This window comes from Actinopolyspora alba, from assembly GCF_900112765.1.
GTDB lineage: Bacteria > Actinomycetota > Actinomycetes > Mycobacteriales > Pseudonocardiaceae > Actinopolyspora > Actinopolyspora alba.
In genome coordinates this window covers 279790-391938 of record NZ_FOMZ01000004.1, presented here as the reverse complement: position 1 = coordinate 391938, position 112149 = coordinate 279790, and the positions used below count along the sequence as shown (strand labels likewise).

The following is a 112149-nucleotide window of genomic DNA, read 5'->3' as shown; positions in this document are numbered from 1 at the left end:
GCTTTTCCGTTGTTCACCGCATTCACCGTAGCACCCCAACCAACCCCCCACTCACCGGGGGGTCACCCACCCGCCAACTCACCACTCACCCCAACAAGGCAAGCCCGAGCCAGCAAGCACCAGGCACCACATGCAGTTCTTCAAACAACCAGCCACCACCACGAACCGAAACCCGAAAACCACCGAACAAACCAGAACCACGTCCCAGCTCATCCACCCTCGTGATTTCCAGCCCGGCACCGCCGTGCTGACAACAACCACTCTAAACCCCCACCACACCACCCCACACACCCACCCCCCGCTAATTAACGAAATCCCAGGACAGCCCCGATAAATACCCCGAAAACCATTCGGATAACCGCCGTACGCCCACAGTTCACCGGGGCCGCCCGCATGAGCCTCCCTAACGGGGCGTGAGCGCACCCGCCGAATCGGACTGTCCACGACGACCTTCACGCAGTTCGTGCTGCCAGTTGGTGATTCGGCGCACGACGAGTACGGCCAGTATCGCCGCTGACACTTGTAAGGGAGCGACGAGAAAACCGGCCAACGCCAGGTCCTGATAGAACGCGAGCGCTTCCCGCCCGGTGAGGTCGAGCGGATTTCCGTTCGACCCGATGTGCGCATAAGTGATCACACGCGCGTGGCGGTCCGTGCAGAACATCGCGAGAAAGAACAGCCACCAGGCCCAGAGCAGCCCACCCTTGTAATCGGCACTCGACTCCATGCCGCCCCGCTCGTGGCCGGGACGACTCGCTCGCCAGATGTCGGTGAGGATCTGCTTCGGGAACCAGAAATTGACCACCGGGACGATCCAGCCGAGGATCAACCAGGGCTTTCGCCGCCGGTGTACCCCGGGGTCCAGCACTTCCGCGTTGCCGCGCACCCGGAACAACCAGACCAGGAAGAGCACCATCGCTGGCAGCAACACGAGTGCGCTGAGCACCCCGACCACCAGTTCCAGCCCTTCCATCGGCAAGAACTCCATGTTCCAGTAGGAGCGCGACTGCTCCATCGCCTCGCTGTACACCACGAACAGTCGGAGCTGCACGAGAAAGTACAACGCCTGGAACACGGCGAAGCACAACAACAGCACGATGGTGGCGATCCCCAGGCCGCGTGTGGGCCGCAGGGCTCGCCGCGTGTCGATCGGTGGGGCCGCCCCGGCGATACCGGGTTCGGCAGGCGGTACGGCCCCGAGGTCGCGCAACCGCTCGGCAGGCAGTGCCCTGCCACCGCACACCGCGCAGTACTCCTGGTCAGCAGGAACGTGCCCACCACACACGGCACAGTTCACTCGTCCACTTCCAATCTCGCCGAACGACAAAACGGCGCGGACACTACCGGGGCGACCACTCGGCGGGCACCCGAATTTCGAAACCTTGGAGTGCCGGTGTCCGGATCGTGACCGGCTCGTGACGGTGCCGCTCACCGGCCCAGTACGCGCCGAAGTTCCGCTCTGGCAGCGGCGCCCGACGAGTCGAAACGACTCGAGTAGAGCTCGTCGAACTCCTCGGTTCCCAGCTCCGAGCGCAACCGAGCGCACATCTCGCGCACGTCGGGATCTCCCCGGTCCAGCACCCCCTGCAGTGCCGCTGCCACGCCGAGCAATCGCGCGGCTTCTCGCGGAGCTCCCTCGGCGAGCACCAGTCGGGCCAGCTGCTCGCACAGCACCGCGCTCACCGGTCTGTCCGCCACGGGATTTTCGGAGTCCAGAGCTTTTCCGAACAGTTCACGAGCACCCGCCGGGTCGTCCTCGTCCAACGACAACCGGATCCGGAACGAGAGCAGCAGATCACGCATCATCGGATGTGGTGGTGATCCGAGTTCCACGAGATCCGCCTCGGCGTCTCGCACCAGCCGGTGAGCCGATTCGGTGTCGCCCTCGGCCCTGGTCAGTTCCATCCACCCGTAGGTGACGACGACGCGATGACTGGAGGGAGTGGTGCCCGCCAGCCGGGAAGCCTCGTCCAACTCGGACCGTGCGCCGGAGAGGTCCCCCATCCGAACTCGGTGCATTCCGATGCGGGCCAGCTGTGGCACCAGTTCGGTGGTGGAACGCAGCTCGCGCAGCAAACGTACGGATTCCGTGAGTCGCTCGACAGCGCTTTCGTGATCGCCCCGCAGCGAGTGGAAATCGGCCGTGCTGCCGATGGCCTGGGCCTTCCCCCAGCGATCACCGATCGCCTCGAAAGCGGCCACGGCCCGCTCGGCGTGCTCCTCCCCCTCACCTGTCTCGCCCCGGCGCTCGGCCAGTATCGCCCACCCGTAGTGCGCGGCGGCCCTGGGCCACGGATCGGGGTGTTCGGCCGCGCGCCGCAACGAGTCCGCCATCTCGTCCAGCCGCTCCGTCAGCGACCAGACCATGGGTTCCAGCAATCCCAGGTAGACGTACCGCGACATCGCGCCCGTGTCGCGCAGCTTCTCCACCGCCGCGCCCAGCCGTTCCGACCAGCCGTAGGAGTCCTCGTAGAGCCTGCTGACCAGCTCCACCACCGCGCGGCTCTCCGCGGGTGCCTGGCCGGACAGCGCAGCCATGTCACGCATCCGCCCGGCGAGTTCGGTGTGGCGCATGGTCATCGACCAGTACCAGTTGAGCGCGGCGGCGAGCCTGATACCGATATCGGCGTCGGAGTTCTCCAACGCCCAGTGCGACGCCCGCATGGTGTTGTCGTGCTCGACGTCCAGCCGTGCCAGCCACGTCAGTTGTTCCCGGGAGTGGATGCGGGGGGCCGCGGTCTCCGCGAAGGCCAGAAAGTGCTCGGCGTGACGACGCCCCAGGGCTTCGACCTCGTCGGCGGCCGCCAGCTGCTCGGAGCAGAAGGCCCGCACGGTCTCCAGCATCCGGTAGCGCATCACCGTGCCCTGGTCCACGGCCTCCACGAGGGACTTGTCCACCAGGTCGGCGAGCAGCTCGTCCACGTCCGCGGCGACCGGTCCGGCACCGGAGCACACTTCGGCCACCGATTCGGCACGCGCGGAGCCCGCGAACACCGACATCCTGCGCGCCAGTGTGCGCTCGGGTTCGGTCAGCAGCTCCCAGCTCCACTCCACCACCGCTCGCAGCGTGCTGTGGCGCGACATGGCGGCCCGGTTTCCCCTGGTGAGCAGCCGAAACCGGTCGTCCAGCCGTTCCGCGAGCATGCGGGGGCTCATGGAGCGGACCCGGGCGGCGGCCAGCTCGATGGCCAGTGGCATGCCGTCGAGCTCACGGCAGATCTCCATCACGTCGGCCGCGTTGGCCGCGGTGAGTTCGAAGTCGTGGCGCGCGGCGGCGGCGCGCTGCACGAACAGTCGGACGGCGGGGCCTGCAGCGGCCGCTTCGACGTTGTCGGGAACTTCCAGCGGCCCCACGGGGAGCAGTTTCTCGCCCGGCAGTGCCAGCGGTTCCCTGCTGGTGGCCAGTATCCGCAGCTCAGCGGCGAGGGTGAGCAGCCGCTCGGTCAGCTCGGCGGCTTTCGTGACGAGGTGCTCGCAGTTGTCCAGGATCAACAGGGTCGGTTCGGAACCGAGCGTCTCCACCAGCCCGGAGAGCGGATCGCCCGGAGGACCGTGATTCAGTCGGGGTGCCTCGCGGACTCCCAAACTCGTCAGCACCGCGGCGGCGAGCTCCTGGTCGTCGCGCACCGGCGCGAGTTCCACGAACAGCACCCGAAGCGCGGTGATCCGGGAGGCGCTCTCGATCGAGAGTCTGGTCTTGCCGGAGCCGCCGGGGCCGAACAGCGTCACCAGGCGCGCGTCACGCAACGCGTGGTCCAGCCGCTCCAGTTCCGGCTCCCGCCCCACGAAACCGCTCAACCGCCTCGGCAGCGCCGCGCCGTTCGGAGCGGTCCCGCCACCGGTGCCGGGATCGTCGTCCGGTGGTTCTCGCTCGGTGGCGTCCACTGTTCCGGAGGGGCTGGGCGCTGTTCCGGAGGTGGGGGCCGCGTCGTCACTTCCCTCCCGCAGCAGAGCGAGACGCATCTCACGTAGCCGGTCACCGGGTTCGGTCCCGAGATGTTCGACCAGTCGGTCACGCAGCTGTTCGTAAGCGCTCGCGGCCTCGGCCCTCCTTCCGGCGGCGCGCAGCGCGCGGAAGCGCAGCTCGGCTAGGCTCTCGTCCAGCGGATACCTGGCGGTCAGCAGCGCGAGCTCCTCGATGAGCCCGGCGTGGTCGCCGAGTCGCAGCTCGGCCTCGATCCGCTCGGTGAGTGCGGCACGCCCGAGCCGTTCCAGTCGGGGGACGGTGGCCTCGGCGAACGGGAGATCGCGGAAATCGATCAAGGGATCGCCGCGCCACAGTTCCAGCGCGGTTCGCAGGTCCTCGACCGCCTCCGCGGGAAGGTTCCGGCGCAGCGCCCCACGGCCACTGGCGACCAGCCGCTCGAAGCGGTGCAGATCGACCTGGTCCGGGTCAGCCCGCAGCGCGTAGCCGACCCCTTCGGAGCTCAGCCGCAGACCGGTCGTGGCACGCAGTGCCCGCCTGGTGCGGGCGACCAGCGTGTGCAGCGCGTTCGTGGCATCGCCGGGAAGCGCGTCGGTCCAGAGATCGTCGATCAGCGTCCGCACCGGAACGCTGTGGTTGAGGTCCAGCGCCAACCGCGCCAGCAGGGTGCGTACCCGGTTACCACCCAGCTCGACCGGTTCTCCCCCGTCGTCGTGCACCCGGAACGGGCCGAGCATCACCAGCAGCACACGACACCTCACCAGTTCCTGTCGCGTCCTCGCGAGCCGCGACGGACCGAAGCCGCCCCGATGTGACAGCGCATCACCGGCCGCGCTCCGACCGTTCGTCGCGACGCCGTCGCAGCCACGTGACGAGTACACCGACAGCGGCGGCGAACAGCACGACGGCTCCGAGCAGCACGGGCCATCCCCAGCGACTCGACACCGCGTCCAGCGTACGTCGGGTGGGGCTGTCCTCGTCGGCCAGCACCACGCCGAGCAGCACCACGGCGGCCAGCAGGACCGCTCCGAGCAGGGCGTACCTCGGCCTGCCCAGCACTCGGGCACGGCGGTGCAGCACCCGGGCGACCTTGACGAGGCGGAACACCCGGACGAGCTGGACAGCGGCGACCACTCGGACCAGCCGCAACACCTGGGCGGGGGCGAACGCGAACACCACCGCCGGGATGGTCAGCACGGTCACCAGTGCCATCCACCAGTGTTCCCGCAGCCAGCGGGATCGATCCCGGCTGAACCAGAACAGCAGCGCCGACTCGGCGGTGAGCACCAGCATCGACGACCAGTTGAGCACGCTGCCGAACAGCGACACCGGCCCGTCGAGCCGGGTGAGGAACACCGCGGGAACGGAGACGGCGGCGGCGGTGAGCACCGGAACGTGCAGCGCGCTCCGGATCCGGTCCTCGCCGCTCCGCCGGGAATCCACGCGAATCTGACCTTACCGCTCGTTCCGGAGGTCCACGGCGGTCGTGGTGCCGGGCGACCGACGAAACGATCCCGCCCCCGGAGGGACGGGATCGATCGTTTCGACTCGGTGGATCACTCGGAGGAGCCGGAGCCCTCGGACTGGTCGTCCTGGTTGGAGCCGGAGCCCTCCGAGGACGAGCCACCGGAGGAACCGGCCAGGTCCACCGGCGGGGTGTCCGGAACGGTGGAAGGCTTGAGCTCACCCCGGAAGGTGAACTGGGCCTGGTCCTCGGTGCCTTCCTCGTCCCAACCGTCGACGTCGACGATGACGATCTGACCCGCCTCGACCTCGCCGAACAGGATCTTCTCGGAAAGCTTGTCCTCGATCTCGTGCTGGATCGTGCGGCGCAGCGGCCGGGCACCCAGCACCGGGTCGAAGCCCCGCTTGGCCACCAGCTTCTTGGCCTTCGAGGTCAGCTCGATGGACATGTCCTTGCTCTTGAGGGCGGTTTCCACCCTGCCGATGAGCAGGTCGACCATCCGGATGATCTCTTCCTCGGTCAGCTGGTGGAAGACGATCACGTCGTCGATCCGGTTGAGGAACTCCGGACGGAAGTGCTTCTTCATCTCCTCGTTGACCTTGGACTTCATCCGCTCGTAGTTGGTCTCCTGCTCGTTACCAGCGGTGAAGCCCAGACCGACCGCCTTGGAGATGTCGGCCGTGCCCAGGTTGGAGGTGAAGATCAGCACCGTGTTCTTGAAGTCGACCACACGGCCCTGACCGTCCGTGAGCCTGCCGTCCTCCAGGACCTGCAACAGCGTGTTGTAGATCTCGTGGTGGGCCTTCTCGATCTCGTCGAACAGCACCACGGAGAACGGCTTGCGGCGGACCTTCTCGGTGAGCTGGCCGCCCTCCTCGTAGCCGACGTAGCCCGGAGGGGCACCGAACAGCCGGGAGGCCGTGTAGCGGTCGTGGTACTCACCCATGTCGATCTGGACCAGGGCGTCGTCGTCGCCGAACAGGAACTCCGCCAGCGACTTGGACAGCTCGGTCTTACCGACACCGGAGGGACCGGCGAAGATGAAGGAGCCGGAGGGACGCTGCGGGTCCTTCAGACCGGCACGGGTGCGGCGGATCGCCTGGGAGACCGCCTTGACCGCGTCCTCCTGACCGATGATCCGCTTGTGCAGCTCGTCCTCCATGCGCAGCAGCCTGGAGGTCTCCTCCTCGGTGAGGCGGAACACCGGAATACCGGTCCAGTTGGCCAGCACCTCGGCGATCTGCTCGTCGTCGACCTCGGCCACGACGTCGAGATCACCGGCCTTCCACTGGGTCTCGCGCTCCTCCTTCTGCGTGATGAGCTGCTTCTCCTCGTCACGCAGCCTGGCGGCACGCTCGAAGTCCTGCCCGTCGATGGAGGACTCCTTGTCCCTGCGGACCTCGGCGATCTTCTCGTCGAACTCGCGCAGGTCCGGCGGTGCGGTCATCCGACGGATGCGCATCCGCGCACCGGCCTCGTCCAGCAGGTCGATCGCCTTGTCCGGCAGGTACCGGTCGTTGATGTAGCGATCCGCCAGGCTGGCCGCTGCCGACAGGGCGGAGTCGGTGATGGAAACGCGGTGGTGCGCCTCGTAGCGGTCCCGCAGTCCCTTGAGGATCTCCACGGCGTGGTCCAGCGAGGGCTCGCCCACCTGGATCGGCTGGAAACGACGTTCCAGGGCCGCGTCCTTCTCGACGTTCTTGCGGTACTCCTCCAGCGTGGTGGCACCGATGGTCTGCAGCTCACCGCGCGCCAGCATCGGCTTGAGGATGCTCGCCGCGTCGATGGCCCCCTCGGCGGCACCCGCACCGACCAGCGTGTGGATCTCGTCGATGAACAGGATGATGTCGCCGCGGGTCTTGATCTCCTTGAGGACCTTCTTCAGGCGCTCCTCGAAGTCACCACGGTAGCGGGAACCGGCGACCAGCGAACCGAGGTCGAGCGTGTAGAGCTGCTTCTCCTTCAGCGTCTCCGGGACCTCGCCCTTGACGATCTTCTGGGCCAGCCCCTCGACCACGGCGGTCTTGCCGACACCGGCCTCGCCGATGAGGACGGGGTTGTTCTTGGTGCGGCGGGACAGCACCTGCATGATGCGCTCGATCTCGGTGTCGCGGCCGATCACCGGGTCGAGCTTCGACTCGCGGGCGCTCTGGGTGAGGTTGCGGCCGAACTGGTCCAGCACCAGCGAGGAGGACGGAGTGCCCTCGCTGCGGCCACCGGCCTCGGCCGGTTCCTTGCCCTGGTAGCCGGACAGCAGCTGCAACACCTGCTGGCGGACGCGGTTGAGATCGGCGCCGAGCTTGACCAGCACCTGCGCGGCCACGCCCTCGCCCTCGCGGATCAGCCCGAGCAGGATGTGCTCGGTGCCGATGTAGTTGTGCCCGAGTTGGAGTGCCTCCCGCAGCGACAGCTCCAGAACCTTCTTGGCCCTCGGGGTGAAGGGGATGTGGCCACTGGGCGCCTGCTGGCCCTGGCCGATGATCTCCTCGACCTGCTGGCGCACGCCCTCAAGGGCGATCCCCAGCGATTCCAGCGCCTTGGCGGCGACACCCTCACCCTCGTGGATCAGACCCAGGAGAATGTGCTCGGTGCCGATGTAGTTGTGGTTGAGCATCCTGGCCTCTTCCTGGGCCAGGACAACCACCCGCCTCGCGCGGTCGGTGAACCTCTCGAACATTCGCACTCCCTGACTGCTGCGCCGGCGGTCTCGTACCGGGCACCGCTCCTGCTCACGCCGATGCCCGCGATGGGTTCAGCACTCTGAACTCCACTCTAGTAGCCACGGCGCACTCAGGGCTGTTCCGGCTCGCAGCCCACTTCTCGACAACGTTGCGTTCAGTCAGCCCAACAGGCCGTTGAGCTGCGAAATTCCATTCGAAAACCAGGTCGCTCGCAGTGTCCGCCGAGCGCGAACACCGCCTCCGACGGACCGAATCTCACTCATCCGGCCCAGTGTGGTGACTGTCAGGCCCGGTTCGGTGCAGAGCCACGGTGCTCGCGGGTCAGGAACCGCGGGTTCCGGGACCGGCATCCTCCGATTCCGAACCCCGGGACTGCCTGCCGCCCACCGGAACCACCAGGGGTGTACCCGTAACCGGGTCCGGAATCACCCGCGCCCGGAGATCGAAAACCTCGTGCAGCAACCGCTCCGTGAGCACCTCTCCCGGAGGGCCCTGCGCGGCGATCCGTCCCTCGGACATCGCCACCAGCCGGTCCGCGTAGCGGGCGGCCAGGTTGAGGTCGTGCAGCACCATCACCACGGTGCGCCCGCTCTCGGTGTGCAGCCTGCCGATCAGCTCCAGCACGTCCACCTGGTGCGACAGGTCCAGGTAGGTGGTCGGTTCGTCCAGCAGGAGCAGATCGGTTCCCTGCGCCAGCGCCATGGACAACCAGGCACGCTGCCGTTGCCCACCGGACAGCTCGTCCACGGACCGATCGGCGAGGTCACCGATACCGGTGAGCGACAACGCCTCGGCCACGGCCGACTCGTCGTCCCCGGACCACTGGCGGTACCAGGCCTGGTGCGGATGCCTGCCTCTGGCTACCAGGTCGGCGACGCGGAGTCCTTCCGGAGCGACCGGCGACTGCGGCAACAACCCCAGCGTACGCGCGACTTCCTTGGTGGACATCCGGTGGATGGGTTCGCCGTCCAGCAGCACGCTGCCGCGCTTGGGCCGCAACAGCCTGCCCAGGGCCCGCAGCAGCGTGGACTTGCCACAGCCGTTGGGACCGATCACGCCTGTGACGGTGCCGTCGACGACGTCCAGGTCCAGCCCGTCGACGACCACGCGCTCGCCGTAGCCCAACGACAGGTCGCGGGCGCGCAACCGGTTCCCCGCCCCCTCGGAGGAACCGCTCCCCGGTAAGGACCCGGTGGCCGCGGCCGTGCTGTCGACCGTGTCGTGCGCGATGTGCGAGGCGGTCATGTCTGAACCTCCCGATACCGGTGGACGAGCAGATAGATCAGGTACGGGGCGCCGAGCGCGGCGGTGACGATTCCGACCGGTAGTTGCAGCGAACCGAACAGCGTGCGCGAGACGAGATCGGCACCGACGACGAGAAGCGCTCCGAACACCATCGACACCACCAGTGGCGGTCGCGGGGTGCCTGCCGTGCGGAGGGCGATCTGCGGGGTGGCGAGCGCGACGAAGGCGATCGGCCCGGCCGCCGCGGTGGCCAGCGAGGCGAGCACGGCGGCCCCGAGCAGCAGCGCGCCCCGGGCGATGTTGACGGGCACCCCGAGCTCGCGAACCGTGTCGTCGTCGAACTGCAACGCGCCCAAGGCGTGCGAGCCGAGCAGGGTCAACGGTACGAGCACCAGCAGGGCCAGCCCGACCGGCACCACGTTGTCCCAGTCGCGCGCGTTGAGGCTGCCGGTCAGCCACACCATCGCGCGTCCGGCGTCCTGGGTCTCACCGATGGTCAGCAGCCACAGGGTCGCGTTGACCGTCAGCGCGTTCATGCCGATGCCGACCAGCACCAACCGGAACGAGTCCACGCCGCCCCGGTAGGCCAGCAACCCGACCAGCACCGCGGTGGCGATGCCGCCCACCAGCGCGACCAGGGGCAGGCCGAGGCTCGCGACGACGCCGCTGATCCCGCCGAGCGTGCCGGAGGTGACGATGACGACGGTCGCGGCCGCACCGGCACCTGTGGTCACGCCAAGCAGATCCGGGCTGGCCAGCGGATTGCGCACCACCGCCTGCGTGATCGCGCCGGACAGCCCGAGCGCCGCTCCGACCAGCAGCCCGGTCAGCGCACGCGGCAACCGCAGTTGCAGCACCACGAGCCGTTCCCCGGCGTCGCCACCGCCGAACAGCGTGCGCAACACCCCCAGCGGGGAGATCGGGTAGTCGCCGAGCGCCAGATCGCAGGCGAACACCAGGAGAAGCCCCGCGAGGCCGCCCAGCAGCGCCACCAGCGGCCGGAGGCGCAGCACCGTGGACACGGGGCCGACGCGCAGCGGGACGCGGCCACGTACCCGAGCGGCCGGGGCGCCGACGGGGGTTCGCACCGATTCCGTCACAGCCGCATCAGCCTCCTGCGTCGTACGAGAGCGATGAAGAAGGGGGCGCCGATCATCGCCAGCATCACGCCGACCTGGATCTCCGAGGGGCGCGCCATGACCCGGCCGACCAGATCGGCCAGCAGCACCAGGCAGGAGCCCCCCAGCGCCGCGAACGGCAGCAACCAGCGGTGGTCGGGGCCCGCGAAGTATCTGGCTATGTGGGGAACGATCAGGCCGACGAAGCTGATCGGGCCGCACATGGCCACCGCGCTCCCGACGAGCACCGCGATGGCGGTGATCCCGATAGCCCTGGACCTGGCGACGTTGTGCCCCAGCGCAGCGGCCATGTCATCACCGAGGGAGAGCGCGTTGAGCCCGGGAGCGCTGGCGAGTCCCAGCACCAGCCCCAGCAGCAGGAACGGCAGCACCCGTTGGATGAGCCCCATGTCGGAGACGGCGATGGAGCCGACCTTCCAGAACCGGTAGGTGTCCAGGCTCTGCCGGTCCAGCAGCACCAGGGCCGAGGTGAGTGCCTGCAGCAGTGCGCTGATCGCCGCCCCTGCCAGTGCCAGCGCGACCGGTGTCGCGCCTCCCTTGCCGATCGAGCCGATCAGGAACACCGCCAGCGCGCTGATCAGCGCTCCCGCGAAGCTGAACCAGATGAAGCCGAGCATGCCGGTGATGCCCATCGTGAACACGGCCAGCACCACCGCGAGCCCCGCGCCCTGGGTGATTCCGAGCACGCTGGGGGCCGCTATGGGGTTGCGGGTGTAGCCCTGCATGAGCGCTCCGGCCAGTCCCAACGCGGAACCGGCGAGCACTCCCGCGATGGTGCGCGGGATGCGCAGCTCGTAGATGATCACGTTGTTCTCGGTCCGCGAGCTCGCGAAGAGCGCGTCCACCACCGCGCCGGGCGGTATGAGCTTGGCTCCGATGAGGACGCTCAGCGCGCAGCTGAGCAGCAGCAGACAGCACAGTACGCCGAGGCCCAGCAGCCGGCCGCGTCGTCGCGAGTTCAGCCGGTTGGACCGCGTTGCCCGATCGGATCTCGTTGTCCCGTCGGACCGCTGCGCCCGCTCGGACCGCTGCGCCCGCTCGGGGTGTGGTGCGCTGTCGCGTTCGGTCGGTGCGGGGAGGGTTTCCGGCCGCCTGCCCCCTTCGGGGGACTCGTCGTGGGGCTCGGGAGAGGCCGAAGAAGCGGGGCCCGAACCGGACGGGTCGCCTGTGGCCGAACTGCGACTCAAATCCCACTCCCTTGGCTGTCCGCTCCGATTCGCTTAGGTTGCCCACACTTAGGTTAGGCCCACCTAAGAGTAACCGAAACAGGAAGGCGAACCGATGTCGGAAGTCACACGCACCAGACGTGAGTTGCTGCGAACCGCGTTGACCGCCGCAGGCGCGCTGCCCGTACTCGGGTTGACGGCGTGCGGTGGCGAGTCGGGCTCGGCGAAGCAGAGCGGGGGGACGAACACCCGCACCGTCGAGCACGCGATGGGTGAAACCGAGATCACCGGAACGCCGAAACGGGTGGTCGCGCTGGACGCCACCTTCACCAGCGCCGCGATGGCGCTGGGGACGAACGTCGTCGGTTACACCACCTTCGGCGGCCGCGAGAAGCTGCCCGAATACCTCGGCCGGGACCGCACCCGATACGGCGAGCAGGCACAGCGCGTGGGCAGCCTGACCAGTCCGGATCCGGAGCGGATCGTCCAGCGCGACCCCGATCTGATCCTGTCCGCGAAGGTCCGGCACGAGGATATGTACGGCCAGCTCTCCGAGATCGCGCCCACCGTGTTCAGCCGCACGACCGGGGCGACCTGGAAGGAGAACCTGCTGCTGACCGGTCGTGCGCTGGGCGAGGAGAAATCGGCCCAAAACAAGCTGGACGAATACGAACGACGTGCGAGAACGATCGGGGACAGCATCCGTTCGAAGGTGGGGCACAACCCGACGATGTCGATCGTGCGCTTCGCGGGCGAACCGACCGTCCGGCTCTACAGTGCCGACTCGTTCCCCGGAACCGTGCAGCGCGACACCGGGCTGGCTCGCCCCGAAGGGCAGCCCGAAGGGGACGGAATCGCGGTCAATCTCAGCCAGGAGCGAATCCCGGAACTGGACGCCGACCACATCTTCGTGACCGTCTACCCCGACGAGGCGGGCGACGCGGCGAAGACCAGAAAAACCTTCGAATCAAACCCGCTTTGGAACAAACTCACCGGGAAGCAACACCTGGTCGACGACATCACCTGGATGACTTCGGTGGGAATCCACGGTGCACACGCGATTCTCGACGACCTCGCGAACGCGTTCGGTGTCGACGCGGCGCGATAACAGGCCAAGTGTGCGGGGTGCGCTCCGACATTGTCCAATGCGACATTGTCCGCCCGGGGCGCACCCGGCCCCACTCCGGCCCGGTGGTGTCCGTGTGGGCACCTACATCACGTCCGTCCTCGTCCGTACGAGTCCCGTGGCGGTACGAGTGACGTGACTGGTCGTTTCGGCGCCGACGCGCCGGGAACACCATCGGACGCCACGACCGACGGGCACATCCGGACTCAACAAAGCACTACTGGCCACTGCTGCCGAGACAGCGGCCGGTACCCCCGAAACAGCGGCCGGAGCATCGAGACATTCCCCCGCCGCATTCCGAATCGATCTCCGATATCGGCCGGGCGGATATCGAGGGAGCACGGCACTAGCCGCGTTCCGGTTCGACGGGTGTCCGGCGGGACGAACCCGAGCCGACGTCGACCGTCGCGAACTTCAGTGCGCCTTGTGGTACTCGGCGACGATATCGGCGGGGATGCGACCACGGTCCGAAACCTTCATCCCCCGCTTGCGGGCCCATTCCCGAATCGCTTGGTTCTGCTCACGATCCGCGCTCGTGGAACCACCGGACGAAGCCGACGACGAACGCGCGGAACCCGCCTTCGGTCCCGGCTTCTTACGCCCCCCGGCCCGACGTGCACTCGCCAGAAAGCCGCTCAGTGCCTCCCGGAGCTCGGTCGCATTGTCATTGGAAAGGTCGATGGTGTACGAGACGCCGTCCAAGGCGAACTCGACCGTTTCATCGGCCTCTCCACCGTCCAGGTCGTCCACCAACTGGACAGTTACCTTCTGCGCCATCTTCCGCGGTCCTCCCCGGTATTCCTTACAGCGAGACGGTGACGATCCGAGCCCGAACGAGTATCGTCGGTGTTCTCTCGAACCACATCATCCTCGAAGCCGTATCGCGACCGATCACGCATCGAGCCACTAATACATCGTCACCGTTTCATTCTCGCCAGCAAGGTTAGCGCAGCAGTGCCGGATTCGCACTCACCCCACCGAAGAAATTTTCGCTCCGTCATCGATCAGGGGAGTGCGATCACGTCATTCCGGACGCACGAGCGGGAACAGGATGGTCTCCCTGATGCCCAGCCCCGTCAACGCCATCAACAACCGGTCGATACCCATTCCCACGCCGCCCGTGGGGGGCATTCCGTACTCCAGCGCCCGCAGAAAGTCCTCGTCGACGGGCATGGCTTCCTCGTCGCCCTCGGAAGCCAACCGCGCCTGCTCTTCCAGTCGCGCACGTTCGACGACGGGATCGACGAGCTCGGAGTAACCGGTCGCGAGTTCAAAACCCTTCACGTAGAGATCCCATTTCTCCGCCATCCCCGAATGCTGTCGGTGTTGCCGGGTCAACGGAGCGGTATCCAGCGGAAAGTCCCGCACGAATGTGGGAGCGTGGAGATGGTTGCCGACCATGTGCTCCCAGAGTTCCTCGACCAACTTACCGTGCCCGAACGACGGATCGAGCTCGGACAAACCGGCGCTCTCGGCATGCTTACGGAGCGTTTCGACAGAGGTTTCGGGGGTTACTTCCGAACCGAGCGCCTCGGAAAGCGATCCGTACATCGTAATGTTCGCCCATTGCCCGGAAAGATCGTACTCGGAACCGTCCGCCCAAGTGACGGTCTGAGTGCCGAACAGCGACTGGGCCGCTTCCTGGATCAGCGCGCGGGTGAGTTCGGCCATCGCGTTGTAATCCGAGTAAGCTTCATAGAACTCGAGCATGGCGAACTCGGGAGAGTGGGAAGAGTCACTCCCCTCATTGCGAAAGTTCCGATTGATCTCGAAGACCTTCTCGATACCGCCCACGACGCACCGCTTGAGGAACAGCTCCGGGGCGATGCGCAAGTAGAGATCCATGTCCAAGGCGTTCGAGTAAGTCACGAACGGCCTGGCCGCGGCCCCACCCTGCAAAGTCTGCAACATGGGCGTCTCCACTTCGAGATATCCGCGCCGCTCGAACGAATCCCGCAGCGAACGCAATGTCGCGGCACGGGTGCGAACCGTTTCGGCCGCCTGGCTACGGACCAGCAAATCCACGTAGCGCTGCCGAACGCGGTTTTCCTCGCTGAGTTCCTTGTGGGCCACGGGCAACGGCCGCAACGACTTGGCCGCCATCCGCCACTCGTCCGCCAGCACCGAGAGTTCACCGCGTCGAGAGGTGATGACCTCGCCCGCGACGAAAACGTGGTCCCCCAGATCCACGTCGGACTTCCACTCGGACAGGGACTGTTCGCCGACCTCGTTCCGGCTGAGCATGGCCTGCAGCTCGCTGCCGTCCCCGCCCCGCAACGTGGCGAAGCACAGTTTGCCGGTGTTGCGCATGAACATAACCCGGCCCGCCACGCCGACCCGTTGTCCGCTGGACGCGTCCACGGGCAGCTCCGAATGCGCCGCCCGCACCTCGGACAGCTCGTGGGTCACGGGCAGCGAGACCGGGTAGGGATCCTGGCCCTCGGCAAACAGACGTTCCCGTTTCTCCCGACGCACCCGCAGCTGCTCCGGCAGGTCCTCGGCTCCGTCGACACGACTCGATTGATCCTGGTCATTCACGGTTTACAAGGGTACGGACCCGCCGGGGGCGACATTCCGGCAGGATGGGCAGCCCGTACTCCGGCCGCGCCCCGGCGCGAGGGGCGCGGCCGCGCCGCGAACTCGTTCGAACCGGCGCATCGAACGCACGAGAGGACACAGGCTGTTCCCTCGACGGGGCGGCGATATCCCCTGCGGGAGCGGTGGCACGAATCACTGCTCGCCGGGTTCGGTCACTCCAGGTTCCGGTCGAAGACCAGCCGCAGCCCGAGCAGGGTGAGCTCGGGGACGTGGTGCGAGATCGTTCGGGACTCGCTGATCACCAGTGGGGCCAGGCCACCGGTCGCCAGTACCGTCGTGGGACCGCCGTGGGTCTCCTCCAACTCGGACACGATGCTGTGCACCAGCCCGTCCACCTGCCCCGCGAAGCCGTAGAGCAGTCCGGACTGCAAGCACTCGACCGTGTTCTTGCCGATCACCGAACGCGGTCTGACCAGCTCGACCTTGCGCAGCTGGGCGGCCCGCGAGGCCAGCGCGTCGAGCGAGATCTCCACCCCGGGGGCGAACGCTCCCCCGAGGAACTCGCCCTTGGCCGAGATGGCGTCGATGTTCGTCGAGGTACCGAAATCGACCACGACGCAGTTCGTGGAATACAGGTGGTGCGCGGCCAGCGTGTTGATCAACCGGTCCGCGCCGACCTCCTTGGGATTATCGACCAGCAGGGGGACACCCGTTCGGACACCCGGCTCCACGACGACCCTGGGAACATCACTCCAGTTGCGGCCGAGCATGACCCGCAGCTCCCGCAACAGCGTGGGAACGGTGGACAGGGCCGATATGCCGGTGATCTTGTCGACGTAGTCGCCCAGCAGACCGCGCATGGTGAACGCGAGCTCGTCGGCGGTCATCCTGGGTTCGGTCCGCATCCGCCAGTCCCGCACCAGCCGAGCCTGTGCCTTCGGCTTCCGGCCGTAACCGGATCGCTGCTCTGGACCATCGGGCTCGTCCTCGTAGAGTCCCAACACGATGTTGGTGTTGCCGACGTCGATAGCGAGCAGCACCGTGGATTTCCCTTCCTGTCGAAACGCTGACACAACGGCGGGCGCTCTCCGCGAGCGACACGTCACCCGAACGAGGCCGCCGGGAACGGCACGCCACCGCACGGCCCCGCGGGCTCACCGGAAGCCCACCAGCACTCCGGACGGCTGGTGGGCATCGATCTCACGATCGCGCGGAGACACCGCTCCACCGGGTTCGCCTCACTCAACCACTCGTGGTGCCCACAGCGGTGGTGGCGAGTCCCGAGCCGTCGGGGGCGTGCCCCGGATCGCCACCTCGTTCGACCACGCGGTTCTCCCCGTCGACGAAGAGCACGCTCGGGCGGAACGACCTGGCCTCGGCCTCGTCCATGACGCCGTAGGCGATCAGGATCACCACGTCGCCCGGATGGACCAGGTGGGCAGCGGCACCGTTGATACCGAGCACCCCGGAACCGCGCTCACCGGTGATGGCGTAGGTCTCCAGCCGGGCTCCGTTGGTCACGTCCACGATCGTGACCTGTTCACCGTCCAGCAGATCGGCCGCCTCCATCAGGGCGGCGTCTATGGTCACCGATCCCACGTAGTGCAGATCGGCCTGGGTGACCGTGGCACGGTGGATCTTGGATTTGAGCATGGTCCGGAACATGCCTGCTCCTTAGGCTTCGAGCTACCGGGGATGGACTACCGCTTCAGATGCCGAGTCGGACGGTCCGAGCTCCACCAGCGCGTTGTCCAGCAGTCGGGTGCCGCCCACCTTCGCGGCGACCAGCAGTCGTGCCTCTCCCGCGTCCGGTGCGGGCCCCAGCTCGGGGTCGCACAACCGCAGGTAGTCGAGTTCGACCATCGGTTCGGTGTCGAGCACCTCGCGCGCGGCCGACAACACGGCGTCCGGGCCGCGCGAACCGGCGTGCACCCCTGCCGCCAGCGCCGCCGACAACGTCAAGGCGGCGGCGCGCTCGCGCTCACCGAGATAACGATTGCGGGAGGACAGCGCCAGCCCGTCGTGCTCGCGCACGATCGGGATGCCCTGCACATCGGTCGGGAAGTTCAGCTCGCGGGCCATCCGGCGCAGCAGCACCAGCTGCTGGTAGTCCTTCTCGCCGAACAGGGCCAGATCCGGCGCCACGATGTTGAACAGCTTGGCGACGACGGTGAGCACACCGCTGAAGTGCCCCGGCCTGCTGGCGCCCTCGAGTTCGCGGCCGAGCTCTCCGGCGTCGATCGTCGTCCGCGGATCGTCACCGTAGAGCTCCCGGCTACTCGGGGCGAACACGAGCTCGGCGCCCTCCCGTCCGCAGACCCGCAGATCCTCGTCGAGGGTGCGCGGATAGCTGTCGAAGTCCTCGCCGGGACCGAACTGGAGCGGATTCACGAAGATCGAGACCACGGTAACGCTGTTCGGGACCCGACGAGCGGCGCGAATCAGCTCCAGATGCCCCTCGTGCAGCGCCCCCATGGTGGGAACGAGCACGATCTTGCGACCGGTGCGGCGCAGCGCGCGCGTCACCTTGCCCAGTTCCGCGGGAAGGTGGTGCACGGTGACCTCGTCGGGGGTGAAACCCGGTCCGGCACCGACACTCTCCGAACCGCCCCGCTCGTCCGTAACGCTCATCAGCGCCCCCCGTCGAGTACTTCGTTGACGCCAACGGCGTCGTCGGCACGCAGCATTCCCGAGCTCACCGCCCGGTCAGCGGTGCGTTTCGCCAGCTGTACATAGCCGGACAGCACGTCCGGCGCGGATTCGCCCAACACGTCGAGGTGGTCCCGCACGGTTCCCGCGTCGCCGCGCGAGACCGGCCCGGTGATGGCCCGGTCCCCGTAGCGCAGCGAGTTGTCCAACGCGGCCGACAGGATCGGGGCGAGCACCCGGTCCGGGGACTCGACACCGGCCGCGCGCAGCAGCTGCGCGCTCTCGTTGACGAGGGTGATCAGGTGGTTGGAGCCGTGGGTCAGCGCCGTGTGGTACAGCTTCCGGGACTCCTCGGCGATCCGCACCGGCTCGGCCCCGAGCTCCACGGCCAGCGCCGCCCCGACGCTGAAGCCGGCCTCGTCGTCCTGCCGGGCCGTCACGGCCACGGTGGCCGCGGCCAACCGTTCCAGGTCCTCCGGCCTCCCGGTGAACGTCATCGCCGGATGCAGCGCCACCGGCAGCGCACCGGCGTTCGCGGCGGGCTCGAGCACCGCCACACCGTGCGCCCCGGAGGTGTGCACCACGATCTGACCGGAACGCAGTGCCTCGGCGCTCACCAGTCCGCGCACCAACCCACCGAGTGCGTCGTCGGGAACGGCCAGCAACACCAGATCCGCCTGTCGTGCGACCTCGTCGGGCGGGCGAACCGGGGCGTCGGGCAGCAGTAGCGATACACGGTTCAGCGCCGCGTCGGAGACGGCGGCCACCGCTCCGACCTCGTGACCCGCCCGGTGCAGCGCGGCTCCCAGCACACTTCCGACGCGTCCCGCGGAGATCACACCGACCCGAAGGCGGGGACGCGGACGCGCTTCAGCGGCCGAGCGCGGGGAATCCGGGTCCGTTCCCGGGCCGCGGACATCGTGCCTGTCAGTGGACACGTCGACCAATCCTCCTACCGTTCCAGTCCCGTACCGGGTACCGGACAGCGTCGTGAGAGTAACCGGAAAACACTTCCGGTGGGATCCCATGGTGGCGAGAGCCACGCACCCGCGGCCCCGAAGACTCGCCCGAGAGTGGCGAGCGCCACAACCACGAGGCGCCGCAACCACGAGGCGCCGGGACCACGAGGCGCCGGGACCGGCGAACGTGCGTCCGAGCCGGCGGGCGTCGAGGCAACGGAGACCCGCGTCAGCGCTTCTTCGGACGCTTGACGTTCATACTGGTCAGTTCGTCCATCCTGATCCGCTCGGTGTAGATCGCCTCCTGGGAGCCGCTGGCGGAACGACGCGCCGTCTTCAGATCCTCGATCAGCTTTTCGCGGCGTTGCCTGCGCACGACGCTCGTCGTGTTTCCGACACTCGCCCGGTGCTGCAGAAACGCCAGTTCGGTGACCGCGATCTGGTAGTCGCGGACGGACCTGGCGGCTTCCTTCCCGGAGTTGCGCCGCACCCTGCGCTTCCAGTCACGTCGTGCGGAGAGGCTGGCCAGTTTTTCGAGCTCGCTGGACACGATCAGTCCCGCCCGCTGCAACGCGGGCAGCTGTGCGGCGACGATGCGCCGTTCGCGTTTGCGGTGCCAGACCACCAGCCAACCGGTTCCCAGGAAGATGGGCACCATGATCACGAAGTAGATGTCGAGGAAGCGCACCCCACCCAAGGTGGTGGAGGCGTTCCAGAAGGCGTGCAGCAACACCGCGGCCAGGAATCCCAGTACCGGCCACAGTCCCCGCGTTCTCGGACCGCCGGCACGCGTCGCGAGACCTATTCCGATCCCGACCATCGCGGTGAACAGTGGATGGGAGAACGGCGCCAGCACACCGCGCAGCACGAACACGGCCACGACACCTCCGGTCATGTCCCCCAGTCCTGCCTGCGCGAACGCCTTGCCGAAGTAGAAGATGTTCTCGATGAAGGCGAAACCGGCCGCGGTCAACGACGCGTAGACGATGCCGTCGACCATGCCGTTGAACTCGGAGCGGCGCCGGAACCACAGTGCCACCACGAAAAGCGACTTCGCGGCCTCCTCCACCAACGGCGCGGTGACCACCAGGGCGAAATGCTGCTGCAGGGTGCCGTTGAACAGGATCTCGCCGAAACCGGTCATGGCGTCGTTGAGCAGGAAGGCACAGGCCGTGGCACCACCGGCTCCCCACAGGAACGCGCCGAGCAGCAGCATCGGCGGCTCGGGCTCCCAGCGGTCGATCCACACGATCGCGGCGAATACCACGCCGACCGGCAGCAGAGCGACCAGCGCACCCACCACGGCCGCGACGTAGCCCACGCGCGCGGTCGCGATGCCGAGCATCGTCAAGCCACACATACCGAGCAGGATCAGACCCGCGATGGGCCAGCCAACGACGCTGTGCTTGTAGGTCTGGTTCCTGCGGGCGCCCGACAGATCAGGATTGGACACGCCAGAAACGATAAAGCCCGCGTGCCACCGGCCGACAGCACCAGCCGATACCGAAATCAGCTCGCGATTCTCACTCGTCGCGGCGGCGACGTCTGCGCGTCTCACCGGAATCGCCGTAGGCGGCCAGCAGATCGTTGACGGATGTTCCCTGCGTATGAGCGCCGGAAGCCCCCGCGGGAGAGGACTGCTGCGCCGAGGAGGTCGCCGCGTCGGCAGCGGGGTTCGGCTCCACCATGGGAGGTGTCACTCCAGTGGGCGGACCTGATGTCTCACCCGATCGTGCGGAACCGTCGTCGGATCGATTCGTACCGCCGGCTGCGCCCTCCCGGGGAGCTCGTGCCGCCGCTCCGGTCGGCGCGGCGGCGGGCGGGGCCTGCTGCGGGCGTTCGACCGGTCCGGCGTCGTTCGGCGGTCTACCGGGTGGCCCGTGTCCACCCGGCGCACCTCCCGCCGTGCCCCCGGGCGGGCGCGTGCCGGAAACCTCGTCACCGGCCGCGCTGCCACCGGAGCCACGTGCCCGAGGACTTCCCGGCGGCCGGGCGGGACCGGTTCTTCGTCCCGGCGTACGGGCCGGTGCGTCCTGGTTGGCCGGGACCGGTGGCGGTGGTTGCGCACCGGCGGCGGGGGGAGGTGGTGCCGCCTGTGGCGGTTGCGCACCGAGCTGATCGGGTGTCGGTTCCGAACCGGGCACGCCCTGGGCAGCGGGATGTCCGACCGGAGCACCCGGTGCCGCGTGCGAAGCGGCTGCGCCCGACCCACTGCCAGGGGGCGTGGCCGCGGGTGGTGTGGGCCCCGGAGGAGACGCTGCCGGAGGAGCGGCCGCCTGGGAGGTGGACATCCGGGCCGCGGCTTCGCGCTGTGCTGCTTCGCCCTCGCCCGAGAACGCCAGCGGAGCGGCACCGACCTCGGCACCGGGACCGGGCTCCCGTGCGACGGGAGGAGCCTGTTGTCGCCCAGGTGCGGCGGAGCGGTTGGGATCGGCAGCGGCAGGAGGTCTCGGTCCCGAAGCGGGTGGACCATCGCTTCGAGGGCGCCCGCCGGGACGCCCGGGCTGGCGCCGGGGCGGAACGCTGCCGCTCGGAGAAGCACCGCCCGCTGCGGGCTCCCCGGCATCCGATGAAGCAACGGCTCCAGCCGCGGCACCGGAATCCGCCGCCTCCGGGGGAACCGGCGAAGCCGCGGCTCCGGGAGCACCTCCCCCGCCGGGAACATCAGCCCGGACGCTCCCCCCGGGAGGGGGTGAACCGGGGACGGCGGGCGCGGGAGAAGCCGGCCGAGGCGCTCCGGTCGCTTCGGAATTCGGCTGGGCGGGAGGTCGTGGCCGGGATTCGGGATGTCCGGGCGCGTGCTCGACGGAACCGGGCTCGTCCTCGCGAGCGGAGTCCGAAGCGGACGCGGCGGCCGAGGAAGTGGCCCCACCGGGGGGCGAACGATTCAGCAGCCGACGCAGCTCGTACAGCTCCGAACGCAGCTCGGCGAGCTCGTTCTCGGTCTCATCCCGGACCCGGCGCAGCGCCTCGTTGTCGGCTTCGGTCTCGTACTCCTCACGAGCGTCGATCTCGCGTTCGAGTTCCAGTTCGTAGCAGCGCTGCCGCTCGGCCAACAGCTCGTCCTGCTCCATCGACCGGTTGCGCATCCGGCCCGCCCACAGGCTCGACAACAGTGCGGCCCACAGCGCGGCGAGGATTCCCAGCCGCAGCATCCGAACGTCGTCGCCGAGAATCAGCGTGACCGTCGCCGCCACGGCCAGACCCGATGTACCGAGCCACAGCAGCACCGCTCGATCTCCTCGCGATCGAGACTCGGAATCGCTCGGGTCAGCCATGCGGCCAACCGTACCCGGAGTTTATCGCTTCGAAATCCGGTGGGACTCTTCGGAAACGAATCGATCACACAGTGAAACGACGGGCAGTACTCAAGAAAAACAGCCCCACCGAGTCGTGCGATAAACCAAGCACCGAACGTGTCCACCCACCGAGAAACACCACTCACCGCCCCAGGACGGCGTCAATTTCTCGCGAAATCGCCGCGCCGGTACGGCGATGCGGCCCCCGTCAGCGTCGATTTCTCGCGAAATCGCCGCGCCACTTCGGCGCGGGCCGCACTCCGACCACCCTCGCAGTCGGCACCATCCCGGCAAAACTACCGAGGTTAACGTTCAGCCTCATCGTCGTCGTCTTCCTGCGGCTCGTCGGGATTGCGCATGGCCCACTCCAGCCACAGCCCACCACCGACCAGCGCCGCCGCACTGATGAGCCCGACAATCGAAGCGATGGTGTCCGAGCCGAACACCCGCACCTCGGCCAGCAGGTACAACAGCATCGAGGCCCACGCCCCGCCCATGAGCGCGCCCACCAACGAGGATGCTTTCGCCAGTGCCACGATCCGGGTCGCCATCATCGGATCGAGTGGTTCGGAGCCACTCCGGTGTTTGGCCCTGGGACGCAGCACGATCGCCAGCACGGCGTCCACGATGGCCACCACCAGCAGTACGCCCCCGGCAGCCACCGGCAACGGCGGCAGTGATCCGTACGACAGCTGCACGACACCGTAGAGCAGCACCGCGGCGAGCAGCGCCGCACCGAAGAGCTCGCGGGGTCTGGTGTAGCTCATCCGTCCTCCGTCCGTATCGCGAGGCAGGCACGTCAACATACGGCGCCACGCCGTGCGTTCCCCTTCGGGCGGGACGTTCCTCCCGGCCCGACGATCAACCGCACTCCGAGCACGAGAAACCGAAGACGTGGCCTAGCGCAACGCCAGGTCGGGGCGTAGCCGCACACCCGCGGTTTCCGTCTCCGGTAGTGCGGCCAACAGCTCGGACACCGCTCCGTGGCCGGGGAGCGTGGCTTCCGGCTCGATCTCCAACCACGGAATCAGCACCGTCGCTCGCTCAGGGGTGCCGGGGTGAGGCAGCAGCAGTTCGGGGTCCCGGCTGTGCACCTCGTCCACGGTGACCACGTCGACATCCAGGGTACGGGGTCCCCAACGTCGCTCCCTGCGACGTTCGGCCTCCCGTTCCAGGTGCTGTGCCCGGCGCAGCCAGTCCCACTCGTCGTCCGCGGCGGACTCGACCAGCAGGACGGCGTTGAGGAAGTCGGGCTGGTCCGTGACCCCCCACGGCGCGGTTTCGTAGACCGAGGAGGTCGTGAGCAGCACCTCGCGCAGTCCCCGAACGGCGAGCCGGAGGTGTTCCAGTCTGTCCCCGAGGTTGGAGCCGAGGGACAACACCGCCCTGCTCATGTCGAAGCGGCCTTCGCTCCTCTGCCGCCGCGGCTGGAGCGGCGGATGGTTACCGACACGTCGTCGAAGGTCACCGGGACGGGCGCGTCGGGCTTGTGGATCGTGACCTCGGCCGCGTGCGGCCTGCCGTCACTCATGATGTCGTCGGCGATCTCGGTGGCCACGGTCTCGATCAGGTCCCGCGCGGGACCGGCGACCACGGCCGCGGCGCGTTCCGCGAGCACCCCGTAGTGCAGCGTGCGCTCGACGTCGTCGGAGGCGGCTGCCTCACCGAGGTCGACCCACACCGTGATGTCGACGACGAACTCCTGGCCTTCCCGTTTCTCCCGGTCGAAGACGCCGTGGTAACCGAAAACCCGCAGTCCGGTCAGCCCTACCCGATCAGCCACGGATCTCACCTCCGTTCCGCCAGGCAGCGGCCACCTTCACCGCGTCGGTGGAACCGCTGACATCGTGCACCCGTACTCCCCAGGCACCGCGGTCGGCGGCCAGGGTGGAGATCGCCGCGGTGGCCGCGTCGCGACCCGACGCGGGACGTGGCGTTCCGTCCGAATCGGACAGCAAGCTGCCGAGGAAACGCTTGCGGGAAGCGCCGACCAGCAACGGGAATCCCATTCCGAGGAAGGTGTCCAGCCGTCGCAACAGCGACCAGTCGTGCTCGGCCTTCTTCGCGAAGCCCAGCCCCGGGTCGAGCACGATGGATTCCTCCGGGACGCCTGCGGCCAGTGCCGCCGCCACGCGTTCGGACAGTTCCGCCCGTACCTCCCCGACCACGTCCTCGTAGACGGCGAGCGAGTTCATGTCCCTGCTGTGTCCTCGCCAGTGCATGAGTACCCAGGGCAGCCCCGAATCGGCGACCGCACCGGCCATCTCCGGATCAGCCAGACCTCCGGAAACGTCGTTGATCATCGCAGCGCCCGCTCGCGCGGTGGCGGAGGCCACCTCGGCACGCGTGGTGTCCACACTGACGGGAACCCCGGCCTCGACGAGTTCCCGCACCACGGGAAGAACCCGCTCGGTCTCGGTGGCGGCGTCGACCCGCTCCGCCCCCGGCCTGGTGGACTCGCCGCCCACATCGACGATGTCGGCCCCCTGCTCCCACAGCCGCAGGCCGTGCGCCACGGCGGCCGAGTGATCCAGGTACCGACCACCGTCGGAGAACGAGTCGGGGGTCACGTTCAGGATTCCCATCACGCGGCAGCGCGACGGCTTCGGCAGCTGAACGGCCATCACTTCCCCCGGATCAACGACAGCGCCTCGGCCCTGGAGGACGAGGAGGAACGGAATATGCCACGTACGGCGGAGGTGGTAGTGGTCGAACCGGCCTTGCGGATACCGCGCATTCCCATGCAGAGATGCTCCGCGTCGACCACGACGATCACCCCCCGCGGTTCCAACTTGCGGGTGAGTGCGTCGGCGATCTGCGAGGTCAGCCGTTCCTGGACCTGCGGGCGCTTGGCATACAGATCGACCAGCCGCGCGAGTTTGGACAGTCCCGTGACCCTGCCCTGCTCGTTGGGGATGTAACCGATGTGGGCCATTCCGTGGAACGGAAGCAGGTGGTGCTCGCACTGCGAGTACATCGGAATGTCCCGGACCAGCACGAGTTCCTCGTGGGCCTCGTCGAACGTCCGGTCCAGCACTTCGTCCGGATCGGTGTAGAGCCCGGTGAACAACTCCTCGTAGGCGCGGGCCACCCGTGCTGGGGTTTCCCGCAGCCCGTCGCGCTCGGGGTCCTCACCCGCCGCCAGCAGCAGCTCCCGGATGGCGGCTTCGGCGCGGGGCCTGTCGAAATACTCATCGACCAATTCGGCGGGATCGGATCCGAACTCCGCGTCCGGCCCGATAGGCACGCCCTGACCTGTCACGTGTCTTCCCCTCCACAGCGGTGAGGCACCCGGCTCGGCGAGCCGGGTGCCTCGTTCCACTGCAGTCCGCGGTTACCGGCCGCTGTTGGGGCCGGTCCCGTTCTCGTTGCCGGAATCCGGGTCACCCTCGGAGTTCCGTTCGGAGTTCTGCTGGTTGCCCACGTCCGGCCGTTCCGTGCCGGAAGCGGGCGTCTCCGCGTCGGCGGAACCCGAGCGAGGCTGGTGACCGTTCTGATCCTGGTTCTGCTGGATCTGCTCGGTCCACTGCTCAGCAGCGCCGGGTTGCTCCGCGGGGCGCTGTCCCTGCGGCGCGGCGCCCTGCTCCCAGGCGGGAGAACCGTTGTACTGCGGCTGGCCCTGCTGCGGCTGGCCCTGCTGCGGCTGATAGCCGGACTGTCCACCGGGCGAGGTGGCGGGGGTCCAGCCGGGAGGGGCCCCGTAGTTGGGCGGCACTCCCTGGGGAACCTGACCACCCTGCGGAGCCTGTCCCTGCGGGACATGCCCCTGCTGTGGCTGCCCACCCTGCGGCGGCTGCCCACCCTGCGGCGGATGGGGCAGCTGCCCCGTACCCGGCTGCTGGGTACCGGGCTGCTGGCCCGGTGCGGGCTGCGGCGGATAGCCGTGGGCCTGCCCCTGCTGGTTGTCGGGACCGTACTGCCCGACGGGCTGCTGCGGTCCGTAACCGTTGGATCCGGAGACGGCTCCGACCGGTGCGGGACTGGGCTGTTCGTTGATCGGCGGCGGCCAGGGTTCGCCGCGTTCCATCGCCAACTCGCCAGGCGTCTTGATCGGCGGCTTGTCCGAGGGAGTGCGCCCGCCGAAGTCGTTGAACGCGGTGATCCGGGGGCGCTTCTCCACATCGGCGAAGATGCGCTCCAGATCGGTGCGGTTCAGCGTCTCCTTCTCGATCACTTCGAGCACGAGGTTGTCGAGCACGTCCCGGTAGGTGTTGAGGATCTCCCACGCCTCGGTGTGCGCCGCCTCGATCAGCTTGCGCACTTCCTCGTCGATCTCGTGGGCGACCTCCAACGAGTAGTTCGGCTGCTGGCCCGCCGAGCGCCCGAGGAAGGGGTCACCTTCCTCCTTGCCGTACTTGACGGCGCCCAACCGGGCCGTCATGCCGTACTCGGTGACCATGGCGCGAGCGATCTTGGTGGCCTGCTCGATGTCACTGGAGGCACCGGTGGTCGGCTCGTGGAAGACCAGTTCCTCGGAGGAACGCCCGCCGAGGGCGAACACAAGACGACCGATCATCTCCGAGCGGGTCATCATGTCCTTGTCGTCCTCGGGGACGACAAGCGCGTGCCCTCCGGTCTTGCCCCTGGGCAGGATCGTGAGCTTGTAAACCGGCTCCAGATCCGGCATGGCCCAGGCGGCCAGCGCGTGACCACCCTCGTGATACGCGGTGATCTTCTTGTCCCGCTCGGAAATGATCTTGCTCTTCCGGCGCGGGCCGCCGATCACCCTGTCCACCGATTCCTCGAGCGCGGCACCGGTGATCAGCTGCGCGTTCTCACGGGCGGTGAGCAGCGCGGCCTCGTTGACCACGTTCTCCAGGTCGGCACCGGAGAACCCGACGGTGCGCTTGGCCAAGCCGTCCAGATCGGCGTCCTGAGCCAGTGGCTTGCCCTGGGTGTGCACGTTCAGGATCGCCCGCCTACCGCGCAGGTCGGGCGGAGCGATGGGGATCTGCCGGTCGAACCGACCGGGCCGCAGCAAGGCGGGGTCGAGGATGTCCGAACGGTTGGTGGCGGCGATCAGGATGATCCCGCCCCTGGAGTCGAAACCGTCCATCTCGACGAGCAGCTGGTTCAGCGTCTGCTCCCGCTCGTCGTGACCACCGCCGAGTCCGGCACCGCGCTGCCTGCCGACCGCGTCGATCTCGTCGACGAAGACGATGCAGGGCGCGTTCTGCTTGGCCTGTTCGAAGAGATCACGAACACGGGAGGCACCGACACCGACGAACATCTCGACGAAGTCGGAACCGGAGATCGAGTAGAACGGCACCCCTGCCTCACCCGCGACCGCGCGGGCCAGCAGCGTCTTACCGGTACCGGGCGGCCCGTAGAGCAGCACGCCCTTCGGGATCTTCGCCCCGAGAGCCTGATAACGGGTCGGGTGCTGCAGGAAGTCCTTGATCTCGTGCAGTTCCTCGACGGCCTCGTTGGCTCCGGCGACGTCACCGAACAGGGTCTTGGGCATGTCCTTGGTGAACTGCTTGGCCTTGGACTTGCCGAAGTTCAGCACCTTGCTGCCGCCGCCCTGGGCGTTGTTCATCATCCACATCACGAGCAGGACCAGCAGGCCCAGCGGGATGAGATAGATGAGCAACTGGCTCCAGATGGAGCTCTGGGACACCTCGGTGTCCCAGTTGGAGATGCCGGACTGCTCGATCCGATTGACGATGTCCTCTTGGGAACCGGTCGGATACTTGGTGATGATCCGGTTGCTGCCCTGAACCTGGACGCCGTCGTTCAGAGTCAGCCTGACCCGCTGTTCTTTGTCCTCGATCGTGGCTTCGGCTACGTTGCCCTGCGAGATCTGCTGCAGCGCCTTCGAGGTCGACACATCCGTGTAGCCACGCGTGTCGTCGAAGAGCACACTGAAGGCATAAATCAGCAGCAACCCCGCCAACAGCCACAGCAGCGGGTTGCGGAGCAGGCGCTTTCGGTCCATTCACTTGCGGCCGCCGAGCGGCCTCGACCCTCCCTGACTGTCACGTCGGGTGGTGGCGGGCGTCCATTTAACGTCCACCCCCGGTTCAGCCCAGCGTACCGCTCGCGGCAGTGTCGAACTGCGCGAGTCGCTTCACCGGCAACCCAGGGTACCCGCCCCTGGCGTTCCAACGGCCCATGCACCGGATTAGTTCCAACAGTCCCCTTGCTCGGTGACACAACGCACGGACGATGGTCGACCGTACGCCGTGAGCGCCCTCACTTCCAGCGATCACCGTGATCCCGGATCACCGTCACTTCCGGACACCGGGGAACGGCGCACAGTCCCCTCACGGTTGTACCCGTGGTACGGCACTCGCGGAAAACCGGATCACGTTCCGGAGGTGTAGACCTTCGGATCGAGACTGCCGATGTACGGAAGATCACGGTAGCGCTCGGCGAAGTCCAGCCCGTAGCCGACGACGAACTCGTTGGGAATGTCGAATCCGATGTAGCGCACCGGCACCTCGACCTGTACGGCATCGGGTTTGCGCAGCAACGTGCAGACCTCGACCGAGGCCGGTTCCCGTGCGGCGAGGTTGCGCAACAGCCAGGACAGCGTCAGCCCGGAGTCGATGATGTCCTCGACCACGAGCACGTGCTTGCCCGCGATGTCCCGGTCGAGATCCTTCAGGATGCGCACCACGCCCGAGGACGAGGTGGACGAGCCGTAGGAACTGACCGCCATGAACTCCAGCTGCGCGGGCCGGGGCAGTGCGCGGGCGAGATCGGTCATCACCATGACGGCGCCCTTGAGGACACCGACAAGCACCAAATCGCCCCCCGAAAGGTCCCCGTAGTCCTCGTCGATCTGCTTGGCCAGCTCACCGACCTTGTCGTTGATCTGCTGCTCGGTGATGAGCACGGAGGCAATGTCGCCGTCGTACACGGCCCGGCTTCCCCTCTCGATTGGGTCGTTGTTCACCCGTCGCTCGACCGTTGCTCGGTTCCGCGACCCCCGCATTCCACCAGAAGGGTCCCACGCCGACGAACCAGCGCAAAGTTTCCTGGCAGAGCGTGACCACCCTGCCCGCGCCAGTCGCCTACCAGGGCATCTGCGGCGCGCAGATGGGCGTCGCTGAGTTCAGGGACGCCCTGTCCGGAGAGCCAGTCCCGCAGCACTCGTCTGCGGAGCGCGGGAGGATGCTCGGCAAGACTACGCGCGTCGAGCGCCCTCGAGTCGGCCACCCGCTCGCGGATCCCCGCGGCGACCGCGTCCAACGCGTCGGCGTCCTCCCGGAGTTGGACGGCGGTGCGGGAGAGCGCCTCGGCGACCCCGCCCTGCAGGACCTCCTCCAGCAACGGCAGCACCTCGGCGCGGAGCCGGACCCGGGTGAACGCGGGGTCCGTGTTGTGCGGGTCGCGCCAGGGCCGCAGCCCCAGTTCCTCGCAGGCCTGTTCGGTGGTTCGACGAGTCACTCCCAGGAAGGGGCGCGCCCACGGCCCGTCCAGCGGGCGCATACCTGCCAACGAGCGCGCGCCGGAACCACGCCCGAGCCCCAGCAGCACCGTCTCGGCCTGGTCGTCGAGGGTGTGACCGAGCAGCACCGGGGACCCTTCGGGACGTCGGAGTCGCAGCGCCTCGTAGCGGGCTCGTCGAGCCGCGGCCTCCGCACCACCCACCCCGTCCGGTTCGACGCGCGCGACGTCCACCTCGACGCAGCCGAGCCCGGTGAGCTGTGCCGCGGCGTCGGAGGCGACCCGATCCGAACCGGGCTGCAGCCCGTGGTCCACGACGACCCCGTGGACCGGTACGTTCCGGTGCCGCGCGAAATGGGTGGTGGCCGCGGCCAGGGCCAACGAGTCCGGGCCACCGGAACAGGCGACCACCAGCGGGAGACCGCGGTAGCGGGCGGCCGGTTCGGAGTCGAGCAGTCGTCGCACGGCGAGCCGGACGGCGCTGACGCTGGGAGCTGGCGGCACGGACCGATTATCGCGCCACGGGACAGCCGGAGAGCTCACCGGTGGTGGTGCGGGCCCGTCGCCTCCTCGGATCCCTGGCGAAACCCGCCCGGACGTCCGGGCACGGCGGGAGCTCGCGGGCGGGAAGTCCCGATCAGCCGTGCACCCGCCGCAGCCAGGCGGGCGGGTCCGAGAGCTCGGAGCGGGTGGGCAGGTTGTCAGGTTCCTGCCATACCGCGTTGAATCCCGTCATGCCGACGGCATCCACCACCCTGCGGGTGAACTCGGCCCCCTTGGCGTACTGCTTGATCTTCGCGTCCACCCCGAGCAGGCTGCGCAGCACCCGGTCGAAAAGACCTCCACCGGCCCGGCGCTGGGTGAACCGCTCCCGGATGGTGTGCACACTGGGCACCACCCGAGGCCCCACCGCGTCCATGACGTGATCCGCGTGTCCCTCCAGCAGAGTGGAGATGGCCAGAATCCGGTCCAGCGCCGCACGCTGCCGCGGACTCTGCAGCAGCTCGACCACTCCGAGCATTCCGGGGCTGGTGTCACTCCCACCCGTCCGCGCCGCCCGGAGCTCACGAGCCGCCGCGGGCAACCTGCCGAACAGCTCACCGGTGGAACCCTCCATCTCGGTGAACAGTTCGCCGATACTGCGGGAGAAGTGCTCGCGCAACCAGGGGACGGCGTTGAACTGGAGCCGGTGGGTGGACTCGTGCAGACAGACCCACATCCGGAAGTCGTCCTCGGGAACGCCGAGTGCGCGCTGCGCGGCGACGATGTTGGGGGCGACCAACAGCAGCCTGCCCGGATCGCCCGACCCCGACTCCGCGGGAGCGAACGGATCGTACTGGCCGAGAACCTTGGTGCCCAGGTAGGCGAGCACGAGACCGGCCTGCATCCCGGCACCACGGCTGTTGACGGCGGCCAGCACCGGATTGACCTCGTCCCGGTCCTCACCCCCGGCTCCCGCCAGCGCGGTGTCGGTCAATTCGGCCATCCCACGAGTGGCGCCCCGCAACCAACCCGGTCGGTCCACCACGTCGCCCGGGGCCACCGGAAGATCGGTGCCCAGACCGGTCAGTTCCCGGACGTGTGTCTCGGCGCTGACGCTGAACTCCCGGAGCGAGGCAACGACGCCGTCGGCCTCGGAACGCGAGATCTCCGGGCCGGGGCCGAGCAGCCTGCTCGCGGTGGCGACAGCGGTGTTCCAGTCGACGGCGTCGCCGCTGCCGTGCCCGGAGACGTACCCGTCCCGGCGGTGCTGACTCGGTCGGGCATGCCTGGCCGAATCCCGACGTAGCGGCGCTGACAGCGCGGACGCACGAACAGTCACGTTTCCGACAGTACCCGTGCGGACATCACACGGCGAATCTCCGTTTCGCGCCCCACCACTTCCAGCCCCCGCCACTTCCAGTCCCGCCACTTCCAGCCGTCACGAGCGAGCGGCGGAAGCGGAACCGGGCAGCTCGCTCAACGGCAGCCGCAGGTACGCAACGCGGCCGCCAGTTCGTCGATCACCGGGCGTACGGAGACGGGATTCCGCCCGTTGGACAGGAACGCGAACGCCAACAGCCTGCCGTCCCGAGTGACGACGGTGCCCGCCAGGGCGTTGGTCCCCGTGAGTGTTCCGGTCTTGGCACGGACCCACCCGCTGCCCTCGGCGGCGTCGCCGTCGTAGCGCCCGGCCAGACCACCGGTTCCGCCGGCCACGGGAACGGAAGTCAGCAACGGCCGCAGTCTGGCGGAACGACCCGAGGGACTCTCGACGGGAGCGCTCGCGGTGCGCATTATCGCGCCCAGGATCCGGGCGGGCAGCTCGTCGGAGGCGGAGAGCCCGCTGCCGTCGACGATGTCGACACCGGTCAGATCGAAACCGTTCTCGCTCAGCACGGTGCGGACCGCCCGGACGGCTCCGGAGAACGACGGTTCGTTGCCGGTGGTGATCGCGACCTGCCGCGCGAGGGCCTCGGCGAGCACGTTGTCCGAATCCCGCAGTGTTTTGCGCACCAGATCCCGCAGCGGCGGCGACTCGACCTCCGCGAGGGTGGAGGCCCCCGAGTCGACGGTGGTCCTGCTGACAGAGCTGGTGGGAGCTCCCAGCCTGGAGGCGAGCTCACGGGCCGCGTCCAGCGCCGGTTCATCGCTGCGTGAACTGACCTTGCTCTTGGGGTCCTGACGCCCACCGTCGAGCATCACCGGCTGGATCGGGGCGACATATCCCCTGGCCACGTCCGCCGGATCCCAGCTGTCGGCCAAGCCCGGTCCGCTGTAGCGGCTGACGTCGACCTTGACCGACTCGATGTCGCCGGAAGTGGTCGACCGGATTCGCTCCACCAGTTCGTCCAGCCTGGCCGCACCGGGATAGACCGAACTCTCCCCCTCGGGCAGTGCGGACAGCGTCGGATCACCGCCCCCGACCAGCACTATGCTGCCGGGTTCGCTGCCGCGCACGACCTTCGTGCGGAACCGGAAATCGTGGTCGATAGCCAGCAAGGCCGCCGACGCGGTGAGCAGCTTGTCGGTGGAAGCGGGAACCAGCCCCTGGTCGGGGTTCCGTTCCCAGAGGGTCCTGCCGGACCTGGCGTCACGGACCACGGCTCCGAAGTCCCCGAGCACCGGATTCGAGGCGATCTCTTCCAACTTGGCTTCGACGCCCTGTTCGGTCGGTAGGGGGGCCGAGGCGTTCAACCCCTTGACATCGGGGCGCAGCGAGACCGGGGCGGGCGGATCGGCACGGGGGTTCAACACGTCACCGAACCAACCGGAACCGCGGAACACCAGCACCGCGGCGATCGCGATCACGCCGAGCAGGGCCACCGCCGAGAGCACGAGCGTCCTGCGGCGTCCACGGGGCGGGGGTTCACCGGAAGCCGCGGGAACGGCCTCGCCGGATTCGGGGCTGTCGCCGTCGAGGTCGCCGTAATCGTCGTGATCGCCGTCGTGGTGGTCGCTGTCGTGGTGGTCGCTCTCGTGGTCGTCGTGGTCGAGAGCTGCCGCGGTACCGGTGGTGGGGTTCTCCTCGGATCCCCTGGCGGCCGGTTCGGCGGTGTCAGCTGGGTGAGCTGCCTCGGTACGCGGTGCGGGCTCGGCAGGCTGGGAAGGCTCGACGGGCTGGGAGGTCTCGGCGGATCGAGAGGCGTCGACGGGATGAGCGGTGCCGACCTGGTGCGGACCGACCTCCTGGTCGGCCTGTTCGTCCCGCCGGGGCAGCAGCTCTTGCTCGACGGTTCCGGCCTCGTCGTACTCCCCGTCCCGGGGAAATTCCCCGCCCCGCGCGGAATGCGGAGACGCGCCTGGTTCCCACGGGGTCGCTTGCCCCCCGGCACGGCCGGGATCCTGCCGAGGAGGCCACGCGGAAGTCGTTTCCGAGCCGATCGGGATATCGAAATCGGCGGGAGCGGCCGGACGAGCCGGACCGGGATGCCGACTACCGGTGGGAGCACCCTGCTGTTCACCAGCGGCGTTTCCCGACTGGTGATGTCTCTGCTGTGCGGTGAACCGCTCGGTTCGCTGCTCCAACCGCTCGCGGTGTTCCGCCGGATCCGGTTCGGCGCGCGGCCACCCGGGATCCGCGGCGGGAATGCGCGGCATGCGGATGGTGGGGGGATCGGTGGCGGGAGCGGAGCCGGGGGCCGGACTCCCGCCGGCCTCCTGGTCACGCTGGCCCGATTCCTGCCCGCACTGCTCGGAGTCCTGCTCCTGTTGACCAGAGTCCTGCCGCTGCTGGTCGGAATCCTGCCTCGACTGGTCCGGCTCCTGCTCAGTGGGACGGATCGCGCTGAAGCGCTGGGTGCGTTCGACCGCGGCGGGATCCTGCTCCGGCCACTCCGGCTCCGAGTCGGAGGTCTCCGATGTCGGCTCGGTGGTCGCGGGCCGGGGCTCCTCCTGCTGGTGCTCCTCCTGCCGGGAATCCTCCTGCCGGGAATCCTCCTGCGGAGAGTTCTCCTGCCGGTGCTCCTCCGACTGGGATTCCGGTGACTGCGCATCCGACGACTGGGCGCTCTGCGCCTGGGTGGAGTGCTGCTCGGGATCCTCCGCGGGCCATTCGAACGAGTCCTCCGGCTCCGGGACGGTGTCGGACGTCTCGGTCTCCGGAAAGCCGTCGGAGAAGTCCGCGGGGAAGTCGCCGGTGGATTCGGCGGACGATGCCGCGTCGTCACGACCGCCCGTCCCAGCCCGTGATTCCTGGGGTTCGGGCAAGTGCTCCTCCTAGCGACTCTCACCGGCTCGCGAATGCGATCTCGCACACTGTGTGCGGCTGGAACGGCTGACTTGTCCCACACTAGTTGCGTCCGTGGGAGTGGTGGACGAGGCCACACCGGAAACGGTGCGGACCGCTGAGCGAGAACCGCCGAGGACTGTCGCCGTGCGCGCCGGTCAGGCCGGAACGGCCGGGCGGCGATCACGGCGCCGGGTACTCCGGCCGGAGCGTGCACCCGCTGCGAGCTGGGATTATCCGACCCCGCGAGCGGTTTTCAAAGCCGGTTCCTAGGCTGTAGTCATCACTCCACCGGTGGTGGTAACGGTTCGGACACGATCCACTCCGATCCGATTCCACGCCGGATGGTCCGCCCCAGGGCGGGCGATCGGGGACTCCCCGAGCAACGGCCGGGAACGGCACCATCGCCGTCCGAAACATCACTAGGACGAATGAGGAACGCGTGGACTTCGACGTCACGATCGAGATCCCCAAAGGGGAGCGCAACAAGTACGAAGTGGACCACAAGACGGGCCGTATCCGTCTCGACCGGACGCTGTTCACCGCCACCCAGTATCCGGCCGACTACGGGTTCATCGAGGAGACCCTCGGCGAGGACGGGGATCCGCTGGACGCGCTCGTGCTCATCCAGGAGCCGACCTTCCCCGGTTGCCTGATCAGCGCTCGCGCCATCGGCATGTTCCGGATGCGCGATGAGAAGGGCGGCGACGACAAGATCATCTGTGTGCCCGCCGACGATCCGCGGCAGGAGCACATGCGCGACATCCACCACGTGCCGGAGTTCCACCGGCTGGAGATCCAGCACTTCTTCGAGGTCTACAAGGACCTGGAACCCGCCAAGAGCGTCGAGGGCGCCACCTGGGTCGGCCGGGACGAGGCCGAGGCGGAGATCAAGAAGTCGTACGAGCGGGCCAAGGAAGAGGGCCACTGAGTCTTCGGACTCTCCGTTCGGCTCGTCGGGACGCCCCCACGGCGGCGGACTCACCACCCGACCGTGAGCGGTTGCCCCGACATCGAGCGGGCACCCGCACCACTCCGGGGAGCCCACCGGGAGTACCGCTGTGGCAGTGGCCACGGGGCCGGACCACGCGGCGGGGCGTCCGGTGCGGGAAGCACCGAAGGAACGCTCCGAGCCGGTGAGGCAGCAGGAAGGTCCCCGCCGAGCGATGGCGGGGACCTTCCTGTGTGCCGTAGTCCCTGTCGTGCCGTCGGTCGCGACGGGGGACCGTTCAGCCAGCGATACCGCTGACCACGTCACCGACGGGCAGCCCGGCGAGGTTGCTGCTGGAAGTCGGCGCGGGACGAGTCGAGGACTGCTGGGCCTGCTGGGGCTGCTGATCCTGCTGTGACGGGTTCTGCAGCATCTCGTCCGGAACGCCGTTCAGCTGCTCCCCGTTGAGCAGTTCACCTGAGATGTGACCGTTCTGCACGGCTTCCTTGAGCGGGTCACCGTCGGTGGCTCCGGCGGCGTCGGTGGCTCCGGCGGCATCGCGGCCGGCCGGGATGCCCTGCGAGGGCACGACATCGCCGATGGCCTGCTGCGCGGAATGCAGCGTCGCGGCGGTGTGGTAGGTGGTCTTGGCCACGTTGTTGTCCACCGGCAGCTCGGCGGGCAGCTCCGGGCCGTCCGCGGCGGCGGTACCCGCGAAGCCGATGGCGCCGACGCTTCCCGCCACCAGGGCGGTCACCGTGGTAAGAGTGCGTTTCATCGCCTTGGTTCCTCTCTGCACAGGTAACTGTCCCCCACGCCGGGCAAAGACTACGGAAATCACTCTCAACACGATTCAGCGAACCCTAGTAGCGGTTTTCTCGTACGGCGAGTAACGAAAATTGCCACACAAGCTCGAAAACATGCCGCCACTAACACGATCGAGCTATGCATTTTCATCGCACACCGTATGAGAGCATCCTGAGCTCTCGGGGCGGAACCAACACCGCGTCGAGCATGACGCCGGGTCACGGATCGTGCTTCGGTCCGCGACCCGGCACCTACACGAGCGCGTCCGGCAGCATCGCGGGACCGACCTGCTGCTGGCGTTTGGCGTGCTCGTCCAGCAACACCTCCGCCTCGTGGGCGAATTCCGCGTAAGCCGCCTGCTCGCTGTCGAACCGGCGATACTTGCCCACCCGGAGCTCTACCGAATGGTATTCACGTTCCAGCGCGTCCGCGGTCTGCTGCAGGTTGATCCCTCGTTCGCGGTACTTGGCAAAGCCGGACAGCGCGGCGGTCAACGCGACCAACAAGCTCGCCCCCACCACGGCCCAACGGACGTCGGCCATCGTGACCGAGACCGCCGCGATCACCGAAGTCACGATCGCGCCGGAAATGATCACGACTTGCAAGGTGTTGTGCACACGACGAAAACACCGGGCCTGCCTGCGATAAGCACGAATCGCGTCGGGCAGGTAGGCCCGATAGCGCTTGTGTGCCGCGAGCAGGTCACCGCCGGAGCCGACGTCGTCGAGCGACTGCTCACGTCGAGCCTGGTTCAGTTCGCGCAGTTCGATCGCCATATCGCGTACTTTGAAGTACTGCCGGTAGAGCAGGAAGATCGACCCCACCACGGAGATCACCGGAATCACCGAAACGAGTGTCGACAACCTCCATCCCGGACCCCAGTCCGACGCGAACCAGCTCACGGTCAACGCGACCAGCGCCACGTTGGCGGGAAGTGCCCATACCGCCAACAGGCGTCGTAACAGCAGCGCCCGGTGCACCTGTTCGGAGAGGTCCGCGATGCGTCGGGCGACGTCATCGGGATCTGATTCGGCGGAGAGCACACCTCCCCCGACAATCCCCGTGCTGACCTCGGTACTGCTCATCACACGATCCCTTCACGGCGTCACTGTGATCGAAATAGCTCAACAGCGTTACTGCAATCGGCTGACGGAGTGACGCCCAGAGTGGTCGAATAACGCTACGCATTCAGTCCCCCCGCAGGGCGGCATCGACACCGTTCACCGGCAGTCACCGACCCGTCACATCATCCACGAGACGCCAGCCGCACGGTCAGGCGCGTCACGGACACGGAGCACCCCCGGCACATGGCGAAGTTCGCACGGACACGGGGAAAACATACAATAGGTCCACAATGGACTTACAGTCCACATCCGGATCGCCACGATGGTGACGGCACGTCTCCACCCCGGCGGCACCCCCACGCCCGCCGAGCCATCCCCACGCTAGTGGACCGTCACACCTTACCCGCCCGAACCGAGAACAACGGGGTTTCCCGAAAAGGGCATCACTCAGTCACTCGCCACACGAACAGATGACATATTCGCCACCCGGAATAAATACGAGCCGACAGAAAACACGAGCCACACCCGCACAGGATCGCGACAATTTCACCTCCGTTCGAACCACCAGTAAGACGTGCCGGTCGAAACCGTCAAACCGAAAGGTGCCATATTACCTGTACAGCGAAAACACAACCAAGCACCCCCGAAAACCGACGGCACGCACCCGAGCGAACCGGCAACGAAAACGAAGATTTTCCGGCGCCCGAATTCAACCGGAGAAGCATTGGACGCGCCAAACGCGGAGCATCGCCCCGTCGACACTCCGGTTAGAATATTTTTCATATCCACCCGTGCGGCGTAGCGCGGAAAAATCTCATGTTTTCTGGGCGATCCGCCCCACCAACCGAGCGGACACCGAGACACCGGCGGTGGCGTATCCGCGAAGCTCGCGCTCACGAAAGCACCTCGGAGACACGGCCGATCAGCCAACGATCACCGTGCAGGTGTCACTCGGTCGAAACTCCCCCGGGGTTCCGAGATCCCTCAACCACACCGCGAGCGGCAGCGGTCCGCTGTGCCGCATCCCGTCCGGCACCCATACCCGCCCGGTCCGCACCAGGATCAGCAGCCCCGTTTCATCCCCCACCGGGTCGAAGTTTGCAGAACTCGGGCCGAACGAGGTGACGCCGAAGCGACGTTCCAGCTCAGCGGCGGTCGCGGACACATCGTCCACCGCGACAGCGACCTCGCTGATGGAGACGATGTGGTCGGGCCCGAAGCCCTCCGACGCCGGGAGGTGTCGCATCCGCCTCCGGGCGATCAGCTCCAGCACCTCGCCGTCGGGGCCGAGGAAGTAGACCGAACGCGAGTTCCAGCCGGCGGGGCCCTCGAACTCGTGCTCGCCGGTATCGGCGGAACGCAGCAGCGGCACGCGTTCCGCCAACCACGAGACCGCGGCGTCGAAGTTCCGCGCGGGGACGTCGAAGGCGAGGTGGTGTGCCGCCGCCGTCGCGGGGCCCTCGGTCAGCCACAACTCGCTGGAACCGAGCGTGACGCGGGCGGAAGCGTCGCCGTGCGAGACCGGCAACCCCAGGAGATCGCGGTAGAAGACCACCGCCGCCGCGAGGTCACTCACGTGGTGTTCGACCGCCGAGATCCGCATCGCTTCCTCCCCGCGAGGGTACCTACCCATGACTCCGAACCGTTCGGGTTCCACCCGCTCGATCAATTCGGCAACACGGCGAAGCTAGATCTTCGAGCGCGCTCGAAGTCAATGCCACGGTTCCGGCGAGACGTGGCGGAATCCCGCACCTTAGACGTGCACGGCGCCTTACCCCGGTGTGCGGCTACTACCCGAACACCGGCTCGCCGTGTTCGAGGTAGACGGCCCCACCCAGCTCACGAGCCGTGAGAGCCCCACGCAGCCTGCGGGCCAACCTCGGGATCAGGTACTCGTCCAGGTCGACCACCGGGACCCACTCCCAGTGGTCCAGCTCGTCGAAGTCGAGCCGGATGCGCTGTTCGTCCTCGGCCAGCTCCCCGCAGTCGAAGACCCAGAGCAGCTTGTCGGGCTCGCTGTCGGTGGGTGCCCAGTCCACGACCAGTATCCGACTCGGATACCGCCGAATCCCCAGCTCCTCGGCCAGCTCCCTGGTGCACGCCCGCGCGGGTGACTCACCCGGCTCGACGTAACCACCGGGGATGTCCCACCGGTTGCCGTAGGTCTTGCGGACGAGCAACACCTCTCCGCCCGCAGCGACGAACAGCGCACCGGCCGCCATCCTCGAAACGGTCGTCCCGTGCTCGTCCGTCATGGGAAAACCCTATTTTCCGAGGTGCCGGGATGTCGGTGCCGACACCCCGGCGAGTCCGCTCTCGGGGTCGGTGCGCCCGCTGCCGCTCTTCGATCGACACGACGACGGAGGTCCTGTCGGGCTGGTCGGCGGCAAGGGCTCGTTTCAGAGCGTGTACTCCAACCGGAGCAGTCCGTGCTCGAACTCGACGGAGCTGCTCGCTATGCCGGTGAGTTCTCCGGTCCCGGACGTGGGGACGATGGCGCCGTAGGTGCGTTGCTCCGTCCCGTCCGCGAGCCCGCCGTGCTGCAGCACGAAGGTGCCGTGCCGCCCGTCGACCGTGCCCTCGAAACGCTCGGAGATCACGTAGCCACCGCCGGATGCTCCTCCGGCGGTGAGCACCACACCGGTGCCCGTGCCGTCGAGCACGCCCTGGTACCGCTTCCGGATCGAGACCCTGGACAGCCTGGGGCCCTCCACCGGTTCATCGTAGACGGACTCGTCCCACTCCAGAACCTCGAACGGGACCTCGACGGTGCGGCTCTCGTGTTGATCGGTCATGGGCCGAAGCTATCGGTCGGCACCGACATCACGGGGTTTTCGGGGCGTCACGGGGTTTTCGGGATCAGCCGCTGCGGTGGGTGTCAATCTCTCGCGAAATCGCCGAGCGGGGTGAGGCGGCGAGGTGAACCGAGCCGAAACGAGAACCGACCGTCTCCCGCATCGCGGAAAACGGCCGGTCACCGGTGGAGCCGCCTAGGGGAGTCGAACCCCTGACCTACGCATTACGAGTGCGTCGCTCTGACCGACTGAGCTAAGGCGGCGAAACCGCGTACAAGTGTAGCGGGTACGTGAACGTCACCCGCAGCCCCCCGGCTCGTTGAAGGGTGGAGTGATGACGATCACGGGAATACCGGAAGGTGCTGGATGCGCATATCCCCTGTCCACCGGATCGCGATCTGTTCCGCCGTCTCGTTCGCCGTCGCGTGTCTGAGCCTTCCCGCCGCGACCGCGCAGAGCACGCCCCCGGAAACCCCCACTCCCTCCCCCGAGTTCCCGGGCCAGCCTCCCGGGCGGAGCGAGCCGGAGAACCCGGTTCCCGGACCGGTGGTCGCCGAGGCGGGCACCGGCATCGGCCTGCTGCGGGTGCTGCCGAACGCGGTGCCGGGCGAATCGATCCTGGACGCGCCCGAGTTCGACGAGCAGTTGCCCAGGCAGGCGCTGGTGGAGACCGGGATGGGCCTGGCAACGGCCAAGGCCAACTCGAAGGCGTACCTCGCCCAGGAGCACGCGATCGCCGAGTCCGCACCGTTCGGATTCGCAGTGGGAGGCAACGCGCCCGCACTGCCCGGCTCGCTGGCGCAGACCGCGGTACCCGATAACGCCGAGCCCAGGACCAGAGGTCTGGAACCACCGTCCACCCCACTGGACAAGTTGCTCGACCTCGGCCTGCTGAAAGGCAACGTGCACGCCCGCTGGGACGAGAAGCTCGGCCCCTGCGTGGAACCGATCGCCGACGCCGAGACCACGCTGGCGAGCATCTCGGCGCTGAACGTGCTGCCCTCGCTGCAGAGTCGGGAGGACGAACTCGCCGAGAAGGTCTCCAGCGGTACGAGTGAGCTCGCCGCAGCCGATGCCGGGGCGCTGCGCGACGGGTTGAACCGGTTGGCCGGCCCGCTCGAACGGCTGGGGGGACTGCTGGGAGGTGCGGGAAGCTCCGACGCGTCCGGCTCGGTACTGCGGGTTCCCGAGATCATGCACGCCCGCTCCAACGTGCGACTGGTGGACGTGGCGGGGCAGGACAACAAGGCGGTCCGCTCCACCTCACGGTTCGACGTCGCCAGCATCCGGCTGTTCGCGGGGACCTCGCAGGAACTGCGCATCGACATCGTCAGCCAACCCACCCTCACCGCCACGGCTACCGGCGACCCGAAGACATCCACGGTGGATTACAGTGCGCCGGTACTGCGGGTCAGTCGCGGGGGCGAGGAACTGTTCACGTTGGACGCGGCCAACCCCGAGTTCGAACTTCCGATCGGTATCCCGCTGCCCACCTCGGGCATCGACTCCGACGTTCCGCTGGTCGGGCACTCGGGCGAGTCCGGGGTACTGGACATCGGGGTGCTGCGGCTCAGCCTCGGTGAACTGACCAAGCGAACGGACGGCACCGCGGTACGCGCGGGAGCACGGCTGCTGGACCTGAAGATCCTGCCGAACGAGCTGCTCGGCTTCTCCAGCGCACTCGCCCAGATCTCGTTCGGCGAGCAGTTCGCCAGGGCCAACGCGCCGGAGGGCGGTGTCGACTGCTCGACCTCGACCCAGCCACCGACCACCACCCCACCGGCTTCCGGGGGCGACTCCCCACCGCTGGCGAAGACCTCGGGGGCCTACCACGCGGTGCCGCTGTTCTGGACCGGAACGGCCCTGTTGCTGCTGGGTGCGGTGCTGGTGGCGGCACTGCCGCGCCGCCGGGGATGAGCGTCCGGGATCACCGGTGGAGTTCGGCGGCCAACGCCTCCACGGCGATGATCGGTTTGACGTTGCGGTCCAGCGCGGTTCGGCAGCGCAGCACCGCTTCCAACCGACGCAGGGCGGTCTCGGAGGTCCACTCCGCGGCCGCCCGGCGTGCCTGGCTCGCGAAATCGGGGTGGTTCAGCGGCACCTCGGCCCCGAAGCCGAGGGCCAGCACGTCCCGGTAGAACCCGGCGAGATCGACCAGCGCCAGGTCCAGCGCGTCCCGCTGTGACCGGGTGGCGCGGGCCTTCTGCTTCTTCTCCAGTTCCTTCAACGCCGCGTTGGCGCCCTTGGTGGCCGAGGAGGTCCCCTTGCCGGTGCCACCGGCACCCATCGCGGTACGCAGCTCCTCTTTCTCGGCCTCGTCGCGCGACTGGTTGGCCTCGCCGGCCTCGGTCTCGGCGGCGCGGACCAGCCCGCTCGCCTCGCTGAAGACCTCGGACAGCCCGCGCAGCCCGAGCGGGATGCGCAGCACGGCCTCGCGGCGTTCCCTGGCCTGCTGGTCGGTGGCCAGCCGACGAGCACGATCGACGTGTCCGCCGCACACCGAGGCCGCCCAGTCGGCCATGGATCGCTCGACGCCCTCCCGGTGGTGCAGCACCTCGGCGATCGCCTCCGTGAGCGGGGTGCGCAACTGCACGCCACGGCACCGGGAGCGGATGGTCACCGGCACGTCGGCGGGATGGTCCGAGGGCGAGCACAGCAGGAAAACGGTGCGCGCGGGGGGTTCCTCGACCGCTTTGAGCAGCGCGTTCGCCGCGCCCTCCGTGAGCCGGTCGGCGTCCTCGATGAGCACGACCCGCCAGTGACCGGTGTTGGGACGTCGGGCCGCGGCCTGCACCAGCGAACGCATCTCGGCGACCGAGATCGAGAGACCTTCCGGGACCACCGTGGTGACATCGGCGTGAGTGCCCGCCAGTGCCGTCTCGCAGGCGACGCACTCGCCGCAGCCGACCGTTCCCGGATCGGTGCACTGCAACGCTCCCGCGAACGCGCGAGCCATGACGGGATGTCCCGACCCCGGTGGACCGGTGAACAGCCAGGCGTGGGTCATGGCTCCCGTGGCGGTGTCGCGCCCCGCCAGCCGGTCACGCGCCGCCCGAGCGGCCTCGCGCAAGGTGCGCACGGCTTCGGGCTGGCCGACGACCTCGGCCCAGATGCCCTCGGACTCCCGCTCGGCGACGGCCCCGGCCGTCGGGGCCGCTGTCTCGCTTGCCATCGCCGGTACCTCGAAACCCGATCACGTGTTGGAACGGTCCGCGGCTCGCTGACCCTTCGAACTCGCGGACGCGGAGCTCCCGGTCTTGGAACCGTTGCTCTTGGTGCCCGAGCTCTTGGTGCCCGAGCTCTTGCTCGTCGAGCTCTTCCCACTCGTGCCGCTCGTGGAGCTCTTGCTCGCCGAACTCTTGGTTCCGGAGCCACTCGACTTGCCGCCCGCGGACTTCTTGGCAGTGCTCTTGCCGCCCGAGCCGCTCGTACCGCTCTTGGTACCGCTGCCCGAGGTGCCGGATCCCGAGGAACCGTTGCCGCCACCGGACTTGGCACCGCTCTTGCCGCCGTTGGACCCGGAGCCACCGGACTTCTTGCCGCCCTTCTTGGCGGGAGCCTTGGCGCGTCGTTCGGCGACCAGTTCGACGGCGCGCTCCTTGGTCAGCTCTTCGACGCTGTCGCCCTTGCGCAGCGAGGCGTTCGTCTCGCCGTCGGTGACGTACGGGCCGAACCGCCCATCCTTGACCACCAGGTTCCGGCCGGTGTCCGGTTCCTCGCCGAGTTCGCGCAGCGGAGGCGCCGCCGCCCTGCGACCACGCTGCTTCGGCTGCGCGTAGATGGCGCGGGCCTCCTCCAGCGTGATCGCGAAGATCTGCTCCTCGTTGTCCAACGAGCGCGAATCACTGCCCCGCTTCAGGTAAGGCCCGTAACGACCGTTCTGCGCGGTGATCTCTTCCCCCGTGTCGGGGTCGGTCCCCACGGTGCGGGGCAGCGAGAGCAATCGCAGCGCGTCCTGCAACGTCACCGTGTCCAGCGACATCGACTTGAACAGGCTGGCCGTGCGCGGCTTGGTCTTGGTCCCCTCCGGCAGGATCTCCGTGACGTAGGGCCCGAACCGCCCGTCCTTGGCGACGACCTCGTTGCCGGTCTCCGGATCGGTACCGAGGGTGTTGCCCTCCATCGGGGTGGCGAACAACTTCTCCGCCACCTGGGGAGTCAGCTCGTCCGGCGGCAGCGCGTCCGGCAGGTTCGCGCGCTGCGACTCGCCGTTGCCCTCGCCCGACGTGGAAGCGCTGCGCTCGAGGTAGGGACCGTAGCGGCCGACCCGGACGTAGACCGTGCGCCCCTCGTCGTCGGTGAACATCGGGATGGAATTGACCTGCCGGGCGTCGATCTCCTCAACACCGGACCCGACGAGCTTCTTCAGCCCCCCGGCACGCCCGATGGAGTCCTGCGGACCGATGTCACCGCCGAAGTAGAACCCGTTGAGCCACTTGGTGCGCTGCTGGGCGCCCTCGGCTATCCGGTCGAGCTCGTCCTCCAGCGCGGCGGTGAAGTCGTAGTCCACCAGCCTGGAGAAGTGCTGCTCCAGCAGCCCCACCACGGCGAACGCGATCCAGGAGGGAACCAGCGCCGAGCCCTTGCGCCAGACGTAGCCGCGCTCCTGGATGGTGCTGATGATGGAGGCGTAGGTGGAGGGGCGTCCGATCCCCAGCTCCTCCAGGGCCTTGACCAGGCTGGCCTCGGTGTAGCGGGCGGGCGGGCTGGTGGTGTGCCCGTCCGGGTCGAGCTCGCCCGCCGAGACCCGCTGCCCCTCGACGAGGCGGGGCAGTCTCGACTCCGCGTCGTCGGCCACCCCACCGGCCTCGGAGTCCACCGACTCGACGTAGGCCTTGAGGAAACCGGCGAAAGTGATCGTGCGGCCGGAGGCGGCGAAGGTGCACTCCTCCCCGCTCGTGGCGGTGCCGGTGACCCGCACCGACATGGTCGTCCCCTTGGCGTCGGCCATCTGGGAGGCGATGGTGCGCTGCCAGATCAGCTCGTAGAGCTTGGAGCCGTCGGTGTCCAGTTCCGAGGAGACCTGGCGCGGGGTGCGGAAGTTCTCCCCTGCGGGACGGATGGCCTCGTGGGCCTCCTGCGCGTTCTTGACCTTGCGGGTGTACTGCCTGGCCTGCGCGGACAGGTAGTCGTTGCCGTACAGCTCCCCGGCCTGCTGCCGCGCCGCCGCGATCGCGGTGTCCGACAGCGTCGTGGAGTCCGTACGCATGTAGGTGATGTAGCCGTTCTCGTAGAGCCGCTGCGCGGTCCGCATGGTGCGGTCGGCCGAGAACCTGAGCTTGCGCCCCGCCTCCTGTTGCAGCGTGGAGGTCATGAACGGCGCGTAGGGCTTGCGCGTGTAGGGCTTCTCCTCGACGGCGGAGACGGTCAGCTCGGTGTCGGCCAGCCCTTCGGCGAGCGCACGGGCACGCGGTTCGTCCAGCACCAGGGCGTCGCCGGTGAGCTCGCCGTCCGGGCCGAAGTCGCGTCCGGTCGCCAGCCTGGAGCCGTCGACGTTGACCAGTCGGGCACCGAAACCGCCCTGCCTGCCGAGCTGCTCGTCGTCGGCGGTGTGCAGCGTGGCGGCGATGTCCCAGTAGGAGGCGGGCACGAACCGGATGCGCTCCCGTTCCCGCTGCACGACGATGCGGGTCGCCACCGACTGCACCCGGCCCGCCGAGAGCTTCGGCATGACCTTCTTCCACAGCACGGGGCTGACCTCGTAGCCGTAGAGTCGGTCCAGGATGCGACGGGTCTCCTGCGCGTCCACCAGGTCGTTGTCGAGCTCGCGGGGATTGGCCGCAGCGGCCCGAATGGCGGACTCGGTGATCTCGTGGAACACCATCCGGTACACCGGGACGGAGGGCTGCAGCGTCTCCTGCAGGTGCCAGGCGATCGCCTCGCCCTCCCGATCGCCATCGGTGGCGAGATAGAGCTCCTCGGCGTCGGACAGCGCCTCGCGGAGTTCCTCGACCGTGTCCCGCTTGTCGTCGGTCACCAGGTACAGCGGTTCGAAGTCGTTGTCCACGTTCACGCCGAAGCGTGCCCAGGACTGCCCCTTGTAGTCGGCGGGAACGTCGGCGGCACCGCGCGGGAGATCCCGGATGTGACCACGTGACGACTCGACCTGGTAGTCCGAGCCGAGGAAGGAAGCGATCTTGCGCGCCTTGGCCGGGGACTCGACGATCACCAACCGCCGACCGCCGGAGCTCCCGGTGGATGCCTTAGAAGCGCGCCCCTTGGCGCCGTCCTTCTTCGTCCGTGTCGAGCCAGCCACGCCTACCTGCTCTCGTCTGGAGGTGTCCGATCCGTCAGTGTGCACCGTGTCCGGTCCTGTTCGCCGTCCCGGGGAACGCACAGCGTGACACACGCCGCCCCGGTTCCGCGCGCTTCACCAGGCCGAACGTCCCCTACCTCGGCAGTGTTCCGCCATGACGACCACGAGGAGGTGTGTCGAACGACTCACGGCGACAGCGGCCATGCTCCCCCAGGAGCGCCGTTCGGCGCGGGTCCGACGAGCTCGGCCAACCGAGTCAGGCGACGCCGGCCCACGATCCGCAACGCGGGCTCCGCACCCGGCGAACCGACCGTCCTGGCTGGTAGGCCCGCACGACCGAGTGACGAAACAAGCGGCTCGTGAGTCTCCGGCACGCTCGGATCCAGCCCGAGTAGATATCCCCCAGTGGTGGGGGCGCCCGCGATGAGCGTCCAGACGCGCAGCGCCGAACCATCCGGGTTGAATCCGTTCGGCACCGACTTTACCGCGCCGTGTAACCAACTCGCGGCCAGCTGGGTCAGATCGGCCCGGAACGAGGTCCGCAGCAGTGATTCATCGCACTCGGTGCGGGACACTTCCACGGGCACTCCCCGCGCCCGGAACATCTCGTGCAGTGCGTGAACCCGCCAGGACTCGGCGAGCACGACGGAGAGGCGCGCGGCGGTGCCGCGCCCGAAACCGGTCACCTGGCCGTGGCCGCAGAGCAGGCCGGCCAGATCGGCGATACGAGCGGGCCGTGCCTCGGCCGAGAAGAACGAAAGCTGGCCCACTCCGGTGATCGTAGAGTCCCGCGCGCTCCGGGCGCCAGAGCACACGATCACCGGAACCGGGCCGGGGAACCGGTGCGCGCTCCGGTGGCGGCGTCGGTTTCTCGCGAAATCGCCGCGTCACTGGTCGAGGAGCCCTGTGTACGTGGGGCGGTTCCCCTCCGAAGAGCGTCGATTTCTCGCGAAATCGCCGGACGGCTGGTAGAGGCCGCCCGACCGGTGCCGAATCCCCAACCACTTCCCCGGTCCGAACCCCGACCACTCCCGCGGAACGAACCCCGACCGCTCCGGCAGCCGGCACCGCCGCGGGTTCTCCGGTGCGGCTCTCGCGAGGAAGGCCCGACGTTGTGTCGGTCGCTACCCGATGTCGGGCCTCCCGGAGCGGGAGCCGCACCGGAGGTTCAGCCACGGAAGTAACCACGGAAGACGAGGTGGCCACGATTCCGAAATCACTTGGCGCCGTTGACGACCTCGTCCCCGGAGCTCTCGGCGATGGCGGTGCTCCTTCGCTTGGAGGAGATCACCGCCGCGGCTATCACGAGGAAGCAGACCACCGCGATGGTGATCCGCTGCCCGAGCGAGGCGTCTGCCCCCACCGTCACGGTGACCACGGCGGGTGCCACCAGCACCGAAACCAGGTTCATCACCTTCAGCAGCGGGTTGATGGCTGGACCGGCGGTGTCCTTGAACGGGTCGCCGACCGTGTCACCGATGACGGTGGCCTCGTGGGCGGGCGAGCCCTTGCCGCCGTGGTAACCGTCCTCGACCAGTTTCTTGGAGTTGTCCCAGGCACCGCCCGAGTTCGCCAGGAAGATCGCCATCAGGGTTCCCACCGCGATCGCACCGGCCAGGTAACCGGCCAGCGGCCCGACCCCGAGCCCGAAGCCGACCGCTATGGGAGCGAGGACCGCCAACAGCCCCGGCGTCGCCAGTTCCCGCAGCGAGTCCCTGGTGCAGATGTCGACCACCCGGCCGTACTCGGGACGCTCCGAGCCGTCCATGATTCCCGGCTTGGCGGAGAACTGCCTGCGCACCTCGTGCACAACCGCCCCCGCCGCCCGGGAGACCGCGTTGATGGCCAGTCCCGCGAACAGGAACACCACGGCGGCACCGATGATGACCCCGACGAGCACGTTCGGTGCGTAGACCAGGAACTCGCCGACCGTGAGCTGCGCACCGATGTCGGCCAGTGCGCTGCCTATCGCGTCGCGGTACGAGCCGAACAGCGCGGTGGCCGCCAGTACGGCGGTGGCGATCGCGATGCCCTTCGTGATGGCCTTGGTGGTGTTGCCGACCGCGTCCAGCTCGGTGAGCACGGCCGCCCCCTCCCCCTCGAACTCGCCGGACATCTCCGCGATCCCCTGCGCGTTGTCGGCCACGGGGCCGAAGGTGTCCATCGCGACGATCACGCCGACGGTGGTCAGCAGTCCGCAGCCCGCCAGCGCGACCGCGAACAGCGCCACCGATATGGAGCCGGACAGCAGGAAGGCCCCGAACACCGCCGCCGCGATGACCAGCGCGGTGTAGACGGCCGACTCGAAGCCGACCGAGAAACCGGTGAGTATCACCGTGGCCGGACCGGTGGTGGAGGACCTGCCGACGTCGCGTACCGGCTTGCGCTCGGTGGCGGTGAAGTAGCCGGTCAGCTTGAGGATGACGACGGCGAGCACGATGCCGATGACCACGGAGACGAGCGCGACCACCGCCGGGTTGCCGCCGAGGTCGAGGATCCGGGGCGGAACTCCGGTCAGCTCGGCGTACGAACCGGGCAGGTAGAGCAGCGCGGCGACCGCGCAGGCCACGGCGGATATCGCCGCCGAGATGTAGAAGGAGCGGTTGATGGCGACCAGCGCGCCCTCGCCGCTTCGCGCCCTCGTGATGTAGACACCGAGCACGGCGGTGACCACCCCGATGGCGGGCACGATCAGTGGGAAGAGCAGCCCCTTGGTGCCGAACGCGGCGGTTCCCAGGATCAGCGAGGCCACCAGGGTGACCGCGTAGGACTCGAACAGATCGGCCGCCATCCCGGCGCAGTCGCCGACGTTGTCCCCCACGTTGTCCGCGATCGTGGCGGCGTTGCGCGGGTCGTCCTCGGGGATGTTCTGCTCCACCTTGCCGACCAGGTCGGCACCGACGTCGGCGGCCTTGGTGAATATTCCGCCACCCACACGCATGAACATCGCCAGCAGCGCGGCACCGAATCCGAAGCCCTCCAGGACGCGTGGTGCCTGCCCGGCGTAGACCAGCACCACCAGCGCGGCGCCGAACAACCCCAGTCCGATGGTGGTCATGCCGACCACCCCGCCGGTGCGGAAAGCGATCCGCATCGCCTTGGTCCTGCCCGCGGTCGGGTCGTTGGCGGCAGCGGCGACGCGCAGATTGGCCCGCGTGGACAACCACATGCCGAGATAGCCGATGGCGGCGGAGAACGCCGCGCCGAACAGGAAGAACACCGATCTGCCGATCCGCTGTGCCGGTGTCTCGGCCGGGAGCGCGAACAGCAGCAGGAAAACGATCACCGCGAAGAACGCCAGGGTGCGGAACTGGCGGTTGAGATAGGCCGAGGCCCCCTCCTGGATCGCCCGGGCGATCTCGCGCATCCGCTCGGATCCCTCGGCTGCAGCCAGCACCTCCCGGATGAGCACGTAGCCGAATACGAGAGCGGCCAGTGCGATGACCAGTACGATTCCGACGATCGTGTAATCGGCGGCGTCGAGCCGCAGCAGGGACGACGGCTCCTGGGCCAGGACATGCCCGCCGTGCGGCACGGCCCGCGGTTCCGCCGACGTGCCCGCGATTCCACCGCCCGGTGGCGCGGGCCGCGGTCCGGTGCTCGCGGCCCACCCGGACCGGGCAACGTTGAGCAGGGACATTCGTCCTCCTCGGTTGTGCTCGGGTCACGTGCCGGAGAGCTTCGGATCCGGCTTCGGACACCGGTGTCACACCGAGGCGAGCGGTACTGCTCCGCCTCGTACGCGGTATCCGCGACCCTTTCCATGCAAAGTGCTTCAATTCACTTTGTGATCTTCCGCTCTTTCCGGACTGCGCATTCTTCCACCATGGATCGATCAAGGCATCCGGATGATCACCCGTTCAGGGGGACGGTGCGGCGACTGAAGCGATGGAGATCGACACGGGAGCGTCGGCACCGCGAACCGCACGGGGGGCGTGTCCTTCCGCCCGCCGGGGGCGAACAGCACGGCGAGTCGCCCAGTGGAGCGGTCCCGTGGAACGTCCCGATGCACTCGCCCGGTGAGCTCGCCCGGTGAGCTCGCACTGCGCGCACCACCGACGGCCGGTTGTGCGAGGCTCGGAACGTGAGTTCAACGGGACGCGACCGTGCGTACGGAGCGGACGGCGGGAACCGGCTGCTCGACAGGGTGCTGGCGGGCACACCGCCCGAGCGGTCCCCGGTACGCCACGTCGAGCACCTCGCCGAACGCCCCGCCCGGCACGGCGACTGGCCGGACTGGGCACCGGACCGGCTGGTGGCCGCGCTGCGCGCCCGAGGGACGGAGCGTCCCTGGATCCATCAACTGCGAGCGGCGGAACTCGCGCACGGCGGGGAGAACGTCGTGGTCGCCACTGGCACGGCCTCGGGCAAGTCGCTGGCCTACCAGCTTCCGGTGCTGACCCGACTGGACCTCGACAGCCGTGCCACCGCCCTGTACATCTCGCCCACCAAGGCCCTCGGAACCGATCAGCTGCGTTCGGTCGCGGCGCTCGACCTGCCGGGGGTACGGCCCGCCACCTACGACGGTGACACCCCCAACACGGAGCGGGACTGGGTACGGGCACACGCCAGATGGGTGTTCAGCAATCCGGACATGCTGCACCACGGAATACTGCCCCGGCACTCGCGCTGGTCCCGGTTCTTCCGGAACCTGAGCTACATCGTGGTCGACGAGTGCCACACCTACCGGGGTGTTTTCGGCTCCCACATCGCGCTGCTGCTGCGCAGGCTGCGCCGTGTCGCGGAGCACTACGGGGCCACCCCCGTCTTCGTGCTCGCCTCCGCCACCGTCGCCGAACCGGCCGAACTGGGCGGCGCCCTGACCGGCCGGGACTGTCAGGCGGTCACCGAGGACGGTTCCCCGCGCGGCGGGCGCACCGTGGTGCTGTGGGAACCACCGCTGCTGGAGGAGGTCACCGGGGAGAACGGGGCACCGGTCCGACGTTCCGCCGGGGCGGAGACCGCGCGGATCATGAGCGATCTGGTGATCGAGTCGGCCCGCTGCCTGGCGTTCGTACGCTCCCGCGCGGGGGCCGAACTCGCGGCGCTGGGGGCACGGCGCTCCCTGCGGGAAGTGGCACCGGAGCTGGCGAGCAGGGTGGCCGCCTACCGCGGCGGCTACCTGCCGGAACAACGCAGGGAACTGGAGCACGAACTTCACTCGGGCGAGTTACGCGCGCTGGCGACCACCAACGCCCTGGAGCTCGGGGTGGACATCTCCGGGCTGGACGCGGTGGTCATCGCGGGCTACCCGGGGACCCTGGCCTCGCTGTGGCAGCAGGCGGGCCGCGCCGGTCGCGAGGGCGACGGAGCGCTGGTCGTTTTCGTGGCCAGGGACGATCCACTGGACACCTACCTCGCCCACAACCCGGAGGCGGTTTTCGACCGCCCGGTGGAGGCCACGGTGCTGGACCCGGGAAATCCCCACCTGCTGCGACCGCACCTCGCCTGCGCCGCGGCCGAACTACCGCTGGACGAACGGGCGCTGCAGGATTTCGGCGGCGAGACGGCGCGCGAGAACGTGACGCGACTGACCGAGGCAGGCGAACTCCGCGCTCGCCGGAACGGGTGGTACTGGACGGCACGGCAACCACCGCACCGCTCGGTGGAACTGCGCGGCTCCGGTGGGCAGCAGACAGCCGTGGTGGAGAGCGACTCCGGCAGGCTACTGGGAACGGTGGATCCGGAATCGGCCCACGGCCTCGTCCACCCGGGAGCCGTCTACCTGCACCAGGGCGAATCGTTCGTGGTGGACGAACTGGACCTCGACGAGGGAATCGCACTGGTCCACGCCGAGGATCCGGAGTGGAACACCTCGCCACGCGAGGAAACCGACATCGCGGTGCTGCGCACCCTGCGGCAGCTGCGGACGTCGAACGGACTGTCGATCAACCTCGGCGAGGTGGAGGTCACCTCCAGGGTGACCGGGTATCTGCGCAGGCTCCCCAGCGGAGAAGTGCTGGATCAGCTGCCGCTCGACCTCCCCGAACGGACGCTGGCCACCCGAGCGGTGTGGTACAGCCTCGACGAGGAACTGCTGGTGGGCAGCGCGCCGGGGGGCGCCGGGCTGGATCCGGCGCGCATCCCCGGCGCGCTGCATGCTGCCGAGCACGCGGCGATCGGCCTGCTACCGCTGTTCGCGACCTGTGACCGATGGGACATCGGCGGGGTGTCCACCGCGCTGCATCCGAACACCGGGGAGCCGACGGTGTTCGTCCACGACGGACACCCGGGGGGTGCCGGGTTCGCCGATCGCGGTTTCGCCGCGCTGTTCCCGTGGTTGGCCGCCACGCGGGAGGCGATCGTGGCCTGCGACTGCTCGGCCGGCTGCCCGTCCTGCGTTCAGTCACCGAAGTGCGGCAACGGCAACGAACCGCTGGACAAGGCGGGGGCAGTGGCGGTACTGGACGTACTGCTGGCCGAACGGAACGATGCCGCACCGGCCTGAGCGCCAGTACCGCCGGATTCTGTTGTGAAACTACCGGGTTCCGGGACTGATGCCGGGGAGTTTCCGCCACCGCACACCGGGGAACCGAGGTGACGAGGCCCGGTCCAGGCCCGTGGCATCCCCGTCAGGCCGTGGCGGTGAGCACCCGATCACCGTGGAGCCGGTGCAGTCCGGTGATCAGCGCGTCCTGGACGTGTGCCGGTTCGGGGAGCCGCCAACCGCAGAGCTGCGGCTTGACCCGCCAGTGCAGTACTCCGTTCGGGAAGGTCGAGGGCGGCAGCGGCAGCCAACTACCCGCCGCGTGCAGTCGCACGCCGTCCGCCGCTGCCAGCTCCTCGGACAACCGCTGACCGGCCTCGGTGAAGAAGTACCACCGGCCGTGGGGGGTGGCGGCGATCGGCGTGGGGGTTGCCAGCGCGCGCAGCGCGATCGCGGTCCGACGTCCGAGGTCCGCGTCCACCTCGATCGCCTCGATTCCCGCCCCTGTGGCCAACAGCACGCTGTAGGGATGTGTCGTCCACCAGCCGGCGACGTCGTCGGCATCGGCGCTCAGCAGGTCCCGCCAGTCGCGGTGCACCGGAAGCGGCCCCTGCCCGGTCTCATCGGTCGAACTCTCGCGGCCGACCCATCCGTCGCCCGAAGGGTAGCTCCCCGGAAACACCGGCCAGCCGTGCGAAGCCAGTTCGAGGACCTGCACCCGCAGCTCGATCCGGAAGGCATTGCGCCAACCTTCCGTCGCCAAATCCATTTCGTCACGCCTCCTTGTTCCGCGCTGGTACCTCCAACCAACGGCAAGCGAAGGCGTTTCGTACACCCCCGCGTCGACGACCGGTCACCGCAGGGCGACGAGCGTGATCCGGATAACAGAGCGGCCGAACTCGCAGCGGTAACGAGTGGTCCCACCGCTACCACTCGTCGCGTGACGAGCGGTCTCGCACGAAGTGGACTCTCCCGGCGAGGCCGGACGAACGACGCGTTTGAATTCCACTGTGGACGCAGCATTCGGATCGGCCTGCTCTCCGTCCGGTTCGACGACGTACGCGCGGAGCGGGAACTCACGCCGGAGCTCGCCGCCGGAACCAGCCACCGGGCCCGGTACCGCGAACGAGGACGAACGGAGGCTTCGATCAGCCCCGCCGATCGTCGACCGGCCCGGCCATCGCCCGCCCGGTCACGCGCCCGGTTCCCGGTGGTGCCGCCGGGACCTCCAGTTCGGTGCGAACCCGTGCCCGTCCACCGTCCATCAGGCATTCGGCCAGCGCGACGTTCATTCGCCGTGCTACCTCCTCCGCACGGGAACAGGCATCGTGCCGCCCTTCGTGGCTGTGTGCCGCCGCTGCCAGGGCCGCCAGGTCGGCCGCGCCACGCACCCGATGACCCGCGACGAGCACCGCACCGAACTGGACACCGATCCAGCACGCCGCGAGTACCGCCAGGGTCAGCACCGCGGCCGGAACCGTGGCGCTGCCCCGGTCAACCGAGTCACCGCCGGACCGAGCACGCCCCACCGAACTCATCCGGGATCCCCCGGAGTGCCGCCGGGGGCGTCGCGCTGCCCGACTTCCGGGATGTCCGCCCCCGCGACGCCGGGTTCGAGCGCCGCGTGCGCCCGGGCGCGCAACCGGAGTGGAAGGACCTCCCCGAGCGGCCGAACGCCGACGGTGACCGTCACGTATCCGTTCGCGACGGTGGTGTGGTGCCGCGCGTTGTCCGGGGCCACGCGTTCCACCGCTCGTTCCGCGCGGACAACGTCCCCGCGGGCACGCAACCTGGCCGCCTCGACAGCGGCATCGGTGCAGCGGAGCTGGAGGAAAACGGCCGTGATCGCCCCCAGCACCAGCAGGAAAACGGCCACCACCGAGCAGATTCCCAGCGCGGCCTCCACGGTCACGCTCCCGGAGTCGGGGGCGGTGTCGGGTTCGGTGGAGCCTTCCGCGCGCACCGCCCCGCCCGAACCACCGCCGGTCAACGCGACTGCCCCGACAGTGCCTGCCGCAGCAGCGAGGTCAGCGCTTCGGTAACGAAATCACTTGTCACCAGCATGTACAGCACCGAGGCGAAAGCGGCCGCCGTCAACGTGCCGATCGCGTACTCGGCCGTGCTCATGCCGGACTCCCCGCGCAGCACGAGCCGGAGACACCGGAGGCATCCGTTCGGGATCCTCCGGAGCGACTCCCCGTGGGGATACTGGTACATCCGTCGAATTCGTGTCATGTTCTCACTCCGTTCGTCGAACATCGGTGGTTGTCGGTAAGCAGAGGTTTCCAGTAACCAGGGTCGATTCCTCCGAGCGCTCGGTCCGTGTGAGCCGAGCGGTGCGTTCGAGCGGGTTCCGCCCCCGGGCTCCCGGCTCGTCCTGCCGCCGGGCGACGCGCCCGCTCACCAGTGGCCCTGGAGCCGTTGGACCATCCCCAGCACGATCGGCAGCACACCGAGGCAGAAGAACGACGGCAGAAAGCACAGCCCCAGCGGTGCCGTCACCCGGACCGCCGCTCGCTCCGCATCGGCCATCGCCTTTTCCCGCGCCGCCGCTCGCTGCCGGACGGCGATCTGCTCGGCGACTCGCGCGAGGCCGCTGCCGCTGCCCGCGCTGCGACGGGCCGCCCTGGCGAGTTCGGCGGTCTCCGGTCGTGCCACGGCGGATTCCCAGGCGGTGTCCGGATCGGCCCCGAGCGCGAGCGCTCGCGAAACCTCGCGGAGCCCGTTCGCGGCGGGGGTGTCGAACTCGGTTGCCATCTCGTGCAACAGGGCTGTCGGCGGCAGTCCCGCCCGCAGTCCCGCGGCCAACAGCTCACAGCCGGCTGCCACTCGAGTCGGCGGAGTCGGGGGCGGCCTCCTTCCGCGAGCCAGTGCGAGGCGGCAGCCCCGAGCCGACACCGCACCCACGCCGAGTGCCACGGTCAGGGCCGCCGAAGGACCGTGCGACCCCAGCAGCACGACGACCGTGCCGAGCCCCACGGCCGAGCCGAGTGCGACCGGCAGGAACACCTGCCGCGAGGCCGAGGCACGCAGCGCATGAACGACTTTCACGCGTCCGGCACCCGAGGCGTGGGACGCGTCCCGTGAGTCGCCCGCGCGGCGCGCGGGCAGCACACCACGCAACCTCCGAGCGGCGGCCCCGTCGCCCAACAGCAGCAGAGCCGCGGTCACCATCGGCAGTACCGGCGGGTCGAGCACCGACAAGGCCGTGGGCACCGAGGAGGCCGTGGTCACTGCCGCGCTCCGCTGCCGGTCAGTCGTTGCACCCACAGCACACCGACGCACAGCAAACCGGTTCCCGACAGCAGCAGGACGTGTCCGAGCGGGTCCGTCGTGAGCACGCCCAGGGCATCGGCCCCGCTGGCCTGCCCGAGCGCTAGTCCGAGCACGGGTAGGGCGATCAACACCGCGGCGGTGGCACGTGCCCCGGCCAGCTTGGCTTCGACGTCCCGCTCGGCCCGGAGCCGGTGCTCCAGATCCGTCCGCGCGGTTTCGAGCAACCGCGCCAGCGGGATGCCGTACCGCTCGGCGAGTCGCCAGCGACGCGCTATCCGGGCGGCATCCCGGTGTACCTCGGCGGACAGCGATCCGGTTCCGAACTCCCGGTCGGGGAGACCTCCCAGGCGCACCGTGGTCGCGAGGTCGGCGAAGAACCCACTCACCTCGGTTGTGCTGTCGGCGGCGGCACTCTCGGCGGCGGCACCGGGATGCGTCCCCACCTCCAGTTCACCCACCAGTACCCGCAGTCCCGCCACCAGCGCTTCCAGCACCCGCAGCCTGCGTGCGGAACGCGCACGCCACCTGCGGTGTCGCTCGCCGATCGATACCAGCAGCACGACGACGAGGGTCACCGTGACGTCCGCGAACGACACGAGCGGCACGACGCAGCCGAGGCCGAGAACGGGCACGACAGGCCGAGGCCACGAACGCGGAGCGGAACCGGCCGGACCGCGCAGCAGCGCCAGTCTGTTCGCGGCCACTCGGTCGGGCCAACCGAGCAGCAGCGCCGCGGAAGCGAGCACCACGGACATCGGAACCGCCGGTGCCCCATGGGCATGTGACGGGGTCAGCATTCGGTCCGCTCCGCTCCCGCCGCGAGCATGTCCAGCAGCTGGCGACGCCCCGGTCCCCAACCGGACTCGACTTCCCACGCCGGCCGCACCCGGGCTTCCGAACCGGCCCGGTGCAGCACCCCTACCCCCGCGAGGTGCCTCCCCCGGCGGGCGGTACGGCGCATGTGCAGCACCACCCGGATCGCGGCGGCGAGTTGGCTGTGCAGCGCCCGACGCCCCATACCGCCGTGCGCTCCGAGAGCCTCCAGCCGCGCCGGGACCTCCGCGGGGGAGTTGGCGTGCACCGTTCCGGCCCCACCCTCGTGACCGGTGTTGAGACAGTCGAGCAGCTCCCGGATCTCGGCACCGCGCGCTTCTCCGACCACTATCCGGTCCGGGCGCATACGCAACGCCTGCCGCACGAGTTCGCTCATCCGTATCTGTCCGCTGCCCTCGATGTTGGGAGTTCGCGCCACCAGCCGGACCACGTGAGGGTGCACCGGGTTGAGTTCCCGCGCCTCCTCCACGCACACGATGCGCTCGGTGTCGGGCACCTCCCCCAGCAGCGCGCCGAGCAGTGTCGTCTTACCGGAACCGGTACTTCCCGTGACCAGAAAAGCCGGGCGTGCGGCCACTATCGAGCGCAGCAACGACCAGGTGTCGGAGTCGAACGCCGAGAGCCGCCACAGACTCGCCAGGTCGTGCACCGCCGGCCGCAGAACTCGCAGCGAGACGCACGTCCCGTCCGCGGCCACGGGGGCGAGCACCGCGTGCAACCGCACCGTGGTGCCCGCCGTGCTCTCGGGCAACCACCCGTCGACCCAGGGTTGGGCGTCGTCCAGTCTGCGGCCCGCGGCCAGGGCCAACCGCTGGGCGAGCCTGCGCACCTCCTCCTCGTTCGTGAAGCTCACCCCGGCACGTTCCAGACCGGCACCCCGGTCCACCCACACCTCGTCGGGACCGCTCACCAGAACGTCGGTGACATCGGAACGCCGCAGTAACGACTCCAGTGGTCCGGCCCCCAGGAACTCGCGGTGCAGTCGGCGGATCGTGCGGAGAACCTCGCCGTCACCGAGCGGAGCTCCGCTCTCCTCACGTACGGCGACGGCTATGGCGTGGGCGGTGAGGTCGCTCCCCTCGGAGACCAGACGTGCCCGTACCCGGTTCACGAGATTCTCGTCCACCCGCTCGGAGCAGGGCGTGTGCGAGTCCGCGGTGGAGCCTCGCTCGGTGGACAGCGGCATCGTTCCCACCTCAGTTCCGTCCGGCGGCCGGGAAAGCACCCGCACCGCGTCGTCGTCCGCACCGATCACACTGCTCCGATCCGGACTCGACGCCAATCCCGAACCTCGCTCCCTGGGGAAAAGCGGGTCTGTTGTGGACAAGCAGTCGCCGAACAGCTGGAGCGAGGGACCGAGCGGCGTAGGAGCCACCGTTGCCGAACCGGCGGACACCGGGGTCGCGAAGCCCGAGTCACATGGCACCGTTAGGCCATTCGTGTTAGGACTCTTCACGGCACACAGCGATGGCGAGCAACGAACTCCCGAAACACCGGTCCGAAGGGGTCGGCGAACACACATGTCCGGGAAGGAATGACGGGCGCTCGGTTCGGGTAACCGGCGACGGAGCCGGTGGTGAGGAATCCGGCCGCGGGCCGCGACAACCGAAGCCGGACTTCCGGGGCCTCGTGCCGTACCGACGGGGTCCACGCGGGGCCGGCGAAGCTCACACGAAAAGGGTGGGAGTCAAGTTGAACGAGCAGGGGTGGGAGACATCGGGCAACGACATCGCCACGCTGCTGACCCGTTACGGCGAGCTCGCCGCGACGCTGGAGGAAACCGAGGATCCGCGACTCGCCGCGATTCTCCGGCAACGGTTGGCGGAACTGGACGACACGATCGACGCGCTCTCGTCCCGCGTCCACCAGCCCGAGCACTGAAACATCGGCCCACGGTCGCGAATCGACCGCGAAGCGCCGCGGTGGGGTGGAGCGGTGGGGTGGAGCTGCCGACCGGCTGATCACACCCCACCACCTGACCGAAGAGCTCGATCAGGGATGCACTCCCAATATCGCCGCCGCGGTCTGCGCGGGCAACGACGGCTCCGATTCGTAGGTCTCCTCGTAGGTTTCCGCTGCCGGCCTGCCACGCGGCTGCGGCGGCACCGGAGCGTCCGTCTCGTGCACCCGCGCGCTGGCGAGCACACGTTGGATCTCACGCTCGGTCACTTCGTGTGCACGCGCACTCGCGGCGCTGACTTCCTCGGTCGACAGCAATCCCCTGGCGGCCGTATCGGCGAGTTCGGAACTGAACGCGGAGTGACGAGCCAACACTCTGGCGATCTGATCCACCATTTCGGAATCCACGGTTCCGGTAGCCGTACGAACAACACTCTCGGCGATCGTGACATCCATGGGTCGCGGACTGGAGCTGGAAGACTCGGACACCGCGAACCTCCTCCCGACAACTGTCCGAAATAGTCGTGACCCCGGAAGGGATCCACGAGCATGTGACCACGGAACACGGCACCCCTCGTCGCATTCGCGGCCTTCGCGCAAGAACTCTTCGGCGAGTTTACCGGTATTACCCCGAACTTTGCCGGATCGAATTCGACATCAACGAAAAAGAATCTTCCTCGAAGATCAAAAATCCCCGGAACCGGGAACACGGCATCCGAGACCCCAGCACGCGAGAGCGATGCCGCCCGCACGGATTCCTTCCATCGTGCGAACCGTCCCGAACGACGCTAAGGTAACCGAAGAGACCGCGAGACACGGATCAGCCTGGGGGAAACCGAGGAAAAGCAGGGAAAACACCGTGACCGAGCACGGGGGACACTCCCGAGTACCGGTGCCGGCTCACTCCGACGCAGCTCGGTGAGCGCGTTTCGCCGCAGGTACCGAGCATCGGCTCGTGACGAGTCCTTCCCCTAGGGGAGAACCGCCACCGCCCGTGGGGAGACCCGGATCCCCGAAAGCGGGACGCGCCCGGGGAGTCGAGCCCCGGAGTGCCGGGCGCACCACGAAATCGGCGACACCGCCACATTGGGGGCGACACCGCCACATTGGGACGGACTCGGAACCACACTCGTGCCGAATTTCGATATCGGAGGCGATCGCGGTCTTCCGCGTACGGGTATCCCGAATCGCAACCGAAAAGAAGCACGATTTTGACCGGACGCTTCGATGATCTTTCCGCGTCCACACGAGGCGGGAGCACCGAAAAACCGAACACGAAACGTAAAAAGGCGTTCGAAGTCTCGCGCTACGGACTCGGAGGGCCATCCCCGCCGACACCGCGAGCGATCCGAAGCGGGGAACGGCCGTGCTGCGCGAAGGTCTCCCGCCGAGTAGCCGTTCGCGGCACTTCGCCGGTGATCTCGTCCAACAGGCTGAGCAGTTTCCTGCCGGCACGAACCGGTGGCCGGTGCTGACCGAGCCGAACGGCACACAATCCGAACCGATCGACGAGCGCGGCGATCCCGCGATCCGTACGCATCGCGGTGAGCACTTCCAGTCCCAGGGCACGACGAATGTCCACCAGGCGCAATCCTCCGGGGGACGGCCCCCGCACGATCGCCCGCAGCTGTCCGGGTACGACGTCCCGGACGGCGTCGAGCACTCCACCCGCCGCGACGCAAGCTCGTATCTCGGCCGGAACCACCAGCACCGTGAGATCGGCGCGACGCAGCACCGCCAGAGTGGACTCGTTCTGCACGCGGGGCAGATCGCACACCACGGTCTGACCGGCCCTGCGGGCGGCGTCGAGGACGGCGCACACCGAGTCGGGTGTCATGCCGCGCGGCACCTCGTCCCTGGAACAGCTCAGGGTGGCGATCTCACCGGAACCGAGCCGCCGAGAGGGCAGGGCCTCCCGCAACGCCGCGGCGGTGAACCTCCCGGTGCCCAGCGACAGTTCCGACCACCGCACCCCGGAAGTGTGTTCCTCCCCCAGCAGCAGATCCAGACCTCCGCCCAGTGGGTCGCAGTCGAGCAACGTGCAGTGCCCGCCCGCACGGGCGGCGAGCACACCGGTGACGGCGGCCAGCACCGAGGCCCCCGCCCCGCCACAGCCGCCGAGTACCGCCAGCAGACGTCCCTCCCGGGGCGGGACGTCCTCGGTGAGTTCGGTGAGCAGTCCCACCAGACGTTGCTCCTCGGAAACGAGTTCGACGGCGTGTTGTGCCCCGCTTTGGAAGGCGGCTCGCCAGAACTCCGGCTCCGCCCGCGCGGTGACCAGGATCAACCCGGGACGCTGTGGGAGCCCCACCGCCGAACACTCCTTCAGCGCGCCGGTGTCCAGCAGCACCACGGGAGCCTCGTGCCAGGATTCACCCACCTCTCGCGCCGTGGCGACACGGCGCGGCTCACAGCCCGCCGCCGCGGCCACCCCGGCAAGTTCAGCGGCGAGATCGGGATCGTCGGTGACGATCAGCGGTTCTCCCGGCGTCGCACGCCCGGGTGTCGCTTGTCCCGGTTTCGCGTGTCCCCGCTTCGCGTCTTCCGGCATCCCACTGGCACCCCCCGATAGCGGCGTGCTCGGCGGCACGGTGAGTTCCCTCCCGGTGCCGACCACGCCCTGCCGCGTTCACCTTGCCCACTTCCCTGTCCCGTCCACCGTGTGGCCGGGTGGGTCCGGTGCGCCAGCACGAGATCGAGGAGCTGTGGATGATCCGGGGCGATGTGGACGCAACCGCCGGAACCACGGGACCGGAAAAGAAGGGCGGCCCTCGCCAGGGGGGAGGGACGAGGGCCGCCAGTGGTTCAGCCCCGGGGGGTCGGGCTGAACTGTCCGGTGCACCGGACCTCCTCCACTGTATCGCTCATCCTCGAACGGACGCGTTGCGTCCATTAGGAGGAATATGCCGGGTCGAAAACCTGCGTTTGGATTAATCGAACCGTTCACATGCAACTGCATCTGCACGTTGCGTACTCAAAACCAGCATTATTTTCATTCGAAAGAGTTAGCTGACACGGTTCGCTCGCGCAGCGGCACAAGCGTGACCGGTCGGAGCGGCCCGGGTCCTGCTCGAACCGACTGGAACGCTTCCGGCCGGAACGGCTCTTATGCTGGCGGTGTGACCCAGCATGCTGCCGAGAACCGCGAAGCACGCGGGGCGGCGTTCTTCGATCTGGACAGGACGATCATCGCCCGATCGAGCACGCTCGCGTTCAGCAAACCGTTCTTCCGGGAAGGGCTGATCAACCGCCGAGCAGTGCTGAAGAGCACCTACGCCCAGTTCATGTTCATGCTCGCGGGCGCGGACAGCGACCAGATGGAACGAATGCGGCAGCACCTGGCCTCGCTGTGCGCCGGTTGGGACGTAGAGCAGGTCGACGCGATCGTCGACGAGACGCTGCACGACATCGTGGATCCGCTGGTCTACCGGGAAGCCAACCAACTCATCTCCGAGCACCGCGCCGAGGGCGACGACGTGGTGGTGCTCTCGGCATCCGGCGAGGAGGTGGTGGCCCCCGTGGCCCGGCTGCTCGGTGTCACGAACTGGGCCAGCAGCCGGATGCGGATCGAGGACGGGCGCTACACGGGCGAGCTGGAGTTCTACTGCACCGGCACGGAGAAGGCACGCGCGGCGGCCGAGATGGCCGAGCGGGAGGGCTACCCGCTGTCGGAGTGCCACGCCTACTCCGACTCGATCACCGATCTGCCGCTGTTGGAGCTGGTGGGCCACCCGACCGTGGTCAACCCGGACCGCGGCCTCCGCAAGGAGGCGGCGCAGCGCGGCTGGCCCGCTCTGGTGTTCGAACACCCGGTATCGCTGCGGGCACGGTTCCCAACCCCGTCCGCGACCACCGTGACCACGGCCGCCGTCGCGCTGGGGGCCGTCGCCGCCGGAGTGGCCTACGGGCTGTGGTGGCGGCGACGGCGCGCGAACCGGTGAAGCCGGTGGGCGGCCCCCTCCCTCGTGAAGTCGTCCCCGTGGGCCGAAGCGCCCGCTGTGACCACGGGGGAAGCGCCCCGGACCCCGTGACGAGTCCCGTTCACCGCCCGCCCGTCACGAGCCCGTGAGACGATCTCGCTCCGGGACTTGCGAGAGCTCGTCGCGCGGTCTACAAAGGAAGTACGGAACCCTGGTTGGCCAGGGACGTTGCGGAGGAGAAGCAACGTCTCCCCGACGGGGCTCCGGGCGCGATGGCGGGAACCCACGCGCAGCCGCTGAATAAAGGCACAGTCGTTCTCAGGGTTGCGTACCGGGACGCCGGGCGCCGAGCCCGCAGGATACGACAGCTAGAACACGCTTGGTAACCCGCAGGTTCGCGCCGGGAGAGTGGCGCTCGTCAGTCACTGGCGGGCGCCACCATCATGTCCAGGGACGCCCCCTGCCGCGGTGGAACCACTCACACGAAAAGTCACCGGCGCGGCGCGTAGCGTTGACCGCCTCACACACGGTGGGTAACTTACACAGCCGATCGGGTATCCGGTGGGACACTCACGGTTCTCCCATGCGTTCGGTTCTCCGCCGCGTTCCAGAACCCACGACGGCCGCCACCGGCGAATCCAAGTTCCGTGGAACGGGAGCTCCCTCGTGGCAGCGACATTCGGCAGGCGGCAGCTCGGCACTGTCGCGCTGGGGACGGCGACGCTGGGCACCTTGGCCGCCGCCGACGGCAAGGACGGACAGCGCCGCCGGGGCACGTCCGATGCGGCAGGAGCCGACCGGCCACCGCTCACGGGGGTAACCGACTGGGCCCGCCGTACGGTGCGGAACATGTCGCTACCGCAGAAGGTGGGGCAGCTCTTCGTGACGGTGGTGTACGGGGCCACGGTCGACACCGACCATCCCACCAACCGCACGGAGTACGGGGTGGGATCTCCCGCCGAGGTGGTGCGGCGATTCCGGCTCGGCGGCGTCATCCACTTCTCCTGGACCGACAGTCTGCGGGATCCACGGCAGATCGCCGAACTCTCGAACGGGTTGCAGCGTGCCGCGCTGGGCTCGGGAGCCGGAATTCCACTGACCATCGCCACCGATCAGGAGCAGGGCGCCGTCACCCGGATAGGCGAACCCGCGACGGTACTGCCAGGCAGCATGGCGCTGGGCGCGACCCGGAAGACGGGTGCGGCGGGCCGTGCGGCACGCATAACCGGTCGAGAGCTGCGCGCCATGGGCATCACCCAGAACTTCGCGCCGGTCGGCGATGTCAACGTCAACCCGGAGAACCCGGTCATCGGGGTACGTTCCTTCGCCTCCTCGCCGGAACTGGCCGCGGAACTGACCCGCTCCCAGATACGGGGCTACCAGCGCGCGGGAGCGGCGCGAAACACGGTCTCGGCCACCGTCAAGCACTTCCCCGGTCACGGCGACACCAGTGTGGACAGCCACACCGACCTTCCCGTCATCGACCACAGCGAGCGGCAGTGGCGACGGCTGGACGCACCACCGTTCCGCGCCGCCATCGACGAGGGCACCGACGCGGTGATGACGGGACACCTGAAGTTCCCCGAACTCGACCCCTCCGGGGAGCCCGCGACTCTTTCGCGCCGGATTCTCACCGGTCTGCTGCGCGAGGAACTCGGTTTCCAGGGCGTGGTGGTCACCGACTCGCTGCGGATGGCGGGAGTGCACGAGCTGCACCCCGCCGAGGACGTTCCCGTGCTGGCGCTGGAGGCGGGAGCCGATCAGCTGTTGATGCCGGGGGACCTGTCCACGGCGATCGGGGCGGTGACCGATGCCGTGCGTTCGGGCAGGTTGTCCGAACGAGACATAGACCGCAGCGTACTGCGGATCCTGAGCATGAAGGACCGACGCGGGACGATCTCGGCTCCCCTGGTGGACACCGCGGCGGTGGATCGGACGGTCGGCACTGCCCGGCACCGGCGGCAGGCGCTGCGGATCACCGACGAGACCGTGACGGCGCTGCGCGACGACCCCGGCCTGCTGCCGCTGCGGACGGCGGCGGGAAGCGTGCTCGTCACTGGGTGGGGCGAGACGGCCACCGCCGAGCTGGCCGCCGAGGTCCGGCGGCAGCACCGGATGACGGAAACGCTGCACACCGGCGACTCGCCGGACGACCGGCTGATCGGCGAGGCGGTCGACCGCGCCGAACGGCACGACGTGACGATCGTGCTGACCAACGGTGCCTGGCGCGACTCCGGCGGCGCGCAGCGCGAGCTGCTCCGCTCGTTGAGCCGTGCGGGTGCCTCCGTGATCGCCGTGGCTGTGCGCGATCCCTACGACGCGGCCTGCGTCGACGACATCGGCACCTGGCTGGCCACCTACTCCTACCGAGAAGTGTCGATGCGATCCCTGACAAGAGTGCTGTTCGGTGTGGTGTCTCCCTCGGGCGAGTTGCCGGTTCCGGTCCCCGAGCCGGACCGCCCCGACACACCGCGTTATCCGTTCGGCCACGGAATCACCTGGTGAGGTGACGAATTGGGTGAACTGGACCGCAGGAGGTTCCTGCTCTCCTCCGCCGTGACCGCTCCGATGCTCGGACTCACCGGAGCCTCGGCCGCCAGTGCCGAGCAGGGCTCCGAAGCGGACTCCGGGGGAGGAGGCGCGCACGAACCGGTCCGGACCGGGGCTGACGAGCTCGCCGCCGCGGGATGGGACCGCCTCCGCGGCGCCGGGCTCGGCGTGATCGCCAATCCCACCTCCGTTGTCACCCGGCCGCGCGCGGGGCTGCCGCACATCGTCGACGAGATGCACGCCGCCGAGGGCGTCGAGGTGACGGCCGTTTTCGGCCCGGAGCACGGTTTCCGGGGCACCGCTCAGGCGGGCGGTTCGGAGGGCGACTACACCGATCCCCGGACCGGGATACCGGTGTACGACACCTACGGGGCGGACACGACGAAGCTGGCCGGGATGCTGCGGCAGGCCGGGATCGACCGGCTGGTGTTCGACATCGCCGACGTCGGAACCCGCTTCTACACCTACATCTGGACGATGTACACCGCGATGCGGGCGGCAGTGCGGGTCGGGGTGCCGCTGACCGTGCTGGACCGGCCGAACCCGCTGGGCGGTCACGCGGCGGGCCCGGTGCTCGATCCCGAGTTCGCCTCCGGGGTGGGGGAACTGCCGATCGCGCAGCAACACGGCATGACCGTCGGCGAGCTGGCACGCATGTTCGACGCCGAGTTCCTGCCCGAGCGGGAGAACGAGCGGCTACCCGAGCTGGACGTGGTCGAGATGTCCGGCTGGTCCAGGAAGCACTCGTTCGCCGGAACCGGGTTGCCCTGGATATCGCCGAGTCCGAACATGCCCACGCCGGACACCGCCCGCGTCTATCCCGGAACCGGCATGTTCGAGGGCACGGTGTTCTCGGAAGGCAGGGGAACCACCAGGCCGTTCGAGATCGTCGGGGCACCCGGCGTGGACTGGCGCTGGGCGGAACGGCTCAACTCGGAAGGCACGGCAGGGGCCTACTTCCGGGAGACCCACTTCGTGCCGACCTTCTCCAAGCACCGGGAAAAGACCTGTGGCGGGGTACGGCTCTACCGCACCGGAGACGCGGAGTTCGACGCGATCGGCACGGCGGTGCGGATGCTCGTGCGGGCCCGAGGGCTTTACCCGGAGGTGTTCGGGTGGCGATCGGACCACTGGATCGACGACCTCACCGGCTCCGCCCGCCTGCGCGAGATGATCGACGCGGGAGCGGAGGCGGCCGACGTCATCGGGGCCTGGGAGGAGGAACTGGCCGATTTCCGGCGGCGACGCCGCCCCTACCTGCTGTACCGCTGAACCGGCACGACCGGGGCTCGGACAGCGCCCCGGGGGGCCGGACAAAGAACCGGAGCCGGGCAGGGAACCGGGTGCCGAGCAGGGAACCGGGTACCGAGCAGGGCACGACACACCCCGCCGACCGAACACCACGGGAGCCGAGCCGATGAAGTTCCAGCGCCGTGAGGTGAGGATGCGCAACCCGCTGCTGGTGACGGCACTGCTGTCGATGCTGACCGTGACGACCTGCGCTTCCGCTCCCGCCCCCGGAGTGCGGTCGAGCGGCCGGTTCGACCTGCCGCACGAGGGGTTCTCCGCCGCGGACACGCGACTACGCGAGGCCACACCTCGTCGGGCCGGATTGGCGCCCGCACCGATCCGGGAGGCGACCGCGCGACTGGCCGACTGGAGCGAATCCACTCCGGAGCGGGAGAAACCGATGTACGCGGGCGCGGTGAGCCTGCTGGCCCACGACGGCATGGTGGTCAGTCACGAGGCGATGGGCCACGAACTGCGCTACGCCGACGGCGCGGGCACCGAGCTTCCCCCGGGACAGCAGGAGAGAACCGCCCCGGACACGATCTTCGATCTCGCCTCGATGACCAAGCTGTTCACCGCCGTAGCGGTGTTGCAGCAGGTCGAGGCGGGGCGCGTCGAGCTGACCGAACCGGTCGCCCGGTACCTGCCCGAGTTCGGCAACCACGGCAAGTCGGGGATCACGGTGCGCCAGCTGCTGACCCACACCTCCGGACTGCAATCGGTGGTGAAATTGTGGGAGCTGCCGAAGCGGCAGCGGATTCCGCACGTGATGAACCTCGAACCGGTCGCCGAGCCGGGCAGCACCTACGACTACTCCGATCCGAACATGATCGTGCTCGGTGAACTGCTCGAACGGGTGACCGGACGTCGGTTGGACAGCGTGGTCTCCCGGGGAATCACCGAACCACTGGGCATGACCGACACGGGCTACCTGCCGCCGCGCTCGAAGCTGCACCGGATCGCGGCCACGGAATTCCAGAGCGATCCGCCGCGCGGCATGGTGCGTGGTCGGGTGCACGACGAGAACGCCTGGTCGCTGGGAGGAATAGCGGGACACGCGGGAATCTTCGGCACGGCGGAGGACCTGGCCGTGCTCGGGCAGGCGATCCTCAACGGCGGAAGCTACGGCGGCGAGCGCATCCTGCGCGAGCGCAGCGTGGAGCTGCTGCTGACCGACTACAACACCGAGTTCCCGGAGCACTCGCACGGACTCGGCTTCGAGCTGGAACAGCGCTGGTACATGGCTGGGCTGACCGGCCCCCGCAGTGCGGGGCACACGGGGTACACGGGGACATCGATGGTGCTCGATCCGCGGTCGCGTTCCATGGCGATCCTGCTGACCAACCGCGTCCACCCATCGCGGGAGTGGGGTTCGAACAACCCCGCACGGGTGGCGCTGGCACAGGGCCTGGCCCGCTCCATGGCCGTGGAGCCACGGCACGGCCCGACCGCCTGGTTCACCGGTGGCGGCACCTCGAGGGGGGAAGCCACGCTGACCACCGACCCCGTGGCCACCGACGGCCCACTGCGGGTGTCGTTCGGGGCGTTCGTGGACACCCAGCGGGACACCGACGGTACCGACCGGTTGCTGGTGGAGTACAGCGACGACGGCGGGACCTCCTGGAACCCGGTGCGGCTGCACACCAGAGGACCGGGCTCCCCGAGGCACCCCGTGACCGAACTGGCCGGTTCCGGCCACCGTGCCTGGTGGCGGGTGCGCGGTACCGTTCCGCAGGGGCGTTCCGGGCGAACACTGGTGCGTTGGCGCTTCGTGCCGGACGAACGGTACGTGGGCAGAGGGGTCTATCTGGACGGCATCAGGCTCTCGGCCGGGGGCCGGACGGTGCTCGACGGCGAGGCCGAGGCGAGCAGGCTGCGCGGCGCGGGCTTCCTGGTGGCACAACGCTGAGTCCCGGGCCGTCCCGTCGGGGAAGCTCTCGGGAAACCGTCCGAGTCCTTCGAACGGGTCGAACACGGAGCTTTTCCACACGGGCACCCGGCGTCATTTCGCGATAGCGTCGCCGATGTCGACCGTGTTCACCCGGCAGGAGGGAAGACGCCTTGTCCGTGATTCCGGAGGATCTCGAGGACATCCTGAACAAGCGCTCGTTCGCGCACATCGCCACGATCGGACCGAAAGGAGAGCCGCAGTCCAGTCCGGTGTGGATCGACTGGGACGGGCAGTACCTCAAGTTCAGCCAGACCACCACGCGCCAGAAGTACCGGAATCTGCAACGGGAGCCGCGGCTGGCGATCTCCGCGCTCGATCCGGAACAGCCCTACCGCTACATCGAGGTCCGCGGCCGGGTCGCCCGGGTGGAGGACGACCCGGACCGGGCGTTCATCAACCGGATGGCCAAGAAGTACATGGACGCCGACGAGTACCCCTACGACCAACCGGGCGACCACCGGGTGATCGTCTACGTGGAGCCGCAGCACACCACGCGGATGTGAAAGCTGGTCGAATGTGAGCGCGGAGCGGCCGCGAGCTGTGAAAACGGCTCGATCGGCGGCGGCGGAACCACCTACGATCCGCGCATGGTGGTTCTCGGAACGGACTTCGACAGGGTCGTCGCACACGAACTGGAACTGCTCGATCCCCGCGTGCGCGACGACCCGGAAGCCGTTCGGAGGCTGCTGTGCGCGGACTTCACCGAGTTCGGTTCCTCCGCTCCCCGCTACTTCCGGTAACCATCCCGAAAAGGCGGCGGAAACCGGCGCCGGTGGCATATTCTGGTGGTGGTGGAAGCGGTTCACGGCCACCACTCCGTTTGACCGAGCAACAGTGATGTTAGTAACTTTCCCACATGGCCACTCCCGACGAATCCGGCATCGAATCCGGTGAGCACAGCCCGCTCGTCCGGATTCGTTCACTGCTGCCCGGCCTGGCGCGCGCCGAGCAGCGGGTGGCCCGCATAGTGCTGGCCGACCCCTCCTCGATCGCGCACCGCAGCATCACCGACGTCGCCGAGGCCGCCGAGACGAGCGAGACCACCGTCACCCGGTTCTGCAAGGCCGTGGGAGTGAGCGGTTACCCCGAGCTCCGCATCGCGCTCGCCGCCGACACGGCGCGCACGACCAGCAGGGATCGCGATCTGGGCAGCGAGATCTCCGAAACGGACGACATCGGCCAGATCGTCGACAAGATCGGTTACGCGGACGCACGCGCCGTGGAGGAGACGACGGACCAGCTCGACGTCACCGCGCTGCGTTCACTGGTCGACGCGGTGGCACGGGCACGCCGGATCGACGTCTACGGAGTCGGGGCCAGCGGGTTCGTGGCGCTGGACCTGCAACAGAAGCTGCACCGGATCGGTTTTACCTGCTTCGCCTGGCCGGACACGCACAACGCGCTGACCTCGGCGGCCATCCTGGAGCCCGGCGACGTGGCCATCGGGGTGTCCCACACCGGCGCCACCACCGAAACCGTGGAGGTGCTGCGCGAGGCGGGCACCCAAGGTGCCACCACGGCCGCGATCACGAACTTCGAACGTTCCCCGGTAACCGAGATCGCCGACCTCGTACTGACCACGGCCGCCCGCGAAACCACCTACCGCTCCGGAGCCATGGCCAGCAGGATCGCCCAGCTGACCGTGATCGACTGCCTGTTCGTGGGAGTGGCGCAGCGCCACATCGACGACGCCAAGACGGCGCTGCAGGCGACTTCCGAGGCCGTCGGCAACCACCGACTGCGAGTGCGTCCCGACAAGCGCAGACACCGGGAGGACAGCCGGTGAGTCGAAGCGGTGCGCCCCGGAACTCCCGAACGGAGTGGTCCGCCGAGCACGGGAACCTCCCCACGTCGGCGGAGTCGCCGACCGAACGGAGCAATCCGCGCACCACGGACATCGACCTGCTCAACACGCTCGACCTGCTGCAACGGCTCAACACCGAGGACCGCTCGGTGCCGGAAGCCGTCGGGAGGGCACTGCCCGAATTGGCGCACGCCGTGGATCTCGCGGTGAAGGCGCTGGAATCGAACGGCAGGGTGCACTACGTCGGTGCCGGGACCTCCGGGAGGCTGGCCGTGCTGGACGCCGCCGAACTCGTCCCGACGTTCAACCTGCCGGAGGACTGGTTCGTGGCCCACCTCGCCGGGGGCGAACCCGCGCTGCGCGAGTCGGTGGAGAACGCCGAGGACGACACCGCCGCCGGGGCGAGCGCGATCGAGCGGAACGCCACCGCGGACGATTTCGTGCTCGGCCTGGCCGCCTCGGGGAACACGCCCTACGTGCTGGGCGCGCTGGAAGCGGCGCGGACTCTCGGCGCCGGGACCGGACTGGTCTCGTCCAACCCGCACGGCCGCGCCACCGGAGCGGTGGACACGGCGATCACCGTGGACACCGGAGCGGAACCGATCACCGGTTCCACCAGGATGAAGGCGGGAACGGCCCAGAAGCTGGTGCTGACCTCGTTCTCCACCGCGGTGATGATCCGACTGGGGCGCACCTACTCCAACCTGATGGTCAGCATGGTGGCCACCAACGCCAAGTTGCGAACCCGCACCGTGCGGATCCTGCGCGAGGCCACGGGAGCCTCACCGGAAACCTGCGAACTGGCGCTGCACCGGGCGGGAGGGGAGCTCAAGACCGCCCTGGTGCATCTGCTGGGTGAGGTGGACGTCGAAAGCGCCTCGGACGCGCTGCGCGAGGCCGAAGGGCACGTCCGGGAGGCGCTGCGCACGTTGCGCGCCTGAGCGGACCATCGGGACCGCACGCGGACCCGGCCGCTCTCGCCGCTCACACCACGGCGGGAGGTTCCGCCGAGCGAGCATCCCGACGACCCGAGCGGAGAACTTCGATCACTCGTGCACCGGGAGATCGTAGACCCGCCGCACGCTGGTGCCGAGCTCTCCGATGTCGGCGCCGTAGACGTGCAGCGAGATCGCCGTTCCGGTACCACAGTTGCGGACGCGGTGAATATCCCCGGGAGGAGCGAATCCGCAGGTCTCCCCCGCGTGATTGGTGACCAGCTCCCCGGGAACCAGGTACGGCCCGCGATCGGATTCGCACAACCGGTAGTGCTGTTCGCTCTCGGCGCCCTGGTAAACGCCGGTGACGCACCAAGCGACGTGATCGTGCACCGGGGTCTGCTGCCCGGGCAGCCAGACGAGCGCCACCACGGAGAAGCTCGCGTCCGGTTCCACGTGCAGCACGTGCTGCAGATAGCGCTCCGGGTCGCCGCGTCGTTGCTCTTCGGTGAGCAGCCCGGGAACGTCTAGGAACGGCCGCAGTGCTTCCTTGACCAGGTCGGCGGTGTGGGCCTGGTCGACTCCGGCGCGCACGCGGTCACGGATCACGTCAGTCAGCTCGGTCAGCCGAGGGCTCGACCGCTCGCTCCGCATGGTGGTCATGTCGAAACCATGCACAGCGGAACGGTCCCCGGTCGACCACCGAATTCTTTGGCGGGTACTAACCGGGCTTATAGCCGCACGGAACGGGCACCGCGGCGGGACGGAACTATGATCGGAACCACTGCCGTGAGGCCCGCGGAACCGGCGAGCGCGGGCGCGAACACGAGCGCACCGCTCAGCCGTCGGCGGCCGTCTCAGCACCGATCCTGCCGAACGTCTCCAGCAACAGCGCGGTGGCCGGTATCCGATGCTGCTCCCACAAGGCGTAGGCCGTCACCCGGCGGGGGCGCAGCCCTTCCACAGGTACGCCGACCACATCTGGGTGCCGCAGGAAGGAGAGCACCAGCGAGGGCATCAACGCGATCCCCACACCCGCGGCCACCAGCCCCTGCACCGCCAGGTTGTCGTCCGTCGTGAAGGCGATGTCCGGCTCGAACCCCGCGCTCCCGCAGGAGCGCAGGAAGTGGTCCCGGCATCTCGGACAACCCGCGATCCAGCGTTGTCCGGCCAGTTCCCCCAGCTCGACCGAGTCGCGACCGGCCAGCGGGTGAGCCACCTGCAGCACGGCCACCATCGGGTCGTCCAGCACGTCGGTCCCGGTGATGTCGTCTCCCGTGATGTCGTCTCCGGGGGACTCCTCGGTTTCGGGATAGCTGAAGGCCAGCGCGACGTCGCACTCACCCCGACGCAGCGCTTCCAGCGAGTCGGGGGGCTCGGCCTCGCTGAGCTGGATGCGCAGCTCCGGGTGGCTTTCCGTGATCCGCGCGACCGCACTGGGCACCAGTGTGGCGCTGGCGCTGGGGAAGGCGCACAGCCGGATGCTGCCACGACGCAGCTCGCGAACCGCGGTGATCTTGTTGGCCGCCGCCGTGAGGTCCTCGACCACCGAATCGGCGTGCCCGGCCAGGATCCGGCCCGCTTCGGTGAGTTCCAGTCCCCCACCCGCGCGCAGGAACAGCGGAGTCCGCAGCGCTCGCTCCAGGGCACGCATCTGCTGGCTCACGGCCGGTTGGCTGTAGCCGAGGCTGCGCGCCGCCGCCGTGTAGGAACCGGTACGCACCACCTCGTGAAACACGCCGATGTAGCGGGGATCGACCATTACCGCAGCATACGAGCCGCTCAGCACCGGGCGCACCACCGTGTGACCGGCTCGCACCGCGCACGTCTACGGGTAAGGACGTTCGATCGGGCAGGTGACCAGCACCGCTGACACACGGCACTCCTCGGCTACCCAGTCGGGAAGATCACCTCGAACGAAACCGAGCAGAGCCATGATGTCATCGTGGCGCTCTTTCAGCGGTTGGTTCCAAATACGTTCGTGATGAGCCAACCTGTTCCGGAACTCGTGCAGCCGGGTTACCGGCTGTTCGACGACCGTTCGGGCCCGAGTGGGTGCCACTGGAAAACCGCGAGCGAGATCGGGCCACAGGGTGGTCGCATAACGCCTCGCGAGCAGAAAACGCCAGAATCCGAAGGAAAGCTCGCTCAGAATCTGGCCATCACTGGCGGTCTTTCCCTTGCGGTTGACGCGTTGACGGGCCTCCGTGATCTCTCGGCGAGCTCGATGGTCGAGTTCCCGGCTCGGATCGTCCAACCAGGAACCGGCTCGCCCGGCAGCCGCGTGACGAACCGCGAGACGTTTCGCCAAGACGTTGCGCAGCACTATCTCCAGATGACTCAGGGTCTCCCAGAATGCGCCGCTGATCCGAGTGTTCCAGCGGTACAGCTCCAACGCGACGACCGGGTCACCACCGCAGGCATCCAGATAACCCCGCATCCGGGGCACTCCGAACAGCGAGAACAGGGTGTCGTTCCCGGTTTCGCCGGAGTCCTGATTGTCGACGGAACGCACGGCGCGTATCGTAGTAGCCGAAGATTCCGGGACGGTCCCTGGTAGTCACTTTCCGTGACAGGCCATACCGCTGGGATTGTGGCTTGACGAGGTGCCGCCCCTGCGGGGCGGCACCTTTTTCTTCCCGGAGCGGGGTCCGGCAAGCACGAGCCGCTCAGCACCGGACGCACCACCGTGTGACCGGCTCGCACCGGCAGCCACTCAGTGGCTCCCCACTGTCCGCCTGGCGAAGTGGATCTCGGTGGCCACCTGCTTGAGGGTCTCGGCGATGACCAGTGAACCGTGCCCGGCGTCGTAGCGGTAGAACTCGAACGGCACCTCCCGCTCCCCCAGCCGGTCGAGGTAGTTCAGCACCTGCTGGATCGGGCACCGTGGATCGTTGTCACCCGCGAGGACCAGTACCGGAGCCCGCACCCGATCGACGTGGGTGATGGGGGAGCACTCCCGGTAGACCTCCGGGATCTCCTCGGGCGAACCTCCGAACAGCGCTCTGTCGTAGGCACGCAGCGGCTCCATCTCGTCGGCGAAGGCCGAGACGTAGTCGGCCACGGGCACACCGGCCACTCCACTGGCCCAGCGGTCCGGCTGGGTTCCCAGCGCGAGCAGCGTGAGATAACCGCCCCAGGAGGCACCGGCGACCACGCTGAGCTCCGGGGTGGTCAGCCCGTTGTCGATCGCCCAGTCCTGCACCAGGGCCACGTCCTCCAGCTCGGTGAGGCCGGGGCGCCCCTCGATCGCGTCGCGCCAGGCCGAGCCGTAACCGGTGGAGCCCCGGTAGTTCACCTCCACCACCGCGAACCCTGCTTCCAGCCAGGCGGCGCGGTAGGAGGAGAACCGGTCCTCGTCGGCCGCGTGCGGCCCACCGTGCAGGCTGAACACCGTGGGGAGCGGCCCGCTGTCCGCGCCTTCCGGACGGGCGAGCAGCGCGTGCACCGTGTCGTTGGGACCGTGGGGAACCGGCACGAACACGTCCTCGACCGGCTGCGACTCGGGGGGCCGAATCCCACCGGGGGTCAGCAGCACGCTGTCCTCGCCGCTCGACGAGAGCACCCGCACCCGACCGGGTACGGCGGCCGAGGACCAGGTGTACTCCACGGCGCTGTCCGGCCGCACGGAGGCCGCCCCCACGGTGCCCTTCGAGGTGGGCAGCTGAACGAGCGTGCCGCTCGCGATCTCGTAGCGGTACAGCGTCGTGCGCGCCTGATGCGTGTGCGCGATCAGCAGTGCCGAGCCGTCCGGGTACCAGTCGGCCGCGACCTCACCGGGCAGGCCGAGGTCGAGTTCGGTCTCGGTGTCAGTGGCGACGTCCCAGATGAGCAGTTCCTCACGACCGTACCGCTCGTGCGAGACGAGCAGCCTGGTGTCGCCGGAGACCGGTGCGAAGTCCAGCGCGCCCAGCCCCAGACCGGAGCCGTCCCACTTCTCGGCGAACTTCGTCCCGTCGGCACTGCGCAGCACGCGCAGCGCGGGGTGCCTGCTGTCGCCGTGCTCGGAATGGGACAGCACCAGCAGGCTCTCGTCCCAGGACATCCCCGTCAGGCCGCCGTCCTGCTCGTGCTGGTAGATCACCGTGGGAGCCGCACCGTCGCGGGAGATCCAGACGGTTACCCCGTCGTCGGTGGACATCCCGACCGCGAGCACGCTCGACCCCAGCTCCAACCCGGCCGGATACCCCGCGTGAGTTCCGGGCAGCGCCTCGACGGCTGCCGCGTCGTGCTTGTCGAACGGCTCGCTGCGCCAGACGCCGAACTCGTCGCCGTCGGTGTCGTCGAACCACCAGATGCGCTCGCCGTCGGCGGCGAGCGTGCCGTGGAACGTGCCGTTCGGCCGGTCGGTGACCTGCCGGTGGGAGTCGTCGGCGCGGTCCCAGGCGTAGAGTTCCCAGGTCCCGCTCACGTTCGACACGTACAGGCTCCGTTCCGGAGCGTCACGTGCCCAGTCCGGCATCGAGACACGGGGGGCGCTGAAACGCGCACGCCAGCGTTCCTCCTTGTCCGCGTCGTCGAACAGGGTCGCTGGGATCTCGGCGCTGGGATACGTGCTCACGACACCGATACTGCCCGATCGGGCAACCTCACCGGCAACGGGGATGCCGGGTCCCACGAGTGGGGAGGCCCCACCGCCGGACGTATCCCACGACCAGGTGAGGGATACAAGCCGGTCGAAGGATTGTCACTTCGCCGACGAGTCAGGATGATCGAGACGTTTCGCACTGCCGGAACTCATCGAGAAGAACTCACCGGAAAACCCGGGTGCCCGGAGTCCCACGAGGAGTCCCGGGAACGACGGGTCCCGAGCACGCACAACCTCCCGCGAGCTCATGTGGAGCAGTAATGATCTACGGAATCGACGTTTCGCACTATCAGGGCTCGTTCGACATGCACCGGGCTCGGGCCGAGGATTTCGAGTTCGTGTTCATCAAGGCCACGGAGGGCACCGGATTCGTCGACGCCAGGTTCAAGGCCAATCTGGCGTCCGCACGTGCGGCCGGGCTGCTGGTGGCCGCCTACCACTACCAGCGGGAGGACTACTCGGCGACGGCGCAGGCCGACCACGTCGCCCGGGTGGTGCCCCCCGAAGTACCGGTGATCCTGGACGTGGAGGAGGGCGGCGGTGGAACCCGACTGACCGGCGAGCTGCTGGGCGAGCTGCGTGCCCGCGGCTTCGGAACCCCGTTGCTCTACCTGCCCGAGTGGTACTGGCAGCGACTGGGAAGGCCGGACCTGTCCGGATTCCCACCACTGTGGAAATCCCGCTACCCGGACAACAACGGCGGTTACGCCAGTGAGATCTACCAACGAGTACCCGAACACTTCTGGAGCGACTACGGCAACAACCGGGTGGCCGTGCTGCAGTTCACCAGCTCCGCCACCGTCGCGGGCCAGCGCCCCGTCGACGCCAACGCCTACCGGGGGACCCGCCAACAGCTGGAAGCACTGCTCGATCCACGGGGAGAAGACATGCGTGACGACGAACGAAACGCCCTTTTCAGCATTCTGGAACAACTCACCGGCAGCCGCGTCCCCGGCCAGTACCCCGGTTGGAAGTCCCAGGTGAACAACGAGGTGAGCCTGACCACCCTCGATTTCATCAGGGCCATCGACAAGCACACCTTCCGGCTGCACCAGCGGTACGCCAAGAACGCCGCCACGACACAGCAGGACGGCAACGGGAACGAAGCGGAGGTAGAGACGGCCGAGCGGATGCTCCGGACGATGATCTCCGAGGCGGTCACGGCTTCACTGGGAGCCGACGATCCGCGACACGAGGACGTGGTCAACGCCGTTACGGCGCGGCTGAGCGCGTCGGTGCCGTATCAGCAGGTCGAAGCGACCCGGAGTGACAACTGAGGGTTCGCGCTCGAGTGGCGGAACCGCTCCCCTGCGGAACCTCCGGGGCGCCGCACCACGGGCGCCCCGACATCGGGTAGATCCAGAACTCGGCTGGACACACGCCCGGGTAAACGAACGAAAATCCGGCTGCCGACTCCGGAAGAGTCGACAGCCGGATCCCTTTGTCGGGGTGGCGGGATTTGAACCCACGACCTCCTCGACCCGAACGAGGCGCGCTCCCAAACTGCGCTACACCCCGATACCCCACCGAAACCATCGAATCGGTGGTTACCACTGGCTGCGCCGACAACGCAGTGGATCACCGCGCGACGGCACGACAAAGTCTATCCCACGCCCGTGCCGGATTCGACAGGGGTCCCCGTAATGGAGTGAGCGGGGTACTCCTCGGACCGCTGCGAACGCGGTACCAGCGTCAACAGCGTCGCCTCCGGTGGGCAGGCGAACCGCACGGGGGCGTAGGGCGAGGTTCCGAGCCCGGCCGAGACGTGCAGCCGCATGTGCTCACCCCACTCGGAGGGCCCCTTGGCGCGCCCCCGGTCCAACTCGCAGTTGGTCACGATCGCGCCGAAGCCCGGGACGCAGAGCTGCCCGCCGTGGGTGTGCCCCGCGAGCACCAGGTCATAGCCGTCACCGTCGAAGGCGTCCAGCACCCTGGGTTCCGGCGAGTGGGTGACACCCAGACTCAGCCCAACCTCGGCGGGCGGTTTCCCCTCGATCTCCGAGTAGCGGTCCCGCTTGAGATGCGGATCGTCCAGCCCGGCGGTGTGAATGGTGACCCCACCCACCGTCAACTGTCGCCGCCGATGTGTCAGATCCAGCCAGCCGCGTTCTGTCATGGCAGCACGCAGATCCCGCCACGGCAGCGGCCTCCCCCTGATGCGCTTCTTCTTGCCGGAGGGCAGCAGATACCGCGCCGGGTTCTTGGGTTTCGGGGCGTAGTAGTCGTTGCTGCCGAACACGAACATTCCCGGGCGGTCCAACAACGGCCCCAGCGCACGCAACACCGCCGGGACGGCCTGCGGATGCGCCAGATTGTCGCCGGTGTTGACGACCAGGTCGGGTTCGAGCTCGTCGAGCGCGGCGACCCAGCGCTGTTTGGAGGTCTGGTTCGGGGTCATGTGCAGGTCCGAGATGTGCAGCACCCGAAGCCGCGGACTCGACTCCCCGAGTACCGGCAGTGTGGCCTTGCGCAGTGTCCAGTGCGTGCGCTCGATTCCCGCCGCGTAACCGAGCGCCGAGGCCCCGAGAGCACCGGTGGCGAGCAGAGTACGACCGAAGGTGTTCACAGCGCCCAGCCTACGAGAACGCCCAGATCCGAGCCGCGTGGCGGTCGCGTGTTCCCGGATCACCCCCTCGGTGCTCCGTTTCGCGGGGGCGTCGATCTCTCGCGAAATTGACACCCCGGTGCGGCGGCGTGCCCCGAGCTCCGTCGATTTCTCGCGAAATTGACGCGCCGCTGGCTCCGACGAGTGCCGAGCTCCCACCGCGCCCGCGGGCCGCACTCCGACCACCCTCGCAGCCGGCACCGCCGCGGGTTCTCGAGTGCGGCTCTCGCGAGGAAGGCCCGACGTTGTGTAGGTCGCCTACCCGATGTCGGGCCTCCCGGAGCGAGAGCCGTGCGAGAGGTTCCGCTACAGCACCAACTACGAAAACCGAGCGGCCCCGCACTCCATCTCTCCGGGATAATCGGGGCATGTCCGAGTTGAAGGAACGCCTGCGGGCCGACATGACCGCGGCGATGAAGGAACGGGAAACCACCCGCACCGGGGTGCTCCGGATGGCGCTGTCCGCGATCGGCGCCGAGGAGGTTTCCGGGCAACAGGCACGCGAGCTCTCCGACGAGGAGGTTCAGGGGGTTCTTTCCAAGGAGGTCAAGAAGCGGGACGAATCCGCCGCGGCTTTCGAGTCGGCGGGACGCGCCGAACAGGCGGCGGCGGAGCGCACCGAGGGCGACATCCTGCGGGAGTACCTGCCCGCCCAGCTCGACGACGAGGAACTCACCCGATTGGCGAAGGAGGCGGTGAGCGAGGTCGCGGCCGAACTCGGCGAGACTCCGGGCCCGAAGCAGATGGGTCAGGTCATGAAGATCGCGAACGCCAAGGCCGCGGGGCAGGCCGAAGGGGGCAGGGTCGCGGCAGCGGTGAAGGCCGAGCTCAACGGCTGACCCTCACCCCACCGAAGCTTTCCCCGTTCGCCCCGCACGGAGCGCTCGTCCTGCACGAAGCGCTCGGGTGGCGGAACCATCCGAGCGCCCATACGAGGCCCCTAACGGAGGTCTCCGGTCACCCGCCGGAGTCCTCCTGCGGCTGTGGCGACGGCTGGCCGCCCCCGCCGTTTCCGGAACCACCGCCGGAACCGTTGCCGCCGCGCTCACCGCCGCCGGCACCCCCGCCTTCCCCGGGGTTCTCCCCCTGGGAAGGCGGCTGCGCGGCGACGGTGCGGGGCGGCGGAATGTAGCCGCTGCTGACCGAGAGCAGCACCGAGGTGCCGCTCTGGGCTATACCGCGCGGCGACTGGCTGATCACCGTTCCCTCGGATTCGCTACTGCTGACGGTGCGCCGTTCCACCTCGTAACCCGCTTCGCGCAGTTTCTTCGCGGCTTTGTCGGCGGACATGTCCACGACTTCGGGAACCTGCTTCCCGGAACCGCCGTGCCGGTAGCGGTCGGTGGTCGACGGCAGCTCCGCCACGGGCAGCCCCTCGTGCGCGGTCTTCATGGCACGCATCCAGGTCTTGGCGGGAACGGTTCCACCGTAGATGTTGCCGCTGCCGCAGACCGTGGGAGGACTCCCCAGGCAGATCCCCATACCGGGGGATTCGGGCCGGTCGATGTAGGTGAGTACGGCGCCCGCCAGCTGCGGGGTGGCACCGATGAAGGCCGCGGAGCCGAAGGTCTCGGTGGTACCGGTCTTGGCGGCGGTGGGCCGGTTCCACCCCGTGGCGCTGGCCGCACGCGTGGCGGTACCGGAAGTGGTGTCGTCGGACATTCCGACGGCCATCGCGTCCGCCAGCTCCCGGTCGACGGCCTGTTCACAGGGTTTCTCGGTGATCGAGACCTCGTTGCCGTTGCGGTCGCGGATGCTCTTGATCGGGGTCGGTGGGCACCAGACACCACCGCTGGTGATCGTCGCGGAGACGTTGGCCAGTTCCAGTGGACTGGTGGGGCTGAATCCCAGGGTGAACGCGCCGATCTTGCGCTGTTTGATCTCCTCGGCCTGGGTACGTTCGCGAGCTCGGTCGGCGACCATCGGCACGCCCGCCAGGTCGTGGTGGTTGAGCGTCCGACGCATCCCCAGCCGGGAGGCCATCTCCACGGTGTTGTCCAACCCGGCACGCTCCTCCAGGATCACGAACGCCGTGTTCGGCGAGGTCGCCAGCGCCTCCTGGATCGTCCGGGAACCTGCTCCGACTCCCTCGGCGTTGCCCACTACGTAGGGGTTGGTCCCGTTGCTGAACTCGACCGAGGTGTAGGAGCCGGGTGCCGGGACCACGTCCTTGATCCCCATCCCCGCCTCCAGTGCGGCCGCCGCGGTGAATGTCTTGTACACCGAACCCGCGCCGGGTGGTGCCATGGAGCTGGGCAGCGCGTATGCGCTCTCGCCCTGCTCCTTGTCGAAGCCGAAGTCGCGGTTGGCCACCAACGCGCGGACCCGGTGTTTGTTCTCGCCGGGCTCCACGACGGACATGACGTTGGCGATCTGGTCGCTGTCCTTGGGCACGCCCTGCTCGGCCGACTCCTTGGCCGCGGCCGTGATCCCCTGGTCCAACGTGGTCCGGATCGTGTAGCCGCCACGGCGCAGCTGCTCCATGGAGAAACCCGCGCGTTGCAGGTAGTTCTCCACGTACTTGCAGAAGAAACCGTTCTGCGCGCCGGCACCGACGCATCCGTTGGGCAGCTTGGCGAGCGGCTGTTCGATCCCCAGCGGGGTCTCCTTCGCCTCCCGGGCGGCCTGCTGGGTGATCCTGCCCTGCCGGGCCATCGCGTCGATGACCAGCCCGCGCCGGAACATCGCCTCCTTGGGCTGGGTCACCGGGTTCAGCGAGCCCGGGCGGTTGACCACCCCGGCCAACAGCGCGGCCTGCGCGATCGTCAGTTCGCCCGGGGTAGTTCCGAAGTAGGCGTGTGAGGCAGCGGCGATACCGTAGACGCGGTTGCCGTAGGGAACGACGTTGAGATAGCGGGTGAGTATCTCCTCCTTGCTCAACCGCTTCTCCAGCTGGAGGGCGACCCGGATCTCGCGCAGCTTGCGCGCCACGGTCTGCTCGGTCGCCTCGGCCTGTTTGACCGGATCTCCCGCCGCTGTGACGTGCACCAGGTAGTTCTTGACGTACTGCTGGGTGATCGTGGAGGCGCCCTGGGTGATCCTGCCCGCCACCTGGTTGCTGACGAAAGCACGTACCGTGCCCGGCCAGTCCACACCTTCGTGTTCGTAGTACCGCTGGTCCTCGATGGCCACCATCGCCGCTTTCATCGTGTCGGCGATCTCGTCGGACGTGGCCGGTGTCCGGTACTGCTCGTACAGATAGGCGATCGGATTGCCCTTCCGATCCGTCACCGTCGAGACCAGGGGTGGTTGTTCGGTGAGCAGTTTGGTGGAGATCCGGTTCACCGCGTCGCCGGCACGATTCGATATCACCCCGAGCGCTCCCGCCGCTGGGAACATCATGCCGGCGACCAGGACACCGGCCAGCACACACAGACCGAACAGCTTGAGCACGCCGTTACGTAGCCGCACGAGGTAAACGGTAAGCCGAGCCGCGCTACGCGACTCGCTGTCACGGTCAATAACCCCCGATGTGATGAGCGTGAAAGAAAATTCCCACGAAAGTCGGTTGGCTACGGAACCGAGATCTTCTAGTGTGCGTCCACGTCTAGCGACAGGTTTCGTAGCGTGCCGCGGGCACGTCACGACGGCCGGTGCCGGGGGCCCGGAGGTTGCATGGTCGCCGACGATCCAGTGAGGAGCTGGGGGCTTTGATGTTGGAACAGGGGGACTGGCGGGTGAACGCGGCATGCCGCGACAAGAACCCGGACCAGCTTTTCGTACGGGGTGCGGAGCAGCGCAAGGCACGCACCATCTGCTTCGGATGTCCCGTCCGTACCGAGTGCCTCGCGGAGGCGCTGGACAAACGAATCGAGTTCGGTGTCTGGGGTGGAATGACCGAACGGGAACGACGGGCGCTGCTGCGCAGACGCCCTGATGTGCGCAACTGGCGTGAGCTGCTCGAAGCCGCGCGGGAGGATTACACCCAGGACGTCGACGCCTACCAACTGGGGTGAGAGCGGAAAGCTGTCGGCCACACGGGTTGCGTAGCTTGTTGCGTGGCGGAACCTCCGGCACGGCTCTCGCTCCGGGGAGGTCCGACATCGGGTAGCGACCTACACAACGTCGGCCTTCCTCGCGAGAGCCGCACGCGAGAACCCGCGGTCGGTACTGCTGCGAGAGTGGTCGGAGCTCGGCCTGCGGTCGGGGCGAAAATTTCGCGAGAAATCGACGCCCACCCGGGCCGGACCGCTCCACGTACTCCGGGGTCCCTCGCCCCGCGGCGGCGTCGATTTCTCGCGAAATCGACGCCGCCGCGGGGCGGGACGACCTCACTCCCGGGCGAGTCGGCGGCCGATCTCGCGCAGCCCGTACTGGTCGTGCACCTCGTCCGCCAGTGCGGGAACGCTGCCGAGCTCGACTTCCGGATGCGCCCTGGTGAACCGGGCCAGCAGACGTTTCTCCCGCTCCGCGACCGCGACCCGGTCGGCGTGCAGCCGGAGAACCGAGGCCGCCAGCGGGGCGGAACCCGCTGTTTCGAGTTCCTCGGCGGCCGACAGCGCACGCGCGGCCGCCAGCTCGGCCAGTACCGGATGGGTGCGGTTGGCGACCATGCCCGCCAGCGGCATGTGCTCCGTGGACAGCCGCTCCACGAAGTAGGAGGCCTCCCGCAGCGCGTCCGCTTCCGGGGCGGCCACCACCAGGAACCGGGTACCGCTGGAGCGCAACAGCCGGTAGGTCCGGTCCGCCCGCTCGCGGAAGCCGCCGAACGTGGAATCGAACGCCTGCACGAAGGCGGCCGCGTCGGCGAGCAGCTGGCGTCCGACGATCGTGGAAACCGCCTTGGCGAACATCCCGAACCCGGCTCCGACGATTCTGCGTATCCCCTTGCCGCCCGCCTTGGCCGGGCTGGCCAGCATCCGGATGAGCCTGCCGTCCAGGATGGTGGACAGCCGCTGCGGAGCGTCGAGGAAGTCCAGCGCGGAGCGGCTCGGCGGGGTGTCCACCACGATCAGGTCCCAGGTGTCCTCGGCGACCAGCTGGCCGAGCTTCTCCATCGCCATGTACTCCTGCGTCCCGGAGAACGAGCTCGACACGGTCTGGTAGAAGGGGTTGTCCAGGATCTGGCGCGCGCGGTCACGACCGGCGTGCGCCAGGACCATGTCGTCGAACGTCCTGCGCATGTCGAGCATCATGGCGTGGAGCTCGCCTGACTCGCCCTGCTCCAGGTCGACCTTCCGGGGAGTGTTGTCCAGTTCGGCCAGCCCGAGCGCCTGCGCCAGTCTGCGCGCCGGGTCGATGGTCAGCACCACCGTCTTGCGGCCGCGCGCGGCCGCCCGGATCCCCAGGGCCGCCGCGGTGGTCGTCTTGCCGACTCCGCCGGAACCACAGCAGACGAGGACGCGGTTGTCCGGGTCGTCGAGCAACCGGTCGATGTCGAGCCGCTCCGGGCCGGGGGGTGTGTTCATCGGCTTCCTCCGACACCGCGCGCGACCAGCCCCTCCGCCAGTTCGTAGAGCGCCGCGACGTCGATCCCGTCGACGTAGTCGGGTAGTTCGACGAACGGCAGCGCGGTGTTGTCCAGTTGTTCCCGGGCCGAGAGTTCGGCACTGGCTCGGCCGGCGTGTTCGATGGTCTCGGCCACCAGACCGTCGAGCACCTCGGCGTCCCAGTCCAGCCCGGCCGAGCGCAGCCCGCCGCGGATCCTGGTCGCGTCGACCCTCCCTCCGGCGGCGGCCAGCACCGAGCGGGTGGCCAGCCGGGAGGGGCGCACGCGGTTCAACAGCACGGCCCCCGGGCGCAGTTCGGCCGCGTCGAGTTCCTCCACCGTTTCCATGGTTTCCCGCACCGGCAGCTGTTCCGGCAGGGTGACCAGGTGCACCACGGTGTCGGAGGAGTGCAGCAGGCCCGCCACCTCCTCGCTCTGCCCGTGGATGGGTCCCATCCTGGCCAGGTCGGCCATGGCACGCGTGACGTCGAGGAACCGGACGATCCGGCCGGTGGGTGGTGCGTCCACGACCACCGCGTCGTAGGTGTGCCGCCCGTTGGTGTCGGTTCGGCGCACGCACTCCTTGAGCTTTCCGGTGAACAGCACGTCACGCAGGCCGGGGGCGAGCGTGGTGGCGAACTCGATCGCCCCCATCCTGCGCAGCGTGCGCCCCGCGACGCCGAGGCTGTAGTACATGGCCAGGTACTCCAGCAGGGCGGCTTCCGCCTCGATGGCCAGGGCACGGACCTCGCCTCCGCCCGGAGCGGCGGCCAGCCTGCGTTCGGAGTGCTCCAGCGGCGGTGTGTCGAACAGCTGGGCCAGCCCCTGTCTGCCCTCGACCTCGGCGAGCAGCACCCGGCGCCCACCGGTCGCCAGCGCGAGGGCGAGCGAGGCGGCGGCTGTGGTCTTACCAGCACCGCCCTTACCGCTGACGAAGTGCAACCTCGCCTGGTCGAGTTCGCGGTCCCATTCAGAGCTCACAGGATCAGCCTAAGCTCATCCGGGGCTCGCTGTCCGCTCGTCCTGTCCGCTCGTCGGGGACGTGGGAAACCCACGCGGGAGGACGCACCGTCGAGCGCGCCCCGGCCCGACCGGCCCCGCTCCGGCCGAGCAACGGCTCGACCGGGTCGGTTGCCGATCCGAGGAACGATCTCCCGGAGCCGGCACTTAGGGTTGCGGCATGACCAAGTGGGAGTACTCGACAGTGCCGCTGCTCAGCCACGCGACCAAGCAGATCCTCGACCAGTGGGGCGATGACGGCTGGGAGCTGGTCGCCGTTCTGCCGGGACCTACCGGCGAGCAGATGGTCGCCTACATGAAGCGCCCGAAGGAGTAACGACGGATCGAGTGATTTCCCGGAGCCGTTCCCATCCGCGAGGATGGGAACGCCCGGTTCCGTAAGGCAGCGGGGCCGTTTCGCGAGTCCCGGAGAGATTGGTGTCCGCGATGGGCAACTGGACCGCCCGTTTGACCGAGCTCGGAGTGGAGCTTCCCGAGGTGGCGAAGCCCCTCGCCTCTTACGTCCCCGCGGTGCGAAGCGGGAACCACGTCCACACCGCGGGACAGCTACCCCTCGTGTCGGGAACGTTGTCGGCCACGGGGAAGGTGGGTGATGACGTCGATCCGGACACGGCACGACGGATGGCGCGTATCTGCACGCTGAACGCCCTGGCAGCGGTCAACAGCGTGGTCGAGCTGGACTCGTTGGCCGGAGTCGTCAAAGTGGTCGGTTTCGTCGCTTCGGCGGAGGGATTCACCGGCCAGCCCTCGGTGCTCAACGGCGCCTCGGAACTGCTCGGGGAGGTGTTCGGCGAATCCGGTGCGCACGCGCGCTCGGCGGTGGGGGTGGCCGAGCTCCCTATGGGCGCTCCGGTCGAAGTGGAGCTGATCGCCGAGATCGCGGGCGGACGCTGAGCCCGTGCCCCCGTCGTGGGAGGACGACTGTTCCCGGCCTCGTTCGCTCGACCGCTCACACGTCGTGCGGTCATCGCACCGCGCCTCGGCGACGAACCACAACACGCACTCACTCGTTCGAGTGAGTGCTGTTTATAGTGAGCCGTGAGTAACCGAGCAGTGAGCAACAAGGCCGGATGCGTGCTGCGGGTTGATCGCAGACATTTCCGCGGGAAAATCACCCATACGGATGAAAACGCCGATGACTGTCCGACGCAGCGTGCTGGGGCATCGCCCCGGAGGGGATGACTGACGTGGCCGACCGAGACACCAGCCTGTTGTGTCACGAGCTGTTGCTCCGACTCGCGGGCCGTATCCCGGACGAGTCACTGTGGCGCTACCGGGACTGGCTGGCCGGCGATGCCGGGGACGTGATGGCCGTTTCGCTGCCGAAACAGCTGGTCCGGGAGCGTATCGGTCTGACCGACGGCGACCACCGGCTGCTCTCCGAAGCCCTGCTGCCGATGGGGGCCGATCCGGCCGCGGTGGGCGCGATCCTTCCGGAGGAGGGCACGCCACGACGGCGTCACACGTTCACGGCGGCGGCTCCCGGCGACGACAAGGGCGACTCCACCGCGCTCGTGCTGGGAGCGACGCTGCGCGGGCGGCCCGACGTGGGCGAGGTCCGCGACAGCTGGCGTCGCGACACCACCGCGTCGAGCTCGGAGCCGGAGCAGCGCGTGATACTGGTCAACACCGGCGGAGACCCCGTGGAACTGGCCGGTGAGATCCAGCGAATCCTGCGCGCGCTCGGCAACCACACTCCCATGGTGGAGGTGCTTCCGGCGAACATCGATCCCCCCGAGTACCACGAACGCGCCCGAACGGCCTCGAATCTGATCTGCACCGGCAGTGGCGAACTCGTGGGCTCGAACTGAGCACCGGTGACCGGCACCGCGCACTTCGACGTCCGGTGACGAGTCCCGAGCAGACCCCGCTGCCCCGCATCTCGAACAGGCACCCAAGGAGAACCCCGTGGTGGACGTGGCGAACAGCACCGGCCCGGTCGACCGGCTGCACCAACTGCTGCTGGCACTGAGCGGCCGACTCGACGACGACGCGCTCAACACGGCACGCGAGTTCGCGGGGGCGGAGCAGCCGGACAGCGCCGCCGAGTTCGTCACCGGGGCACTGCTGGCGGGCGGGATCGCGGTGACCCGGGACGAGCAGCGCGAGCTGTCCTCGATCCTCGGGCGAACCAACTCCCGCAGCGGCCTGGCCGAACGGCTCACCGTGGACGTCACGGACGGTTCCGAGAAGCACCGGTTCACCGAACCGGAACGGGTGGAGGACGTCTCCGAGGCACTTCGGGCGGTCACCGCACGACTGCCGAACCTGCGCTCGCTTTGGTGCGCCGCACGTACCACGGCGGCGGGAGTCGCGGCGGGAGCGGTACCCCGCCGCGTGCTGCTGGCCGAGGTGGACGGCTCGACGGCGATCGGCCCCACCGACTACCAGCTGCTGCGGGCGCTGCACCGCAACGGGATCCAGTGCTCGGTGGAGGCGTTCGGCACCGGCGAGGAACTCCCCGACTACCACCGCGAAGCGCTGGCCGTGGCACACGAGGTGCGGCTGGACCACGCGCTCGGCACCCCGGCGGAGTCCACCCGGGGCGGCACCAGGCACAGGGAAGGGATCGAGGGCTTCACCGATCCGCTCTCCTATCGCGATCCGCTGGGCGAACCGTCGAGCGTGGAGCAGAGCGAGACCGGTGTGCTCGCCGACTCCCCCACTCTGGAGCCGGACCTGCCCTCGGTGGAGATGACCACGGAGTGGCCCGCCTCGGAATTCGGCAACTCGCTGAACGCGGACCTGTCGGACGACAGGGACCCGCTCGGGATCGGGTTCCCCGAGGCCGGCTATCGGGAGTCCGGTCGGGAATCCGGCTATCGGGACTCCAACCACGGGGATTCCGGCCATCGGCAGGAACGCTCCCTGCCGCCGGAGCCCGATCCGGAGGAGACCGGTTTCATCCTGCCCGAGCCCGCCCCGAGCACGAACCACGCGGATTCGTTCGGTTTCCCGGAACCCGGTGAGTACTCCGAGCCCGGCGACTTTCCGTCGCCCCCGGAGATCGCGACGTTCGAGCCCGCCCCGATCGAGAACGATCAACCCGCCGAACAGCACTCCGAGTCCCGCGAGGACGGCAACTCCAATCCCGCGGTTCCGGCCGCCGTGGACGCCAAACTCACCGACCGGGAGCGGAACCTGCTGCAGAAGCTGCACGAGGAGCTGGCGCACCGGGAGCAGGACAAGTCACCCGGCGACACCGGCAACTCCCACGAAGCGGTCGGAGCGGAACCACAGCAGGACCCCCGGACCACCACCGTTCCCGGGACCGGCAACTTCCCGCCCATCGGTTCGACCGGCCCCAACCAGCCGCGGTGAGCGCCACGTGGGGAATCGACCGGCACCGCTGACCTGATCGCGCACGGACTCGGTGCGCTGTCCGGCACGAGCGCGTTCTCCCGATCTCGGGAACCAACGGGTTCCGCTGGCTAGAGGAGCCAGTGGCTGGGGCTGTCGGGGTGGTCGATCCAGAGTCGTTGCTCGTGCTCGGTGGCGGTGATGCCGAGGCGGGTCCAGCCGGGTTTGCCGTGGGTCAGCCAGGTGCGGTGGGCGTGTTCCACGGGTTCCCACAGTGAAGTTGGTCCGGCTTCGGTGACCTCGTATCGGCCGCCACCGGAGGCGGTGAGGCCTATTTCGGCGGTGGAACCGTCCGGGGCGGTCATGGTGGCCACCGCCGGTTGGCCGGTGTTCGGGTCGAGGCGCATCCCGATCGTGACGCCGTCGGGGAGGCCGTGGAACTGAGCCAGCAGCCAGACCACGGTGTTGTCCCACCAGGGACTCGGTGGCGTCGTGGTGGTGCGGGTCCGTGGTTCGGCGTCTTCCGGGGTCGTCCGGGTAGTGGGCGGGTTCTGGTCGTGGGACTGGTGGCGCATACTCATGAACGCCGCCCAGCGGTCGGTGAAGCGTCCTTCCAGTCGGTCCGGATACCGGCGCAGCAGGACGAGGTTGCCCGCCTGGACGGTGGGTTTGACGTTGACGAGCGCGAATCCGCCGACGGTGAGTTGCTCGGCCCAGGACCACGGCACGCGGGACACCGAGCAGGTGGCGATGACGCGGTCGTAGGGCGCGTGCTCGGGCAGACCGTCCGCGCCGTCGCGGCAGGCCAGTTCGGGGTGGTACCCGAGGCCCGCCAGCCGGTCGCGGGCGTCATCGACCAGTTCCGGGGCGATGTCTACGGAGCACACGTTCCGGTCGCCGAGCCGGTGGCACAGCAGCGCGGTGGTGTATCCGGTCCCCGTACCGATGGCCAGCACCCGGTGCTCGTCGTCGATGTCGAGCGTTTCGAGCATGCGCACGATCAGATCCGGTTTGGTGCCGCTGGACAGCGGGTGATCTCGCTCGTCGAGCACGGTGACCAGCGTGGTGGGTGAGTAGGCCAGTTCGAGGCCCTTCCCCGAGTCGGTGGCGAGGTGGCGCCACGCGCCGCCGGTGTCCTGTTGGTACGCCTCGGGGACGAGCACGTGCCGGGGCACGGTGGCCACGGCTGTTTTCCACCGTGGGTCGGTGAGGTCGCCTCGGGTTTCGAGTTCGTCGGCGAGTCGTTCCGCTCGCCACGTCCAGTCGGCGTCGAGGTGGGTGGTCACGATCTCCCCTTCGTCAGCGGGTCGGTCAGGGCAGTGGCCCGGCGGGGACGGTTCGGCGACGACCGGGGCGGCGTCGCCGAACCGTGGTCGTGGGTGTGCTTCGCGATGGGTTGGATGCCCGGCCGGTGCCTTCGGGGGCAGGCACCGGCCGGGCGGGGACGGCCCAGTGCCGGACTTCGGGGGTGTCGACGGCACCGGACCGTGGCGCTACAGGGCGCGGAGCCCTGCCAGCACGCGGGCGAGTAACTCGCCGTGGGGAGAGTCGTCCGAGGCGGTAGCCTGGACGGGCCGACCAGGTAGGTTGCTGCTACCTGGTCGGCGCTTCGTCACCACCGACAGCGGCAACGTGCCGCGCCAGTGCGTGAACCGACCCGGCCCGAGGGCGGGCATGATCTCCGTCGGTGCCGCGTCGGCCCGCACCTCGTTCGAGGTGGTCCGGCCCGTCTCTTCCCGTGGCCGCTCGACGGTGAGCGCACCCGGCCCCGCGTGGGCATGGCGTGCTCCTCGTGGCTAGCGATGGCCGCGAGGCAGGTCCTCCTGGCGGAACGCGGCCGGTGACGGCTCAGGCATCGGAGTCCCCCTCGACGAGGGTGGTCCGCCCGGAGTCCGGAAGTTCCCCGGACGGCAGGGTCTCGGCGTGCTCCCGCAGGGCGGTGGCGAACTCCTCGAGCGCTTCGGCGGTGTCGCGGCACTGCTGGGGGGCTGTATCGACGCCAGCCCAGCGCGAAGGCCGCGTCGCTCATCAGCCACTCGCACCGCCGCGCCAGGGTGGCGATCTCCGCGTGCGGGCTGCTCATGAGAGCTCACTCGCCCGGATCGCGGAGTCCAGTACCGACCGCGGTTCCCGGGCCTGGTCGACCGTCCACCGCGTCCGGTTGTAGACGGTCGGGGTATCGATCTGGATCACGTTCGGCGTGTGCGGCGAGATCCACACCCGCAGCGCCCCCTCCCCGCCCTCGTGGCGACATCTCGCCCGCGCTCCCGGGTTCGTCACGTCGTGTTTCGGTGGCATTACTGTTAAGCCCCTTATTGATCCGTTCTATCGTTACGCGAAACAGAGTGCCGCTAATCGAAACTTTTATACAATCCCCTGAACGAGGGATCGTCCGAGATACACACGAGTGGTTATTGTTTGTTTCATGCGGCGAAACAGTGGAGGAACACCGAAAGCACGTGCACTTGGCGCAGAGCTGCGCGAAGTGCGGAGCAATGCAGGTTACAGCTTGCGGGATCTCGCCAAAGAACTCGAAGTGAGTCACGTGCGGCTTCAACGTTACGAATCCGGTGAAACAGTTCCCTCATCAGAATTCGTCGCCGCCTACGTGACAACATTGAGCGCACCCGCTCAAACACGAGAACACCTCACGAACATGGCCCGGGACGCGGACAAGCTCGACTGGCTATCGACCGCCACGTCCGGAGCCCGCAAGGAGCTGACGACACTGATCGAGTTCGAGCGCAATGCGAACCGAATCACCGAAGTCGCTACCGGTGTCATTCCCGGGCTGCTGCAAACCTCGGACTACGCACGGGCCGTAATGCAACATCTCTCGCTCGACGAGATCGAAACGATGGTGCTGATGCGCGTCGGCCGCCGCGAAATCCTCATGAAGCCGAAGGCGCCGAACTTGGTGTGCTTCATTTCCGAAGCCGCGCTGCTCGAATCCATCGGCGGCCACGCGGTCATGACCGAACAGCTTCGCCACGTCGTCAAAATGAGCGAATGGGACAACGTGGACGTGCGTGTGGTGCGTATCGGAACGACCTCGCTACACCCGGCGCACATGGGCTCGTTCATCCTGTTCGAGTTCCCGAAAGCTACACCGATCGTGCATATGGAGCACTATCACTCATCGGTGTCCCTGCACAATCCGGGCACCGCAAGGGCGTATCAGGATGCGGTTACTAACCTGCACGAAGTGGCGATGAGCCCCGAGGCGTCGGCAGAGTTCATCGCCAACTGTGCGGACGAAAAGGAGAACGACATTGACGATACACCCTGAAGGCTGGCGCAAATCGAGCCGATCGGGACAACGCACGAGCTGCGTCGAGGTCGGCCGCGTGGCCGACGGCGCGGCGGTGCGTGACACCAAGGACCGCTCCGCCGGATACTTCACCACCACCGGCACCCAGTGGACCACGTTCATCGACGCCGTGAAGTCCAACCGGTTCGACTGAGACCGGAGCTGAGACCGGAAAGCATCAGTTCGAACAGCAGGGCGCCTTCGGGGAGCGATTCAGAGCAACGCGTTCCCCGAGGGCGCTTTCGCGCCACCTGGGCCACCGTCAATTTCCCAAGAAATCGCCGGGCACGAGAGCGATCTACCGCCGATCGGGCCGTTACCGCAGACCGCACCGGCATCGGACCTCTAGAGTCGCTGTCATGCGACTGCCGGAAGAACTGACCCTGCCGGACGGCATGATCCCGGCGGAAACGACCGATCCACCGGTCACCCCGCGCGACGCGGCCACCGTGGTGCTGCTGCGGGACGGACCGACGGGTCCGGAAGCGTTCCTGCAACGCCGGGTGCGCGGCATGCCGTTCGCGGGCGGCATGACGGCGTTCCCGGGAGGCGGGGTGGACCCCCGCGACGAGGAGGCGTCGATCGCCTGGAACGGCCCGGAGCCGGAGCACTGGGCGCGGCGGCTCGGCTGCGGGACGGACCTGGCGCGCGCGCTGGTCTGCGCCGCCGTGCGGGAGACGTTCGAGGAAGCCGGTGTCCTGCTGGCGGGCGAGAGCCCCGGTCACGTGGTCACCGACACCGCGCGCTACGACGCCGAACGGCACGCCCTGGTCAGCAAGGAACTGTCGCTGGCCGAGATGCTGCGGAGTCACGGGCTGGTGCTGCGTGCCGACCTGCTGGTCCCGTGGTCGAACTGGGTCACTCCCGAGCTGGAGCCGCGGCGGTACGACACGCGCTTCTTCGTGACCACCGTCCCCGAGGGGCAGCGGGCGGACGCCCGCACCGGGGAGGCCGCCGAGGCCTACTGGCGCACCCCCGAGGACGCGCTGGCGGACTGGCGCGCCGGGCACAACGGGCTGCTGCCGCCCACGTGGGTGACGCTGTCCGAACTCGCGGAGCACGACGACGTCGCGGGTGCGCTGCGCGCCGAACGGAGTATCGACAAGGTCGTTCCCAAGATCGTGCGGCAGGACGGAGCATGGCGGGTGGTGCTGCCGTAAGGGTCCGATCAGGAGTCGTGAGACCCGCCGAAAGGCACCCCGGTCGGCCCGACCCCGGCCTCGGCCTCGGACGAGCAGGAAAGGACACGAGTTGACCTCGTCGACGTTGCGGCATCCCGCCCCCGGCACCCCGCGTCGGGTGCTCGACTTCGCGACCGTGCTGCTGGCGCGGAACCCGAACGCGATGACACTGGACGGCACGAACACCTGGCTGGTGGGTGCGCCCGAATCCGACGAACGGATAGTGATCGACCCCGGTCCCTCGGAACGGGAGCACCTGCGGAAGTTACGGGAGCAGGCCCGGATCACCGGGGTGCTGCTCACCCACCACCACCCCGATCACACCGAGGGCGTGGCGGAGTTCGCCGAGCTCACCGGCGCACCGGTGCGCGCGCTGGACCCGGAGCTGTGCGTGGCGGGCACCACGCCAGCGGAGGGATTCGGCTCGGGACCGCTGCGCGAGGGCGAGACGATCGACGCCGCGGGCGTGCGGCTGCGGGTCATGGCGACTCCCGGCCACACCGCGGACTCGCTGTGCCTGCACACCGAGCACGACGGCGTGGCGGCGCTGTTCTCCGGTGACAGCATCCTCGGTCGTGGGACGACGGTGGTCGCGGCAGAGGACGGTGACCTGGGCTCGTACCTGGAATCGCTGCGCAGGTTGACCGAACTCGCCGGGAGCACCTGGCTGCTTCCCGGGCACGGTCCGGAGCAACCGGACGCGCGGCAGGCCGCCGCGAACTACCTGGACCACCGGCGACAACGGCTGGACCAGGTGCGGGCGGCGCTGCGGAAGCTCGGCGGCAGCGGCGACCCGGGCGAGGTGGTGGACCCCGGCGAGGTGGTGGACATCGTCTACGCGGAGGTGGACCCGGCCGTGCGGCCCGCCGCCGAGAGCACCGTGCGGGCACAGCTGAACCACCTGCGCGAACTCGGCGAGCTCGACTGATCCGTGTCACCGACTCGGTCCAACCTCCGTTCGAATCTCGGATGCTCACCGGCGGAACCCACCGCTCGTTCCCGCTCCGGTGTCCCGAGCCCGGAGAACACTCCCACCTTCGCTCGCTCCGGTCGGGCACTCCCGCGCGGGAGCACCCGGCCGGAGCAGTCCGGTCAGCGGGTTTCGGCGAAGCTCGGCACCGGGCGTGGATCGTCCTCGGTGAGCAGGGTGCGGCGGCGGAACCAGAGCAGCGCACCGAGCACCAGCCCGATACCGCTGGCCACCAGGAAGGCCGTGGGCGGCGCGGCCATCTCCACGAGCTGTCCGCTCACGGACTGCCCGAAGGCAGAGCCCAGCGTCACCGCCGTGATGACCCAGCTGAACGCCTCGGTTGCCGTGCCGGGAGGCGCGGCACCCTCCAGCGCGACGGAGTGAGCGGTCGACTGCGGAGTTATCAGCGTGCCCGCCACCAGCAGTGCCACCGTCAGCCCGAGTAGGGTCTCCGGCAACGCCAGCAGCGCTATGAGCACCGCGAACACCGAGAGCAGCGCGGGCAGCCGCAGGTACATGGGTCGCGGCCAGGGACGCATCCCGTAGAGCACGCCGACCACGACCGAGCTCACGGACAGCACGCTGAGCAGCAGGCCGCCGAGCGCGGCGTGGCCCGCGCGTTCGGCGGCGGCCGGAACCGCGACCTCCACCATGCCCAGCAGCGCGCCGAACCCGAACGCCGCCAGCGCGACGGTGCGCATCCCGGGGGCGGCGAGCGCACCCAGGAGGGAGCCGACGGCGTCGGCACGGTCCACCGGTCGGTGTCGCCGGGCCGCCGGGGTGAGCGCGAATCCGGTGCTGCCCGTGACCATGCAGCACGCCCCGACGAGGAGTCCGGTACCGGCCCAGGGCATGTTGACCAGCAGGCCTGCTATGCCCGGCCCCAGGATGAAGAACACCTCCATGCTGATGGCCTCGTAGGAGTAGGCGGCGTCCCTGGTGCGGCCCGGCGGGAGCAGCCGGGTCCAGAGCGCCCGCGATGCGGGACCCGTCATCGGCTCGCTCAGTCCGACGGCCACGGCGAGCACGATCATCGGTACCGCTGCCCCGCCCAGCTCGACGGCCGCGATCTCGGCGGCGACGAAACCGGTGAACACCGCGGATACCACGAGCAGCGGCCGGGTGGGCCCCAGCCGATCCATGATCCGCCCCTGCACCACCGAACCGACGGCCACGCCCACGAGGTTGCCCGCCGAGACCAGTCCGGCCACGCCGAAGGAACCGGTCACTCGTTGCACATAGAGCAACAGGGCCAGTCCGATCATCGCAACGGGCAGCCTGGCGAGCAACGAGGTCAGTACGGGAGCGGCGGCACCTCTGGTACGCAGCGCCGCGCGGTAGTCGGCCAGTGAGACGGAGTGGGACACGCGTGCCAGTATCACGAAAGTGGTACGGCAGTACCACTGGTTTTCGCGTTATCCCGCTCACCATCCGACCGGCTACCCGGACGCGACACGAAACGAATTCGCAGGTCAGCCCGATCAAGTGGACCCGCCGAAAAAGAACCGAAAAATTCGGGACCGACACGCAACCCCGGGCGCTTCCGATACGTCTTCATGAGTGAAAGGGCTTGGCAAGACGGCTCGAATGGCGCAAGCTGAGAGTGTGCAACGCACGAGTGATCGTGAGAACACTCGGCGTAGCCATCGGGAACCGGTCGTCAGAGCCGCACCGCGGTCGACTCGACGGCGGGAGAACCGAAGAACAAGCCTTCGATGCGTTGGTTCGGGGCCGACCATCGAGGGATCGGGGAAAAAGCGTGGTTGGTCGGGGGACGGACCACGCGAGAAGAGGGAGCCGGAGCGCCGCGTCGGGGGTGGCGCCCGGTTCCTTCTTTTTGTGCGCACCGGTATGTGGGGGCCGTGCCGGATCAGGCTTCCCGAACAGTGGGAGCGTTGCGAACACTCCGGACACGCGGGGCACTCCGGACACGCGGGGCCGGCCCCCGCTCGGGGCCGGCCGTCCCACGTGAAGTACCGCTAGCACCGAAGGTGTGCGGACATGTTGATACGCACCGGCCGCTCCAACCGCGCCCGTCAGGCGCGAAGCAGTGGGCGGTCGGTGTGTCGCGGACGCCGAAACCGGCGTCGACTACGCGAGGTCCCGCTCTCCGCGAACGGAATCAGCGGGCACGGCGCGCCAGCCGCTCGGGATCGAGGATCAGCACGCTCTTGCCCTCGAGCCGCAGCCATCCGCGATGCGCGAAGTCGGCCAACGCCTTGTTGACGGTTTCCCGGGAAGCCCCGACGTACTGCGCGATCTCCTCCTGGGTCAGATCGTGCGTGACCCGCAGCAGACCGGACTCCTGGCTGCCGAAACGTTGCGCGAGCTGCAACAACGCCTTGGCGACCCGACCGGGGACGTCCGTGAAGATCAGATCAGCGAGCATGCCGTTCGTCCGGCGCAGCCTGCGGGCCACGACCCGGAGCAGCTGTTCGGCGATCTCCGGCCGAGTTCCGATCCACTGCCGCAGCGCACTGCGGTCCATGGTCAACGCCCGCACGTCGGTCACCGTCGTGGCGGTCGATGTCCGCGGTCCCGGATCGAAGATGGACAGCTCCCCGAACATGTCCGAGGGGCCCATGATCGCGAGCAGGTTCTCCCGACCGTCCGGGGATTTCCTGCCCAGCTTGACCTTGCCGGACTGGAGGATGTAGAGGCGATCCCCCGGCTCCCCCTCGGCGAAAATCACGTGTCCCCGCGAGAACTCCACCGGTTCCAGCGATTGCGTAAGTGCCTCCGCGGCGGCCGGCTCCACACCCTGGAAGATGCCGGCCCGCGACAGGGTCTCGTCCACCTCGTCCCTCCATGTTGAGACGCGGCGGCTGCTCTCGACACCGGCACCGTCACTCGATGCGGTACCGGCGTGTGCCGCCTATCACCACCGACCAGTCTACGACCGGTCACGCGAACGGCGGGTTCGTAGTCTGCCGGCGCGTCCCACCCTGCGAAGCTGGAACAGCTCCAGCGCACGTCCAATTCCCTGCCGGAACAGCGCCCGAACCTCGTCGGGCCGGGCGTTCTCCAGCAGCTCCTCCACCTCGTTCTCCTGCACCGCGACATGCCGAAGCCGGGCTTCGACACGCTCCATGAAGAGCGTGAAAAACATGATCACAAGCGGTACGACGATCACGAACCAGGCAGTCATTGTGACCCAATCTTCGCTCATCCGTCGGTGCGTTCCGCAACCGGGGTGCTTGACAGCGGCCCACGTCGTGGGAGCAGCTGCCGGACGCAACCGAATCTATCGGGCACCGGAATCACCGGACGTTCCCCTCCGCCGACCGGTTGGGGACCCGACGGGACTCGCGATCCGTAAGCTAGGGGGGTGTCCGAACCAGTTCCAGACCGCCCAGAGCACGACACCGAACCGAAGCGGAGGCGCACCGGCGAGACCCGGCTCGGCCTGGTGCGACGGGCACGCAGGATCATGCGTGCGCTCGCCGACGCCTATCCGGACGCGCACTGCGAGCTGAACTTCGAGACGCCGCTAGAGCTGACGGTGGCCACCATCCTGTCGGCGCAGTGCACCGACAAACGCGTCAACGAGGTCACGCCCGGGCTGTTCGCCCGCTACCCGACCGCGGCCGACTACGCCGGGGCCGACCGCGCCGAGCTGGAGGAGCTGATCCGCCCCACCGGCTTCTACCGCAACAAGGCCAACTCGCTGCTGGGCCTGGGAGCCGCACTGGTGGAGCGGCACGACGGCGAGGTGCCCGCCACGTTGCCCGAGCTGGTCAAGCTGCCGGGGATCGGCCGCAAGACCGCGAACGTGATCCTGGGCAACGCCTTCGACGTCCCGGGGCTGACGGTGGACACGCACTTCGGCAGGCTCGTCCGCCGGTGGGGTTGGACCACCGAGGAGGACCCGGTCAAGGTGGAGAGCGCGGTCGGCGAGCTCATCCCTCGCTCGGAGTGGACGATGCTCTCGCACCGGGTGATCTTCCACGGCCGACGGGTGTGCCACTCGCGCAAGCCTGCCTGCGGCGCCTGCCTGCTGGCCAAGGACTGCCCCTCGTACGGCACGGGTCCCACCGATCCGGGGACGGCCGCCGAACTCGTGAGCGGTTCGGAAGCCGACCGGCTGCTGCAGCTCGCGGGGGTGAGCACCGGTTCCACGACCGAAACCGCCACGGATGAGCGTGCCGGTGACCCGGCCGCACGGGAGTCGGCGGGATGACTCCGGAGCGCTCGAAACGGTTCCGGTTCGGCAGCGAACTCAGGTGGACCCTGATCGTGCTGACGGTGGCGGCGCTGGCCGTGGTCGCGCTGTGGCCACGGGATCGAACCCCGACGCCACCGGAGAGCCCCGCACCCACCGGCACGAACCGAACCACCGGTGACCTCGCGGCCCTGCGCGCGGACGCCGGGCTCCCCGGTTGCGAACCGACCGAGGGCGGCGAGCCGCCCCCGCGGCTGCGGGGAGCCGCGGGCAGCTGCCTGGGCGACGGTTCCCGGGCCGACCTGGGCGAGCTGACGGCCTCGGGAACCACCCTGATCAACGTCTGGGCGAGCTGGTGCGCGCCGTGCCGCGAGGAACTGCCCGCGCTGCGGGACTACGCCGAGCGGCAGGACGAAGTGCGCGTGCTCGGTGTGCAGGTACGCAGCACCCCCGAGAGCGGGCTGCGGCTGCTGCGCGAGCTCGACGTGCGGCTGCCGATGATCCACGACACGCGGGGAGAGCTCTCCCGTGGACTGCGGGTGCCGAAACCGCTTCCCGCCAGCTACCTCGTCACTCCTTCGGGAGAGGTCGAGCGAATGCCCGTCGAAGTGTTCGAGTCCGCGGACGAGGTCGCCTCGGCGGTACAGCGGAAACTGGAGGCGCGGTGAACGAGGAACACGGACCGCTGATCGAGCCGAACGAGTTACCGGCCTGGCTGCGGCCACTGGTGGAGCGCACCGCCGATGTGGACGCGAGTTCCCTGGGGTGGCTGCGTCCGCCCGATCGCGAGGACGTCCGCCCCGCCGCGGTGCTGATCCTGTTCGGCGAGGACCCCGGTCGGGACGGCGACCCCGACGTGCTGCTGCTGCGCCGCGCGGACAGCCTGAACTCGCATCCCGGACAGGTGGCCTTTCCCGGTGGTGCCACCGACGACGGGGACGAGGGACCGGTCGACACCGCACTGCGGGAGGCGATCGAGGAGGTCGGCGTGCTGCCCTCGGGAATCACCCCGGTCGCGACGCTGCCCGAGCTCTACCTCGCGCACAGTGCCTTCCGGGTGACCCCGGTACTGGCCCACTGGCACGATCCCGGTCCGGTCGAAGCGGTGGACCCGGCGGAAACTGCGGCCGTGGCACGCGTGCCGATCTCGATGCTGACGCGACCGGGCAACCGGCTCAACGTCCGCATCGGCGGCAGGACCACCCCGGCCTTCCTCGTACCGAGCATGCTGGTCTGGGGATTCACCGGCGGGCTGCTGGACGGCGTGCTCGACCTCGCGGGTTGGTCACGAGGGTGGAACCGTGGAGACGTGCGGGAACTGAGCGAAGCCTGGCAGGCCGCTGTCGACATCGACGATCCCGGGTTCGGACAATGATCCCGGTGCCGGTCTGGGAACCTTGGTTCCCCCGCACGCCGAACCGGCGGCCGATTCGGCGCGTCACCGACGGTGGAGGGCACTTCGGATAGCCGTCCCGTGCCTCCCCGTCCTGCCGCGCGTCCGAAACGACCACCGGGCTCCGGCCCACCGGGCCGGGCACCCGAACGGGAGACGAACTCGCGGACAACTTCCGAGGAACGAAAGCCGAGGTGACCGGTGAACTGGGTCGACTTGCTCGTGGTGGCGCTGGCGGTGCTGGCCGCCGCGTCCGGCGCGCGCCACGGCATGGTCACCGCGGCACTGTCGTTCATCGGAGTACTCGCCGGTGCGATCGTCGGGGTGCGCTCGGCACCGCTGCTGCTCGAACAGCTCGACAGCGCGGCTGCCCGAATCGGATTCGGGATCGGCATCGTCGTACTGCTCGTGGCGCTGGGCGAGACAGCGGGCATGTGGGCGGGCCACCAACTTCGGGAGCGGATCACCGGACACCGGAGACTGATCGGCGTCGACAACACGCTGGGTGCCCTGCTGCAGGGCGTGGCGGTGTTCGTGGTGGCCTGGCTGGTGGCGCTGCCACTGACCTCCGCCTCCGCGCTGCCGGGGCTCGCGGGCAGTGTCAGCAGGTCGAGCGTGCTGCGCACCGTGGACTCGATGATGCCGGACGCCGCGCGCGAGCTGCCGTCCGAACTGCGGGAGGTACTGGGGGTCAGCGGGTTCCCGGAGGCGCTGCAACCGTTCTCCCGCACACCGGTGGCCCGCATCGAGGCACCGAACCCGGCGCTGGCGCGCAGCGAGGTGGTGCGGGAGGTCCGTTCCAGCATCGTCAAGATACGCGGCAGGGCACCGGACTGCGGACGCGCACTGGAGGGGACCGGCTTCGTCGTGGCCCCGAACAGAGTGGTCACCAACGCCCACGTGGTCGCGGGCACCGACAGCGTGTTCGTGGAGATCGGACGGGGGCGCTTCGCGGCCAACGTGGTGCTCTTCGACGAGGAGGAGGACGTGGCCGTGCTGTCCGTTCCCGCGCTGGACGCGGAACCGATGGAGTTCGTCTCACAGCCCGCGAGCTCCGGCACGAACGTGATCGTGCTCGGTTACCCGCTGGACGGCCCCTACACCGCCTCGGCGGGCAGGGTCCGGGAGCGGATCGACCTGCGCGGACCGAACATCTACGGCGAGGACACGGTGACGCGCGATGTGTACACCGTGCGGGCCCAGGTGCAGAGCGGCAACTCCGGAGGTCCACTCATCAACCCGGACGGTGAAGTGGTCGGCCTGGTGTTCGGCGCCGCCGTCGACGACCCGAATACCGGGTTCGCGCTGACCGCGTCCGAGGTGGCCGACGAGGTGGCAGCGGCACCCACCCTGTCGTCGGAGGTGCCGACCGGTGTTTGCACCGAGTGACCCGGAGGGCCGCGCCGGGCCGCGGGGCGATCGCCCCGCGTGTGCGCCCGTCTCCGGACGGACACGGGCCACGCGCGGCGGACCTCACTCGGAGGGCTGGGGCCGCTCGGCGGAGTCCTGCGAGTGCCGGTGGCGCAGCTGCGCGGTCTCGCGCAACGAGTCCATCGTTCGCCTGGGGGCCGATATCTTGCGCACGCGCCGATAGCCGAACAGGGCCAGCACGATGGTCACCAGCAGCATGACCAGGAACACGATGCCGAAGGAGGCCCAGCGCCACAGTCCGAGCGCGTGGAGCCCCTCGGCGAGGGTGAAGAACAGGAAAAAGCTGCTGAAGGCCAGCACCGTCAGTGCCAGGACGAAGTAGACACTGCCCTTGAGGGCCTTGCGGGCCTCACTCGAGATCTCGGCCTTGGCCAGCTCCAGCTCGCCACGCACCAACGAGGACAGATGCGTGGCGACGTCCCGCCCCAGGGCGCCGATGGACTGCTCGCCTCCGGAACCGGTGCCCTCTTCGGACAGTGGAATCGAGGTCACGGCCGACTCGGCGGTGTTGCCGGCCCCGTCGTGTTGTTTGTTCTGGGAGCTGTTCACGCTCGTTATCGTGCCACGAGCGACCAACACCCACGCAGTGACGCGCCCTGCGGGACTGTGCTAGCTCGGTTTGCCTGGCGGTGCTGGTGGCGGAACCTCTGGCACGGCTCTCGCTGCGGGTCCGGCGACATCGGGTAGCGACCTACACAACGTCTCCGGCGTCCTCGCGAGAGCCGCACCGGAGAACCCGCGGCGGTACCGACTGCGTAAGTGGCCTGAGTTCATCTTGCGGGGTTGGCGGGAGCTCGGCCCGCGTCGAAGCGGCGCGGCGATTTCGCGAGAAATCGACGGAGCCGGAGCGCTCCCGCTGCTCGAGGGTGTCAATTTCGCGAGAAATCGACGCCCGCAGGAGCGCATCGCCGCACCGGCGCGGCGATTTCGCGAGAAATCGACGCCACCAGCATCGCCACGCGAAACGACTGGGAAAAACCAGAAGCTCAGGTCGTGTGCGTTGAGCTGTGCTGCTTGCGGAAGACCAGCATCAACGTGGCCACGATCGAGGCGAACGCGGAGGCGATCAGCACGGCTGCCTTGGCCCGATCGGCCGCCGCTCCCGCCAGCGAGAGATCGGCGATCAGCAGACTGACGGTGAAGCCGACACCACCCAGCATCGCCAGCGCGAACAGGTCATTCCAGGTTACCCCCTGCGGTGGACTGCCGAACCCGAGCTTGATGGCGACGAACGAGGTACCGAAGATCCCGATCAGCTTGCCGACCACCAGCCCGACCATGACCGCGATCGCGATCCGGTCCTGGAAGACGCTGCTGAGCGCGTCCAGCCCGACCGGAACACCGGCGGCGAACAGCGCGAACACGGGCACCACCAGGGCGGCCGACCACGGCTGCAACCGGTGTTCCAGCCGCATCGAGGGCGAGGCATGTTCGTAGGGATCGGGACGAACCCTGGTGAGCAGGCCGAGCGCCACACCGGCGATCGTGGCGTGCACTCCGCTGCTGTGCACCGCGACCCAGGTGGCCACAGCCAGCGGCACGTAGAGCCACGAGGTCCGAATGCGGCGGTGCTGGGCGTACCAGTAACCGACGCAGAGCAGCACCGCCACCAGCAGCGCGATCAGATTCATCCCGCTGGTGAACAGCACCGCGATGACGATGATGGCCCCCAGGTCGTCCACCACGGCGAGGCTGAGCAGAAAGACGCGGGCGGTGGTGGGCATGGCCGAGGCTGTCAGGGAGAGCACACCGAGCGCGAAGGCGATGTCGGTGGCCACCGGGATCGCCCACGCCTGGGCGGCGCCGGGCGCACCGTGTCCGATGGCGACAGCCAGCACGGCGGGCACGATCATGCCGCCGAGCGCGGCGAGCACCGGAAGCGTGGCCTTCTTGCGGTCGGCCAGGTCCCCCAGGACCAGCTCGCGCTTGAGCTCCAGTCCTGCCACGAAGAAGAAGATGACCAGCAGACCGTCCTTGGCCCACTCCCCCACGGTGAGGTCAAGGTGCAGGAAGTGCGGACCGATCGTGAAGTCACGAACCGCCGCGTAAAGGTGCGATGCCGGGGAGTTGGCGGCCACCAGCGCGATCACCGTGGCGGCGAGCATGAACATGCCACCGACGGTTTCGTTTCGCAGGTACGAACCGAAGTCGAACCCCCGAGCCTCCGGGGCGCCGGACCGTTGTGATCGGTTGCGCTGCGATTTCGCCACGGAGGTGCTCCTGAGATTGTTACGTCACGTACTCCACAATGACCGTTTTCCGGCTCGCCCCGCGGCTGAGCTTAACACGGGAAAAGGTCCGTTCCGCCCCATCGAGACCGGCATGGCGACGCCGGCGGGCCGGCGACGGGGCCGGGGGTTGCCAACCGAAGAAAAAGTTGTTAATCCACAACTGAACCCGCTGTGAACTGGGATTTCGGTGGATCGCTCCAATGCGGTCCCCTGGAGCAACCATTCGGGGGTAGGCGGATGAACATCCGGGATGTGAGAAAAATCGAGCGGCATCCGGGATCGCCTGTCGCGGAAGGCACTCCGGGGGCTCCACCCCGCTCGGCGACGCGAGCCCGAATCGGGACTAACCGCCCCGACGGCACTTATCGGACCCCGACGGAATCGGACCTGCCCTACCGCTCAGCCGCCGGCACGGCAGTGGCGCGGCGATTTCGTGGGAAATCGCCGCGCCACTGCGCCGGGGAACCCGGTGCGTGAGTCGGATGCATCGCGAGGCCGCGCCGCTACTCCGACCGAGCCGACGCGGTCCCGCTCTCAGTCGTCGCCGGACTTCATCCCGGCACTGATCTGATCCATGACGCTCGAATCGGCGAGGGTGGAGACGTCCCCGACCTGGCGGTTCTCCGCCACGTCGCGCAACAGCCTGCGCATGATCTTGCCGGACCGGGTCTTGGGCAGTTCGGAAACCACCATGATCTGCCGGGGTTTGGCGATGGGGCCGATCTCGTGCGCCACGTGCTCCCGCAGGGTGGAGATGGCCGTGTCGCCGCCCGCGTCCTCGCCACTGCCACCGCGCAGGATGACGAACGCGACGATGCCCTGGCCGGTGGTGGCGTCCTCGGCGCCCACCACGGCGGCCTCGGCGACCGTGGGGTGCGAGACCAGGGCGGACTCGACCTCGGTGGTGGAGATGCGGTGCCCGGAGACGTTCATGACGTCGTCCACCCGGCCCAGCAGCCAGATGTCGCCGTCGCTGTCGTACTTGGCGCCGTCACCGGCGAAGTAGTAGCCCTGCTCGGCGAACCGCGCCCAGTAGGTGTCCCTGAAGCGCTGGTCGTCGCCCCAGATACCGCGCAGCATGCCGGGCCAGGGCTTGTCGAGCACCAGCAGACCGCCTTCTCCCCTGCCGACCGGCGTGCCGCTCTCGTCGACCACGGTGGCCGACAGTCCGGGCAGCGGCTGCTGTGCGGAACCGGGCTTGGCCGAGGTCACACCGGGAAGCGGGGAGATCATGATGCCGCCGGTCTCGGTCTGCCACCAGGTGTCCACGATGGGCGTGCGGCCGCTCCCGATGTGCTCGCGGAACCAGGTCCACGCCTCGGGGTTGATCGGTTCGCCCACGGTTCCGAGCACCCGCAGGGTGGACAGGTCGTACTGCGCGGGGATCTCGGCTCCCCACTTCATGAAGGTACGGATCAGGGTCGGGGCCGTGTAGTAGGTGGTCACCCCGTACTTCTGCACGATCTCCCAGTGCCTGCCCTCGTGCGGGCTGTTGGGGGTGCCCTCGTAGATGACCTGGCTGGCGCCGTTGGCCAACGGCCCGTAGACGATGTAGGTGTGCCCGGTCACCCAGCCGATGTCGGCGGTGCACCAGTACACATCGGATTCCGGCTTGAGGTCGAACACCGTGTTGTGGGTGTAGGCGGCCTGCGTCAGGTAGCCACCCGAGGTGTGCAGGATGCCCTTGGGTTTTCCGGTGGTGCCCGAGGTGTAGAGGATGAACAGCGGGTGTTCGGAGTCGAACGACTCTGGTGTGTGCGTCGCGCTCTGCCGGTCGACCACGTCGTGCCACCAGAGGTCCCGGTCGTCGTCCCAGCCGACCTCGCTCGCGGTGCGGCGCACGACCAGCACGTGCTCGACGCTGGGGGTGTCGGTGACGGCCTCGTCGACGTTGGCCTTCAGCGGCGCCGCCGAACCGCGCCGGAACTGGCCGTCGCAGGTGATGACCACTTTGGCCTCGGCGTCGTTGATCCGGCTGCGCAACGCCTCCGAGGAGAACCCGCCGAAGACGACGCTGTGCAGGGCACCCAGTCGGGCGCAGGCGAGCATGGCGAACACTGCCTCGGGCAGCATCGGCAGGTAGATCGCGACGCGGTCCCCGGAGCCGACCCCGAGTTCGGTCAACGCGTTGGCGGTCCTGGAGACCTCGTCACGCAGCTCGGAGTAGGTGATCCTGCGCGAGTCGCCGGGTTCGCCCTCCCAGTAGATCGCCACGCGGTCGCCGTTGCCCGCTTCGACGTGCCGGTCCACGCAGTTGTGGGCGACGTTGAGCCTGCCTCCGACGAACCACTTCGCGAAGGGGGCGTTCGACCAGTCCAGCACCTGGTCCCAATCGGAGTCCCACTGTAAGCGACGGGCCTGCTCCGCCCAGAAGCCCAGCCGATCCTCGGCTGCCCGGTCGTAGAGTTCGGCGGTGGCGTTCGCCTGCGCCGCGAAGTCCGCTGCGGGTGGGAACGTCCTGTTCTCCTCGAGCAGGTTGTCCAACGTGTTGCTCTGCCCGTCGGGCTGACTCATCGGTGTCGAACCTCCGTCGCTGCTGCTACAGCTCTGTCTGTAGCCGAACCGTAGTGGGATTCGGCTTAATTCGATAGAGGGAATCGAGCAAAGGTTGAGACCAATTTTTCCGGGGGGATCCAGTCTCCCCGGAGACGTTCCTCGAAAGACCGGGGCGGCATCGCCTCCGCGTGTCGATCCTAAGCCGCACGAATGCGAAACGCACTACATCAGTCGCACGTGAACGGCACCGATCATCCGCTGTCGCCACGATTCTGGCCGCTGTGACGGCAACTGTGAATACCCCGCACGAGTAGCGCACGAGCGCGTGATCCCCTTCGGCCTAGCCACGCACGGCGAACCGGAACCCCCTGAAACGGACGTCACCGAGTGATACATGCTCACTCGGAACAATTACCCACGTTCAGGTGAGTATGCCCGGAGAAGAGCAAGACGAGAACACTGCTCGTGCACCGCTGTCGCGCCCCGTCCGAACTTCCACGACACTCGTCGGATCCCGGTGGAGCCCGGATCCCGGTGGAGCCACGTAACTCACCGTGAAATCGCGGAACTCCCCGTAGGCACACGGACCTCGAAGCCCCGGCGAAGTCGGCCCCTCGGGATACGGTGCGAGCGTGAGCACCACCGGAACGAACACCCGCTACGTCGCGCTGTTGCGCGGTGTGAACGTCGGCGGGCGAACCAGGGTCGACATGGCGGGACTGCGGGAACTCGCCCTGGAGCTGGGCCTCGAGGAAGTGCGCAGCCACCTCAACAGCGGCAACCTCGTGTTCAGCCACGACTCGGGCGACGAATCGGCCCTGGGCGAACTGCTGGAACGCGGGATCGAACGACGGTTCGGGGCGCACGTGTCGTGCCTGGTCCGCGAAGCCGGCTATCTGCGGGAGGTCGTGGCGGGCAATCCCTTCCCGGAGGCCGCGGGACACGGAAAACTCCTGCACGCGAGCTTCCTGTCCCATCGGCTTCCGGAGGAACGGACAACCACGATCGACCCGGCGGGCTTCCACCCCGAGCGGTTCCGGCTCGGCGACCGGGTGATCTACATGTACCTTCCGGACGGCATCGGCAGATCCGGGCTCGCCGACGCCCTGACCCGGCCGGCCGTGTTGGGGAACACCGTCGCGACCACCCGGAACTGGAACACGGTGTCGAAGCTGCTCGAACTGGTGGGCTCATAGCGCGCGACAGTGCACGGGCCCGTCTGCCGGGGACTCGTGCCGGGACGAGTTCCTCTTATCGAAGGCCGCTGGTGAGCAGCGGCACGGAGGGGTACGGCGTCGTCCGAACGGACGGGTAGCGTCTGGACCCGTGAACGCGCAGGAATCGCTACGTCCGCTGGTGGGGCTCCCTGGTGTGTCGGAGGCCGTCGACGCGGCGAGGGCCGCGATCGACGAGGTCCACGAACACCCGACGAACCGCAGGGGTTGGGCGACCACGGCGGCGGAGGCTTCGGTGCGTGCGGCGCGTGCCTCCGCGGCGGTGGCCGGTGGAGCCACCGAGATCCCCGAGGGCGGCGAGGTCACCGATCCGCTGCTGGCGGGCTCACTGCGGGTGGCGGAAGCCCTGGGGCCGCTGTTGCCGACCTGGCAACGCGCACCGCTGCAGGCCCTGGCCCGGCTGCACGTGCTGGCCGCGGCCGATCTCGTGGGGGTGGACGAGCAGGAACGCCTCGGGCGTCCGCGCGCCGACCCGGAGGTCTCGACACGGCTGGACCTGCTGGCCAGGATGATCACCGAGCTCGGCGGGCAGGCGCAGGGCACCGTGCCCGGTCCGGTGCAGGCCGCCGTGGTGCACGGGGAACTGCTGGCGCTGGCCCCCTTCGGTGAGGTCGACGGGGTGATCGCGCGAGCGGCGGCGCGCCTGACCGTGATCGGCAGCGGCCTGGACCCCAAGGGACTCGTCGTCCCGGAAGTGGCCCATTTTCGCAGGCAGCAGGAGTATGCTTCGGCCGCGGCGGGGTTCGCCTCGGGTGAGAGCGATGGCGTGACCGCCTGGATCGTGTACTGCTGCCGCTCGTTGGAGACCGGTTCCAAGGAGGCGAAGTCGATCGCCGACTCCGTCGGGTGATCCGGGGTGGCGAAGTCGTACCAGGAGACGAAGGGTTGAGAGGTTGAAACGGGTCCTGCTGGACTGCGATCCCGGCATCGACGACGCGCTGGCGATAGCCCTGGCGCACGGTTCGCCCGGGCTGGAGGTCGCGGGGATAACCACGGTGGCGGGCAACGTGGGGCTGGAGCACACCACGCCGAACGCGCTGAGCCTGACCGAGTTCTACGGCATGGACGTGCCGGTGGCTCGCGGTGCCGACCGACCGCTGCTGCGCGCGCCGGACACGGCCTCCACCGTGCACGGTGCCACCGGCCTGGGCGACGTGGTGCTGCCCACGGCGAAGTCCGAGCCTGATACGCGGCACGCGGTGGACTTCATCATCGACACGGTCGCGGCGTCCCCCGGCGAGATCAGCCTGGTGGCCGTGGGGCCGCTGACCAACGTCGCACTGGCGCTGCGCAAGGAACCCAGGCTGGCCGAGTGGGTGCGCGAGTTCGTCGTCATGGGTGGTTCCTACACGCGTGGCAACCTCACCCCGGCGGCCGAGTTCAACATCGGGGCCGACCCGGAGGCGGCCGGCGTGGTCTTCGACGCGCCGTGGGAGCCGGTGATGTTCGGGCTCGACCTGACGCACCAGGCGAGGGCGACCGCCGAGGTCAGGCAACGCTTCGTCGGGCTGGGGAAGTTGCAGGAGGAACTGCTCTCCCCCTGCCTGGACTTCTACGGCAGCAATCGGCAGTACCGGGACGAGGGGCCCGCCATCCACGACGCGTGCGCGGTGGCGCACGTGATCGCGCCGGAACTGTTCACCACGGTGCGCGCCCGGGTGGATGTGGAGACCTCCGGTCGGTTCACCTCGGGGATGACGGTCACCGACTTCGCCCCGGAAGCCGACCACAACGCGCTGGTGGCCACCGCGCTCGACCAGCGTGCTTTCTGGGACCTGCTCACCGAGGCGTTCGGACGTGTGGCGAGCTCGATGCCGTGAGCCCGGAACGGCCTGAGCCCGGCGCGGTTCCGGAGTGACGAGGACGACACGGGCGACGTAGCGGAATACTCCGTTCCGTCGTGCTGTCCCAACAGTCGTGAGCATGCTGTTCGAACCGATCAAGTTCCGCGACATCGAAATCAGGAACCGCGCCTGGGTCGCCCCCATGTGTCAGTACTCGGCCACCGAAGGTGTCCCGAACGACTGGCACCTGGTTCATCTGGGGCAGTTCGCCACCGGAGGGGCCGGGCTGGTGTTGAGCGAGGCGACCGCCGTGGTCCCGGAAGGCAGGATCAGCCCCGCCGACACCGGCCTGTACAACGACGAACAGGTCGCCGCGTGGCGCAGGATCACCGACTTCCTGCGTGCGCAGGGCGCCACGCCGGGCGTGCAACTGGCCCACGCCGGTCGCAAGGCCTCGGCGAACGCTCCCTGGAACGGCGACGACGCCGTGCCCGAAGCGGCGGGCGGATGGCCGACGGTGAGTTCCACCGACCGGGCGTTCGGTGAGCTGGCCGCGCCGCGCGCGCTGCGCACCGAGGAGGTCGCGGCGCTGCCCGCCGACTTCGCCGCCGCGGCCCGGCGGGCCGACGAGGCGGGCTTCGACGTGATCGAGCTGCACTTCGCGCACGGCTACCTGGTGCACCAGTTCTGCTCCCCGCTGGCCAACGACCGCGCCGACGAGTACGGCGGCGACTTCGAGGGCAGGACACGGCTGGCGCTGGAGATCGCCGAGGCGGTACGCGCGGTGTGGCCCGCGGGCAAACCGCTGTTCGCCCGGCTCTCGGCCACCGACTGGGTCGAGGGCGGTTGGACCGGCGACGACTCGGTGCGGCTGGCCGAGCTGCTGGCCGAGCGCGGCGTGGACCTGATCGACGCGTCCTCGGGCGGAATCGAACCCGGGGTTTCCATCCCGGTCGGGCCCGGTTTCCAGGTGCCCTACGCGCGCCGGATCCGCCAGGAGGGGAAGGTATCCACCGGGGCCGTGGGGATGATCACTTCCCCGGAGCAGGCCGAGGAGATCGTGGCCTCGGGCTCGGCCGACGCGGTGCTGCTCGCGCGCGAACTGCTGCGCAACCCGCACTGGCCGCTGCACGCGGCCGACCGGCTGCGGGCCGACTCGCCCTGGCCGAAGCAGTACGAGCGGGCGGCGCGCTGACCGCCACCCCACCGGCCGGACACCGGCACGATGCCGGAGCGGTGCCTCGTACATTTCTCGCGAAATGTACGAGGCACCGCTTCGAACATCAGTCGGTAGCGGTGGAGCTCCGTTCGTCCTTGAGCGAACCACGAATCATCTCGCGGCGGTTCTCGCTGTCCTCGTGACACACTCGGACCGCCGGGGTGATCAACAGATTCAAAGGGGCTGTACCGCTTGGACGTGGAGCTGGACCGGGTGACTTTCCGGTACGGACGGCACACCGCGTTGCACGACGTCTCGTGGACCTTCGGGAAGGGAGTCAACGGCTTACTGGGGCCGAACGGCGCCGGTAAGACGACTTTGCTCTCGCTGCTCACCACCGTTTCCCTTCCTTCCGAAGGACGAATACTGCTGAGCGGGAACGACTTGGGCACCTCGCAGGGCCGCACGGCAGCGCGAAAACTGCTCGGTTACGTCCCACAGCGGTTCTCGCTCGCCTCCGAGATGCGGACCCGTGACACGGTCGCCTACGCGGGATGGATCAACGGTCTGCCCGACGCGGAATGTCTACCCGCCGCGGAACGCGCTCTGGAATCGGTATCGCTGTCCGAATACGCACACCTACGGGTACGAAAGCTCTCCGGCGGCCAACGGCAACGTCTCGGTCTCGCGGCCGCTTTGGTGCACGATCCATCTGTCCTCGTGCTGGACGAACCCACAGTGGGCCTGGATCCGGGACAGCGACTACGGCTGCGGGAGCTGCTCGGCGAACTCGGCGAGCAACGAACCGTCCTGCTGTCCAGCCATCTGCTCGAGGACATCGCGCAACTGTGCGGGACCGTCGCCGTTCTCGCCGCGGGACGCCTCGCTTTCGCGGGCGGTAACGAGGAGTTCCACGGACTCCTGGAAGCCAACGCCCCGGAGTCGACCTCATCGGCATTGGGTTCCCCGTTCGAACGTGCCTATGACGCGCTGGTGAACAGCCTGGGGGTGTCCGAATGATCCGCCCCTCCCGCTGGCCACTGGGTTCGCTGCCGCTACTGCTGCCGGCGATATCGATCACCCTGGCGGTGTTCTCACAAACATTGGAGATGTTTTCCTGGCCTTACCAGGTGTGGGCGCGCACCTCGCAGCAATTCGTCTCCGAACCGTTGATCTTCGCGGTACCGCTCAGCGCCGCTGCCGCGGCCTACGCCGCGGGACGTCTGACCGGTCCGGACCGGATCACCAATCTGGCCAGCTCGCTCCGCAGCGGCGCACCGATCGCGATCCGCCAGCTCGGTTTGCTCGGTGGTGTTTTCACCGGCAGCTACGTATTGGGCATGGTCCCGCTGGTGGTGCTGACGACTCTGACAGCTCATGCGGGAGGTCCTGGCCCGCTCCCAGTACTCACCGGCCTGTTGAGCGTGTTCACCGCCACCGCGGTCGGGTACTTCGCCGGTGTGCTGGCGACCACAGCGTGGGTCAGCCCGTTGATATTGGTGCTCGGTTTTCTGGCGATCCAGCTCAACATGGCCAGCTCGGGTAATTTCCGCGCGATCGTCCCGGTCACGTACGACGGCGCGGGGGTGGGACAGACCGCCAATCTGTCCGTTGTCGGCTACCGCCTGGCGTTCCTGTTGCTGGTCACGACCGCAACAAGCCTCATGGCCTCCCGCGCACTGGCACGCTCACGCCGATGGAAGATCCCGTCCTGGAGCACGGGGGGACTGATCGTGCTGGTGCTCGCGATGTTGCTGGCGCCGCTCGGCACTGATCCCCGACTCGCCGAAGCGGCTTCCGAACCACCACGAACCTGCCGGACCGAGGCGGGGGTCCGCTACTGCGTACATCAGGCCCACCAGCCGGAGCTCGACGAATTGATCGCTGCCGCTGAACCGGTATATCAGGCCTACGGCAACGTGCCCACGCACGGTGAACAAGTCTGGGACAGTGCGCTGCTGGGCGGATCCCGGGCTGACTCGAGACCCGATGGCATCGTGGGTGTCGGAATCAGAGTCCGCACTGATATGGCCGGCTCTAAGAGGAGCCTGCAACGGCAGATCGCTTACGGGCTGGCCGGTTCCCCCGCCTGCGCGGTTCGGTTCCCCGAGCGTGCCCAACCCGACATGGCTCGTACCGTGCTCGAATCCCGACACCCGGCGGACATCGCCACTGAGCTGTCCTACTGGCTGGCGGGCCGTGCCGAACAGACCAGCGGCTTGCGCCCTAGGATCTCCGACATTCCGGCTTTCGGCACTGCCTCGAAGCAGGAGGTCCGAACCTGGCTCGCCGCTCACGAACGGCGAATCACCGAATGCGCGCTGGACAGCAGACCATGACGACATTACGGCTTGTCCTGCTCGCGCGACGGGTACCTATGCTCCTGCTGCTCGTCGTCGCCGTAACAGGCGTGTCATATGCGTTCTACCGCACTGCCATCAACGTCGATCTCGGTGTGAATCCGTTCGCCCGCCCGCACAAGATCCCCACTCCTGAACTGATCGCCGTGGTCACAGGCGTACTGGCGAGCGCGATACTGCGACCACGCTGTTGGGAGTGGGAGCGGCTGGGTGGAATCAGGGTCAGACTGCTCGCTGTCGTGCTGGCCGCGACGGCCATCGCACTGCCGGTGCTACCCGCACTCGTCGGAAAGCACACGATGCCCGCCGGAGTCGACCTCTGGTGGATACTGCCGAACACGCTCACGATGGGCGGGTTCACGCTGCTGCTGTCGGCGTTGCTGGGCCCCCCGCTCGGCGGGGCTGTGAGTATCGCCGGATACTTCGCCCTGGCGCTCACCGACAATCTGTTCCCCAACGTCG

At 68.6% G+C, this 112149-nt stretch carries 94 protein-coding genes and 2 tRNA genes (1 of these 96 only partly in view); 35 read left to right on the top strand and 61 right to left on the bottom strand.

Features of this window, described 5'->3' with window-relative positions; translation table 11 throughout:
- Positions 1 to 403: 403 nt before the first annotated feature.
- The 7 genes from BM150_RS08135 to BM150_RS08100 all read right to left on the bottom strand — a co-directional run bounded on the left by BM150_RS08135 (position 404) and on the right by BM150_RS08100 (position 11642).
- On the bottom strand, positions 404 to 1297 hold the full coding sequence (locus BM150_RS08135; RefSeq protein ID WP_139219475.1) for a DUF4328 domain-containing protein: 894 nt from the start codon (positions 1295 to 1297) through the stop codon (positions 404 to 406).
- Positions 1298 to 1428: 131 nt separating this feature from the next.
- Entirely contained in the window at positions 1429 to 4674 is a 3246-nt protein-coding gene (locus BM150_RS08130; protein ID WP_092925606.1) for an AfsR/SARP family transcriptional regulator, read from the bottom strand.
- A 73-nt stretch (positions 4675 to 4747) separates the two neighbouring features.
- Positions 4748 to 5368 (bottom strand): hypothetical protein, encoded by a 621-nt coding sequence (locus BM150_RS08125; protein WP_245755357.1) that lies wholly within the window; start codon positions 5366 to 5368, stop codon positions 4748 to 4750.
- 113 nt (positions 5369 to 5481) lie between these two features.
- The gene (locus BM150_RS08120; protein ID WP_092925602.1) at positions 5482 to 8067 is read right to left on the bottom strand and encodes an ATP-dependent Clp protease ATP-binding subunit; all 2586 of its coding nucleotides are present in this window, start codon (positions 8065 to 8067) and stop codon (positions 5482 to 5484) included.
- 325 nt (positions 8068 to 8392) lie between these two features.
- Positions 8393 to 9316 carry an ABC transporter ATP-binding protein gene (locus BM150_RS08110; protein WP_092925598.1) on the bottom strand — a complete coding sequence of 308 codons (924 nt, stop codon included), beginning with the start codon at positions 9314 to 9316 and terminating at the stop codon, positions 8393 to 8395.
- Positions 9313 to 10416, bottom strand: a complete 1104-nt coding sequence (locus BM150_RS08105; protein WP_092925596.1) for a FecCD family ABC transporter permease — start codon at positions 10414 to 10416, stop codon at positions 9313 to 9315. Before BM150_RS08105 ends, BM150_RS08110 begins: the two co-directional genes overlap by 4 nt.
- Positions 10413 to 11642 carry a FecCD family ABC transporter permease gene (locus tag BM150_RS08100; protein WP_245755356.1) on the bottom strand — a complete coding sequence of 410 codons (1230 nt, stop codon included), beginning with the start codon at positions 11640 to 11642 and terminating at the stop codon, positions 10413 to 10415. The genes BM150_RS08105 and BM150_RS08100 overlap by 4 nt, the downstream gene beginning before the upstream one ends.
- Before the next feature lie 94 nt (positions 11643 to 11736).
- Between BM150_RS08100 and BM150_RS08095 the strand changes: the two genes are divergently transcribed.
- Complete coding sequence (locus tag BM150_RS08095; RefSeq protein ID WP_092925594.1) at positions 11737 to 12729, top strand: ABC transporter substrate-binding protein; 993 nt, start codon at positions 11737 to 11739, stop codon at positions 12727 to 12729.
- 432 nt (positions 12730 to 13161) lie between these two features.
- On the opposite strand, the gene BM150_RS08090 is transcribed toward BM150_RS08095, so the two are convergent.
- From BM150_RS08090 to dacB, 18 genes are all read right to left on the bottom strand, one after another.
- Positions 13162 to 13524 (bottom strand): histone-like nucleoid-structuring protein Lsr2, encoded by a 363-nt coding sequence (locus BM150_RS08090; protein WP_092628285.1) that lies wholly within the window; start codon positions 13522 to 13524, stop codon positions 13162 to 13164.
- A gap of 246 nt (positions 13525 to 13770) precedes the next feature.
- On the bottom strand, positions 13771 to 15285 hold the full coding sequence (gene lysS, locus BM150_RS08085) for a lysine--tRNA ligase (protein ID WP_092925592.1): 1515 nt from the start codon (positions 15283 to 15285) through the stop codon (positions 13771 to 13773).
- Positions 15286 to 15497: 212 nt separating this feature from the next.
- The gene (locus BM150_RS08080; protein ID WP_092925590.1) at positions 15498 to 16325 is read right to left on the bottom strand and encodes a type III pantothenate kinase; all 828 of its coding nucleotides are present in this window, start codon (positions 16323 to 16325) and stop codon (positions 15498 to 15500) included.
- Positions 16326 to 16527: 202 nt separating this feature from the next.
- The gene (gene panD / locus BM150_RS08075; RefSeq protein ID WP_092925588.1) at positions 16528 to 16950 is read right to left on the bottom strand and encodes an aspartate 1-decarboxylase; all 423 of its coding nucleotides are present in this window, start codon (positions 16948 to 16950) and stop codon (positions 16528 to 16530) included.
- 21 nt (positions 16951 to 16971) lie between these two features.
- Positions 16972 to 17916, bottom strand: a complete 945-nt coding sequence (gene panC / locus BM150_RS08070; protein ID WP_092925586.1) for a pantoate--beta-alanine ligase — start codon at positions 17914 to 17916, stop codon at positions 16972 to 16974.
- The gene (locus BM150_RS08065) at positions 17916 to 18872 is read right to left on the bottom strand and encodes a Rossmann-like and DUF2520 domain-containing protein (protein ID WP_245755355.1); all 957 of its coding nucleotides are present in this window, start codon (positions 18870 to 18872) and stop codon (positions 17916 to 17918) included. The genes panC and BM150_RS08065 overlap by 1 nt, the downstream gene beginning before the upstream one ends.
- Positions 18873 to 19122: 250 nt before the next feature.
- Positions 19123 to 20346: a PrsW family intramembrane metalloprotease gene (locus BM150_RS08060; protein ID WP_092925582.1), complete on the bottom strand. Its 1224-nt coding sequence runs from the start codon at positions 20344 to 20346 to the stop codon at positions 19123 to 19125.
- 70 nt (positions 20347 to 20416) lie between these two features.
- On the bottom strand, positions 20417 to 22171 hold the full coding sequence (locus tag BM150_RS08055) for a DUF6779 domain-containing protein (protein WP_139219474.1): 1755 nt from the start codon (positions 22169 to 22171) through the stop codon (positions 20417 to 20419).
- Between the two features lie 326 nt (positions 22172 to 22497).
- Positions 22498 to 22959 (bottom strand): DUF3180 domain-containing protein, encoded by a 462-nt coding sequence (locus BM150_RS08050; protein WP_092925578.1) that lies wholly within the window; start codon positions 22957 to 22959, stop codon positions 22498 to 22500.
- Between the two features lie 132 nt (positions 22960 to 23091).
- Complete coding sequence (gene folK, locus BM150_RS08045) at positions 23092 to 23586, bottom strand: 2-amino-4-hydroxy-6-hydroxymethyldihydropteridine diphosphokinase (RefSeq protein WP_092925576.1); 495 nt, start codon at positions 23584 to 23586, stop codon at positions 23092 to 23094.
- A complete protein-coding gene (gene folB, locus BM150_RS08040; RefSeq protein WP_092925574.1) occupies positions 23583 to 23975 on the bottom strand; it encodes a dihydroneopterin aldolase in 393 nt (130 codons plus the stop codon). The genes folK and folB overlap by 4 nt, the downstream gene beginning before the upstream one ends.
- Positions 23968 to 24816 carry a dihydropteroate synthase gene (gene folP, locus BM150_RS08035; protein ID WP_245755354.1) on the bottom strand — a complete coding sequence of 283 codons (849 nt, stop codon included), beginning with the start codon at positions 24814 to 24816 and terminating at the stop codon, positions 23968 to 23970. The genes folB and folP overlap by 8 nt, the downstream gene beginning before the upstream one ends.
- Positions 24816 to 25439 carry a GTP cyclohydrolase I FolE gene (gene folE, locus BM150_RS08030; RefSeq protein WP_342752555.1) on the bottom strand — a complete coding sequence of 208 codons (624 nt, stop codon included), beginning with the start codon at positions 25437 to 25439 and terminating at the stop codon, positions 24816 to 24818. The genes folP and folE overlap by 1 nt, the downstream gene beginning before the upstream one ends.
- 87 nt (positions 25440 to 25526) lie before the next feature.
- Positions 25527 to 28130 carry an ATP-dependent zinc metalloprotease FtsH gene (gene ftsH, locus BM150_RS08025; RefSeq protein ID WP_092925572.1) on the bottom strand — a complete coding sequence of 868 codons (2604 nt, stop codon included), beginning with the start codon at positions 28128 to 28130 and terminating at the stop codon, positions 25527 to 25529.
- Between the two features lie 369 nt (positions 28131 to 28499).
- On the bottom strand, positions 28500 to 29057 hold the full coding sequence (gene hpt, locus BM150_RS08020; RefSeq protein WP_092925747.1) for a hypoxanthine phosphoribosyltransferase: 558 nt from the start codon (positions 29055 to 29057) through the stop codon (positions 28500 to 28502).
- A 32-nt stretch (positions 29058 to 29089) separates the two neighbouring features.
- Complete coding sequence (gene tilS / locus BM150_RS08015) at positions 29090 to 30091, bottom strand: tRNA lysidine(34) synthetase TilS (protein ID WP_092925570.1); 1002 nt, start codon at positions 30089 to 30091, stop codon at positions 29090 to 29092.
- A gap of 133 nt (positions 30092 to 30224) precedes the next feature.
- Positions 30225 to 31409 (bottom strand): zinc-dependent metalloprotease, encoded by a 1185-nt coding sequence (locus BM150_RS08010; RefSeq protein WP_092925568.1) that lies wholly within the window; start codon positions 31407 to 31409, stop codon positions 30225 to 30227.
- 137 nt (positions 31410 to 31546) lie between these two features.
- On the bottom strand, positions 31547 to 34276 hold the full coding sequence (gene dacB, locus BM150_RS08005; protein WP_245755353.1) for a D-alanyl-D-alanine carboxypeptidase/D-alanyl-D-alanine endopeptidase: 2730 nt from the start codon (positions 34274 to 34276) through the stop codon (positions 31547 to 31549).
- A gap of 461 nt (positions 34277 to 34737) precedes the next feature.
- On the opposite strand from dacB, the gene BM150_RS08000 reads away from it, so the two are divergent.
- Positions 34738 to 35226 (top strand): inorganic diphosphatase, encoded by a 489-nt coding sequence (locus BM150_RS08000; protein ID WP_092628268.1) that lies wholly within the window; start codon positions 34738 to 34740, stop codon positions 35224 to 35226.
- Between the two features lie 298 nt (positions 35227 to 35524).
- On the opposite strand, the gene BM150_RS24060 is transcribed toward BM150_RS08000, so the two are convergent.
- From BM150_RS24060 to BM150_RS07970, 6 genes are all read right to left on the bottom strand, one after another.
- A complete protein-coding gene (locus tag BM150_RS24060; RefSeq protein WP_175496731.1) occupies positions 35525 to 36004 on the bottom strand; it encodes a hypothetical protein in 480 nt (159 codons plus the stop codon).
- A 280-nt stretch (positions 36005 to 36284) separates the two neighbouring features.
- Positions 36285 to 37118, bottom strand: a complete 834-nt coding sequence (locus tag BM150_RS07990; RefSeq protein WP_245755352.1) for a DUF4231 domain-containing protein — start codon at positions 37116 to 37118, stop codon at positions 36285 to 36287.
- A 901-nt stretch (positions 37119 to 38019) separates the two neighbouring features.
- Positions 38020 to 38700, bottom strand: a complete 681-nt coding sequence (locus BM150_RS07985; protein ID WP_139219473.1) for a VOC family protein — start codon at positions 38698 to 38700, stop codon at positions 38020 to 38022.
- A 187-nt stretch (positions 38701 to 38887) separates the two neighbouring features.
- Positions 38888 to 39352, bottom strand: a complete 465-nt coding sequence (locus tag BM150_RS07980) for an NUDIX domain-containing protein (RefSeq protein ID WP_092925564.1) — start codon at positions 39350 to 39352, stop codon at positions 38888 to 38890.
- Positions 39353 to 39496: 144 nt separating this feature from the next.
- Complete coding sequence (locus tag BM150_RS07975; RefSeq protein ID WP_092925562.1) at positions 39497 to 39892, bottom strand: DUF3224 domain-containing protein; 396 nt, start codon at positions 39890 to 39892, stop codon at positions 39497 to 39499.
- Positions 39893 to 40078: 186 nt separating this feature from the next.
- Positions 40079 to 40155: transfer RNA gene (locus BM150_RS07970), tRNA-Thr, on the bottom strand.
- A 103-nt stretch (positions 40156 to 40258) separates the two neighbouring features.
- On the opposite strand from BM150_RS07970, the gene BM150_RS07965 reads away from it, so the two are divergent.
- Positions 40259 to 41809, top strand: a complete 1551-nt coding sequence (locus BM150_RS07965; RefSeq protein WP_092925560.1) for a hypothetical protein — start codon at positions 40259 to 40261, stop codon at positions 41807 to 41809.
- A 10-nt stretch (positions 41810 to 41819) separates the two neighbouring features.
- On the opposite strand, the gene BM150_RS07960 is transcribed toward BM150_RS07965, so the two are convergent.
- The 4 genes from BM150_RS07960 to BM150_RS07945 form a co-directional block, all read right to left on the bottom strand.
- A complete protein-coding gene (locus BM150_RS07960) occupies positions 41820 to 43064 on the bottom strand; it encodes a DNA polymerase III subunit delta' (protein ID WP_092925558.1) in 1245 nt (414 codons plus the stop codon).
- Positions 43065 to 43085: 21 nt separating this feature from the next.
- A complete protein-coding gene (gene topA, locus BM150_RS07955) occupies positions 43086 to 46148 on the bottom strand; it encodes a type I DNA topoisomerase (RefSeq protein ID WP_175496730.1) in 3063 nt (1020 codons plus the stop codon).
- 185 nt (positions 46149 to 46333) lie between these two features.
- Positions 46334 to 46918 carry a hypothetical protein gene (locus tag BM150_RS07950; protein WP_092925554.1) on the bottom strand — a complete coding sequence of 195 codons (585 nt, stop codon included), beginning with the start codon at positions 46916 to 46918 and terminating at the stop codon, positions 46334 to 46336.
- A gap of 446 nt (positions 46919 to 47364) precedes the next feature.
- Positions 47365 to 49788: a sodium-translocating pyrophosphatase gene (locus BM150_RS07945; RefSeq protein ID WP_092925552.1), complete on the bottom strand. Its 2424-nt coding sequence runs from the start codon at positions 49786 to 49788 to the stop codon at positions 47365 to 47367.
- Between the two features lie 444 nt (positions 49789 to 50232).
- On the opposite strand from BM150_RS07945, the gene BM150_RS07940 reads away from it, so the two are divergent.
- Positions 50233 to 52596, top strand: a complete 2364-nt coding sequence (locus BM150_RS07940; protein ID WP_092925550.1) for a DEAD/DEAH box helicase — start codon at positions 50233 to 50235, stop codon at positions 52594 to 52596.
- 124 nt (positions 52597 to 52720) lie between these two features.
- Here BM150_RS07940 and BM150_RS07935 read toward each other — a convergent pair whose 3' ends face one another.
- The 7 genes from BM150_RS07935 to BM150_RS07905 form a co-directional block, all read right to left on the bottom strand.
- The gene (locus BM150_RS07935; RefSeq protein WP_092925548.1) at positions 52721 to 53344 is read right to left on the bottom strand and encodes a bifunctional DNA primase/polymerase; all 624 of its coding nucleotides are present in this window, start codon (positions 53342 to 53344) and stop codon (positions 52721 to 52723) included.
- Positions 53345 to 53723: 379 nt separating this feature from the next.
- Positions 53724 to 54113: an Rv3654c family TadE-like protein gene (locus BM150_RS07930; RefSeq protein ID WP_092925546.1), complete on the bottom strand. Its 390-nt coding sequence runs from the start codon at positions 54111 to 54113 to the stop codon at positions 53724 to 53726.
- Positions 54110 to 54565 (bottom strand): TadE family type IV pilus minor pilin, encoded by a 456-nt coding sequence (locus tag BM150_RS07925; RefSeq protein WP_217641450.1) that lies wholly within the window; start codon positions 54563 to 54565, stop codon positions 54110 to 54112. Before BM150_RS07925 ends, BM150_RS07930 begins: the two co-directional genes overlap by 4 nt.
- On the bottom strand, positions 54562 to 54792 hold the full coding sequence (locus BM150_RS24715; RefSeq protein WP_092925741.1) for a DUF4244 domain-containing protein: 231 nt from the start codon (positions 54790 to 54792) through the stop codon (positions 54562 to 54564). The genes BM150_RS07925 and BM150_RS24715 overlap by 4 nt, the downstream gene beginning before the upstream one ends.
- A 183-nt stretch (positions 54793 to 54975) precedes the next feature.
- Positions 54976 to 55809 carry a type II secretion system F family protein gene (locus tag BM150_RS07915; protein WP_245755350.1) on the bottom strand — a complete coding sequence of 278 codons (834 nt, stop codon included), beginning with the start codon at positions 55807 to 55809 and terminating at the stop codon, positions 54976 to 54978.
- Positions 55806 to 56597, bottom strand: a complete 792-nt coding sequence (locus BM150_RS07910) for a type II secretion system F family protein (protein WP_175496729.1) — start codon at positions 56595 to 56597, stop codon at positions 55806 to 55808. The genes BM150_RS07915 and BM150_RS07910 overlap by 4 nt, the downstream gene beginning before the upstream one ends.
- Before the next feature lie 44 nt (positions 56598 to 56641).
- The gene (locus tag BM150_RS07905) at positions 56642 to 57811 is read right to left on the bottom strand and encodes a TadA family conjugal transfer-associated ATPase (protein ID WP_342752554.1); all 1170 of its coding nucleotides are present in this window, start codon (positions 57809 to 57811) and stop codon (positions 56642 to 56644) included.
- A gap of 566 nt (positions 57812 to 58377) precedes the next feature.
- Between BM150_RS07905 and BM150_RS07900 the strand changes: the two genes are divergently transcribed.
- On the top strand, positions 58378 to 58566 hold the full coding sequence (locus BM150_RS07900; protein ID WP_092925735.1) for a hypothetical protein: 189 nt from the start codon (positions 58378 to 58380) through the stop codon (positions 58564 to 58566).
- Between the two features lie 111 nt (positions 58567 to 58677).
- Here BM150_RS07900 and BM150_RS07895 read toward each other — a convergent pair whose 3' ends face one another.
- Positions 58678 to 58980: a hypothetical protein gene (locus BM150_RS07895; RefSeq protein WP_245755348.1), complete on the bottom strand. Its 303-nt coding sequence runs from the start codon at positions 58978 to 58980 to the stop codon at positions 58678 to 58680.
- Positions 58981 to 59890: 910 nt separating this feature from the next.
- Positions 59891 to 61135: a septum site-determining protein Ssd gene (ssd, locus tag BM150_RS07890; protein ID WP_245755347.1), complete on the bottom strand. Its 1245-nt coding sequence runs from the start codon at positions 61133 to 61135 to the stop codon at positions 59891 to 59893.
- Positions 61136 to 61703: 568 nt separating this feature from the next.
- Between ssd and BM150_RS07885 the strand changes: the two genes are divergently transcribed.
- The 8 genes from BM150_RS07885 to murQ all read left to right on the top strand — a co-directional run bounded on the left by BM150_RS07885 (position 61704) and on the right by murQ (position 71040).
- Positions 61704 to 62525 (top strand): HAD-IB family hydrolase, encoded by an 822-nt coding sequence (locus BM150_RS07885; RefSeq protein WP_245755346.1) that lies wholly within the window; start codon positions 61704 to 61706, stop codon positions 62523 to 62525.
- 645 nt (positions 62526 to 63170) lie between these two features.
- Positions 63171 to 65009 (top strand): glycoside hydrolase family 3 protein, encoded by a 1839-nt coding sequence (locus BM150_RS07880; RefSeq protein WP_217641448.1) that lies wholly within the window; start codon positions 63171 to 63173, stop codon positions 65007 to 65009.
- A gap of 63 nt (positions 65010 to 65072) precedes the next feature.
- A complete protein-coding gene (locus BM150_RS07875; RefSeq protein ID WP_092925730.1) occupies positions 65073 to 66326 on the top strand; it encodes an exo-beta-N-acetylmuramidase NamZ family protein in 1254 nt (417 codons plus the stop codon).
- A 145-nt stretch (positions 66327 to 66471) separates the two neighbouring features.
- Positions 66472 to 68253, top strand: a complete 1782-nt coding sequence (locus tag BM150_RS07870; RefSeq protein ID WP_245755344.1) for a serine hydrolase domain-containing protein — start codon at positions 66472 to 66474, stop codon at positions 68251 to 68253.
- A 152-nt stretch (positions 68254 to 68405) separates the two neighbouring features.
- Complete coding sequence (locus BM150_RS07865) at positions 68406 to 68798, top strand: PPOX class F420-dependent oxidoreductase (RefSeq protein WP_092925536.1); 393 nt, start codon at positions 68406 to 68408, stop codon at positions 68796 to 68798.
- Between the two features lie 84 nt (positions 68799 to 68882).
- Positions 68883 to 69035 carry a nuclear transport factor 2 family protein gene (locus tag BM150_RS23655; protein ID WP_139219471.1) on the top strand — a complete coding sequence of 51 codons (153 nt, stop codon included), beginning with the start codon at positions 68883 to 68885 and terminating at the stop codon, positions 69033 to 69035.
- 116 nt (positions 69036 to 69151) lie between these two features.
- Positions 69152 to 70081, top strand: coding sequence for a MurR/RpiR family transcriptional regulator (locus tag BM150_RS07860; RefSeq protein ID WP_092925534.1), 930 nt, complete (start codon positions 69152 to 69154; stop codon positions 70079 to 70081).
- Complete coding sequence (gene murQ / locus BM150_RS07855) at positions 70078 to 71040, top strand: N-acetylmuramic acid 6-phosphate etherase (protein ID WP_092925532.1); 963 nt, start codon at positions 70078 to 70080, stop codon at positions 71038 to 71040. The genes BM150_RS07860 and murQ overlap by 4 nt, the downstream gene beginning before the upstream one ends.
- Positions 71041 to 71145: 105 nt before the next feature.
- On the opposite strand, the gene BM150_RS07850 is transcribed toward murQ, so the two are convergent.
- From BM150_RS07850 to BM150_RS07835, 4 genes are all read right to left on the bottom strand, one after another.
- Entirely contained in the window at positions 71146 to 71697 is a 552-nt protein-coding gene (locus BM150_RS07850) for a cysteine dioxygenase family protein (RefSeq protein ID WP_092925530.1), read from the bottom strand.
- 175 nt (positions 71698 to 71872) lie between these two features.
- Entirely contained in the window at positions 71873 to 72796 is a 924-nt protein-coding gene (locus BM150_RS07845; protein WP_092925528.1) for a LysR family transcriptional regulator, read from the bottom strand.
- Positions 72797 to 72862: 66 nt separating this feature from the next.
- Positions 72863 to 73549: an Abi family protein gene (locus BM150_RS07840; protein WP_245755343.1), complete on the bottom strand. Its 687-nt coding sequence runs from the start codon at positions 73547 to 73549 to the stop codon at positions 72863 to 72865.
- A gap of 201 nt (positions 73550 to 73750) precedes the next feature.
- Positions 73751 to 75595: a prolyl oligopeptidase family serine peptidase gene (locus BM150_RS07835; protein WP_092925526.1), complete on the bottom strand. Its 1845-nt coding sequence runs from the start codon at positions 75593 to 75595 to the stop codon at positions 73751 to 73753.
- Between the two features lie 287 nt (positions 75596 to 75882).
- On the opposite strand from BM150_RS07835, the gene BM150_RS07830 reads away from it, so the two are divergent.
- The gene (locus BM150_RS07830) at positions 75883 to 76899 is read left to right on the top strand and encodes a glycoside hydrolase family 25 protein (RefSeq protein ID WP_092925524.1); all 1017 of its coding nucleotides are present in this window, start codon (positions 75883 to 75885) and stop codon (positions 76897 to 76899) included.
- 167 nt (positions 76900 to 77066) lie between these two features.
- Here BM150_RS07830 and BM150_RS07825 read toward each other — a convergent pair.
- Positions 77067 to 77140, bottom strand: a tRNA-Pro gene (locus tag BM150_RS07825).
- An 85-nt stretch (positions 77141 to 77225) separates the two neighbouring features.
- A complete protein-coding gene (locus tag BM150_RS07820) occupies positions 77226 to 78188 on the bottom strand; it encodes a metallophosphoesterase (RefSeq protein ID WP_092925522.1) in 963 nt (320 codons plus the stop codon).
- A 407-nt stretch (positions 78189 to 78595) separates the two neighbouring features.
- On the opposite strand from BM150_RS07820, the gene BM150_RS07815 reads away from it, so the two are divergent.
- Positions 78596 to 79066, top strand: a complete 471-nt coding sequence (locus BM150_RS07815) for a GatB/YqeY domain-containing protein (protein WP_092925520.1) — start codon at positions 78596 to 78598, stop codon at positions 79064 to 79066.
- A gap of 118 nt (positions 79067 to 79184) precedes the next feature.
- On the opposite strand, the gene BM150_RS07810 is transcribed toward BM150_RS07815, so the two are convergent.
- Positions 79185 to 81638, bottom strand: coding sequence for a penicillin-binding protein (locus tag BM150_RS07810; RefSeq protein WP_092925518.1), 2454 nt, complete (start codon positions 81636 to 81638; stop codon positions 79185 to 79187).
- A 242-nt stretch (positions 81639 to 81880) separates the two neighbouring features.
- Here BM150_RS07810 and BM150_RS07805 point away from each other — a divergent pair, with 242 nt between their 5' ends.
- Positions 81881 to 82183: a WhiB family transcriptional regulator gene (locus BM150_RS07805; RefSeq protein WP_092925516.1), complete on the top strand. Its 303-nt coding sequence runs from the start codon at positions 81881 to 81883 to the stop codon at positions 82181 to 82183.
- 315 nt (positions 82184 to 82498) lie between these two features.
- Here the strand turns inward: BM150_RS07805 and bagB are convergent, their stop codons facing one another.
- Positions 82499 to 83635, bottom strand: coding sequence for an ATPase BagB (gene bagB, locus BM150_RS07800; protein ID WP_092925514.1), 1137 nt, complete (start codon positions 83633 to 83635; stop codon positions 82499 to 82501).
- Entirely contained in the window at positions 83632 to 84636 is a 1005-nt protein-coding gene (gene bagA, locus BM150_RS07795) for an ATPase BagA (RefSeq protein WP_092925512.1), read from the bottom strand. The genes bagB and bagA overlap by 4 nt, the downstream gene beginning before the upstream one ends.
- Positions 84637 to 84835: 199 nt before the next feature.
- Between bagA and sp36 the strand changes: the two genes are divergently transcribed.
- The 4 genes from sp36 to BM150_RS24055 all read left to right on the top strand — a co-directional run bounded on the left by sp36 (position 84836) and on the right by BM150_RS24055 (position 87996).
- Complete coding sequence (gene sp36 / locus BM150_RS07790; protein ID WP_092628230.1) at positions 84836 to 84991, top strand: Sp36 family protein; 156 nt, start codon at positions 84836 to 84838, stop codon at positions 84989 to 84991.
- A 110-nt stretch (positions 84992 to 85101) separates the two neighbouring features.
- On the top strand, positions 85102 to 85569 hold the full coding sequence (locus BM150_RS07785; protein WP_092925724.1) for a RidA family protein: 468 nt from the start codon (positions 85102 to 85104) through the stop codon (positions 85567 to 85569).
- A 284-nt stretch (positions 85570 to 85853) separates the two neighbouring features.
- Positions 85854 to 86486, top strand: coding sequence for a hypothetical protein (locus tag BM150_RS07780; RefSeq protein WP_342752540.1), 633 nt, complete (start codon positions 85854 to 85856; stop codon positions 86484 to 86486).
- Between the two features lie 97 nt (positions 86487 to 86583).
- Positions 86584 to 87996, top strand: coding sequence for a hypothetical protein (locus tag BM150_RS24055; RefSeq protein WP_175496728.1), 1413 nt, complete (start codon positions 86584 to 86586; stop codon positions 87994 to 87996).
- 110 nt (positions 87997 to 88106) lie between these two features.
- On the opposite strand, the gene BM150_RS07770 is transcribed toward BM150_RS24055, so the two are convergent.
- Positions 88107 to 89261 carry a methyltransferase domain-containing protein gene (locus tag BM150_RS07770; RefSeq protein ID WP_092925510.1) on the bottom strand — a complete coding sequence of 385 codons (1155 nt, stop codon included), beginning with the start codon at positions 89259 to 89261 and terminating at the stop codon, positions 88107 to 88109.
- 793 nt (positions 89262 to 90054) lie between these two features.
- Positions 90055 to 90273: a hypothetical protein gene (locus BM150_RS07765; protein ID WP_092925508.1), complete on the bottom strand. Its 219-nt coding sequence runs from the start codon at positions 90271 to 90273 to the stop codon at positions 90055 to 90057.
- A gap of 127 nt (positions 90274 to 90400) precedes the next feature.
- Here BM150_RS07765 and BM150_RS07760 point away from each other — a divergent pair, with 127 nt between their 5' ends.
- From BM150_RS07760 to BM150_RS07745, 4 genes are all read left to right on the top strand, one after another.
- Positions 90401 to 91264 carry a helix-turn-helix domain-containing protein gene (locus BM150_RS07760; protein ID WP_092925506.1) on the top strand — a complete coding sequence of 288 codons (864 nt, stop codon included), beginning with the start codon at positions 90401 to 90403 and terminating at the stop codon, positions 91262 to 91264.
- Positions 91248 to 91439 (top strand): DUF397 domain-containing protein, encoded by a 192-nt coding sequence (locus tag BM150_RS07755; protein ID WP_092925504.1) that lies wholly within the window; start codon positions 91248 to 91250, stop codon positions 91437 to 91439. The genes BM150_RS07760 and BM150_RS07755 overlap by 17 nt, the downstream gene beginning before the upstream one ends.
- A gap of 205 nt (positions 91440 to 91644) precedes the next feature.
- A complete protein-coding gene (locus BM150_RS07750) occupies positions 91645 to 92445 on the top strand; it encodes an NUDIX hydrolase (protein WP_092925502.1) in 801 nt (266 codons plus the stop codon).
- Positions 92446 to 92536: 91 nt separating this feature from the next.
- Positions 92537 to 93394, top strand: a complete 858-nt coding sequence (locus tag BM150_RS07745) for an MBL fold metallo-hydrolase (RefSeq protein WP_217641446.1) — start codon at positions 92537 to 92539, stop codon at positions 93392 to 93394.
- Between the two features lie 164 nt (positions 93395 to 93558).
- Here BM150_RS07745 and BM150_RS07740 read toward each other — a convergent pair whose 3' ends face one another.
- The 3 genes from BM150_RS07740 to BM150_RS07730 form a co-directional block, all read right to left on the bottom strand.
- Positions 93559 to 94803, bottom strand: a complete 1245-nt coding sequence (locus BM150_RS07740; RefSeq protein ID WP_245755342.1) for an MFS transporter — start codon at positions 94801 to 94803, stop codon at positions 93559 to 93561.
- Positions 94804 to 95558: 755 nt separating this feature from the next.
- Positions 95559 to 96233: a Crp/Fnr family transcriptional regulator gene (locus BM150_RS07735; RefSeq protein ID WP_092628218.1), complete on the bottom strand. Its 675-nt coding sequence runs from the start codon at positions 96231 to 96233 to the stop codon at positions 95559 to 95561.
- Between the two features lie 96 nt (positions 96234 to 96329).
- Positions 96330 to 96584, bottom strand: a complete 255-nt coding sequence (locus BM150_RS07730; protein ID WP_019855884.1) for a hypothetical protein — start codon at positions 96582 to 96584, stop codon at positions 96330 to 96332.
- Between the two features lie 180 nt (positions 96585 to 96764).
- Here BM150_RS07730 and nth point away from each other — a divergent pair, with 180 nt between their 5' ends.
- The 4 genes from nth (at position 96765) to BM150_RS07710 (ending at position 100380) form a co-directional block, all read left to right on the top strand.
- Complete coding sequence (gene nth, locus BM150_RS07725) at positions 96765 to 97616, top strand: endonuclease III (protein ID WP_245755341.1); 852 nt, start codon at positions 96765 to 96767, stop codon at positions 97614 to 97616.
- Positions 97613 to 98266: a TlpA family protein disulfide reductase gene (locus tag BM150_RS07720; protein ID WP_092925500.1), complete on the top strand. Its 654-nt coding sequence runs from the start codon at positions 97613 to 97615 to the stop codon at positions 98264 to 98266. The genes nth and BM150_RS07720 overlap by 4 nt, the downstream gene beginning before the upstream one ends.
- Complete coding sequence (locus BM150_RS07715; RefSeq protein WP_092925498.1) at positions 98263 to 98973, top strand: NUDIX hydrolase; 711 nt, start codon at positions 98263 to 98265, stop codon at positions 98971 to 98973. The genes BM150_RS07720 and BM150_RS07715 overlap by 4 nt, the downstream gene beginning before the upstream one ends.
- Positions 98974 to 99192: 219 nt before the next feature.
- The gene (locus tag BM150_RS07710; RefSeq protein WP_092925496.1) at positions 99193 to 100380 is read left to right on the top strand and encodes a MarP family serine protease; all 1188 of its coding nucleotides are present in this window, start codon (positions 99193 to 99195) and stop codon (positions 100378 to 100380) included.
- An 84-nt stretch (positions 100381 to 100464) separates the two neighbouring features.
- On the opposite strand, the gene BM150_RS07705 is transcribed toward BM150_RS07710, so the two are convergent.
- From BM150_RS07705 to acs, 3 genes are all read right to left on the bottom strand, one after another.
- The gene (locus tag BM150_RS07705) at positions 100465 to 100971 is read right to left on the bottom strand and encodes a phage holin family protein (RefSeq protein WP_245755340.1); all 507 of its coding nucleotides are present in this window, start codon (positions 100969 to 100971) and stop codon (positions 100465 to 100467) included.
- Positions 100972 to 101408: 437 nt separating this feature from the next.
- Complete coding sequence (gene nhaA / locus BM150_RS07700) at positions 101409 to 102632, bottom strand: Na+/H+ antiporter NhaA (protein WP_092925494.1); 1224 nt, start codon at positions 102630 to 102632, stop codon at positions 101409 to 101411.
- A gap of 555 nt (positions 102633 to 103187) precedes the next feature.
- Positions 103188 to 105167 carry an acetate--CoA ligase gene (acs, locus tag BM150_RS07695; RefSeq protein ID WP_092925492.1) on the bottom strand — a complete coding sequence of 660 codons (1980 nt, stop codon included), beginning with the start codon at positions 105165 to 105167 and terminating at the stop codon, positions 103188 to 103190.
- Positions 105168 to 105781: 614 nt separating this feature from the next.
- Here acs and BM150_RS07690 point away from each other — a divergent pair.
- The 7 genes from BM150_RS07690 to BM150_RS07660 all read left to right on the top strand — a co-directional run.
- Entirely contained in the window at positions 105782 to 106345 is a 564-nt protein-coding gene (locus BM150_RS07690) for a DUF1697 domain-containing protein (protein WP_092925490.1), read from the top strand.
- Between the two features lie 130 nt (positions 106346 to 106475).
- Positions 106476 to 107234 (top strand): Fic family protein, encoded by a 759-nt coding sequence (locus BM150_RS07685; RefSeq protein WP_092925488.1) that lies wholly within the window; start codon positions 106476 to 106478, stop codon positions 107232 to 107234.
- Between the two features lie 43 nt (positions 107235 to 107277).
- Complete coding sequence (locus BM150_RS07680) at positions 107278 to 108204, top strand: nucleoside hydrolase (RefSeq protein ID WP_092925486.1); 927 nt, start codon at positions 107278 to 107280, stop codon at positions 108202 to 108204.
- 97 nt (positions 108205 to 108301) lie between these two features.
- On the top strand, positions 108302 to 109363 hold the full coding sequence (locus BM150_RS07675; RefSeq protein WP_092925484.1) for an NADH:flavin oxidoreductase/NADH oxidase: 1062 nt from the start codon (positions 108302 to 108304) through the stop codon (positions 109361 to 109363).
- Between the two features lie 222 nt (positions 109364 to 109585).
- Positions 109586 to 110347: an ATP-binding cassette domain-containing protein gene (locus BM150_RS07670; protein WP_245755360.1), complete on the top strand. Its 762-nt coding sequence runs from the start codon at positions 109586 to 109588 to the stop codon at positions 110345 to 110347.
- A complete protein-coding gene (locus BM150_RS07665; RefSeq protein ID WP_092925480.1) occupies positions 110344 to 111666 on the top strand; it encodes a hypothetical protein in 1323 nt (440 codons plus the stop codon). Before BM150_RS07670 ends, BM150_RS07665 begins: the two co-directional genes overlap by 4 nt.
- A protein-coding gene (locus BM150_RS07660; RefSeq protein ID WP_139219470.1) for a hypothetical protein crosses the window boundary here: on the top strand, positions 111642 to 112149 show its 5' portion. 149 nt of this gene lie beyond the right edge of the window; 508 of the gene's 657 nt are visible here — the first part of the coding sequence; the start codon lies at positions 111642 to 111644; its stop codon lies beyond the right edge, outside the window. The genes BM150_RS07665 and BM150_RS07660 overlap by 25 nt, the downstream gene beginning before the upstream one ends.

Coding starts and splice junctions, on each gene's coding strand:
- BM150_RS07860 (WP_092925534.1), top strand. CDS start 69,152: ATGGCCACTCCCGACGAATCCGGCATCGAATCCGGTGAGCACAGCCCG.
- BM150_RS07760 (WP_092925506.1), top strand. CDS start 90,401: ATGCGGCGAAACAGTGGAGGAACACCGAAAGCACGTGCACTTGGCGCA.
- BM150_RS07990 (WP_245755352.1), bottom strand. CDS start 37,118: ATGAGCAGTACCGAGGTCAGCACGGGGATTGTCGGGGGAGGTGTGCTC.
- folK (WP_092925576.1), bottom strand. CDS start 23,586: ATGAGCAGGGCGGTGTTGTCCCTCGGCTCCAACCTCGGGGACAGACTG.
- BM150_RS07815 (WP_092925520.1), top strand. CDS start 78,596: ATGTCCGAGTTGAAGGAACGCCTGCGGGCCGACATGACCGCGGCGATG.
- BM150_RS08095 (WP_092925594.1), top strand. CDS start 11,737: ATGTCGGAAGTCACACGCACCAGACGTGAGTTGCTGCGAACCGCGTTG.
- BM150_RS23655 (WP_139219471.1), top strand. CDS start 68,883: ATGGTGGTTCTCGGAACGGACTTCGACAGGGTCGTCGCACACGAACTG.
- BM150_RS08110 (WP_092925598.1), bottom strand. CDS start 9,316: ATGACCGCCTCGCACATCGCGCACGACACGGTCGACAGCACGGCCGCG.
- BM150_RS07960 (WP_092925558.1), bottom strand. CDS start 43,064: ATGGCAAGCGAGACAGCGGCCCCGACGGCCGGGGCCGTCGCCGAGCGG.
- BM150_RS07850 (WP_092925530.1), bottom strand. CDS start 71,697: ATGACCACCATGCGGAGCGAGCGGTCGAGCCCTCGGCTGACCGAGCTG.
- sp36 (WP_092628230.1), top strand. CDS start 84,836: ATGACCAAGTGGGAGTACTCGACAGTGCCGCTGCTCAGCCACGCGACC.
- BM150_RS07965 (WP_092925560.1), top strand. CDS start 40,259: ATGCGCATATCCCCTGTCCACCGGATCGCGATCTGTTCCGCCGTCTCG.
- BM150_RS07805 (WP_092925516.1), top strand. CDS start 81,881: ATGTTGGAACAGGGGGACTGGCGGGTGAACGCGGCATGCCGCGACAAG.
- folP (WP_245755354.1), bottom strand. CDS start 24,816: ATGGCCGTTCAGCTGCCGAAGCCGTCGCGCTGCCGCGTGATGGGAATC.
- BM150_RS07935 (WP_092925548.1), bottom strand. CDS start 53,344: ATGGATTTGGCGACGGAAGGTTGGCGCAATGCCTTCCGGATCGAGCTG.
- BM150_RS24715 (WP_092925741.1), bottom strand. CDS start 54,792: ATGTACCAGTATCCCCACGGGGAGTCGCTCCGGAGGATCCCGAACGGA.
- BM150_RS08090 (WP_092628285.1), bottom strand. CDS start 13,524: ATGGCGCAGAAGGTAACTGTCCAGTTGGTGGACGACCTGGACGGTGGA.
- BM150_RS07975 (WP_092925562.1), bottom strand. CDS start 39,892: ATGACCGATCAACACGAGAGCCGCACCGTCGAGGTCCCGTTCGAGGTT.
- bagB (WP_092925514.1), bottom strand. CDS start 83,635: ATGAACACACCCCCCGGCCCGGAGCGGCTCGACATCGACCGGTTGCTC.
- BM150_RS07875 (WP_092925730.1), top strand. CDS start 65,073: ATGCTCGGACTCACCGGAGCCTCGGCCGCCAGTGCCGAGCAGGGCTCC.
- ssd (WP_245755347.1), bottom strand. CDS start 61,135: ATGCCGGAAGACGCGAAGCGGGGACACGCGAAACCGGGACAAGCGACA.
- BM150_RS07895 (WP_245755348.1), bottom strand. CDS start 58,980: ATGGTGGATCAGATCGCCAGAGTGTTGGCTCGTCACTCCGCGTTCAGT.
- BM150_RS24060 (WP_175496731.1), bottom strand. CDS start 36,004: ATGAAACGCACTCTTACCACGGTGACCGCCCTGGTGGCGGGAAGCGTC.
- BM150_RS08120 (WP_092925602.1), bottom strand. CDS start 8,067: ATGTTCGAGAGGTTCACCGACCGCGCGAGGCGGGTGGTTGTCCTGGCC.
- BM150_RS07780 (WP_342752540.1), top strand. CDS start 85,854: ATGACTGACGTGGCCGACCGAGACACCAGCCTGTTGTGTCACGAGCTG.
- BM150_RS07750 (WP_092925502.1), top strand. CDS start 91,645: ATGCGACTGCCGGAAGAACTGACCCTGCCGGACGGCATGATCCCGGCG.
- BM150_RS07985 (WP_139219473.1), bottom strand. CDS start 38,700: ATGCGGATCTCGGCGGTCGAACACCACGTGAGTGACCTCGCGGCGGCG.
- BM150_RS07945 (WP_092925552.1), bottom strand. CDS start 49,788: ATGTCCCTGCTCAACGTTGCCCGGTCCGGGTGGGCCGCGAGCACCGGA.
- panC (WP_092925586.1), bottom strand. CDS start 17,916: ATGAGCGTTACGGACGAGCGGGGCGGTTCGGAGAGTGTCGGTGCCGGA.
- BM150_RS07980 (WP_092925564.1), bottom strand. CDS start 39,352: ATGACGGACGAGCACGGGACGACCGTTTCGAGGATGGCGGCCGGTGCG.
- BM150_RS07845 (WP_092925528.1), bottom strand. CDS start 72,796: ATGGTCGATCCCCGCTACATCGGCGTGTTTCACGAGGTGGTGCGTACC.
- BM150_RS08055 (WP_139219474.1), bottom strand. CDS start 22,171: ATGGCTGACCCGAGCGATTCCGAGTCTCGATCGCGAGGAGATCGAGCG.
- BM150_RS07665 (WP_092925480.1), top strand. CDS start 110,344: ATGATCCGCCCCTCCCGCTGGCCACTGGGTTCGCTGCCGCTACTGCTG.
- BM150_RS07730 (WP_019855884.1), bottom strand. CDS start 96,584: ATGACTGCCTGGTTCGTGATCGTCGTACCGCTTGTGATCATGTTTTTC.
- BM150_RS07930 (WP_092925546.1), bottom strand. CDS start 54,113: ATGAGTTCGGTGGGGCGTGCTCGGTCCGGCGGTGACTCGGTTGACCGG.
- BM150_RS07870 (WP_245755344.1), top strand. CDS start 66,472: ATGAAGTTCCAGCGCCGTGAGGTGAGGATGCGCAACCCGCTGCTGGTG.
- BM150_RS07720 (WP_092925500.1), top strand. CDS start 97,613: ATGACTCCGGAGCGCTCGAAACGGTTCCGGTTCGGCAGCGAACTCAGG.
- BM150_RS08050 (WP_092925578.1), bottom strand. CDS start 22,959: ATGAGCTACACCAGACCCCGCGAGCTCTTCGGTGCGGCGCTGCTCGCC.
- panD (WP_092925588.1), bottom strand. CDS start 16,950: ATGTTCCGGACCATGCTCAAATCCAAGATCCACCGTGCCACGGTCACC.
- BM150_RS07830 (WP_092925524.1), top strand. CDS start 75,883: ATGATCTACGGAATCGACGTTTCGCACTATCAGGGCTCGTTCGACATG.
- BM150_RS07785 (WP_092925724.1), top strand. CDS start 85,102: ATGGGCAACTGGACCGCCCGTTTGACCGAGCTCGGAGTGGAGCTTCCC.
- acs (WP_092925492.1), bottom strand. CDS start 105,167: ATGAGTCAGCCCGACGGGCAGAGCAACACGTTGGACAACCTGCTCGAG.
- BM150_RS07765 (WP_092925508.1), bottom strand. CDS start 90,273: ATGCCACCGAAACACGACGTGACGAACCCGGGAGCGCGGGCGAGATGT.
- ftsH (WP_092925572.1), bottom strand. CDS start 28,130: ATGGACCGAAAGCGCCTGCTCCGCAACCCGCTGCTGTGGCTGTTGGCG.